Source organism: Kribbella sp. NPDC056951, assembly GCF_042674205.1.
In the GTDB taxonomy this organism is placed as follows: Bacteria; Actinomycetota; Actinomycetes; order Propionibacteriales; family Kribbellaceae; genus Kribbella; species Kribbella yunnanensis.
This window is the reverse complement of record NZ_JBHUQZ010000015.1, coordinates 56819-171372: the sequence shown is the minus strand read 5'-3', so window position 1 is coordinate 171372 and position 114554 is coordinate 56819. Positions and strand designations below refer to the sequence as shown.

The following is a 114554-nucleotide window of genomic DNA, read 5'->3' as shown; positions in this document are numbered from 1 at the left end:
ACCAAAAGAAACGCTGGTCAGAAGGCCTTCGTCATTTCTCGTCAGATCAGCTGCCCCGGCGTACTACGACAGCCGAGGCGTCAGATCTGGTTGGTGCCTCCGTCGACGTAGAGGTTCGCGCCGACGACGTAGCTGCTTTGTTCCGAGGCCAAGAAGGCGATGACTGCGGCAGCCTCTTCGGGCCGGCCCATGCGGCCCTTGGCCACGGTAGCGGCGACGTTCTCCTTGACGGCCCGGGCGGTCTCCTCGTCGCCGAAAGCGGCGGTGCCCCCGGGAGTCTCGATCCATGCCGGCGAGACCACGTTGACCCGGATGCCGCGGTCCTTGAGTTCGTTGGACCACGTCCGCGCGAAGGACCGGACGGCCGCCTTCGACGCCGCGTATGCGCCGAACGCCTCGACTCCACGGTCGCCGGCAGTCGAACCGACCAGGACGATCGAGCCTCCGTCGTTGAGCAGCGGTATCGCCTTCTGCACGGTGAACAGCGTGCCGCGAACGTTGATCGCGAAGGTCTGGTCGAAGTGCTCCTCGGTGGTCTGCTCCAGCGTCACGAATGCGCCGACCGCCGCGTTTGCCACAAGCACGTCCAGCCCCTTGCCTCGGGCCCGGACCGCGTCGTAGAGCCGGTCCAGGTCCGCCGGCTCGGAGATGTCGCCGACGACCGCTGTGGCCCGGTCTGCTCCGATGGTTTTGACGGCGGCCTCCAGTTCGGCCTCGCGCCGGCCGGTGACGAACACGTACGCGCCCTCGTCCGCCAGCCGTACGGCGGTGGCCAGGCCGATCCCGCTGCTTCCCCCGGTGACCACCGACGTCTTGCCATCCAGCTGTCCCATGTGGGTGTGCCTCCATCACTGTCTGTCTCGAATGTTCACTATCGATAGTGCTGGACTGCGGCTGTACGATCCATGATGCAGAGTCCGAAGTTCTTTACGTATCGTCCAGGAGGAGGCTTGGTGCTCGGTTTTCGGGATCCAGTGGCTGACGCGATCGGCCTGCTGAGGCCGCGTACGGTGATCGGGCCGAGCCTCCGGGCCGCGGGAGAGTGGGCGTTGCGCTTCGATAGGTTCCTGCACGTGCGGATCGGGGGTCTCGTGCGTGGCACGTGCTGGTTGATCCTCGAAGGGCACGACCCGGTGCTCCTGCAGGAGGGCGACACTTTCATGCTGGGCGACCCGCCGCCGTACGTGCTGGCCAGTGCGCCCGACGCGACCCCGCGCCCCGCCGAGCCGGTACTGGCGGGTGCCGAAGACGGGTTCGTGCGAATCGGCCCGGAGTCCGAGGGGGACCTCTACCTCTGCGTGGGGCACATCGAGTTCGATGACCAGAATGCGGCCCTCCTGACCGATCTTCTGCCGCCGCTCGTGATCGTCCGCGCAGCCGATCCGCACGGCGGGCCGCTCGCGCAACTGATCGATCTCCTGGCCACCGAGGTCGGGGTCGCCGCCGCCGGAGGTCCGCTGGTGCAGAACCACCTCGCACAGATCCTGCTCGTCCACATGCTGCGCGCTCACGCCGGTCAGACAGACCGGCCCACCGGCTGGCTGGGCGCCCTGAACGAGGACAGCATCGGTGCCGCCCTGCGCGCCGTGCACGCGGACGTGGCCCACCCCTGGAGCCTCAAGGAACTCGCCGAGATCAGCCACATGTCGCGTTCCGCATTCGCCCAGGCCTTCAAACGCCACGTCGGAGTCCCGCCCCTCGAGTACCTGATCCAATGGCGCATGAGCCTCGCCCGCGACGCTCTCGCCCGCGACACCCTGCCGATCTCCGAGATAGCACGGGCCACGGGCTACCGGTCCGAGAGCGCCTTCAGCACAGCGTTCCGCCGAGTGGTCGGCTCATCGCCCGCGCAGTTTCGGACCCAGGCACGGCGCTCGACCACGAGAGGATGGAGCCCGGCAGGGCAGATTCTGCAAGGAACCGCCGTAGGTGCCTAGGAGCGTATCTGCGACATGCTGAGCCTGGAGATCCCGAGGTGGTGGCCAACGACCCGCAGCGCGGCACGGGTCGCACCTGACCAGGATCTCTGTCAGAACAAGGCTGCCGGGTGTGGTCGGCGAGTGTGGGGAGTGGGCCGTCGAGTGTGGCCGCCGTGCCGCTGTGCATCGTTTACCGACGGCATTCTCCGCACAGTCGAGGGCGGGAGACCTGGTGTGACGCGTCGAGTGAAGCCACTCGCGGGAGCGCGCGGAGTTGCTGCGGACTCCGGGTACCGTTGGGTCGTGGGTACGAAGGCTGAGCGGCGGGCTGCGGGTCAGCAGGTTGCTGCCTATCACGAGGCGGAACTGGCTGCGCTGGTTCAGCGGGTCGCTGAGGCGGTCGATCGGCACCGCGACGGTGAGTTGGACGTCTTCGGAGCCGACGAAGTGATCTTCCAGTACCAGCGTGCGGCGCGGCAGCTGTGGACGTTCTGCCAGGGCGCCGGCAGCAGGGTCGAGTTCACCGCTCAGATCATCCAGCGGATGGCTGAGGACGGCGAACCTGTCGATTGGTGGGAGCGCGGCCGTCCGCACCGCCGCAGTTGAGCAACCTGCTCCGCCATCAGCGAAGGCCCCTGCTGGTCAGGGGCCTTCGTCGTGTGTTTGGGTCAGGCCGGCTTGATGTTGTGGTTGAAGCGGAACAGGTTGTTCGGGTCGTACTGGGTCTTTACCTTCGCGAGTCGTGCCAGCCGGTCCTCGTTCCAGAAGGCGCTGACGCGGTCTACGTCCTCGTCGCCGGTGACGAGGTTGAGGTAGCTGTCTCCGGAGCCGACTGCGCGGAGGTCGGCGCCTGCTTGTTTGGCCCAGCCTCGGCAGCGGTCGGTGTCCGCGGGGTCTGTCCATTGGGCCATCACGTGGATCAGCCAGCTGTCCTGGCGGTGGCTGAAGGCGGTGGCGTCCGGATCGACCCTTGTCACGGCGTTGTCGAACGGGATCACCTGCATGATCGAGTGGTCGGTGGGCAGGGTGGCGCCGTACGAGGAGAGGGTTTCGATTTGCTTGGTGCCCAGTTCGGGGAGGTACTCGCCGGTCCAGTAGTGCAGGTTGCCGTTCGGGTTCAGCGGGTCGAGCAGTTGCTGTACGGCGGTGTACGGCATCGGGTAGATGAAGTCGAGCACGGGGGAGCCGAACTCCTGGACCGGCCGCACGATCTCGGGGTCGAGGTCGGTGCCGAAGTACCGCAGGAAGATCCCGATCAGCCGGCGGCCGCGGTGTTCCTCGGGGATGACGTCGAGTGGCGGGGCGAACTGGATGACCGCATCCGCGCTCAGCTCCTCGGGAGTGTCGACGATGAAGTCCCGCAGGAAGGCCAGTACTTCGGGGGCCTCCTCTACTGGCCAGGCGACCATGCCGGCCAGGATGGTCGGACCGACGGGGTGGCAGCGGAACTCGAATGAGGTGACCACGCCGAAGTTGCCGCCTCCGCCACGCAGGGCCCAGAACAGTTCGGGGTGGCTGTTGGCGCTGGCAGTGACGACTGTGCCGTCGGCGGTGACCACGTCGGCGGATAGGAGGTTGTCGCAGGTGAGGCCGTAGCGCCGCTGCAGCATGCCCATGCCACCTGTGAGTGCCAGCCCGGCGATGCCGGTCATCGAGACCTGGCCGCTGGGGGTCGCTAGGCCGAAGAGTTGAGTGTTCGCATCCAGGTCGGCCAGGGTGGCGCCGCCGGAGACTCGTACGGTCTGGGCCTCGGGGTCGACGCGGACGTCGCGCATGCCGGACAGGTCGACCAGTAGGCCGTCGTCGCAGGTCCCGTGGCCGGCGACGCTGTGGCCGCCGCCGCGGATCGCGACCGGAAGCGAGTATTCGACGGCGAACCGCACCGAGTGGACCACGTCGGCGACACCTCGGCAGCGGGCGATCACGGCGGGCCGACGATCGATCATGCCGTTGTAGACGTGGCGCGCGTCTTCGTAGCCGGGATCACCGGGTACGAGGAGTTCACCGCGCAATTGGGCGGCGAGTTGATCGGTCGGTAGCTGATTCATCTGGTCGCCTTCCGATTTTCAAGAAAGGTTTCGAATTTATCGTGCCAAGATGCGGGGCCGCTCAGCCGAAGGCCTTTCTCGGGGTCGACCAGTGCGTGTTGTGACTTCGCCTCGGCGATCAGCTGCCCACCGGTTTTGCGATAGATCTCGTAATTACAGTCGAGTCGGATGGTGAGCGGTGCGGTCCAGGTCCGGATCAGCAGGTCGTCGAGATAGTGGGCGGGCGTGTGGAATCGGATATGAAATTCGGTGGTGGTGACCAGGTAGTCCCGGTAGTCGACGCCGGCGGCCAGGGCGAAGGCCTCCCGGCCCAGGTCGCACCAGGTCATGTAGTTGCCGTAGTAGGCATGACGCTGCAGGTCGCACTCGGACCAGCGCACCCGGACACTCGTCTCCACGAATGCCCCGCGCATGATCCGGGGCGCCGTCTCGACCCAGCGCGGCATAGGCCGTTTCCTTCCACTCGGTTCAGTAAATGAAAGAATCTCCATAATTGACGTATGATGTGACTCTCAACAATTTCGGGACCGCCGTGGCGGCTGCGCCAAGACTGGTGGCCGGGTTGATGCAGTGTCAAGCAATCAACCCTGCCATGGCTGATCCCTGCTATCTCCAGGCTGCATTTTCCGACTGACAAGGATCAGCCATAGGGGGATTCCTTGACAGGTTGTCGACGCAATTCATAGCCTTCCGTCCTGTCCCGCGCGAACAAATGCCCGGAACTAACCCACCGAGCCGCCCGCCCCTCGATTCAGCGCGTGTTGGGAGCAATCCATGATTTCTGCCATCGATGCCTGCCGGGTTCCCGCAGGCCGGATCCGCGGTGCCGGTGTCGACCTGCTGGATCACCAGCGGTTCGCACTGGCCGCACGGCGTACCGGTCCGGCCTGGTGGCGACGGATATTCGACGACAACGAAGTGGCTGCAGAGTCCGCGGTCTCCCTGGCCCAGTTGTTCGGGATCAAGGAGTCTGTGGTGAAGGTGGTCGGCGGTCTGCCGGCCGGGTCCCGATACCGCGACATCATTGTCGGCAGGGCCGGAGCTGACGGCGTCCGGCCCATCGAGTTGCGGGGCGGGTTGGCCCGCTGGTCTGACGAGCACGGGGTCGTCCTGACCGGAGGCGTCCTGCCGGCCGGCGATGCGCTCGGTCCCGAGCTCGACCTGTGCTGGGCAGTCGCGACCGAGACTGCGCAATGATCGCCCCCGACCCGGCGTTCGTGTTCCCCGGTCAGGGCAGTCAGCGACCCGGCATGGGGCGCGAGTTGGCCCGCTGTGGCGACGAGGCGCGCGAGCTAATCGTTCGGGCGGAGCAGCTGACCGGAGTCGCGATCGGCGAGCTGATGACTCGGGCGGACGAGGCGACGCTGGCCGACCCTGAAGCCGCCCAGCTCACGATCTTCGTCTGGTCTAGCGTGCTGGCGGCCGAGCTCACCGCTGCGGGCTATCGGCCGGTCGCGGTGGCCGGGCACAGCCTCGGCGAGTACGCCGCACTCGTGGCAGCCGGCTGTCTCGGCTGGGAGTCCGCACTGGCGATTGTGGCCAGGCGGGGGCGGGTGATGGCCGAGGCCGCGCGATGTCAGCCGGGCGCGATGGCCGCCATTGCTGGGCTGTCGGAGGACCAGGTGACCGAGCTGTGCCGACAGTTCTCGGCTAATGACGGCATCGTCGTGATGGCCAACCTGAACGCGCCTCGACAGGTGGTCGTCTCGGGCACCACTGATGAGGTCTGCCAGGTGGTCGACGCAGCTCGGTCGGCCGGGGCGCTGCGGGTGAAGCGGCTGCCGGTCGGTGGTGCGTACCACTCGCCGCTGATGGCTGCGGCCGAGCGTGAGCTGGCGCCCCTCCTGGCGGAGGCTGATCTGCGAGCGCCCCAGGTGCCGTTCGTTTCAAGCCTGACCGGTGGTGTGGTCGAGGACATCGAGAGCTACCGGCAGCAGCTCGGCGGGCAGATCACCCGGCCAGTGCGCTGGACCGACACTGTCGCGTCGCTTGCCCGGACTGACCCCCGCACCTTCGTCGAGGTCGGCCCCGGCCGGGTGCTGACCGGTTTGGGGCGCAACATGGTCCGGACGGCCAGACATCTCGCCGGATACGAGGCGCTGAGTCCGCTGGCGGTGAGCCAATCATGAGCGTGGTCTTGGTAACCGGTGCGACCAAGGGGATCGGTCTCGGCGTCGCCCTGGACCTGGCCGCGGCCGGTAACCGGGTGCTGCTGAACTATCGGCGCGACATCGAGCAGGCCAAGCAGGCACTCGATCAGGTCCGCGAGCTGCAGCCGGACGCGGAACTCATCCAGGCCGATATCGCCGAGCCCAACGACGTGGACCGGATGTTCCGCCGGATCCGCGCTGACCATGGCCGGCTGGACGGCCTGGTCAGCAACGCAGGCATCGCCAACGACGGCTACGCGCTGATGATGGGCGAGCAGAAATGGCGCTCTGTCGTGGACACGAACCTCACCGGGTCGTTCCTGGTCTGCCGTGCCGCAGCTCGGCTGATGGCTGTGCAGCGCAGCGGCGCGATCGTCGCGGTGGCCTCGACCAGCGGTGTGGCCGCACCGGCCGGACAGGTGAACTACGCCGCGTCCAAAGCCGGCGTGCTCGCCATGGTCCGAGTGCTGGCCAAGGAGCTCGGCAGCTACGGCATCCGGGTGAACGCGGTGGTCCCGGGCTTCGTCGACACCGCGATGACGCGCTCGATGCCGCAGGACCAGCTGACCGGCTTCCTGGAGCGAGTACCGCTGGGCCGGATCGGTACGCCGGGCGATGTCGCGCCGGTCGTGCGGTTCCTGCTCGGCGCCGAGTCGGCGTACGTGACCGGAGCCTCTGTCGTCATCGACGGCGGCTTGACCTGCTGAACGCCCCACCCAACAACGCGACAGGAGTGGACCACATGGTGGCAACGCTGGAAGAAACGAAGACAGCCGCGAAGGCTCGGCAGGTTCTGTGCAGTGAGGTCAAGCACCTGCTGGTGGACCGGCTCGGCCTCTCGGTGGATCCGGAGCTGATCGGTGACGACCAGCCGCTGTTCGGCCGCGGACTCGAGCTCGACTCCATCGACACCCTCGAGCTGGCGATGGCCGTCGAGGAGAAGTTCGGGGTGATGATCACTGACGACGACACCGAGAGCCTGCTCTCGCTGAATCGGCTCGTCGACTACGTGGCAGGCAATCAGTGACCGCGGCACCATCCATGCGAGTCGGCGGTCTGTCGGCCGACGAGATCGCGCGACTGCTTCCGCACCGGTACCCGTTCTTCCTACTCGACCGCGTCACCTCGGTAGAGCCCGGCGTACGGGCAGAGGCGATCAAGAACGTCACCGCGTCCGACGGGGTGCTGGCCGGTCACTTTCCCGGCCGGATGCTGTACCCCGGCGTACTGCTCGTCGAATGTGTCGCGCAGCTCGCCGCAGTGATCTACGGCAGCGCGGCGGCGACCCGGACCACCGGAGAGCTGGTGGCTGACGTCGCAGAGCGGGTCGGCTATCTCGCGGAGATCAAACAGGCCAAGTTCCTGCGCACCGTGGTGCCCGGCGACCAGCTGGTCATCCGGGCCCAGACCGGTCCGCGGATGGGCAGCCTCATGTCGGTGACCGGCCAGGCATCTGTCGGCCGTGACGTGGTGATGACGACCCGGCTCGTCGTGACCGAACGAAATGACAGCGAATGAAGGGGAGCATCATGCAAAGCGTCTACTCCGACAGCGTTGCCGAGTACGAGCTGCTGCGCAGCGCGTGCGGGCTGCTCGACTACACCGGTCTCGGCCTGGTCCGGATCGCCGGCAATGAGGCCGCGGCGTTCCTCAGTCAGGTGTCGACCCGCAGCGTCGACTTCCTGCTCGAAGGACAGATCTCCTCGGCGCTGCTACTGAACTCGGACGGTACCGTGCTGTCCGAGGTGCTGATCCATTGCAACGGCGCCGACTACCTCGTCGAGATCTGGCCGGCGCAGGCGGCCGCCGCGACCGAGTACCTGGTTGCCGTCGGCACCACAGGGGTGCACGACGTGACCGTGCAGGACGTCAGCGACGAGTACTGCGTGTTCGGCGTCGAGGGACCGCATGCGCCCGCGATAGCGCAGAAGTTCCTGCCGTTCCCGATCACCTCACTCTCGTACGCCGGCTTCGTCACGACGCCATGGCGTGAAGGCCTGGAGCTCCTGGTGAGTCGTACCGGTGTCACCGGTGAGTACGGCTACAAACTGCATGTCCCGGTTGCTGCCGGCAACGAGTTGCGTGAACACCTCGTCGATCTCGGTGCACGCCAGGTCGGTACGGCGGCCGTGGACGTCTGCCGGATGGAGATGCGGTTCGCGAACCTGGAACAGGAGGCGGCCGGTGTGACGCCGTTCGAGGTCGGTCTGCAGTGGATGGTCGACTTCGGCCACGACTTCATCGGCAAGGAGGCGCTCGTCGCGCACTGGGAGGCCGGTCCGCCGCGCCGCCCGGTCTGCTGGGTCGCCTCCGACCGGCTGCAGTCGATTCCGGACTCCGGCAGCGGACTGGTCGTGGAGGACGAATCGGTGGGTGCCGTCGCGCATGCGGTGTTCTCACCCCGGCTCGGTCGAGTGATCGGTACGGCGCGGGTCGACGCCGATGTGGCGGCGGCCGGTCTGAAGCTGACGCTCGAGCAGCTCACCAGGCCGGTCCGAACCACTGGAGCGCCATTCCTGGTCGCCACCAGTTTCGGCGTACCGCTCGAATGAACCCAACCGGCCGGTGTGAGGAGAGCACATGAACACCACAGGTGTAGCCATAACCGGCATCGGAGTGACCTGCGCGCTGGGGACCGGGGCCGAGTCCGTCTGGGCCGGAGTGCGCGACGCAGCGAGCGGAATCGACCGGACCCGGCGTCTGGACACCTCCACGCTGAGTTGCCAGTACTCCGGTGAGGTCAGCGACATCCCGGTGCCGCCGGTCAAGGGCCGGGGGCGGGTCGATCGAGCGATCAGCCTCGCGCTGAGTACTGCGGCAGAGGCGATAGAGGACGCCAAGCTGGACATCGCCGCGTTCGACCCGTACCGGGTCGGGATCGCCATGGGTACGTCGGTCGGCGGCCTCGACGCTGGTGAGCAGTACCACTGGCAGTTGCTGCGCGACGGTGTCGCCGGCGCCTCGAAGCATCACCTGCTGGTGTACCCGCTGTACACGTCGACCGATGCGGTCAGCGCAGCCTTCGGACTGAAGGGTCCGAAGGTGGTGATCTCCAACGCCTGCGCAGCTGGCGCCAACTCGATCGGCTGGGCGCTGGACGCAATCCGGGAAGGCCGGGCCGACGTGATGTTGGCCGGTGGCGTGGATGTGCTCGACATGCTCTCGCTGGCCGGGTTCGACAGTCTCAAGGCGCTCGACGACCAGCCGTGCGCGCCGTACTCACGCAGTACCGGTCTCAACATCGGTGAGGGCGCTGCGTTCCTGGTGCTCGAGTCCGCGCAGTTGGCGCAGGCACGTGGTGCGCGGGTGCTGGGTTACGTGCTGGGCTACGCCCTGACCAGCGATGCGCACCATGCGACCGCTCCGGATCCAGTGGGCGGTGGTGCGTTGAGGTCGATGCGACGTGCGTTGGAGCAGGCTGGGTACACACCGGCGGACGTGGACTACGTGAACGGCCACGGCACCGGGACACCGGCCAACGACAGCTCCGAGCCCAAAGCGGTGACAGCGCTGTTCGGCGGTGTGAAGATGCCGCCGATGAGCAGCACCAAGTCGCAGGTCGGCCACACGCTCGGTGCGGCGGGTGCAGTCGAGGCTGCAGTCTGCGCGCTGGCGATGCGTGAACAGATCCTGCCGCCGACAGTGAACGTCGACACCTCGGCCGACAGTCCGCCGTACGACGTCGTTCCGAACGCCTCGCGGTCAGCTGACATCGACCTGGTGGTCTCGAACTCGTTCGCGTTCGGCGGTAACAACTGCTCGCTGGTACTCGGCCGCACCCTCAAACCAGCGCCACAGCGGCCAGACCGTCGAGTGGTGATCACCGGGGCCGGTGTGGTTTCGCCGGTAGGTTTGGGACGCGAGGGTCTGATCACCGGGCTTCGCACCGGCGTGGTCGGTATCGCGCCGGCGACCCGGATCGACACCAGCCAGTCGGTCAGCGGGCTCGCGGCCGAGATCGCTGACCAGGGCTACCGGCGCTGGATCAATCCGGCGTACGCCCGTCGGCTGGACCAGCTCGGAGCACTGGTGCTGGCTGCGACGCGAGACGCGTTCTCGGACGCGGCGTACCAAATCACTCGGCAGAACGCGACCGAGGTCGGCATGGTGTTCGGTACCTGCACTGGTCCACTGGAGACGGTGGCCCAGCTGACGGAAACGATCGGTACCGAGGGACCGCACCGAGTCAACCCACGGCTGTTCCCGAACTCGGTGATGAACGCAGCCCCGGGCCACGCCTGCCTTTCGCTGCAGATCAAGGGCCCCCTGTCCACACTGGCCATCGGCTGCGCCTCTGGTGTCGCTGGACTCGGCTACGCGTCGGACCTGATCCGGCGAGGTGAGGCCGAGGTGATGGCCGCAGTGAGCGCGGACGAGCTAACAGGGCTGCTCCACCTCGGTTACGACCACCTAGGCATCCTGGCGTCGGACGCCGTCCGTCCCTACGACCGCGAAGCCAGCGGCTGCGCAATCGGTGCGGGCTCAGTGGCCCTAGTGCTCGAGTCGTTGGAGCACGCACAACAGCGCGGGGCGACGATCCTCGCCGAGATCCGCGGGCACGCCAGTACCGGCGACGCCTATCGAGTGGCGGGCAACGATGCGTCCGGGGCGGCCTGGGCGCAGTGTCACCGCAATGCGCTGGACTCGGCCGGGCTGACGCCGTCCGATGTCGGAGTCGTGTACGGCGACGCTCGGGGAACCGCTGCGATCGACCGGGCGGAGGCGCGGGCCGTGGCTGAGGTGTTCCCGGCCGGGGCGACGCGTCTGGCCAATCTCTCCGGTCAGGTCGGTCACATCCACGCCACCACCGCATTGATGTCCGTGCTCGCCGCCGCCGAGAGTGTCAGCACCAGCTGGGTCCCACCGATCGTGGGACTGCGAGACCCCCTGCCAGGGCTGGAGCCGTACGTCGGCTCTGACTCTGATCCCGCCGGACGTGCCGCACTGGTCACGGCCGCGAACTGGGGCGGTACGTACGCGTCCGTCGTACTGGCGCCGGCCCCATGATGACTGCCGTCTATGTCTTCCAAGTGCCGACCGTCGGTTGTGCGTGGCACCAACTGCTGAGCCCCGCAGAGGTGGCCTACTGCGCAGGGTTCGTCCGTGTCGGCGAGCATCTGGCCGCGCGGGTGGCGGCGAAGCACGCAGTCGTCGAGGCACTGCAGTGGCCCGGGCGCATTCCGTGGGAGGAGATCGAGATCGTCAGTACGCCGCGTTCTGCGCCGGTGGTGTCGCTGGCCGGTGCGATCGAGCGGTGGCGCAGCCAGGCGAATCTCCTGGTGCCACGGGTGTCTCTCAGCCATGCCGCTGGGTACGCCGTCGCACTGGCCTGGCTGCCGGACCGGTACGACGAGGCTGCCGCGTGACTGCGGATCCGCGAGCAGGTGCTGGTCTGGCCGGCCGCAGCGCCGTGGTCACGGGTGCGGGCAGTGGCATCGGCCGTGCGGTCGCGGAAGGGTTGGCTGCGGCTGGTGCCGGGGTCGTGCTTGCTGATGTCGACGGCGGTCGGTGCGAGGCGGCAGCTGCAGAGATCGAGGCGGCCGGCCGGGTCGTGGCGGTCAAGGCCGACGTCACCGACCCTGACGCGTGGTCGATGCTGACCAGGACTGCCCGGCGGTGTTTCGGCTATCCGACGCTGCTGGTGAACAACGCCGGGGTCCTCGGGAGTCATGGCCTCACCGGAGTCACAGCTGATGAGTGGGACCGCGTGGTCGAGGTCAGCCAGCGCGGTACGTGGCTGGGGATGCAGAACGTCGTACCGTCCATGCACCTGGCCGGGGGCGGCGCGATCGTGAACGTGTCCTCGGTGTTCGGTCTGGTCGGATCCAGTGCTGCGTTCGCGTATCACGGGGCCAAGGGCGCGGTGGCTGCGATGACCCGGGCCGCGGCGGTCGAGCTGGCGGGCGCGGGGATCCGGGTGAACGCCGTCTCACCCGGACTGGTCGAGACACCGATGACGGTGGACCTGCCGGCGCAGTTCGTGGCGGACTTCGTCGCTGCGACGCCGATGCGCCGGATGGCGGTGCCACGTGAGATCGCTGCCGCAGTGCTGTTCCTCCTGTCCGACGACGCCTCGTTCATCACCGGTACCGACCTGCTGGTCGACGGCGGATATGCAGCGCGATGAGCGAAAACTGCCTGGTGGAGAGGGGGTTGTCCACTTCGTCAACACACCCAGCGTGGGGATAGCCTCACCGAGTGTGATGAAACGGTCGTTCGAGTTTCCAGGCACAGGCCTGGATTTGGAGGCACTCGTGGCCAGGCAACGTGACATGGCAGGCCTGGGCCTGCCAGGCGATCCACAGGCCGGCGGGCGTGGTTCCTCGGAACGCATCGGTCCGGCGGCCGCAGCGTGGGCGGTCGGCGTGCACCCGCCCAACCAGTTGGTCGGCCGGCACGAGGATCGGGCCGCACTGCGGCAGATCCTCCAAGGAGCGGCCCGGCTGGTCACCCTGACCGGCCCCAGCGGTACTGGTAAGACCCGGCTGGCTCAGGCGGTGGTCGGCGACGTGCGGGCCGGTTTCCGGGACGGCGCCTGGCCTGTCGAGCTCGCAGCGCTGTCCGAGCCGAGCCAGCTCGCCGCCACGGTTACGGTGGCCTGCCGGGCCGTGTTCGACAACAGCTTCCGGACGCCGGACAACCTGCATGACGGGTTGCGAGATCGCGAGCTCCTGCTGGTGCTCGACAACTGCGAGCACCTGGCGGACGGCGTCGCCGACCTGCTGACCAGTCTGCTGTCGTACTGCCGCGGTCTGCGGGTACTCACCACGAGTCGCCAGCCGCTGCAGATCTACGGTGAGCGGCTGTACCCGGTCCGGCCACTGCTGCTGGCACCCTCCTCGCGCGCACCGCTGGCCGAGCTTGCGGCGAGTCCAGCGATCGCACTCTTCGTGCAGCGCGCCCGAGCCGTCGCACCGGACTTCGCGCTGACCGACGACAACGTAGGCGACGTGGCCGAGATCTGCCGGCTGGTCGACGGACTGCCGCTGGCCATCGAACTCGCCGCGACGAAACTCCGGCTGTTCGGTCCACCAGCTCTGCTGGCCAGGCTGCGCGACGGAATCGACATCCTGCGTCTCGAACTGACCGACGTACCGCTCCGCCATCAGTCCATGCGGGCGGCGATCCACTGGGGCTACCAGTTGCTGACCAAGGAGGAGCGCGACCTGCTCATCCGGCTAGGCGTCTTCGCGGGCGAATTCAGTACGGCGGCCATGGTGGCCGTCGTACCGGCTGCTCAGGCTCGCGGTGAGGAACTGCTGGAATCCCTGCTGGACAAGGGGATGCTGTCCTCGTCTGTCGGCGCGGACGGTGAGCCGCGGTTCTGTCAGTTGCACACGATGCGGGCGTTCTGCGTCGAACGGCTGCGGACCGCCGCTGACGAACGAGAGGTGCGTGACCGGCACGCCGAGTACGTCCTGCGACTGGTCGCTGACGCGGGGCGCGATCTGCGCGGCGGACGGCTCACTGCGTACGTTCGCCGGCTCAGGTCGGACCTGGGTGACGCGCGGGCGGCGTACCGGCACCTGTGCACCCGCGGCGATGCAGATGCTGCGCTCACACTCGCAACTGGGATGTGGCGATTCATGTTCAGCCAGGGCCATTGGAGCGAAGGCCTGCAGATGCTGGAGGAGACGCTGGGGGACGGGTCGGTCGGCAGGCTCAATGCTGAGGCATTCCACGCCGCCGGCGTACTGGCGATGGCGCTCGGCAAGTACGCCTCCGCTGAGGTCTACCAGCGCCGGGCGATCGCGGCCTTCCACGACCTCGGTGAGGTCGCCGGTGAGGCAGCGGCCCTGAACTGCCAGGGGAATCTCGCTCGGGTCCGCGGCGATCTGGCTGAGGCCCGGCGGCTGTGTGAGCAGAGCCTGTCGCTGTGGCAGGCAGTCGAGGCGCCGCGGGCGGCGGCTCTGGTGCTCATCGACCTAGCCATGATCTCGATGCGCCGCGGAGACATGTCGGAGATCGACGAGGCGATCAGCTTCGCGCTACCGCTGATGGACGACGACGGCGACGACTGGAACGCCCGCTGCGTCCGTGCGCTGGCCGGACTGATGGCGTTCCGGCGCGGCGATCAGCAGAAGGCCGAACGGATCTGCCGGTCCGTGGCCGCAGAGGCGGTCGAGATGGACGCCCACCCAGGCACGCCGTTCGCTCTGGAGGCACTGGGCCTGGTGCTGGCCGGTCGTCGCCGGCCACCGACAGATCAGTCCGCCGTCCGCTTGTTCGCAGCCGCAGGCTCGATCCGGGCCGAGACACAGAGCTACGCGTGCGCGGAGATCCTGACGTACGTCGACCGCGCGCTACAGCACCTGCGGCAACGACTGGGGACAGTGGCCTTCGAGAACGCATGCATCGGGGGGAAGACGCTCCCGCTGCCAGCCCTGCTCGACGAGGACGCCGGACTGGTCGCGCAACCCACCTGGACCCACGACACCGCCCGGACGGAACGCCTCGACTCGAACGGCGACGTGTTTCACGGTACGTCGCTCACCGCGCGTGAACGGGAGGTCGTCGTACTGGTCGCGAACGGGCTGACGAACCGGCAGATCGCGAACCGGCTGAGCATCGCCGAGTGGACGGCGACGAACCACGTTCGGCACGTGATGCGCAAGCTGGCGATGCCGTCCCGGGTCCATGTCGCCCAGTGGGTCACCCAGCGGCACCTGTCCCAGTGAGGGCCCGATTTGGTTGCTCACCGGCCATCGCCTAGACTTACGAACGTAAGAAAGCGGCGCGGGGTGGAGCAGCTCGGTAGCTCGCTGGGCTCATAACCCAGAGGTCGCAGGTTCAAATCCTGCCCCCGCTACTTTCCGAAGGCCCTCTGACCAGGAGACTGGTCAGAGGGCCTTCTGCATGCTCAAGCGGGTGCTCGGACCGCGGCGACGGCGCTTGCCCAGCGGGCGCGACGCACCTCGCGGCTGGTCCGGTCGAGGGTGGGTTCGAAGACTCGGGTGGGTCGTTGCTCAGCCCAACTGGTCGTCCGGCCAAGGGCGGTCCACGCGAGCTCGGCCGCACCGAGTGCTGAGATCTCGGCGACGTCGGCCACCTCCACCGGGCAGCCGAGCAGATCGGCCTGGGTCTGCATCAGCAGGCTCGACGCCGTGGCCCCGCCGTCCGCGCGCAGCCGCCGCAGCGGTACGCCGGTCGCACCGATCCAATCGGTGATGTCGCAGATCTGGTGCGCGACCGCGTCGACACAGGCGCGGGCGACGTTCGCCCGGGTGGTGGCCGTGCTCATCCCGCTGATGGCGGCCCGGGCGGTGCGGTCCCAGTGCGGTGCTCCAAGCCCGGCGAACGCCGGCACCAAGGCGACGCCGGCCGCGTCGGGCACCGTCGCAGCCAATTCGACGACCGCCCCGACGTCGGGCAGGCCGAGTAGCTGGGCGGTCCAAGCCAGTGCCGCACCTGACGAGACGATGTTTCCCTCGAGCGCGTAGACCGGCCGCTCGGTCAGCCAGGCCAAGGTGCATCCGTCCGGCACAAACGATTCGACCGGCGTCATCACCGATGAACCTGTCCCGTACGTCGCTTTGACCATCCCCGCCGACCGGCACCCCTGGCCGTACAGCGCAGCGTGCGAGTCACCGAGTACGGCGACGATCGGGATCCCGTCGGGCAGTCCGCGCACACCCGCGGTGGTCCCGAAGCCGGCATTCGAGGCGCGCACCTCCGGTAGCACCGACCGCGGCACCCCGAATGCGTCCAGGAGATCGGTGGACCAGTCGAGCTCGATCACGTCGTACAGGAGGGTCCGTGCGGCGTTGCCGGCCTCGGTCAGGTGCTCAGCCCCACCGGTCAGCTGATGGATCAGCCACGAATCCACGGTGCCGACGCGCGGCTCGGCCGGGCCGAGCGAGGACAGGAGCCAGTTGAGCTTCGGCGCCGAGAACATCGCGTCGACCCGCAGCCCGGTGCGCGAGCGGACCAGCTTGTCGACCGCGGCGGGCAGTTGCGAACACCAGGTGGCCGTCCGCACGTCCTGCCAGCCGATCACGGGCGCCGCCGCCTGCCCGGTACGACGACTCCATGCGACGACCGATTCACGCTGCGTCGACAGAGCGATCCCCACGAGGTCGACTGAATCTGCCATCGCGATCGCCTGTTCGACAGCGCGGAGCACACTGCTCCAGAGGTCGTCGGCATCCTGCTCGACCCAGCCAGGCTGAGGGGTCGAGAGCCGGACCGGCGCAGAGCCTGCGCCCAGTACGGCGCCGTCCGCACCGACCAGAACCGCCTTCGAGTTGGTGGTGCCCTGATCGACAGCCAGGACAGCCTCTGCTCGCGCCACCATCGACCGCGCCCCTTCCGGCAACTTTCCACTGAGCCCTTGACGGGACTTTAGCGGGGCAGTGACACTCGGGGCGACAGTTTATGCGGTAGTGAATATCTATTCAAGGACTGAAGCCCATGAAGCCGAGCAGACGCCGGGTGATCATCAACACCGACGCCAAGAACGAGGCGGACGACCAGTTCGCGATCGTGCACGGACTGTTGTCGCCCACGTTCGACATCCGCGGGCTGGTGCCCGCACACTTCGGCACCCTGCGGTCGGACCGCAGCATGGAGGAGTCCCGCGAGGAGGTCGACCTGCTGCTCGACCTGCTCGACCTGACCGGGAAGGTGCCGGTCGCGAACGGCGCGCCGACCGGCATCCCGGACGAGCAGACCCCGCTGGACTCACCTGGTGCGCGACTGATCATCGAGGAGTCGAAGCTGGCGTCCGAGGGCGATCCGCTCTTCGTGTCGTTCCTCGGCCCGCTGACCGACATGGCCTCGGCGATCCTGCTCGACCCGGAGATCGTGCACCGCGAGGTGATCGTGATCTGGATCGGCGGCCGCGGGTACGACGGCCTCGCGCCGGGGTGGCCCGGGATCGAGTTCAACCTGTCCAACGACATCCACGCCGCCAACGTGGTGTTCGGGTCGGGCATCACCGTCTGGCAGGTGCCGAGCGACGTGTACAGCAAGGTGTCGGTGAGCTACGCCGAGCTCGACGAGAAGATCGGCGACGCCGGTGCCCTGGGCAAGTATCTGATCGAGCAGCTGCACGACTGGAACGCCACCTACCACCGCGAGCCGATCGAGTCCCGTTCCCTCGGCGACTCGCCGGCCATCGCCCTGATGCTCTACCCGGCCAGCGGCGCCCTGCGGGTCCGGCCCGCGCCGCGGTTCGGGGCCGACGGCTGGTACCAGCCCGGCACCGACAACCCCATCAAGGTCTGCGAGCAGGTCGACGTCCGGTTCCTGCTCGAGGACATGTTCGCCAAGATCCGCCGCTTTGCCCGCCAAAGGAGTACGTCATGACCGGTAGTTCGTTCACCCGCCGGGGCTTCCTCGGTCTCACGTCCGCCGCCGCGGTCGGCGTCGGTCTGTCCGCGTGTACCGGCGGTGGCGCGTCCACCGCCGGCGGCGCCACCGCCGCGGCGTCGAACAACCTGCGCGTCTTCACCTACGAGGGTGACGAGACGATCGCCATGTTCAAGGCCCAGCTGAAGGCGTTCGACCAGCAGGCCGGTACGACGACCACGGTCGAAAGCCTGCCGGGATCGGGCGCGGCGGTGTACCCGGACAAGCTGCGCACCCAGCTGCTCGGCGGCAAGGGGCCGGACATCTGGCGGATCTGGGGCGGTCAGATCGGAAGCCCGTTCGCGAAGGCCAAGCAGGCGCTGGACCTGTCGCCGTACTACTCGAAGTTCGGCTGGGACAGCTCGATCAACGAGCAGGCGATCGGGGCCATGACCTTCGAAGGTTTCAAGGCCGGCCTGCCGTTCTCGTCACTCGGCATCGGTGCCTGGTACAACAAGTCGTTGTTCGCGAAGGCCGGCGTGAGCGGCCCACCGAAGACCTACGCCGAGCTGGAGGCGATCAACGACAAGCTCGTCGCCGTCGGGGTGACTCCGCTCGCCACCGGCGGCAAGTACGGCTGGCACATCATGCGGCTGTTCGAGTACCTGCTCGAGCACGCCGCGGGGCCGGAGCTGCACGACAAACTGCTGACCGGCGCCGAGAGCTGGGACCGGCCCGAGGTGGTCGAGGCGTTCACGCTGTTCCGCAAGTGGCAGGACAAGAAGTGGCTCCCGCAGGGTGCGCTGGGCCTGGACCCGGCCGACACGGAGCCCTGGTACGTCCAGGACAAGGCGGCGTACACGATCGCGGGGACCTGGACGGAGTCGAACGCGATTCTCGCGGCGAAGAAGAGTCCGTCGGCCTTCGGCAATTTCGAGCTGCCGACGGATCAGAACCCCGTGCGGCACTCGGGCTTCGTCGAGGGCTACATGATCAACGCGAAGGCGGGGAACCCGGACAAGGCCGCCGAGCTGCTGGACTTCCTGGCCAAGCCGGCGGCGCAGAAGGCGATGCAGATCACCGCTTCGACGGTCAAGGGCGCGGAGCCGGACGCGAAGACGCTGCCGCTGTCGGCGGAGTGGGCGAAGACGGCCGGCGATCATCCGTTCTACACGATCCAGGACCAGGCGTTCCCGAAGAAGCAGGCCGACCAGTACTTCAGCGTGCAGAGCGACCTGCTGCAGGGCAAGGTCGACCCGGCCGCAGCAGCGAAGAAGATGCAGGAGATCGTCTCCGCCTGGGCGAAGGGCTGAGTCGTGGCAACCGTCGCGCTCTCGAAGGCTCCGCCGGGCAAACCCAAGCGGGGCGGCAAGTGGTCGCCCTGGCTCTTCGCGCTGCCCGCCCTGGTGGTGTACGTCGGGTTCCTGGTGTACCCGGCGTTGTCGTCGCTGTGGTTCAGCCTGACCGACTGGGACGGGTTGAGCGCGACCTACAACTTCGTCGGCCTGGAGAACTACTTCAAGATGCCGAGCGATCCGGTGGTCGTCACGGCGGTCCGGAACAACCTGATCTGGACCGTGGTGACGATCGCGGTGCCGACCGTCATCGGTCTGGCACTCGCGATCGCGCTGAACGGCAAGGTGCACGGCAAGCCGATCCTGCGGCTGATCTTCTACACTCCCGCGGTGCTGCCACTCGTCTCGATCGCCAGCATCTGGGGCTGGCTCTACAGCCCGCAGTACGGCGCGATCAACTCGTTGCTGCGGATGATCGGGCTCGACGGCCTGGCGCAACCATGGCTCGGGCAGGATTCGACGGCGCTGTGGGCGGTGATGGTGCCGGCCATCTGGCTGCGGACCGGTTTCCCGATGCTGCTTTACCTGGCTGCCCTGCAAGGAATTCCGAACGAGCTCTACGAGGCCGCGACGGTGGACGGTGCGAGCCGTTGGCAACAGTTCTGGCACGTCACGATGCCGAGTCTGCGACCGGCGCACTACATCGTGCTGGCGTTGTCGCTGATCGACTCGTTCAAGGTCTTCGACATGATCTACGCGATGACGTACGGCGGTCCCGGTACGGCGACGCAGGTGATGGGAACCTGGATGTACGCCAACGTCTTCCAGTACTACCAGGCCGGCTACGGAACCGCGATCGCAGTGGTCATCACGCTGGTGGCGATCGCTGTCGGCATCCCCTATGTGCGGTCGCAGACCAGGGAGGCGTCATGACCTCGATCGCCCCGGTCCGGGTCGAAGCCCCCGTCGTACCGGCCGGCCCAGCTCCGGTGAAGCAACCGTCCAAGGGCCGCAAGGGCCTGGTGATGACCCTGGTGCTCGCGGTGACGGCGATCTTCTGGATCTCGCCGCTGGCGTTGCTGGTGATCACCGCGGTCCGGCCGCTGGCGGACTTCATCGGCAACGGGCCGCTGTCCTGGCCGGACACGTTCACCTGGACCAACTTCAAGGACGCCTGGGGGATCGGCAACTTCGCCACCACCTATCGCAACAGCGCGTTGCTGGCGCTGCTGAAGGTGCCGCTCGGCGTCGCGATCTCGGCGATGCTCGGGTACGCGCTGGCCAAGCTGCGGATGAAGTTCCGCCGGACGGTGATGTTCACGGTGTTCCTCGGGCTGACCATCCCGATCTACATCGCGATCGTCCCGGTCTTCATCATGATGCGTTCGGCCGGCGCGACCGACAGCCTGTTCGGCCTGATCGGGCCGTACCTGGCCTTCGGTATCCCGTTCGAGGTGCTGGTGCTGCAGTCGTTCTTCCGGCAGATCCCGGACGAGATCATCGAGGCGGCCAAGGTCGACGGCGCGGGCGACTGGCGGATCTTCTTCACCATCATCCTGCCGTTGTCGACACCGGCGCTGGTGACGGTGGCGATCCTGGATGCGGTGGCGACCTGGAACGAGTTCCTGTTCGCGCTGATCCTGCTGAACTCCGATGCGAACAAGACGATCCCGGTCGGGCTGCTGAACTTCCAGGGCCAGTTCGCCAACAACAACACCGGTCTGGCGGCGGGCATCCTGATCGCCGTCGTACCGATCCTGATCGCCTACACGCTGCTGCAGCGCTGGATCGTCGGCGGCCTCACCGCCGGCTCTCTCAAAGGATAGGAATCCACCATGACTGACCTGCCGGTCTTCGGCGCGGGTATCTGGCATTTCGCCACCTACAAGGACCGCTATGCCACGGACGGGTACGGCGAACCCGTCGGTCTGCTCGAACAGATCGACCGCGCCGGTGCCGTCGGCGACCTGTCCGTGGTCGACCTGAACTGGCCGTTCGCCGGGTACGACGGGACCCTCGACGAGGTGCGGGCCGCGCTGGCCCGCAACAACCTGAAGGCGATCGCGATCACGCCGGAGATCTACACCCGGGACTTCGTCAAGGGCTCGCTCACCAACCCGGATCCCGGCATCCGCAAGCAGGCGATGGAATTGTTGCATCAGGCAACCGAATTGGCGAAGGACCTCGGCTGTTCCTATGTGAAGCTGTGGCCCGGTCAGGACGGCTGGGACTACCCGTTCCAGGTGAACTACCACGACATCTGGAACCTGGCCCTGGACGGCCTGAAGGAACTGGTGTCGGCGCATCCCGACATCAACTTCGTGATCGAGTACAAGCCGCGCGAGCCGCGGGTCAAGATCATCTTCCCGAACGTGGCCCGCACGCTGCTCGGGATCGAGAAGATCGGCCTGCCCAACCTGGGCATCCTGCTCGACTTCGGCCACTCGCTGTACGGGCAGGAGACACCGGCCGACGCCGCGCAACTGGCGATCGACTACGGCCGGCTGTTCGCGATCGATGTCAACGACAACCTGCGCGGCTGGGACGACGACATGGTGGTCGGTTCGGTCCACCTGGTCGAGACGTTCGAGTTCTTCCACACGCTGCGCCGGAACAACTGGGAGGGCGTCTGGCAGCTAGACCAGTTCCCGTTCCGCGAGGACAGTGTCGAGGCCGCCAAGCAGGCGATCCGGTTCCTCAAGGCGGTCCACCACGCGCTCGACGTACTGGATGACGAGGCGTTGGCCGCGGCGCAGGCGTCGCATGACGCACTCGCCGCGCAGAGGCTGGTGCAGAAGGTGCTGCTGAGTTCGATGGCGGAGATCGCATGACGCTGACGGTCGAACACACGACGATGCCGGTGCTCGGACGGCTACCGCTGCACAGCAGCCGCGCCGAGCAGGTGGCGCACGTCGCCGAGGCTGCCCGGCAGATCCGGATCCAGGACCTCAAGCTGGTTCACCATGCGGGGGCCGGGCACATCGGCGGTGACTTCTCCGCCATCGACATCCTGGCGACCCTGTACGGCGCCGTCCTCGACGTCACGCCCGATAGGGTCGACGACCCTGATCGCGACCGGTTCATCCTGAGCAAGGGGCATGTCGCGGGGGCGCTGTACACGACGCTGGCCGCCTTCGGCTTCCTGCCGGTCCAGGACCTCGCCACGTTCCTGAAGCCGCTGTCCGCGCTGAACGGCCATCCCAATCGGCGCAAGGTCGCCGGCGTCGAGGCCAACACCGGACCGCTCGGTCACGGGCTGCCGATCGCGGTCGGCCACGCGTTGTCGGCAAAGCTGGACGTGTCGAGGCGGCGTACCTACGTCCTGGTCGGTGACGGCGAACTGCAGGAGGGCAGCAACTGGGAGGCGATGATGGCCGCCTCGCAGTACCAGCTGGACCGGCTGACCGTGATCGTCGACCGGAACCGGCTGCAGCAGGGCGCCACCACCAAAGAGACCAACGACCTGGATCCACTGCCCGACAAGGCGACGGCGTTCGGCTTCGCGGTGGTCGAGGTGAACGGTCACGACCACGGCGAGCTGCTCGACGTGCTGTCCGCCGTACCGTTCCGTCCGGGCAAGCCGACCTTCGTGATCGCCCATACCCACAAGGGCCATCCGATCTCGTACATGAGCAACAACGTCGCCTGGCACCACCGGGTCCCGGACGCCGCCGAGTTCCGGCAGGCGCTCACGGAGCTGGAGTCCGCCGGCAGACCCCGAATCAGCAAGGAGCTGGTATGACCGTCGTCGACACGTCCATCGCCGATCGGCCGCGGTACGACTGCCGCGACGCGTACGTCGAGACGCTCGCGGAGCTGGCCCACGCGGATCACCGGATCGTCGGAGTGGTGAACGACTCGGTCGGATCGAGCAAGCTGAACAGCTTCCGCAAGGCGTTCCCGGACCGGTTGATCAACGTCGGTATCGCCGAACAGGACATGGTCGGAGTCGCCTCCGGACTGGCCAACGGCGGCCGGATCCCCTTCGTCTCGGCGGCTTCCTGCTTCCTCACCGCACGGGCGCTGGAGCAGATCAAGGCGGACGTCGCGTACTCGAACACCAACGTCAAGCTCTGCGGGATGAGCCCCGGGGTGGCGTACGGCGAACTCGGCCCGACGCATCACTCGATCGAGGACATCGCCTGGCTCCGCGCGATCGCCAATCTCACCGTCGTCGTCCCGGCCGATCCGATCGAGACCGCGGCGGCGTTGCGCTGGGCCGCGGTGGTCGAGGGGCCGGTCTTCATCCGGGTCAGCCGGATGAGCGTGCCGATGATCTACCCCGACGACTACGAGTTCCAGGTGGGCAAGGCGATCACCGTCCGGGCCGGGAACGACGTGACCCTGATCAGCAACGGGACGATCCTGTGGCGGGCGCTGGCCGCGGCCGAGCAGCTCGCCGCCGAGGGGATCTCGGCCAGGGTGCTGTCGATGCCGACGGTGAAACCGCTCGACGTCGACGCTGTCGTCGCGGCCGCGCGGGAGACGGCCGGAATCGTCACTGCGGAGGAGGCGGTGTCCGGTGGCGGGCTCGGCGGCGCGGTCGCGGAGACCGTCGTACAGCATCACCCGGCCCGGGTCTCGATCCTCGGCTTCCCCGAGTTCGCCCCGACCGGTTCGGCCGGCTATCTCCTGGATCGCTACGGCCTGTCCCCGGCCGGTATCGCCGACGCTGCCCGCCGCCTGGTCAGGACAGGAAACTGACCAGATCGGCGATCGAGACCATCGCGAGGTCGTGCGTGTCGGCGAAGGCCCGCAGGTCCGGACCGGTCATCAGGGTGCCGTCGTCGTTCATCAGCTCGCCGATCACGCCCACCGGCGGCAGCCCCGCCAACCGGACGAGCTCGACGGTGGCCTCGGTGTGACCCGGCCGCTGCCGGACGCCGCCCGGCACCGCACGCAGCGGCAGGATGTGACCGGGCCGGATCAGGTCCGTGGCCTGGGCCGCCGGGTCGGCCAGCACGCGGACCGTCCGCGCCCGGTCGGCGGCGGAGATGCCGGTACCGACTCCGGCGGCGGCGTCGACGGAGACCGTGTACGCCGTCCGCAGGCTGTCCTGGTTGTCCGGAACCATCAGCGGCAACTCGAGCCGGTCGAGGACCTCGGGCGCGGCCGGTGCACACACGTAGCCGCTGGTGTAGCGCACGAGCAACGCCATTGCTTCGGGAGTCGCCAGGCTCGCCGCGAAGGTCAGATCGCCTTCGTTCTCCCGGTCCTCGTCGTCCACGACCACCACCGGCCGTCCGAGCGCGATCTCGTCGACGGCTCGCTGGATGGTGTCCAGCCTGGTCTTCACAGAACTCACGGTCGCTGTCCTCTCGGCATGGCGCTCCGGGGCAACGACAAGCTCCGCGACGGCCACGCCGACACGACGGGTGGATTCACCCGCACGGCAGCGCACACCATCCCGCAGACTGCCACGTGCGTCTTCCCATCCGGACTTTCACCGTCGGTTCCGGAATTTCACCAGATCAACCGGACGCTCTTGCGAGCGTACGGGTCGCGGACTGTCACCGCCGGCTCGGAATTTCACCGACCCCAGAGCACGTGTTCTACGTTTGCCCGCCAGTCTATCCGCAGCGCTCACCCCGTGGAGTGTCATGTCCATCTCAGTCCCTGAACCGGTCGTCTGGCGCGAGGTCGAGTTCACGCTGACCGGCCGGCACGCCGCTCCCTACACCGAGGCCGAGGTCTGGGTGGACTTCGAGCACGAGAGCGGTGACCGGTTGCGGCGTCCCGCGTTCTGGGACGGGGGCGATGGCTGGCGGGTCCGGTTCGCCGCGCCCGAGCCGGGAGCCTGGACGTGGACCAGCGGCGGCGCGCTGACCGGCCAGACCGGTCGCCTCGACATCGGTACGACGGGTGCTGACGAGCGTAATCCGTTCTTCGTCCACGGCTTCTGGCGGATGTCGGCCGGCGGCCGCAGCCTCGTGCACGCGGACGGTACGCCGGCGATCCTGGTGGCCGACACCGCCTGGGCACTGCCCTGGCGCGCGACCCCCGAACAGGTTCGGAGCTATGCCGCCGACCGGCAGGCGAAGGGATTCAACGCGGTTCTCCTGATGACCGTGCAGCCGGACATGCGAGCCGTCGGGCCGCTCGACCGTACCCAGGACGAGGGGTTCGGCGTCGGCTTCGCCGATCTCCGCGACGGTCACCTGAACGAACTCGAGGTCGGCTATTTCCAGTACCTCGACGAGCTGCTCCGGATTCTCGTCGAGCACCACTTGGTTCCCGTCCTCCAGCCGGTCTTCCACGGCTTCGGCTGGAAGGGTCTCGAGGTGGCTGGGCCGGTCGTACCGCCGGCGGAGTACGCGCGGTACTGCCGCTACCTCGTCGCGCGGTACGGCGCCAGTCCGGCGATCTACCTGGTCGGAGCCGATGGCAGCGGCGACGAGCCGCAGATCGCCGCCGGCGGCGCAGAGGTGCAGGCGTGGGACTGCTACGAACAGCCGACCGGCATCCACTACCGGCCGCACATCCGGCCACAGGCCCATCAGGATGCCGACTGGCTGGACTTCCAGTGGTGCCAGACCGGCCACGAAGGCGAACACGTTCCCGAACGAGTCGCGGACATGTGGCGGAACCTGCCGGTCAAGGCGGTGGCGAACGGCGAACCGACGTACGAGAACACCGGATGGACCGGGAAGGCGAGCGGCTGGTGGCAGGGCCACGAGGCGTGGAGCAATCTGTGCGCCGGCGGAACGATGGGAGTCGTGTACGGCGCCGCGAGCCTCTGGCAATGGCGGCTGCACCCGGATGAGCCGGGGCACGCGGAGTACTTCCTCGCCCCGGGAGCCGGCTGGCGCGAAGCGGTCGAGTTCGAAGGTTCGGCGTACGTCGGGATGATCAGCAGGATTCTGGCCGGGCTACCGACGACGGACATGGCGCCGGACTGGACGAAGGCGATCGCGGCGCGCGCACTCGGCGTACCGGGGCGGCTGTTTCTCGTCTACCGCGAACACGGTGGCCCGGTTCCGGTGTTCGACGACGCCGTTCCGCTCGGCTACCGGATCGTCGACCCTCGCGACGGCTCGGTCGTCGCCACCGGCAGACGGAGGTCTCCGACGGATCCGCTGCCCGACCCGGGCGGCGCACCTCGGGTGTACATCTGTCTGGCTGGCCTATAGTCCAACCCTGATCGATCCGAAGGGGGTCTCGGTGAACGGCAAGCGCGCGGTACGTCAGCCCGGGCTCGACGAGCTGCGGCTGCTCGCGAAGATCGCCCGGATGTACCACGAGAAGGGCATTCGGCAGCCCCAGATCGCGACCGAACTGAACCTCTCCCAGGCGCGCGTCTCGCGGATGCTGAAGCAGGCCGTGGAGGTGGGGATCGTGCACACCGTGGTGACCATGCCGAGCGGCGTCCACAGCGATCTGGAAGACGAGTTGCAGGGTCGGTACGGACTGCGCGACGCCGTCGTCGTCGACACCGCGGGCACTGACGACGTCCTCCCCGCACTCGGTTCGGGCGCCGCCGCCTATCTCGACATGACGCTCAGCGGCGGACACATCATCGGGATCTCGTCCTGGAGCGAGACGCTGATCAGCGCGGTCGACCGGATGCCGCGCAAGAGCGTCCCGGTGGTCGACAAGGTCGTCCAAATCGTCGGCGGTCTCGGCGACCCGGCGGTTCAGATGCAGGCCACCCGGCTCACCGCCCGCTTCGCCGAACTGACCGGCGCGATGCCGCTCTACCTGCCGGCCCCAGGACTGGTCGGAACCTCCGCGGTACGGCGCGCGATGATGAACGACGAGTCCGTTCGCGAGGTTCTGGGCACCTGGGGACAGCTCACCGACGCCATGGTCGGGATCGGCAGTCTCGAGCCGTCGCCTCTCCTTCAGCGCAGCGGGAACGCGGTCGCCGAACGAGACCAGGAGGAACTCCGCCGGCTCGGCGCCGTCGGCGACGTCTGCTTCCGCTTCTTCGACGAGGACGGAAACCACGTCCGCTCGAACTTCGACCAGCGAGTGATCGGTCTCAGCGCCAAAGAACTGCTCGCCGTACCCCGCCGCCTCGGCGTCGCCGGCGGCGACCGCAAGTACTCCGCCATCCGCGCCGCCCTGCTCGGCAACTGGGTCAACATCCTCATCACCGACCTCGCAATGGCCACCCGCCTGGTCGAAGCTCCCCACTGATCACATCTTCTGCAGGTAGAGGTCCCGGAGCAGACAGATCTCGGCGCCGTGGTGGATGACCTCCACGTTCGTGAACAACATCTTCTTCGCCATCGGCGCGTGGGCGAACGCAGGCGGCGCACCCTGCGGCCGGGAGAGCCCTTCCGTGCCCAGACCGCGTACGTCGGCAATCCACCGCTCGTACTCGTGGTCGAGTTGGCTGAGGGCCTCGCGCGCGGTACCGGCGTACGGGTAGGTCCACTCGTCGACAGGTGCACGCCCGAGACCACCTGTCGATGCGAACACGACACTCAGGTGTGCCATCCGCCACGCGATCGTCGTCACCGGCTCCGGATCGGGCTGGGGTTGTGCGTAGTCCAGGGTGAACTCGCCTGCGCCGAAGGAGATCGGTGCGGTGCTTTTGCCGCGGCGGCTGAGAGTCCAGCAGTTCGGGACCGGTTCCCAGAAGTACTCGTCGTCGGTCAGCCCATCCAGGCGCGGCCGGAGCTGCCCCTGCCAATGCGACTCGAGCTGATCGACCACCTCGTCACACCAGTCAACGTCCATCCCGAGACAGTACTTGGCAGTGGGGTGCTGGACTGCTGGCCGCTTAGGCTGTGCGCATGTCGACAGGGGGAGAGTGACAGTGGACGGCGACCTCGATGCCGAGGATGTGAAGGCGCTGCGGATGGCCATGCAGGGGCTGCAGGGGTCCGGGTGGCAGCCGCCGGCGCAGGCGGCGGAGTTCCGGCCGCAGTTCGCCGATCTGGAGTCCTGGGTGAACGGCTTCTTCGTGCTGACGTTCGCGCGGACGGCTGACCAGCGGTGGTGTGCTGCGTGGTGGGACCACGCTGAGGCGATGCTGCGGCTGGAGGCGCTGTGGCGGACCTGGGAGGTTGCGGCGCTCGACCCGGTGCGGGGAATGGCCGGGTGGATTCGTGAGCACCTCGATCCGAACCTGAGTGTGTTGTTCGGTGCCAACGGCCCGTTCGCTGCCTGCACTCCGGAGCAGCATGTCCGGCCGCAGGTGCTGCCGGTGACTCCGCCGCCGGACGGCTGGTGGAGCTCGTCGCACCAGCACTGGTGGGATGTGCTCGGTGAGGCCGACTGGTGACGGTCGATGAGACCCGCAAGAAGTTCCTGATCGAGCTGGACCGGATCCAGACCTGGCTGAACAACGAGCGGGTGCCGTTCGCGGTGGTCGGGAGCCTGGCGGTGTCGGCGTACACCGATCAGGGTGCGTCGATCGACTTCAACCGGCCAGGTGCCTACGACCTGGCCCAGCGGATGCCGGACGTCGACCTGCTCATCCCGCGTGACCAGGCGGCGAAGGTCGGTGCGTTTGCGGAGTCTCTGAAGAACCAGCCGTTCCCGGTCACCATCGAGACCATCAACGCCTACATCGACTACCGGCCGGAGTCGGAGCGGTCCTACCTGACGCACCGGCAGCTGCAGTTCCCGGTGCGGAGTGAGCTGTTCGAGCCGCGGCAGGCGAGGCTGCTCGGGCAGGAGCTCACGACACTCGATCCGCGCACCATGCTGCACACGTTCGGGACCGTGGGTGGTGTGATCCGGAAGAAGGACGTGCCGAAGATGGTCGCGCTGGCCGAGGCGATCAAGGACGGCCGGGCCGAGAGCCGCTTCAGTGAGCGTGACTGTGAGGTGTTCAGCCAGTACATGGTGGCTCGCAAGCGTCAGTACCCGGTCTTCATCGCGACGAAGCAGGCGTGGGAGGGTGCGCTCGAAGCGATGCCGAAGAAGGCCGCGCAGGCGATCAAGCACCACATCCTCCCGGCCGCGCACCAGACCATGGCGAAACTCAACCGCGACCGGGGCGACGACCGGAGCCGCTAGAGCGCCAGAGTGACCTGCAGACCGAGGTGGTCGGTCAGATAGTCGGGGCCGCCGGGCATCGGTAGTTGCTCGGTGAACGTGAGCTGGGCGGCCTCGACACTGATCGACGGATCGGACAGCAGTAGGAAGTCGATGCAGTGTGCGGTCTGGTTGGAGTGCAGGTACGACGCGTGGAACGTCGGCGGGCAGTCCGCACCGAACGCGTCAACCAGACCGGTGTCGCGGATGAAGTCGCCGTACAGGGTGCTGTCGCGGGCGATGTTGAAGTCACCGGACAGGATGGTCGGCCCGTCAATCGCTGCGACGGCTCGGCCGAGTACGGCGAGTTGTCCTTGGTGCAGGCGGTAGTAGCGGTTGCTGTCGGACCAGTCGCCGTCGAAGTTGGCCAACAGGTGCGTGTTGGCGACCGTGACCCCGCTGAGGCTCGTCAGCAGCACCCCCTTCAGCGACGCCTTCAGCCGCGACAGCCTGGGCAGGCCAACTGCATCCGCCGCTGGCGGCATCGGCATCCGCCGGTACGCAGTCCGGGCGATCGGCGTACGAGACAGCGTCAGCAACCCACCCGCCGGCCCAGCCACCGACCTGCGGTAGCCGGCAAACCGGTACGACGGCATCGCCTTTGTCAGCCGCCGCAGGTGGTAGTACGTCAGCACCTCCTGAAAGTTCACGACGTCAACGTCAGACGCCTCGAACACCGCACCGATCGCGGCGTACCGCTCACCAAGCCGCGAACCACGCAGCGGTATCCCACGCGTATTGAGCGAAGCGACAATCATCAGCTACTTGACCGCTAGTTCGCCTAGTTCGGACCAGTTGTCCTGGGGGAGTTTGAAGTTGACGATGCGGGGGGTTTCGACCAGGTGCGGTGGGAGGTCGTGCTGGGCGGCTTTGAAGTGGGCTGAGGTGACGTGGGCGGTGGCGGCTTCGTCGTCGGCGAAGGCTTCGACCAGGACGTACTCGTTCGGGTCGTCCAGGGAGCGGGACCAGTCGTACCAGAGGCAGCCGGGTTCGGCGCGGGTGGCGGCGGTGAAGGCTGCGGTGATGGTCGGCCAGTTCTCGGCGTGCTCGGGCTTCACGCGGAACTTCGCGGTGATGAAAATCATGGGAGTGACGTTAGCGCAGGGTGAATCCGGTACCGAGGGGGTCGTGCGGGTCGAGGGTGAAGGTGGCTGTGCCGGTGCGGTGGGCGGTGCCGGAGACCTCGGTGAGGAGGCCGGTGGGGGTTTCGGACAGCACGCGGCCGCGGAACGTCGTACCGACGATTGACTCGTGCAGCAGGGTGGTGCCGGGTGGCAGGAGGCCGTCGGCGTGCAGGAGGGCTAGGCGGGCGGACGTGCCGGAGCCGCAGGGGGAGCGGTCGGCCTGGCCGTCGGCGAAGATCGCGAGGTTGCGCTGGTGCAGCGGGCCCAGGTCGTCGTACAGGATGGTGCCGTACATCCCGTTCAGGCGCGGGTCGGTCGGGTGGACTGCCAGGTCGTTCAGTGCCCACTTGATCTCGCGGCCGATCTTGACCAGGTCGGCGTAGCAGTCCGGTGTGACGGTCAGACCGACGGATGACGCCGGTACTGACGCATAGAAGGCGCCCCCGAAGCTGATGTCTGCTTTGACGCCGGCTACCGGCACAGAACGAGCCAGCACGAACGACGCCACGTTCTGAAACGCCACACCGGCGACTCTGCCGCCGGAGCACGTCACTCGCGCCACTACCCGCCCGGACGGTACGTCGATCACCACGTCGGTGTCGCCGTCGGGTGTAGCGGGGACCAACCCGCTCTCGACGGCCCAGACGCCCAAGGCGATCGTCCCGTGACCACATGCGGTCGAGTAACCGTCCTTGTGCCAGAACAGCACGCCGAAATGAGCACCTGCATCATCCGGCGGTACAACGAAGCACCCGTACATATCCGCGTGCCCACGCGGTTCATTCACGAGCAGCAGCCGTACGGCGTCGATTGCCGCGTTCGACTGTGCTGTCAGTCGTCGCTCGGCGACTGTGGAGCCCGGAACCGCCGGTCCGCCAGCAGTGACGATCCGGAACGGCTCTCCAGCGGTGTGATAGTCGACAACGCTCACAGGCTCCACACGGTCAGCCTAGGCGGCGCGGCGGGCGGCCAGCAGTGCGCACCGCAGCTTCGTCTTGTCCGGGTAGCCAGCGGCGTGGCCGATCTCGTACACGTCGTGACTGCGCATGTTCACCATCGCTGCGACGTACCAGACCGGGTTTCCCTCGGCCAGCATGGTGATGATCATGGTGGTAGTGGTGTTCATCCTGACCCTCTCCTCTGGTTGCTCTTACTGGTACGTCGAACCAGCACCCCGGGAATTGACACCACTGCTCAGATAATTTGAAACGGTGATCGACACCGCCGACCCCTACTCCGCCTACGCCGCGCTCCGCACCGCCGGACCGGTGCACCGCATCGCCGGGCCGGACGGGAGCCCGTCCTGGCTCGTCACCCGGTACGACGACGTCCGCCGTGCGCTGGCGGATCCGCGCCTGTCCGTGGACAAGCGGAACGCGCTGCCCGGCAACTACCGCGGTCTGAGCCTCCCGCCGGCACTGGACGCCAACCTGCTCAACATGGACCCGCCTGACCACACCCGAATCCGAACGCTGGTCACCAAGGCGTTCACAGCCGGCCGGATCGACGCGCTGCGCGACCCGATCCGTCGTACGGCGAACGCTCTGCTGGAGCCGCTGCGCGGCACGGCCGATCTGGTGACCGACTACGCCGCACCGCTGCCGATCACGGTCATCTGCGACCTGCTCGGCGTACCGGTCGAGGCGCGGCCCGACTTCCGGTCCTGGACCGACACCATGCTGACGCCGCCCGGACCGGACGAGGCACGCGCTGCAATCGGGGCGATGCTGCGGTTCTTCGCCGGACTGATCGAGACGAAGCGGTCCGTGCCGGGAGACGACCTGGTCAGCGACCTGATCGCAGCACGCGACCAGGAGGACCGGCTGAGCGACGACGAGCTGACGTCGCTGATCTTCCTCATCCTGTTCGCCGGCTACGAGAACGTGGTGCATCTGATCGGCACCACCACTCTGGCGCTGCTGGACGACCGCAGTCGCTGGGAGCGCGTGCGTGCGGACCGCTCACTGCTCCCCGCTGCCATCGAAGAGGCGATGCGGTACGACGGTCCAGCGCCGCTCGCCATCCGCCGCTTCCCACTCGAGGACCTCGAGATCGGCGGCGTGGTGATCCCAGCCGGGGAGACCGTGCTGCTGGGGCTCGCCTCGGCCAACCGGGACGCCGAACGCTTCCCTGACGCGGACCGGTTCGACCTCGACCGGGCGGCCGGGGGACAGCTCGCACTGGGCCACGGCATCCACTACTGCCTCGGCGCACCACTCGCCCGGTTGGAAGTGGCGATCGCGATCGACGCATTGCTCGATCACGCACCGGGTCTCACGCTCGCCGTACCGCCGTCGGAGCTGCGCTGGCGGGACACCATCCGCACCCGCGGGCTGACCGGACTCCCTGTAAAGCTTGGATAAAACGAAGCGCCCCGGTCGATGACCGGGGCGCTTGTCCGTGTGGGTCCCGGGGGGAGTGGGACCTCCACACGTGGGGGGGGACTTGGACAGTAACAACGTCGCGGGGTCATGTCCGAACCATTTCGCGTTCTCTCGAAAAGCTGTCCGCTGAGCGGTGCGTTTCATGCGCTCAACGGCGAGTCCGCTTCCGATACAACGAAGTCGCGAGCACGACCGAGAACAGGAGTAGACCAGAGCACCAGATGAGTGCGCGGATGCCGTTGTTTCCAACCGGTGTTCCGGTCAGAAACCCCCGTACCGTTTCGATCACCGGTGTGATCGGCTGGTGCGTACCGATCGGCCGCAACCACGCAGGCATCGTGTCCGGCGGTACGAACGCGCTACTGAGGTAGGGCAGGAACAGCATGAAGAAACTCAACGTGCTGGCCGACTCCACCGACCGCGCGATCACTCCGAGACCAGCGGCCAGCCATGACAGCGCAACGACGTACAGAAGCAGCAGTCCGATCGCAGCGAGCCACTCACCAACACCTGCGTTCGGCCGGAAGCCCATGGCAAGTGCAGCCAGTACGACGATCGCAGTCGCCAGCGCGTTGCGCGCAACACTCGCTGCGACGTGGCCGGTGAGTACTGCGAAGCTGTGGATCGGTAGTGAGCGCAGGCGGTCGATCATGCCGGTGTTCATGTCGTCCGCAACTACCATCGCGGTGGACGCGGCGCCGTACCCGGTGGTGAGCAGGAGCATGCCCGGGACGACGTAGTTCACGTACTGCGTCCCGGTGCTGATCGCGCCGCCGAACACGTACACGAACAGCGCCATCATCATCAGCGGGAGCAGGATCGCTGCGAACAGCGTGTCCACGTTGCGGCGTGCCAGTCGCACACTGCGGTCGATCATCGTCGCCGTATCCGACAGTGCGGCGGCAACACTCTGGTGTGACATGGGTAGCTCCTAGGCGGTCAGCGCGAGGAAGACGTCGTCGAGAGTCGGGCGGTGCGCAGACACACGCTCCGGATGGAGGCCGTTGTCGCGCAGCAGGTCCAGCAGGTGATGCAGGTGCTTCGCCGTACCGTCGGACGGGACGCTTAGGACGTCACCGGCGTGAATGGCGCCCAGTACGGCGGCCGCCTTCAGCAGCTCCGGTTCGGTACCGAACCGCAGTTCGACCCGCTCACCGCCGACCTTTGCCTTGAGCGCATCGGCGGTACCGGCCGCGGCGACCCGGCCGTGGTCGAGCAGCACGATCCGATCGGCCAGCCGGTCCGCCTCTTCGAGGTACTGCGTGGTGAGCAGGATCGTGGTCCCGTCCCGGACCAGCTCGCCGATCGCCTCCCACATCGTCGAGCGGCTGCCCGGGTCGAGCCCCGTGGTCGGCTCGTCGAGGAAGATCACCCGCGGCCGGCCGACCAGGCTCATCGCGAGATCGAGTCGCCGGCGCATACCGCCGGAGTAGGTCTTCACTCGGCGGTCCATCGCATCGGTCAGCCCGAACTGCTCGAGCAGCTCACCGGTACGGCGGTGTGCGCCGGCCCGGCCGAGATGCATCAGCCGGCCGACCATCACCAGGTTCTCCCGGCCGGTCTGGTTCTCGTCGACCGCGGCGTACTGGCCGGTCAGGCTGATCACGCTGCGAACCGCGGCCGCTTGGCGGACGACGTCGTACCCGGCGATGCTCGCGCGGCCGCCGTCCGGGCGGATCAGTGTGCTCAGGATCCGTACGACGGTGGTCTTGCCGGCGCCGTTGGGGCCGAGCAGGGCGAGCACGGAACCCTCCGGCACACCTAGGTCGATCCCGCTCAGCACCTCGGTCCCGCCGTACGACTTCCGGATCCCGGTGGCCTCGACGATCATGATCCCCTCCTCACTGCGTATCCAATACGCTAATTAGCGTAGCAGGTACGCAGTGATGGTTCGCAAGCCCTAGACTGAGGCGGTGGACGAGCTGCCGGCCGACGTGGCCCTGATGTGGCGACTGCGGGAGACTCCGCGGCGCGGGCCGAAGCCGACGCTGAGCCTCGACGACATCGTCCGGACCGCGATCGAGATCGCCGACGAGGAGAACGACCTCGCCGCGGTGTCGATGGCGCGGGTCGCCGAGCGGCTCGGCAACTCGACGATGGCGCTGTACCGGCACGTGAAGAGCAAGGACGAGCTGCTCGTGCTGATGTCGGACGCGGCGCTCGAGCGACCCGAACCGCTGCCGGCCGATGTCGACTGGCGAACCGGACTGACGTTCTGGGCCGACGGCGTGATGACCGCGGTTTGCAAACACGCGTGGTACGCGAGGCTGCCGATCTCCGGCCCGCCGGCTGGGCCGAACAACCTGGCCTGGCTCGACTCCGCACTCGGGGCGCTGTCCGGTACCGGGCTGCCGGAGGAGGCCAAGGTCGGCATCGCGATGGGCCTGATCACGTACGTCCAGGGCGAGATCCGGATGGCGACGGACCTGGCCGCGGGGTTCGCCGACAACCCGGATGCGTTCCGCCAGTACGGCGCGACGCTGTCCCGAGTGATCGATCCGCGGCAGATGCCTGCGCTCGCGCGGGTGCTGGACGCCGGGGTCTTCGACGAGGTGGGCGACTTCGAGCAGGAGAGCGACCAGGACTTCGACTTCGGTCTGCAGCTCTACCTGGACGGCGTCGCCGCGTTCATCGAGCGAGTCAGCTGAGCTCGACGATCGCGTCCGCTGCGGCGGCCGTCGCGGCGATCAGCTGTGCGTTGCGTTCGTCGCTGCCGAAGGTGCGCTCGTGCGCTTCCGCCTGAGTGCGTCCGAACTGCATGTGCCGGGCCTCGAGTCGCTGGTGCCGCAGTTCCTCGGGAACCTCGACGTACCAGCACTGATCGAGCACCGTGCGGACAGTTGCCCACGGCATCTCGTCGAGCAGCAGATAGTTGCCTTCGGTCACGACCAGGCTGACCTCCGGAGCAACTCCGATGCTGGCGGCAATCGAATCCTCCAGCCCACGGTCGAATCGCGGCGCCCAGATCTGCTCGGTGGGTGCCTCCTTCAACCTCTTGAGCAAGGCGACGAACCCGTAGCCGTCGAAGGTGTGCGGCGCGCCCTTCACATCCGCGAGCCCGAGCTCCTCGAGCACGGACTGCGCCAGGTGGTACCCATCCATCGGGACCAGCGCGACCCCGTGCCCCGCCTTCGTCAACCGCTCCGCGAGCTGCTCCGCAAACGTCGACTTCCCGGCCGCCGGCGCCCCACAAATCCCGAGGATCCGCCGTTCACCACTGGTCGCCAGCTCCACCGCAAGGTCGAACGCGGCCTCCGAATCAAGTGTGCGCACCCGCAGATCCTAGTTCGACGGGCTCAGCCGCTGCCCGCTTTGCGCACGAAGGCGGACCACCGACCGCGCCCGGTGTGGCGCCGAGGTCGCTTTCGTGTTGCTGGTGGACGAGGCGGCGGGCGATTGAGCCGGTGCCTTCCAGTTGGAGAGTGTGCGGTGCCTCGGGTAGGCGGTGGCCGAGGGTGGTCACGGTGTCGAGGCAGCGGGCTCCGCCGAGGATTGCCCAGCCCGTGCGGTTCTCGGGACTGAGGTCGAGGTCCTCCGCCAGCAACAGGTCCGCACCGATCCACGCTCGGGTCTGCGTATGCAACGTGCCGCCGACCTCGCCGTACCGGCCGAGCACCAGCGACTCGCGGATCTCGGCCGTGCACCCGTCGTCCAGGCGCACACTCGTCGACCGCGTGACATCCGCATCCGCCGCGACCACGAACGGTTCGCCGTACCACTGCAGGCTCGCGCCATCGGTCAGTTCGATCGCCACGTCCCACCGCGCCGACGCGCCGCGCATCGCGTACGCGACCGTCCCGGCCGTCTCGACAATCTCAAGGCGAATCGGTCCGGAAACCACGACCTCGATCCGCACGTGATCCCCGGCGAGCAGCAGCGCACCGGCCGCCACCAGAGCGACCCGTACGACGCCAGCCGGCCCGGGGAGCCGTCGCGGTGACAAGTGATCCGTGATCAACACACAACGGTCGCGAACCGGATCAGCGACAACCTCAATGCGAGTGGGCATGGGTGTGCGAGATCAGTACGCCGTTCTCGTCGACGTGCGAATGCGGTGCCATCGGACCGGGGTCGACCGGCGTGTGACCGCCGTCCCGGACGACCTTGGTCATCGCCAGCACCCACTCCTTCAGACCCGCAACCGACGCCGGATCGTGTCGGGACAAGGCGAGTACCGGCTTACCGTCGCGGGCAGCCTCGGCATCCTTGACCATCTGCGGTACGTCGACCCCGACGTACTGGGCGAGGTCGGTCTTGTTGACGACGAGCAGGTCCGCCCGCGCGATACCCGGACCGCCCTTGCGCGCGACGTCACCGCCGCCGGCCACGTCGAGCACGAAGATCTGCGCGTCGACGAGCGCGGGGGAGAAAGTCGCGGTCAGGTTGTCGCCGCCGGATTCGACCAGTACGACGTCCAGCGGGGCGAAGTCGCGTTCGAGATCCTCGACGGCGATCAGGTTCGGCGTGACGTCGTCGCGGATCGCGGTATGCGGGCAGGCGCCGGTCTCGACCGCGCGGATCCGCTCGGGGTCGAGCACACCGGCCGAGCGGAGCAGCCGCGCGTCCTCGTCGGTGTAGATGTCGTTGGTGATCACGCCGAGGCGGAGTTCGTCGGCGAGTTCGCGGCAGACCGTCGCGATCAGCGAACTCTTCCCGGTCCCGACCGGCCCGGCGACGCCGAGCCGGAACGAACGAGTCGTGGTGTCAGGCCGTGTCGTGTCAGGCATGGAACAACCTCATTCTCTCGATGGCGTGCTGCTCGGCGAACTGATCGATCAGTGGTGCGCCGCCGGCGGGAATCTTCTCGATGTCGGTCAGCGGCGCGACGTCGTTGACGAGCCGTTCGATGTCGTCGTGCAACGCGGCCAACCAGGTGACCGCCCCGGCCGGATCGACCGGCAGCAACTTCAGCGAGGCGGCGACCACGGTCTGCGCGTCGTCGTACGCCACCAACCGCGCAACCTGCTCGGCCGACAACCCGGTCACCGCACCGATCACGCCGATCACGATCGGCCGCGCGATCTCGCCGTCCCGCGGCAGGTACCGCAGCGTCTCGGGCCAAACCCGCTCAGCCAGCCGCAGGTACGCCCGCCCCTGCCGCCGCGACGCGGTCCGCAACGCCCGGCTCGGCGTCCGCGCAGCCCACGCCGACTCGAGCTGTGCGAACCTGCGAGCCATCACAACTGCGGTTTCCTCACCCGCCCCCGCCTGAGACACCTCGGTCGGGCCATTTGTGATGGCCTCCAGGTCCGGACGTGCTTCGAGGGTCCTCGGGACATGGTGCCGAGCGAGTACGGCGACGGCGGCCTCGATCCGCGTCACGGTTCGCAGGCGATCGCGAGCGTACTCGCCGACCTCGGCCAACTGCTTGCCATCGGCACCCAATCCCGCACGAACCGCCGGCTCGAGTCCCGCCGACTGCGTGTGCCCGCCAGTCGGCAACCGCCCGTCCGCCAGCATCAACGCAACCACCTCAGGCGAACTCACCCAACCACCCCACGAACAGATCGGTCGCACCCCACCAGCCCAAGCCCAAACGCACCCAACCAGCAACCACCCACCGCCGGCCAACGCGACTCCCCACCAGCCCGCCAGGAACCACCTACCGCGGGCCGACGCATCTCGCGCCGACGCATGTGCGTCGACCGATCGCGGCAATCGCCGACTGCGCCTCGACACGACATGCGAGTCCGTCGACCGCGCCCGCCGTACTGGGGGCGGCGCAGCCTGCGTCCGTCGACTAGCCGCGCCAGCCCACCCGGGCAAACCCCGGTGGTCGCGGTTGGCGCCTCGTTAGTCGGAAGATTTTCGTCATATGGCGCCCAAAAATTACCGGCTAACGCGAGCGGGCTCATCAGAACATCGCGTAGAGCTGGGCGAGCGGGAGGACCGTCGCGGGGGAGGGTTCGACCGGCTCGCCGTTGACCGCGATGGCGAACGTTTCCGGGTCGATGTCGATCGACGGGAGCGCAGAGTTGTTCTTCATGTCCGCCTTCCCGATCGACCGCGTCGGCCGTACGCCGAGGAGCCGCCGACGCAACCCGAGTCGCCCGGCCAGCCCGTCGTCCAGCGCCGCCGGCGACACGAACGTGACCGACAGATCCGCCCCGATCGCATCCCCGAACGACGGTCGCATCAGCACCGGCTGCGGTGTCGGGATCGACGCGTTCGGATCGCCCAGCGCCGCCCACGCAATCGCGCCGCCCTTGATCACCACGCGCGGCCGAACCCCGAAGTACTGGGGATCCCACAACACCAGATCCGCCAGCTTCCCGACCTCTACCGAACCGACCTCGTGATCGATGCCGTGGGCAACCGCCGGGTTGATCGTGTACTTGGCGACGTACCGCCGGGCCCGCTCGTTGTCGGCCGGCAACCCGCCGTCGAGCTGACCGCGCCGGTGCTTCATCACGTGCGCGACCTGCCAGGTCCGCGTGATCACCTCACCGATCCGGCCCATCGCCTGCGCATCCGACGACGTGATCGACAACGCACCCAGGTCGTGCAGGATGTCCTCGGCCGCGATCGTGGTCGCGCGAATCCGCGACTCCGCGAACGCGAGATCCTCCGGTACGTCGGGACTCAGGTGATGACAGACCATCAGCATGTCGAGGTGTTCGGCGACTGTGTTCACCGTGTGCGGCAGCGTGGGATTCGTCGACCCCGGGATGACATGCGGGTACGCCGCGATCGACAGAATGTCCGGCGCATGTCCGCCACCCGCGCCCTCGACGTGGAACGCGTGGATCGACCGGCCCGCGATCGCGCCGAGCGTCGATTCCACGAACCCGGCCTCGTTCAAACTGTCCGCGTGCAGCGCGACCTGCAAACCCCAGTCGTCGGCAGCGCGCAATGCCGTGTCGATCGCGGCCGGCGTCGAACCCCAGTCCTCATGCACCTTGTAGCCAGCCGCGCCCGCCAGCGCCTGCTCCGCGAGAGCCTCCGCACTGACCGTATTCCCCTTGCCCAGCAAGAGAACGTTCAGCGGGTACGCGTCCAAGCTCCGATGCATCTGCTCGAGATGCCACGCACCGGGTGTGACGGTCGTTGCCTTCGACCCCTCACTCGGTCCCGTCCCACCACCAGCAACCGTGGTGATCCCAGTCGCCAACGCCTCATGCAGCTGTGACGGCGACAACAGGTGCACGTGCGAGTCGATAGCACCTGCGGTCAGGATCCGCCCCTCACCCGCAATCACGTCGGTGGACGGCCCGATCCGCAACTGCGGATGCACCCCGTCCGCAATATCCGGGTTCCCCGCCCGCCCCAACGCGACGATCCGCCCATCCCGAATCCCCACGTCAGCCCGAACAATCCCCCACCAATCCAGCACCACCACATTGGTGATGACGGTGTCCGGCGCCCCCTCCGCCCGAGTAGCCGTCCCCTGAGCCATCGACTCCCGAATCGACTTCCCGCCCCCGAACACAACCTCCTCACCCCCAGCAGTCCGGTCCTCCTCCACCTCGATCCAAAGATCGGTATCAGCCAACCGAACCTGATCCCCCACAGTCGGCCCGTACAAGGCCGCATAAGCAGCCCGAGAAATCTCAACCACAGCACACCACCCGCCTCGGACCGCCGTGCACGTTCGCCGCGTTCAATCGCAAAAGGCCCGCGGAGTCCGACTCAGCTTGTCCATCGGTGAGCGCTTGGAAGGACATGTCGTTCTCGCGGAGGAGGCGCCTGAGTCGGACGGTCTCGCGGTCGGCCCGCCGCGGACTCATTGGTGCCGACGGCAAGTGCCGCGCGATGCCGCGAGAGTCGAGGAAGGCTCGGCGAACACCTCTGCGAAGTTGACTGTCCGGGGAGGCAGGGATGTTCTTCAGATTGGAGTCGGCCGGGCGCATTCGACGCGTTGGGCACGGGGTCTCGCAGGTACGAGGCGCGTCGCCGGGTGTCCCCGCGGCAGGAGTCGCCGTGCTGGGCGCGTTCGCCCCTGTCAACCGCGCAGGCTTCGCGGGGTCCGACCCAGCTCGTCTATCGATGAGCGTCTCGAGCGACGTGTCGTTGTCGCGGAGGAGATACGTGAGCCGGGCAGTCTCGCGGTTGCTCAGGCGCGGACTCATTGGTGCCGACGGCAAGTGCCGCGCGATGCCGCGAGATTCGAGGGCGCTCTCCGCGCGAATCGCTGTGCTGGGGCCGAGACGCGATCCGCCGACGGCGACGTACGGGGTGTGTGGGAGCTCAGGCATCGCGCTTCACCTGGATTCCGGGGACGCGGCGTGCGCCCTTGAGGGCTACCAGGTTTACCTCGCGGGAGGCGCCTGGCTCGAAGCGTTGCGACGTACCGGAGGGGATGTCGAGGCGGTAGCCGGCCGCTACGTCGCGGTCGAAGGCCAAGGCGGTGTTGGCGTCGGGGAGGTGGAGGTGCGAGCCGATCTGGATGGGGCGGTCGCCGGTGTTCACGATCACCAGTAGCAAGCGTTCGTCGGGAGTGCGGTCGGCGTTGAGAACGATGGTGCCTGGGCGGACGCGGATTGCTCCGGGGGCATCGGCCGGGGCGACTGCGGCTGTGTGCGTCCCCTGCTCTTCCTGACTAAGTCTACTCGGCTCTGTCATCGCGGCCGCCTTAAATGATGGGGTTGTGGATAGTCACGAGTTTGCGGCCGTCGGGGAAGGTGGCTTCGATCTGGACGTCGTGGAGGAGGTCGGCGACGCCGGGCATGACCTGGTCGCGGGTGAGGACTTCGCGGCCGGTGTGCATGAGGTCGGCGACGGTGGCGCCCTCGCGGGCTCGTTCGATGACCCAGGTACTCAGCAGTGCGACGGCTTCGGGGTGGTTGAGGAGGACTCCCCGGGCCAGCCGGTCGCGGGCGACCATGCCGGCCACGGAGAGGAGCAGCTTCTCCACGTCGGACGGGGTGAAGTTCATGAGTGCGATGGTAGGACGTGGTCGGCGACCTTGTCGGTGCTCAGGCACAGCGAGCAGACTGCGGCGTCGTGGGTCAGGCAGGCGGCCATGTCGGGGCGCTCGTAATCCTGGCGGCAGACATGACACGTCAGTACGTCGCCTGACGGGTTGCCGTGGTCGTCGTACATGGGTAGGTCGAGGCCGTCGTCGGTACGGCGAAGGTAGTACTTGCCACGCGTGATCACGGCCAGCACCGGCGGTAGGACGAGCGCGAGCCCGATTGCGACCAGCGGGGAGTACGGCTTGATGCCGTCGCCGAGTCCACCGAAGAAGACCAGGATCGAGACGCCGGCAGCGACCCCCATCGACACGAAGCCGACCGGGTTGACGGCGTACAGCATGCCGCGGCGGAATTCGGGGTGCAGCGGCGACAGCTTGAGCAGGTACTTGTTGAAGACGATGTCGGAGGCAACGACCACGATCCACGCCATGCCGCAGTTCGCGTAGAACCCGAGGATCGTGTTGAGGAAGTCGAACATGTTCGCTTCCATCAGCACCAGTGCGATCAACAGGTTGATTGCCAGGAAGACCAGTCGACCTGGGTAATGACGAGTCAACCTTGTGTACGAGTTCGTCCATGCGAGTGAACCTGAGTACGCATTCGTCACGTTGATCTTTACTTGACTGATCACGACCAGTACGACGGCCAGTGTCATCGCCAGCCAAGCCGGCAGGAACCCGCGGTAGATCTCCAGGAACTGGTGCACCGGCTGGTTGGCGATCGCCGCGCCGTTGTCGACCTGTGCGATGACATAGACCGCGAGGAACAGGCCGATCGCCTGCTTCAGCGCACCGAAGATCACCCAGCCCGGACCGGCGAGCAGCATGGCGGTCCACCAGCGGCGCGAGTTCTCGGGGGTCTTGGGCGGCATGAAACGCAGGTAGTCGATCTGCTCAGCGATCTGGGCGATCAGCGACAGACAGACACCGGCCGCGAGCAGCATCGAGCCGAAGTTCGCATCGGGGCCGTAGTCGAGGAAGGTCGAGACCGACTCCGGGTGCGAGACGACGAGGTACACGAACGGCAGCACCATCAGGATCAGCCAGAGCGGCGTGGTCCAGACCTGCAGCGTGGACAGCACCTTCATCCCGTAGATGACCAGCGGGAAGATCACCAGCGTGGACACGGCATACCCGAGCCACAACGGCACACCGAGCCCGAGTTCCAGCCCTTGCGCCATGATCGAGCCTTCGAGCGCGAAGAAGATGAACGTGAACGACGCGAAGATCACGTTGGTGACGACCGAGCCGTAGTACCCGAAGCCGCTGCCGCGGGTGATCAGGTCGAGGTCGATGTTGTACCGGGCGGCGTAGTACGCGAGCGGCAGCCCGGTCGCGAAGATCACCACCGCGAAGATGCCGATCCCCCACAGCGCGTTGGTGGTCCCGTACGCGATGCCGATGTTCGCACCGATCGCGAAGTCGGCCAGGTAGGCGATCCCGCCGAGCGCCGAGACGGCGACGACGCCGGTCGACCAGCGGCGGTAACTGCGCGGCGCGAACCGCAGGGTGTAGTCCTCGAGCGTCTCGCGGGTCGCGGCGGACTGGGTCGGCTCGGCGGTGGTGCGATGGTCGAGCGAGGGTTCAACAGACATGGCGGAACTCCTGGCGGCACCTTCGGGCGAGTGGTGCTCCGGCGGGCCGGCGACGCTGCCGGCGGGCGATGCACCCGAATGGAAGGAACCTAGGAAGCGCGTGTTACCGCTGTGTTGCCGATCCGCTACGTTCGTGTATTTCCATCTGGAAGTAATCCGCCAGCTCGGCTTCGAGCTCCCGCTGTACGGCGCTCACCCGGATCGCGACCGTGGATCCGACCGGCGACAGCGCGGCGACGATCCGGCGCTTGTCGGCCGCGTGCACCCGGCGCACGATCAGACCGCGCTCGACGAGCTTGTCCACGTGCCGCGTCAGACTGGCCGCAGGCAGCACGGCGGCCTCCGCCAGCACGGACATCGGCTGGCCCGGTTCCTCGTGCAGCGCGGCCATGATCCGCCACTGCTCGATCGTCAGTTCGAACTCGTCGAGGAGCTCCTGCAGACCGAGCTCGATCCGGCGCTCGGCACGCTTGAGCAGCAGTAACAGACTGGTCGGCACGGCACCCCCTCGGTCTACGTGGTGGGAAATATAGCCGTTCGCTCGAACATCCGCCTCCGATTCGGTCACACTGGGCAGGTGCGACGTACCGACGTGGTCTCGATCGCTTTCGTCGTGCCGCAGCAAGGCCCGACCGGTCTGTACGGACCCTCCTGCCTGGCCTGCGGCCAACTCGCCGTCGAGCAACTGAATGCCCGCAACGGCATCGCCGGGAGACAGGTCGAGCTCGTGTACGTCGATGCCGGTCGCCCGGCCGAGGTGGTTGCGGACGAGGTCGGCCGACTCGTGGACAGCGGCCGGGTGGATGCGGTCGCGGGCTGGCACATCTCGGCGGTCCGGGTCGCGCTGGCCCGGCGGATCGGTGGGCGGGTCGTGTATGCGTTCGCGGCGATGCACGAAGGCGGTGACGATACGCCCGGGGTCTTCCTGCTGGGGGAGCGCCCGGTGAACCAGTTGCTGCCGGCCGCGGCCTGGTTGCGCGAGCACCACGGTGCGCGGCGGTGGGTTGTCGTGGGCAACGATTATGTCTATCCGCGCGTGACCGGCGCGGTGGCTCAGGAAACCTTGCGGGACAAGGGTTCCGAGATCATCCGCTCGGCATACGTCCCACTCGGTACGTCGGACTTCCGCGGCGTACTGGATGAGCTGCGGAGGACGCCGGCCGACGGTGTGATCATGCTGCTGATGGGGCAGGATGCGGTGCACTTCAACCGGCAGTTCGCTCGCGCCGGGCTGAGTGATCGGATGTTGCGGCTCAGCCCGGCGATCGAGGAGAACACGCTCCTCGGCGCCGGTGCTGGAGCCAACGACGGGTTGTTCGCAGCGGCGGCGTACTTCGACGGGACACACACTGTCGAGAGTGGTGAGTTCGCGCGGACCTACTACGCCCGATTCGGTCCGTTCGCGCCGGCACTGAACGCGGTGGGTGAGTCCTGCTACGAGGCGATCCGGTTCTTGGCCCGCCTCGGGGAGGTCGCGGGGTCGATCGACATCGGCTCGGTCGCCGCGCTGCCCAGCGGTCATTTCTACGACAGCCCGCGCGGCCTCATGCGCCTGGACGGCAACCTGCTCGACCAGGACGTCTACCTAGCCGCAGCCGACGGCCTCCAATTCACCATCCAGGACCAAATCGCCCACACGGGCTAGGCCCACCGCCTGGCACGGGATGCTGCGGCCGCGGCCGATCTGCACACGGACAGGACGTATACGTGTGCGATGACCCCCGGGCGGCGGTGCCCCCGCCTGCCATGCCGTATGCGTACACAACTACCTCCTGTCGATCCGCAGTTGCTAGGCGAGGTAGCCGTCGGGGCGGATGAGGATTTCGTCGCCGTCGGACGCGTGGTAGGCGGCGAAGGCGGTGGGGGAGACGTAGCTCGCCCCGCTGGCGGTGGCGGGGTGGGTGAGGTCGACGGTGTGGGGGTGGGTGGCTGGGGTGCTGGGATTGAAGCGGAGGAGGGTTTCGTGGGGGCCGCGGAGGAGGTCGAAGAGGCGGAGGTGGTTGCCGTTGGCATCGGTCAGGTGGGCGTCTGGGGCGCGGTCGCCGGAGGTGAGGGGGCGGGGGTCGGCGGGGTCGCGGTAGGAGATGTCTAGTTGGCGGGTGTTCTCGCCGCGTTCCAGGGCGGACTCGTCGCCGTCGAGGTGCTTCTGCATCAGGTCCTCGCTGATGCCGAGGACGCGGGCCGCATTCGTGCGGCGCTCGGTCTCGTACGTCGCGAGGATCTCTTCGCGGCCGTCGGCGAGTTTCCAGCCGAGGTTGTAGGCGTCCTGCACTCCGGTGTTCAGGCCTTGGCCGCCGGTTGGCGGGTGTACGTGGGCGGCATCGCCGGCGATGAAGACGCGGCCGACGCGGAAGCGTTCGGCGAGCCGGACGTTCGGGCGCCAGACGGTGACCCAGGTCAGGTCGCGCAGCTTGGCGAAACCGGGGCCGGCGTAAGTGTCCATCAGGTCTTGGAGGACCTCGAGGGTCGGTTCGCGGTCCTCGTCGACGATCGGTGACGCGAGCTGGAACTGGTCGCCGCCCGACAACGGCGTCAGCACGATGCCCTGCATCGGGTTCTCCCGGCCGGCGAACCAGTACCCCTTGTCGTGGTCGAGCCCGTCGGCCGCCACATCGCCGATCAGCACCTTGATCGAATCGTCCGTCGTCCCCTCGAACGCGATCCCGAGCTGCTTGCGGACGAAGCTGCCACCGCCATCCGCGCCGACCAGGTACGTCGCCTCGACCGTCTCGCCGGTGGACAGTTCGGCGAGGACCCCGCTCGCGTCCTGCGTGAACCCGACGATCGCCGTGTCGAGTTCGACCTGCACGCCGTACGAGGCGAGTTTGGCGCGCAGGATCTCCTCGGTGCGGGATTGCGCGAGCATGCGCCCGTTCGGGTAAGGGATGTCCGGCGTGGGGTCGACGGGCTCGCGCATGCGGCGCTGGTCGACCTCGATGCCGTCGAGGTGGATGTGGAGCGTCGGCATGTCGATTCCCTGGCGGATGACTTCGTCGACGACACCGAGGTCGTCGAACACCTCGAGTGTGCGCGGCTGCAGGCCGTCGCCGCGGGATCCGTTGAAGAACTCGGTCGCCTTGTCGACGATGCGTACGGCGAGGCCGCGGCGGGCGAGGTCGATCGCGAGGGTGAGGCCGGTCGGTCCGGCGCCGGCGATGAGGACGGTCATGATGGTCTCCTTGGGTGAATTGTGATTCACTGAATCTGGATTCACTATGAACCTGGCTAAGGTGCGGTGTCAAGGAGGTGCTCGTGACGGAGACCGCGAGCCGCCGGGAACGGGCGGCGGGGACCGAGGCTGCGCTGAAGCAGGCGGCCCGGGAGGTGTTCGCCGCGCGCGGATACCTGAACACGAAGATCACCGACATCACCGCGGCCGCCGGGCGCGCGACGGGGTCGTTCTACAACCACTTCGCGGGTAAGGAAGAGCTGCTCGAGGCGCTCCTGAAGGACATGCTGGCGGCCGCGGATCAGCGAGTGCTGGACATCTCCGGGCACGACGACGACTTCAGCAAGCGGTCGGCGATCCGCTGGCACGTCGCGATGTACTGGCAGTTCTACCAGGACCACCTGCCGGAGATGATCGCGGTGAAACAGGCCGCCATGCTCGACCCGGAGCTAGGCCGCCGCCTGCAGGCGATCATGGCTGACGACGACGCCCACATGGCCGGCCACCTGGACCGGCTCCCCAATCCGCCGGCCGACCCCGCCGCAGTGATCACCGCCATGAACGCCCTGATGGAGGGCTTCGCCTACACCTGGCTGGTCGTCAACCCCGCCAACGGCCAAACCATCGAGCCCGACACCGCCATCGACCTGTTGACCGACCTTCTCCACCACGGCCTGGCGGGGGCAGCGGACCGCTGACACTCACCAACTCCTTGTACGGCGAGGAGTTCCCGCCTGCTCGCGGTGGCGGGGTGGGTGGTTGCGGAGGTTGGTGAGTGGGGGCGGTCCGCCCAGGGGCACCCGCGCTGGGGCACCCGCGCTGGGGCGCCACCCCGGTGGCACCCGCGCTGAGGCGCCCGGCCGTCACTCCACCGGCGGAGGCGGCCGACCTGTCACTCTTCCGGCGGAGGTGGCTCCTCTGCGCCTTCGCGTTCGTCGCGGTCGGCCCACTCCAGAAGCGGAGCGAGCGAGTGCGACTTGTCGTCGATGGTGGCGTGGAGGTCACCCAGCTCGGCGAAGCGATCGGGCACGGTAGCGATGGTGAAGGACTTGGGGTCGACGGTGTCGATCTCGTCCCAGTGGATGGGAGTGGACACAGTGCCTTCGGGGTTGCCGCGGACTGAGTAGGCGCTGGCGATGGTGTGGTCGCGGGCGTTCTGGTTGTAGTCGACGAACAGCTTCTTCGGGTCGCGGTCCTTACGCCACCAGGTGGTGGTCACGTCGTCGGGAACCCGCCGCTCGACCTCACGTGCGAACGCGAGCGCAGCCCGCCGTACGTCGGAGAACCCGTACGCCGGCTCGACTCGAACGTAGATGTGGATCCCGGAACCGCCGGACGTCTTCGGGTAGCCGTCCATGTCGAGCTCGTCCAGCACTTCGTGGACGACGTGGGCGACACTGCGGACCCGGTCGAACGGGCAGTCCGGCATCGGGTCGAGGTCGATGCGCCACTCGTCGGGTTTCTCGGTGTCGGCACGGCGTGAGTTCCACGGATGGAACTCGACGGTCGACATCTGCACGGCCCAGGCGACATGGGCGATCTCGGTGACGCACAGCTCGTCGGCGGTCCGGTTGTACCGCGGGAACTTGACCCGCACAGTCTCCATCCACGGCGGCGCACCATGTGGCAGCCGCTTCTGATGCACCTTCTCGCCGGAAACCCCCGACGGGAACCGGTGTAGCATGCACGGCCGTTCCCGCAGCGCCCGGACGATGCCGTCGCCCACGGACAGGTAGTACTTGACCAGGTCGAGCTTCGTCTCGCCGCGCGCCGGGAAGTACACGCGGTCCGGGTTCGAGACCCGGACCGTCCGCTCGCCGACCTCCAGCTCGATCGCCGGAGACTTCTCCTTGGCCATGCGATCAACCTAACCGCACCCACGGACAATCGGCAGGTACTACGCCAGTCGCGTCAGCCAACCGCGCGTGTCGGGCACTCGCCCGTACTGCACGTCCAGCAGCGCAGCGCGGATCGCAGCGGTGACCGGACCGGTCTCCTCGCTGATAGTCAGGTCCCCGTCGGGCCAGGCCAGGCGGCCGATCGGGGTGATGACGGCCGCCGTGCCGGAGGCGAAGACCTCGGTGATCTCGCCGGACCGGACGCCGTCCTTCCACTCGTCGGCCGAGATCCGCCGCTCCTCGACCTGGTACCCGAGGTCAGCTGCCAGCTCGAGCACGGAAGCGCGGGTGACGCCGGCCAGGATCGAGCCGGACAATTCCGGGGTGACGATCCGGCCGTCGCCGTACACGAAGAACATGTTCATGCTGCCGATCTCCTCGAGCCACTTGCGCTCGATGGCCTCGACGAAGGCGACCTGCTCGCACCCGTTGGCGTTGGCCTCGGCCAGGCCGACGAGGCTGGCGGCGTAGTTGCTGCCGCACTTGGCCGCGCCCGTCCCGCCAGGCGTCGCACGCACAGTGGAGGTGGTCAGCCAGATCGAGACGGGCCGGGGGCCGGTGTCGAAGTACGGACCGGCCGGGGACGCGATGACACCGAACAGCACCTCGTGGGCCGGTCGCACGCTCAGAGCTGCCTCGGTGGCGATCATGTACGGCCGCAGGTACAGGCTGGTTTCGCCATCGGTGGCCGATGGCACCCACACCTCGTCCACAGTGACCAGCGCGCGGAGTGCTGCAACGAATGCGTCCTCGGGCACCTGCGGCAGTGCCAGCCGCTGAGCGCTCGCAGTGAACCGGGCGGCGTTGCGCTCCGGCCGGAACGCCCACACCGATCCGTCGGCATGCCGATACGCCTTCAGGCCTTCGAAGATCTCCTGTGAATAGTGCAGTACGGCGGCGGCCGGGCTCACGCGCAGTGGCGCGTACGCAGTCACCTTCTGACCGTGCCAACCGCCGTCGACCGTCCAGTTCGCCGTCACCATGTGGTCGGTGAACGTCAAGCCGAAGGTCGGGGAGGCCAAGATGGCCTCCCGCGCTTCAGCACTCGCCGGATCACTCCGCAGCTCCACTGCGAAGTCCCACATGTCACTCGCCGTCGTTTGTGCAGTCACCCCCGGCACGCTACTCCCGACCGCCGCCCCACGACGACTCGCTGCCCACAGTGCGGCCGACCTCGGTACGCCGAGCCACCAGCAGCTCGAGGTTACGCAGTCCGGTCAGCGTCGGTGCACACCGGCGAACGCTGGTCAGCACTCGGTCTGCGGCGACATACAGATAGGTGGTGTGCCACTCGTCCGGTAGCTCGATCAGCACGCGCAATGCGGTCGCCAGTGCCGCTGGGCCTTGGCCGCCTCCGGCGAAGCACTCGGCCAGGGCCAGCTCGAGCAGAGCGCGCTCCTCCAAGCTCTCGTCGGGGCAGAGCTCCAGTGCCCGCGCGAACATCAGACAGCCCGCCGTCCAGTAGCCGAGGCTCGCGCAGACACTGCCCTCCACGACCTGCACCTCGTACGGCGTTGGGCCGCCGCCGGTGCTTGCCCAGGGCAACTCGTTGGTGCGGCCGAGGACCTCCGGCAGCAGCTCGTGTGCCTCGACGACCCGCCCGAGCGCGGCGAGGATGCGTGCGCGTGCCGCCCGGGCTCTGAACACCTGCCCGGGGTGGAGTGGTGCTCGCAGGGCAAACGCCAGGGCTTCGTCGGCCAGCTCCAGAAGCTGCGCTGGTGCGCGTCCCTCCGCAAGCCCGCTGGTGGCTTCGCGGCTGCGGGTGAGACTGCGCAGTCTGGGCTTGCCGTGTGCGTCGGCCAGTTGGCGGGCGGCCCACCACCAGCGCCTGGCCTCCCTGGCTCGCTCGCAAGCGGTGAGGGTCTCCGCGATCAACAGGCTGAGCTCCACTTGCCGGGCGTCGTGAGCAGCGCGGTCGCCGGTCGGTGGTGCGTTCAGCTCACTCACCAGGATCGGCAGCCGCCGCGTCGCGGGGAGGCCTTGGAGGTCGCTGGGCCCTTCCGACAATCCAGCCGGAAGTGCAGTCGTCAAGGTGGACGTCAGTTGCTGCCAGGCTGCCTCCAGAGGATTCAGCTGGAGCGTGGAGGCGCGGGCCTTGGTGGGTGTCCGGCGATAGGTTTCGGCCAGCCGCCCGTCGGTACCGAGCTCGCTGTCGCAGCGGCGCGCCAGATCGGCCGATCCCGGGCGTTGGCCGCGCTCCACCTGGGACAGGTAGCTGTGGTCGAACCCGACGCGGCCGGCGAGTTGGCGCAGGCTCAAGCCGGCCGCCTGCCTGCACTGCCGCAACTGCGGGCCGAACGCAACTAGTACTCGGGCTTCGGTTTCGGTTCGGGTCTCGGTCACAGGATCGCCCCCGTTCGTGGTGCGGGCCCTCCGGCCCGCTCACTGGTACGCCTGGTGGTTGCGGTGCGTGTCGTGAAACTTACAAGGCCCCTCCGACAAAAGCGGTGGTGCTGGGACGGTGGGCCGCTTCTGCTTGTTTTGTTGGGGTGTGGGCTGTTCGGGGAGCCCACTGCTCACACCTGGTGGGGCAGGTCGCAGGTGGGCAATCTTCTAGGCATGGACACGATGCGGCGGCAGGCTCGGCTCTTTCGGCTGGTGCGGCACGCCGACGCGTCCGGGATCCGGGGGACGGGCACGCTGGCCGAGGGTGTCGAGTGGTCCGACGGCTCCGTCGCGCTGCGGTGGCATGGTCCCTGGGCGAGCACCTCCAGCTGGGACCGGATGGAAGCGCTCCTCGCCGTGCACGCCGCCGACGGTCGGACTCTGCTGCACTGGTCATCCGGCGCGGAGCCTCCGAAGGAGGAGCCTGAGCCCCGAAGCCCGGCGCGCCGAGGTGACCAGCCGCCGGTCGCGGTGTGGTTGCCGGCGCCTGGCCTCGACGGACTGTGTGCGCGCTGCGGTCAGGTGTGGCCGTGCCTCAGCTGTGGGCCGTAGTCCGCGATCACGCTGGCGGAGATCGGACAGGGACGGCAATCCGACAGCGTCGGGCATTGACCCCGGAGTTATTAAGCCTCTCTACTAAATGCACCCCAACCGCCCCCGGGAGGTCCACCATGCGTTCGTGGCGTTCACGGCTCCTCGCTGTCGTCGTCGGATTGCTCCTAGTACTCGTCGGCAGCGCCCAGACCGCGCAAGCGGCGAACATCTTGACCAATCCGGGTTTCGAGAGCGGCTCACTGAGCGGCTGGAGTTGTTCGGGTGGCTCCGTCATCAGCAGTCCGGTGCGCAGCGGGGGCTTCGCGCTCAACGGTGCGGTGTCCAGTTCCGACTACGCCCAGTGCAGCCAGACAGTCACGGTCCTCCCCAGTACGACGTACTCGCTGTCTGGGTGGGTGCGCGGGTCCTACGTCTATCTGGGAGTCACCGGGGGCTCCTCGACCTGGACGCCGTCGGCTGCGAGTTACACGCAACTGAGCCTGTCGTTCACCACCGGTGCGAGTCAGACGTCCGCTCAGATCTACGTGCACGGCTGGTACGGCCAACCGGCGTACCAGGCCGATGACATCACCCTGGACGGCCCGGGCGGCAATCCGCAGCCTGGTGGGCCAGGTGTCCCCGGGACGCCGTCAGTCACCAGTACGACGAACAGTGCGATCGGACTGAGTTGGGGTGCAGCGACCGGCACTGTCACGGGCTACCGGGTCTATGAGGGTTCGACCGTGGTGCAGACAGTCACCGGTACGACGGCCACCGTCAGCGGGCTCGGTGCATGTACCAGCCACACGTACACCGTTGCCGCGTACAACAGTGTCGGAGAGTCGGCGAAGTCGGCCGGTGCATCGGTGACGACGACTGGATGTACCAATACCGGGCTGCCGAAACATGCGCTGATCGGCTACCTGCACGCGAGTTTCGCCAACGGCTCCGGGTACGTGCGGATGGCCGACGTACCGAGTGAGTGGAACATCATCAACCTGTCGTTCGGGGAGCCGACCTCGGTGACGTCCGGAGACATCCGGTTCAACCGCTGCCCGGCGAGCGAGTGCCCGAGTGTCGAGAGCGATGCGGACTTCCTGGCCGCGATCAAGGCCAAACAGGCCGCAGGGAAGAAGGTGCTGCTCTCGATCGGCGGACAGAACGGACAGGTGCAGCTGACCAGCGCAGGTGCCCGGGACACGTTCGTCAACTCGGTGAGCGCAATCATCGACCGCTGGGGCCTGGACGGGCTGGACGTCGATTTCGAGGGCCACTCGCTCTATCTGGACGCCAACGACACCGACTTCCGCAACCCGACCACACCGGTCGTGGTGAACCTGATCTCGGCGCTCAAGTCACTCAAGGCCAAGTACGGCGCGAAGTTCGTGCTGACGATGGCGCCCGAGACGTTCTTCGTGCAGATCGGTTACCAGTTCTACGGCAGTGGCACCAACGGCGGTGACAACCGCAGGGGCTCCTACCTGCCGGTGATCCACGCGATGCGGGACGCACTGACGGTCCTGCACGTCCAGGACTACAACTCCGGTCCGGTGATGGGGCTGGACAACCAGTACCACACCATGGGCGGCGCGGACTTCCACATCGCGATGACCGACATGATGAAGGCCGGCTTCCCGGTCGGGACCACCGGACAGACCTTCCCGGGGCTGCGGGAGGACCAGATCGCCTTCGGCGTACCGGCCGCGACCAGTGCCGGCAACGGCTACACCTCTCCCGCTGATGTGCAGGCGGCGGTCAACTGCCTGGTCAAGGGACAGAGCTGCGGTGGCTACACCCTGCGTGGCGGGACTTCACCGGCGTTCCGGGGGCTGATGACCTGGTCGATCAACTGGGACAAGTACTACAACTGGGAGTTCCGGAACAGCCACGCCCCGTTCCTCGCCGCCCTGCCTTAGCGGCGGTCGGAGGTCCACGCCCCGGTTCGGTTCGCGCCCCGCCCCCGCGGACCGAACCGGGGCCTGTGGACAATCGATCCCTGTTTGTGGGTTTTCGCTGGTATCAATGAGGCATGACAGCGTCGACTTCCCGCCCGGTGATTCTCACCGTGGACGACGACCCGGGCGTTTCCCGGTCCATCGCCCGTGACCTCCGCCGGCGGTATGCCGAGGAAAACCGCATCGTCCGGGCAGAGACCCCGGCCCAGGCCCTGGACGCCCTGAAGGAGCTCAAGCTCCGGGGCGAGCCGGTGGCGCTCCTGCTGGCCGATTACCGGATGCCCCAGATGTCCGGCATCGAGTTCCTCGAGGCCGCGATGGACCTTTACCCGCTCGCCCGCCGGGTCCTGCTGACGGCGTACGCCGACACGGATGCCGCGATCCAGGCGATCAACGTGGTCGACCTCGACCACTACCTGCTCAAACCGTGGAACCCGCCGGAGGAGAAGCTCTACCCGGTGGTCGACTCGATGCTGGAGCTCTGGAAGTCGACACCGGCGGTGTCGTCCGACGAGACCCGGGTCATCGGTCACCGCTGGTCCGCGCCGTCGTTCGCAGCCCGGGATTTCCTGGCCCGGAACGCCGTGCCGTACCAGTGGCTCGGTGTGGACGACGACGAGAGCCAGCGGCTGCTCGAGGCCGCCGGTGTCGACGGCTCCACCCTGCCGGTGGTCATTACGCCGGACGGCTCAGTGCTGGTCGCGCCGACCGAGGCGGAGCTGGCCGACAAGGTCGGTCTGGCCACCAACCCGGCCAAGGAGTTCTACGACCTCGTAGTGGTCGGCGGTGGTCCCGCCGGCCTCGGTGCGGCCGTGTACGGCGCCAGTGAGGGCCTGCGGACCGTTCTGGTCGAGCAGGTCGCCACAGGTGGTCAGGCTGGCCAGTCCAGCCGCATCGAGAACTACCTGGGCTTCCCGGACGGAGTGTCCGGGGCTCAGCTGACAGACCGGGCGCGGCGGCAGGCAGTCCGGTTCGGTGCCGAGCTACTGACGGCCCGGCAGGTGGTGGGGCTGGAGACGATCGGTTCGGCCCGGCGGCTCAAGTTCTCCGACGGGAGCGAGATCTCCGCGCACTCCGTCATCCTGGCCACCGGTGTGGCGTACCGGCAGCTCGATGCGCCCGGTATGGACGACCTGTGCGGCCGGGGCATCTACTACGGCGCAGCCACGACCGAGGGCCCGAGCTGTGCCGGCCAGGAGGTCTACATCATCGGCGGTGCGAACTCCGCCGGTCAGGCTGCGGTCTATTTCTCGAAACACGCATCCCGCGTGCATATGCTGGTAAGAGGTCCCTCGCTCGAGGCGACCATGTCGTCGTACCTGATCGATCAGATCGCCGGCATCGACAACATCGAGGTGCACACCTGCACGCAGGTGGTCTCCTGCAAGGGTTCGGAACACTTGGAGCGTGTGACGCTGATCAACAGCGCGACCGGGGAGAGCCGGGAGGTGGACACGGAGTGGATGTTCGTGTTCATCGGAGCGGCCCCGCGGACGGACTGGCTGCCCGGCGACCTACTGCGCGACGAGCGCGGCTTCGTGCTGACCGGACCGGACCTGCGAGGACGGCCACCGGGCTGGGCGCTGGACCGCGACCCCTACCACCTGGAGACGAGCATGCCCGGCGTCTTCGCGGCCGGGGATGTGCGGGCCGAGTCCGTCAAGCGGGTCGCCTCGGCGGTCGGTGACGGCGCGATGGCCGTGACCTTGGTGCACCGATACCTGGAGATGCTCTGATGACTGTGGCTGCTGACACTGGTGAGCTCCGCCGGATGACGCGCGACGAGCTGCGCACGCTGTTCCTGTTCGAGGCGCTCAACGACGAGCAGCTCGACTGGCTCGTCCGCGAGGGCTACGTGATCAGCGTGGCCGAGGGCCGCGTCTACCAGGAGGGGCAGGCGGCCACCTGCTGCTACATCCTGCTGTCCGGCGAGCTCCGGATGTGCAAGCTGCTGCAGGGTGAAGAGGTCGAGACGAATCGGAGCTCCCAGCGCGGCGTCTACTCCGGTGCCTTCAATGCGTTCTTCGGTGACGACGAGGGCAATACCTACAAGTCGTCGATGTACGTGCTGCAGCCGTCGGAGTTCTTCGTCATCGACGCGGCCACGATGGCCACGATGATCAGCACCTGGTTCCCGATGGCGGTGCACCTGATCGAGGGCTTCGTGATGGGCACCCGCCGCAGCAACGAGACCATCGGCCAGCGTGAGCGGTTGCTGGCGCTCGGCTCGCTGTCGGCAGGCCTGACGCACGAGCTGAACAACCCGGCCGCTGCTGCGGTCCGGGCCGCAGCGACCCTGCGGCAGCGGGTGGCCGGCATGCGGCACAAGCTGGCGATGCTTGCCGACGGCACCCTCGATGCGACCAAGCTGCACAAGATCGTCGCGATCCAGGAAGACGCGGTCGAGCGCGTGGCCAAGGCGCGGGACATGTCCGCGATGGAGCAGAGCGACGCCGAGGACGAGCTGTCGGACTGGCTCGACGACCACGGCGTCCGCGACAGCTGGGATGTCGCCCCGGTGCTCGCTGCCGTCGGTCTGGACGCGGACTGGATGGAGGGTGTGCGCGCAGCGGTCGGCGACGAGTACCTCGAAGGTGCGGTCCGCTGGCTCATGTACACGATCGACACCGAGTCCCTGATGAACGAGATCGACGATTCGGTCACACGGATTTCCACGCTGGTCGGGGCGGCGAAACAGTATTCGCAGATCGACAGAGCGCCGTACCAGATCGTTGATCTGCGGGAGTTGCTGAAGTCGACGCTGGTGATGATGTCGGGCAAGCTCGAGGGCCTGACGGTGGTGAAGGAGTTCGACCCCGAGCTGCCGCAGATCCCGGCGTACGCCGCGGAGCTGAACCAGGTGTGGACGAACATCATCGACAACGCGGTGCAGGCGATGAACGGGTCCGGCACGCTGACCTTGCGGACCCGTCGGGACGGCCAGTACGTCGTCGTCGAGATCGGCGACACCGGACCGGGCATCCCGGCCGACATCCGCACCCGCATCTTCGAGCCGTTCTTCACCACCAAGCCGATCGGCGAAGGCACCGGACTCGGGCTGGACATCTCCTGGCGCATCGTCGTGAAGAAGCACCACGGTGATCTCCGGGTCGACTCCAAGCCCGGCGAGACCTGGTTCAAGATCGTCCTCCCGGTCGATCCCGAAGCTGAGATCCAGGCCCAGGGTGACCTCATCTCCTGACCGCCGGAAATCCCGTGGACAGCGGCCGAAGGCGGGCCGGATGATCGGCGCATGGTGACTCAGAAGATTCGGTTGGTGGAGTTGCCGCCGCCGGCGATGGCGGCCCTGCTCGAGGGTGATCTGGAAACTGCCGGGGCGTTGACCGGGGTTGAGCTCGGGGAGTTGTTCGTCGAGGACCGGGCGAAGTGGCTGTGGGGCTACCGGTTGAAGCAGCTCGAGACCGAGCCGGAGGCTGCGGACTGGATTGCGCGGATAGTCGTCAATGAGCCGGAGGGCGCGGTGGTCGGGTACACCGGCTATCACGGGCCGCCGGATGAGGTCGGCATGGTGGAGGTCGGGTACACGGTCGATCCCGCGTACCAGCGACAGGGGTACGCGACCGCGATGCTCCAGGCGCTGCTCGATCGCGCTGCGGACGAGCCCGCCGTACGGGTGGTGAGGGCGTCGATCAGTCCGGGCAACGTCGCGTCGCTGGCGACGGTGGCGAAGTTCGGCTTCGTGCAGGTCGGCGACCAGTGGGACGACGAAGACGGGCTGGAGCTGCTCTTCGAGCTGCCCGTCAAGTGATCGGTTGCGTCGCCTCGACGTCGGCGATGGCGGCTCGGGTGGCGTTGGTGAAGGACCAGAAGATCCGCAGCGTGGTGTTCTTGCGGTCGGCGCGGGTGTTGGTGCCGAACATGGCCAACCGCAAGGGCGTGGTGATTTCGAGCTGCGCGCCTTTGCCGAGCAGCGTGCGGTTGGCGATGTTGTCCGGGTCGTCGCCGTTCAGATCGGGGACGTTGGCCGCATCGATTGCCCGTACGCCGGCCGCGGTGAATCTCGTGATGAGCCGCGACTTGAGCGTGGTGTTGCGGCCGCCGACGAGGACGGCCTGCGTACCGTCGGGGAGTCCGGCCTGGGATTCCTTGCAGCCGTGCAGGCCGATGGCGTTCAGCGAACCGGCTGCCAGCGAACGCGCGACGTGGTCGTCGCAGTGCGCGGACGTGACATGCAGGTCGCCGTTGCCGGAGCCGCGGAGGCCCTCGAACATCCAGTAGTCGTGCACCGGTCCGCTGGTCGCCAGGTCGGCGGGGTGGTAACCCGCGATCGCCAGACACAGCTCCGACGTACCGGTCTCGATGCCGCCGCCGTGCGGAGCCAGGATCACCGTCCGCTGTACGCCGTACCGCTGGGTGAGGTCGTTGTCGAACCACTCATGCCGGCGGAACCGCCGCGCGTAGTCGACGCCCTCGGCCAGTTCGGGGTCGGCGTACAGGGCGGTGTTGGACGGATATCTGTCCGCGACCGCCGATGCCGTCAGCATTCGTGAACCCGCGGCTGCGACTACAGCCATCCCCAGAAAGCCCCGCCGTGAGCTGCGCATCCACCTACTCTGCGGTCGATCCGGTACTCCGGTCCTCGCCACCCGGCGTGTCGCGATGTGAGACTGGGGCATGTTCACCTTGGCACAGACCAACGAGGTTTGCGGACAGGTACGAGATGGCGACTGAGCCGACGCATGCGGTGTTCACGGTGGCGGCTGAGGCTGACAAGGACGCGATGGCTGAGCAGCTGCGTTTGCACGAGACGGGGGTGACGTCGTACGTCGAGATGTCGCGGGGGCTGGCCGAGGCTGGCGTGGAGAAGTGGATCTTCGACACTGGGGCGTTGACGATCGCGTACTACGACCGGGCGGGGAACGTGCTGTTGTCGGAGCAGATCTAGTGGCCGACCTGCAGGGGTTGGCGGATCGGGTGGTTGCGTCCGGCGAGGTGCCGGGCGCGGTTGTCGGGCTCACGGATGGTCGCTCGCAGTGGGTGGTTGCGGCTGGGACTGACGGGCCGGGCGGAGCCGAGTTGGCGTCCGATGCGGTGTTTCGGATCAGCTCGATGACCAAGCCGTTGGCTGCGGTGCTGACGTTGCAGCTGGTTGAGACTGGTGTGTTGGGGTTGCAGGATCCGATCGAGCGGTGGTTGCCGGAGCTTGCCGGGCAGCGCGTCGTACGGCGGCTCGACGGTCCTCGCGATGACACGGTGCCGGCGGAGCAGTCGCCGACTGTCGAGGACCTGTTGACGATGCGGTTGGGGTTCGGATTCGCCTTTGAGGTGGAGTCGTGTCCGGTGCTTGAGGCGGCTGGTGAGTTGGGGTTCGGACCGCCTAAGCCTTCTTCGGTGACGCTTGATCCGGATCGGTGGATCGCGCGGTTCGGTGAGTTGCCGCTGATGGAACAGCCGGGGCGGCATTGGCGGTACGAGTTGGCGTACGGCGTACTCGGGGTCCTGCTCTGGCGGGCGAGTGGGGTCGCGTTGCCGGAGCTGTTCCGGCGGCGGTTGTTCGAGCCGCTGGGGATGCATGACTCGGGGTTTGTGGTGCCTTCGCATGCGCGGAATCGGCTCGTGCGTGCTTTCGCGGGTTCTGAGTTGTTTGACGAGGCGGCGACCAGTGATTGGTTGACGCCACCGGTGTTCCCGGACGCTGCTGGTGGGCTGGTCTCGACTGCTGGTGACTACCTTCGGTTCGTGGCCGCGCTGTTGAATGGCGAGCTGCTGCGACCGGATCTCGCGGCGGCGATGGTCTCCGATCAGCTGACTGCGGAACAGCGCGCCGGGGCGTCGGCGCAGATCTTCCTGGACGGCGGCGGCTGGGGGTACGGCGTGCAGGTCGTCGGACGGCGGTACGGATGGGGCGGTGGTCTGGGCACCCTCTGGTACTCGTACCCCGCGGCCGGCATCGGCGCCGTACTGATGACCCAGGTCCTGCCACCGTCACCAGCAACGGTTGCCACGTTCGTGGACACGGTCGGGGCATGGGCCTCGAGGTAGAGGGGCGGACCCGGGGGCCATCACAAATGGAGGTTGCGGCTTGGGTTGAGCGTGGGCTGGGGGCGTGAGGAGCAGTTGTGATGGTGTTCAGGTCCGGGCTCCCATCACGCACCAACTGTTGTGGGTGGACTGGTGGTGAGCGTGGGTTGGACGGTGGTGGCGGTCCGGGGTTAGCGGAGGGCGGTGCCTTGGGTGTGGGTTAGGAGGGTCAGGTCTTGGCGGGTGGGGAGGGATTCCCAGTCGCCGAGGGCGGTGACGCAGAAGGCGCCTGAGGTGGTGGCTCGGGTCAGGCGGTCTTCGGGGGCCAGGTTGTCGAGGGTGGCGGAGAGGTAGCCGGAGACGAAGGCGTCGCCGGCGCCGATGCTGTCGACGACGGTGACAGGCAAGGCTGAGCTGTGGAGGGTGCCGGATGCGGTGTGGGACCAGGCGCCTTTGCCGCCGGCGGTGACTACAACCTCGGTCGCGGTGCTGAGGAGGTCGGCGATGGGGTCCTCGGCGCTGGTGAGGATGTCGAGTTCGTCGTCGGACGCGAAGACGGTGTGGATGTGGGGGAGGAGCTCGCGGAGGGCCTCGGCTTCTGCGCGGGACCAGAGGCGGGCTCGGTAGTTCACATCCAGCGAGACCTGTACGCCGGCCGCCGCAGCAGCCTGTACGACGGCCAATGTCGCGGCGCGAGTGGTCTCGGAGAGCGCGGGCGTGATGCCGGTGACATGGAGGAGTCGCGGCTGGACCCCTTCCAGTGCGGTGATGCATTCGGAGGCGGTGAGGGTGGAACCGGCGGAACCGCGGCGGTGGTAGCTGACGCGGGTGATGTCGTGCGACGGCTGGTCGAAGGCGATGAAACCGGTGAAATCCGTGTCGGAGAAGCGGATCCAACCAGTGTCGACGCCCTCGGCGCGTAGCGTGCGCTGGATCAGCCGACCCGGTTCGTCGTTGCCGACAGCACCTAACCAGGTCGCGGTGTGACCGAGGCGGGCGACGCCGATCGCGACGTTCGTTTCGGAACCGGCGATGGACAGGTGCGCGTCGCCGCCGAGCCGCATGGCGCGGGGAGTGCGCAGCGAGACCATCGTCTCGCCGATCGTGAGCAGGTCGGTCATCGCATTTACTCCGAGATGTTGAGGAAGGCCTTGGCGCGGTCGGCGAGGTCCGCGAGGGAACCGCCGGTCCCAGCATCGCCCAGCAAGGGGGAACCGACACCGACGGCGAGAGCTCCGGCGGCGAGGTATTCGGGCGCAGACTTCGCATCGATGCCGCCCACCGCGATGAGTGGGGCGTGCGGGAGGGGAGCGGCGAGTTCGCGGAGGTAGGAGGGGCCGTGGACCTTGGCGGGGAAGATCTTGACGGCGGTGGCGCCCAGGTCGAGGGCCGCGATCACCTCGGTGGGAGTGAGAGCGCCGCAGAGCAGCGGGAGGCCGAGGTCGACGGCGCGGCGGGCGCCTTGGGTGATGCCGGGGGTGACGACGAAGGTGGCGCCGGCGGCGGCTACCTCGTCGGCCTGGGCGGGGGTGAGGACGGTACCGGCGCCGATCAGGATGGTCGGGTTGTGGGCGGCTCGGGCCTGCCGGATAGCCTGAACCGCGCCGGGGGTGGTGAGGGAGATCTCGAGGGCGGTGATGCCGGCTTCGACGAGGGTGTCGACGCAGGCGACGGCACGCTCGGGGGAGTCGGCGCGGATGATCGCGAGGATGGTGCGGTCGCGGAGTTCGGCTAGCAGATCCATGGTGACTCCTGAAGACATAGGACGTCTGATGTACTCTGGTTCGGAACGCTGAAAGAAGCTAAATTACTGCGAGAACAACCTGTGAGGTTGTTTACTTTCCGTTCATTTGGAGGCATCCGCCCATGCCCAAACGCCTTCCACTGCTCATCGCGCTCAGTCTGCTGCTGCCGACTGTGCCGATGTACGCCGAGGCCGACAATCAGCCCGCTGCGATCACGCAGACCGTGCTGTTCAACAAGGGGGATGCCGGCTACGGCTGCTACCGCATCCCCGCCATTGTGAAGACCAAGACGGGTGCGCTGCTCGCCTTCGCCGAGGCTCGGCGCGCCTGGTGCGGTGACTCGCAGGAGATCGACCTGGTCGTGAAGCGGTCGGACGACGACGGCCGGACCTGGTCGGAGGCCAAGACCGTCCTGTCCGGGACCGATGCGGATCCGAACGCGGTCGCCACCCGCGGCAACCCGGTCCCGATCGTCGACCAGGAGACCGGCAAGATCGTGCTGCTGACCACCATGGATCCCGGTACGACGAGTCGCCCGCGGACGCCGTACGTGCAGAGCAGCGTTGACGACGGATACACGTGGAGCAAGGCGACCAATATCGGTGCACAGATCGACGACCCGGAGTGGAGCTGGTACGCGACCGGGCCGATGCACGGCATCCAGCTGACGCGTGGTGCGCACGCCGGCCGGATGGTCGCCGGGACGAACTACGACGTCGACGGGCAGAGCGCGGCCCAGCTCGTCTACAGCGACGACAAGGGCGACACGTGGCACAAGGGTGCGACGGATCTGCGGACCGACGGACAGGTGCCGCAGGAGATCAGCGTCGTCGAGAAGGTTGACGGCGGTGTGCTCGCGATGGCCCGGAACAACGCTGGTGCGGCTGGCGCCAACCGGATGACCGCGGTCAGCAACGATGGCGGCGTCACCTACACGGCGCCGTACAAGACTGTCGATGGGCTGGTGACGCCGACTGTGCAGACTTCGGTGCAGCGGTTGCGGGCGGTTGATGAGGGGGCCAAGTACAACCGGATCCTGTTCGCCGGGCCTGCTGACCCGGATCGGCGGCGGTACATGACGATCCGGTCGAGTTTCGACGAGGGGAACACTTGGCAGTCTGTTGCTGAGGGCACCCGAATCACCAGCGACTGGTCCGGGTACTCGGACATGGCGATCCTTGATACCGGTGAGATCGGGCTGCTGTACGAGGCTGGGGCGGTCGACGCGCGGGATCAGATCCGGTTCGCGCGGTTCCCCGAGAACGACATCGGCCACCCGGATGCGCCGCTCGGGACGACGACCCCGGACGTGTCCGGGCTGGGTAACCACAGCTACCTGCGCGGCGGTACGACGTCGGTCGCGGGCAAGTTCGGTCAGGCGCGGGATCTTGATGGGACCGACGATGCGATCCAGTTGCCGTTCGCTGAGTCGCTCGCTGTCGGTGCGGGTGATTTCACGGCGATGACGTGGGTCAAGTACAACGCGACGACCGGGAATCACGCGATCTTCTGGGGTTACAACATCAACGAGTACTCGCAGTTCTGGCTGCGGGCTGAGCCGGGGGACAGTCGGATCCGTGGGTTGATCACCACTGGTGGGAAGACTGCGGTCGTGGCGACTACCAAGGCCTACAACGACAATGCCTGGCATCACGTTGCATTGCAGCGGAAGGCCGGGACGTTGGCGATCTGGGTTGATGGTGCGTCGGTCGCGTCTGTTGCTTCGCCCGCTGGTTCGGTCAGTCCGGGGCGGCCGTTCAAGATGTTCGTCGGACAGCGGATCGACGGTGCTCATCACTTCAACGGTTCGTTGGATGAGGTCCGGCTCTACAAGCGGGCGCTGACCGCGGCCGAGATCGGCAGCATCCGCACGAGCAACAGCACGACGGTCCCGAACGTCGTACTGGATCTGCCGCTCGGCTGACATCAGGTTGGCCTGGCGGAGAAGGTCAGCCGCCAGGCCAGCTCACCACTAGCCGGTACGACGGCCGCGTCGCCGGGGCCCGCTTCGGCGAGGTCGAAGACGCGACCGAGCATCGGTTCAACGCCAAGACTCCGGTACGGCGCTCCCTCCGGAAAGCCGGCCAGGTTCCGCCAGAGCGCGGTCGAAACTGGTTGCCCTGGGCAACTGAGGTTCGTGGTCAGCGCGGTACCCCGGTCGCGAACGGTTGCCGTCGCACAATCAACCAGCACCGCACCAACCGCCGTACCGTCCGATGGTCCGTAGATATCAAGCCCAAGAGCCGGCCATTCGGCGGACGCCCAAGGCTTGTCAGCCGGCCAACCGCCGAGCAGCGGAGCAGCCTCGGGGTAGAGGCGGCATTCACCCGCCTCCGCGGAGATCGTGGCACCCACCGCACAATCCAGCAACGCATGAGCCGCCCAGACGAACTCATAACCGGGTGGTGCCGTCAGGTGGTAGTCGACCGTGACACTGTCCGCGCTTGTGGTGAATGCGCGGGTGAGGACGGTGTTGTCGTAGGCAACCGAGTCCGACCACGGCTGGTTCCACAGTCCACCGTGGTCAGGAGTGCCGCGGACGGTTGGAAAGCATTCGTCGAGGCCGCCTGCGTCGGTGAACGTGGTGTGCCCCGTGCGCGCCCCGTCGAGCAGACCGGGCCCGGCCCACAACCATTCACGGTTGGCCAACCACAATGAAGTCCACCGACCGCCATCGGCTGCATCGATCGTCACCATTCGGCGAAGGTGCCGTCTTCTTGGGTCCAGAGGGGGTTGCGCCAGGTGTGGCCGGTTTTGTCGGCGGCTCGGACCGCTGCTTCGTCGACGGTGATGCCTAGGCCGGGGAGGGGGTTGTATTCGGCGTGACCGTTGATCCAGGTGAAGGGGGTGGGGTCGACCACGTACGAGGTCAGGTCGTTGGTGACGTTGTAGTGGATGCCTCGGCTTTGTTCCTGGATGAGGAAGTTGGGGGTGGCGAAGGAGACCTGGAGGCTGGCGGCCAGCGAGATGGGGCCCAGGGGGCAGTGGGGGGCGAGCATGGCGCCGTGGGTGTCGGCCAGGGAGGCTATGCGGCGGAGCTCGGAGATGCCGCCGGCGTGGGAGACGTCTGGTTGGACTACTGCGATGCCGGCGTTCAAAGGGCCTGCAAAGTCGGTGCGGTGGTAGAGGCGTTCGCCTAGGGCCACTGGGACGGTTGAGCTGCTGACTACGTCGGCTAGGTGGAGCATGTGTTCGGGGAGGACTGGTTCCTCGACGAACATCGGTTGGAGGTCTTCGACTGCGCGCAGGATGCGGCGGGCGCCGGCGACGCCGACTCGGCCGTGGAGGTCGATGGCTACGTCTCGGGTGTCGCCCAGTGCGGAACGGGCTGCGGAGAGGCGGGCGACGATGTCGTTGATCTCGGCAACTGATGGGGACGGGGAGATGCGGCCGCTGCCGTTCATCTTGACGGCGGTCATGCCGGCCGCGACCTGTTCGGCAACTTGGTCGGCTACGGCGGCCGGCTCATCACCACCGACCCAGGCGTAGACGCGCGCCCGGTCGCGGACCCGACCGCCGAGCAGGGACGACACAGGAGCGCCGTACACCTTGCCGGCGATGTCCCACAGCGCATGATCGAGCCCGGCGACTGCGCTCGACAGGACTGGGCCGCCGCGGTAGAAACCGCCCTTGGTGAGGATCTGCCAGTGGCGCTCGATCTGCAGCGGGTCCTGGCCGATCAAATACTCAGAGAGCACCTCGATCGCCGTACGGACGACTTCGGCGCGGCCCTCGACCACCGGCTCGCCCCAGCCGACAACGCCGTCGCTGGTCTCGATCCGGCAGAACAGCCAGCGTGGTGGAACCAAGAACGTCTCGATGCGTTCGATCTTCATGAGCCCCGCACCTCGTGCAGGTCCTCGGCGGCCTTGGCCAGCAGTTCGCGCATCGCCTGCTCGGCAGCGACCGGGTCGTGGGCCCGGATCGCTTCCAACACACGGCGGTGGCTGTGGACCGGGTCGTCCGACGGCTTCACCTTGTGGACCAGTCGGTCTCGGTCGGCCAGTCCGGTCTCCATGATCACTTCCATCTTGGTCAGCAGTTCGTTACCGGTTGCCGCCAGCAACGCTCGGTGGAAGGCAAGGTCCGCGGCCACGGTGGCGCGGTCGTCGGTGGCCGACTCCATCGCTGCCATCGCGGCATCCAGTGCCTCAAGATGCGAGTCCTGAGCCCGTACGGCGGCCAGTCGCGCGGCCGCCGGTTCGACGATCCCGCGCACCTCGTGCAGCTCCTCGAGGAGCTCGGGCCGCACGTCCGAGTCGCTGAAGTGCCAGCGGATCATGTCCGGGTCGAGCAGGTTCCAGTCCGACCGCGGCCGCACGAACGTGCCGCGCTTCTGCCGCGCGTCGACCAGTCCCTTGGCGGTCAGCACCTTCAGCGCCTCGCGGACCGCCGTCAGGCTGACCCCGAGGTCGGCCTGCAGATCGGGCACGTTGATGGTCGCGCCCTCCGGGATCGTCCCGGACAGGATGCGCTGCGCCATCACCTCCACGATCTGCCCGTGCAGTCCCCGCTGAATTCCCGCCACACTGCTCTCCCTCATGCCGAGTCCTTGACAGCGGACCAACCGCCGTCGACCACAATGCTCGCGGCGGTGACGTACGACGCCTCCGCCGACAGCAGGAACGCAATCACCTGTGCCACCTCGTCGGGCTGCCCCAGTCGCCCGGCCGCGGTCGCTTTCGCGCTACGAGCAAGATCCTCAGGCCCGTATCGATCCCATGCCGCGGTCTGGATCGGACCCGGCAACACCGAGTTCACCCGGATCGAACCGCCGCACTCGACACCCAGTTGGCGAGCGAGCGCCACCAATGCGCCCTTGCTCGCCGCATACGCCGCATGCCCCGGGATCCCGGCCAATGCGTGCACAGACGACACCAGTACGACGGAACCGTCGCTCGCCGCGAGGTCGTCGTACAGGGCGCGGAACCCGAGGAACGCGGCGCTGAGGTTCACATCGATCTGCCGTTGCCACGAGGCTGGCGTCATCTCGTGAGCCGGCCGCACGTCGGAGACGTAAGCGTTGCTGACGAACCCGTCGATCGGCCCGAGCTCGTCGCGGCCGCGGGACACCACCTCGGCCCAGGTGTCGGGCGACGTCACGTCACCGACGATGCTCAGCGCTTTGCCGGGCACCTCCTTCGACGGGTGGACGTCGACCTGCACCACCGAGGCGCCCTCGGTCAGGGCACGCTCGGCACACGCCGCGCCGATCCCCGACGCGGCCCCGGTCACCACGATCACCCGCCCAGCCAGCCGCACGCGTGCCTCCTCCGAAGTCAGCTCTACCCAAGCACGTGGGCGTTGCCCCCGTAAGGACTACAGCTCCAACGATGAACGAGGCATCAGTTGATCGTGATCACTCGATCACGTCAAGCTATTTCCTCGTAATTTACGAATTAATATTGACACCTGGGATCGCTCGCCGCAAGATCGTCGGCAACACACCACTCCCTCGACTGGCACGCTGGTCGAGCAGATCTCAGGAGTTCAGGCATGACGGGTCTGGCAGCAGATCGGCGTACTTTCCTCAAGGGACTCGGGCTGCTCGGCGCGGCCACGCTGGTCCCCGGATGTGCGACCACGGCATCGAGCCCGGGCAGCGGGGCGAGCAGCGGGGCAACTGGTGAGCTCTCGCTGCAGTCGAACCTGTCGGCCGAGCAGGCCAAAGGGGCGATGGAGAAGTTGGTTGCCGCGTACAACAAGACCGGTGGGGCGCAGGTCAAGCTCAACACCGTCGCGTCCGAGATCTACCGGACCCAGCTCCCGACGTACCTGACCTCGGCCAACCCGCCGGACGTCTACACCTGGTACGCCGGATCGGTCGCCGACTCGTATGCGAAGAAGGGCCTGCTGCTCGACGTGTCGAGTGTGTGGGAGGGCCTCGGCAACTATCCGAAGGCGATGCAGACGCTGTCGACGAGCAGTTCCGGCGAGAAGATCTTCGTGCCGACTAGCTACTACTGGTGGGGCATGTTCTACCGCAAGTCGAACTTCGAGAAGTGGGGTGTCACCCCACCGAAGACCTGGGACGAGTTCCTGGCGGTCTGCAAAACCATTCAGAGCAAGGGCGTTCCGCCGATCGGTATCGGGCTCGGCGACACCCCGTGGGTGGCCTCGGCCTGGTTCGACTACCTGAACATCCGGATCAACGGAGCGCCGTTCCACCGCGACCTGCTGGCCGGCCGCGGCCGCTTCGACGACCCGAAGGTGAAGGCCGTCTTCACCAAGTGGCAGGAAGCGCTGCCGTACTTCGACCCGAAGGGCAAGTCGTTCCCCTTCCAGGAGGCGACCTCCGCGCTGCTCGGCGGTAAGACCGGCATGTTCCTGATCGGCACCTTCTTCGCGGACTCCGCACCGAAGGACGCCCTGGACGACATCGACTTCTTCCAGTTCCCGATCATCGACCCGGCCGTCCCGGTCGCCGAAGAGGCGCCGACCGACGGTTACTTCGCCTCCAAGAAGGCCAAGGACCCCGAGGGCGTGAAGAAGTTCATGACCTGGCTGGCCACGGCCGAGGCACAGGAGATCTACGTCCAGAGCTCCTCCGGTACGGCGATCCCGGCGAACCCGGACGGCAAGTCCGCGGACACCCCGCTGGTGAAGAAGGGTAAGGCGATGATCGAGAGCGCCGCCGAGCTCACCCAGTTCTTCAACCGCGACTCGAGCGACGCCCTCCAGCCCACGGCCGACGCCGCGCTGACCAAGTTCCTCGACAAGCCGGACCAGATCGACAAGATCCTCAAGGACTGGCAAGCCGCGGCCGAGAAGGTATTCAAGGCTTGACGTCCTCCCCGTCCGAAGAGGACGAGGATTTCAACAACTACGCGGAGGTAGTGAGTTGAGGTTCACGCTTCAGCGAGACCCGTACTGGCGTCTCTCTGCGTGCACTGACGGCCCGTCCGGCCGCGATGTTGATAGCTGCGTTCACGTCCGCGTTGGCCTGATGCCCGCACGCTGCGCACTGGAAGACCGCTTGGCTCTTGCGGTTGTCCGGTGCGCAGTGCCCGCAGGCACTACAGGTCTGGGATGTGTACGCGGCCGGAACCTTCTGGACCCGTCCTGGAGCTTTGTCCTCGAGGCGCTGCACCAGCATCGCCCAGCCGTTAGCGAGGATGCCGCGATGGAGCCCGGCCTTCGCGCGTCGATTGTTGGGCAGGAAACTGCCAGGACGATCGGGGTCCTTCTTGGGTCCAGGGCGTCTCACCATGTGGCTGACGCGCAGGTCTTCGACGCGGATGAGATCAAAGCGGCGCGCGAGGTCAGTGCTGGTTTTCTCGACCCAGTCCTTGCGACGGTTCTTCGCACGCTCATCGATCTTCGCTATGGAGGCCTTGAGTTTTTGGCTGCGGCGGGAACCGGGCCGGCTCCGAGACAGTCTGCGTTGCAGATCCTTCCGCTGTACCTGCGAGGCCTCCGACGAGGCGGGACTGAACAGCAGTTCGCCAGTGGACAGCGCCGCCGCCACGGTCACTCCCCGATCGACTCCAACAGTTTGCCCTGTTCCTGGCCCCGGAATCGGTGGCGGGACAACCGCAAAGGCGAGGTGCCAATTGCCCGCGCTGTCACAGGTGACTCGGTAGGACTTGGCGGCCGGGACAGCACGCGACAGGCGGAATCGCACCCAGCCGATCTTCGGGATGTTTGCCGCAGCCCACTTCCTGCTGAGCTTCTTTACCCGAGCTGCTTGCTGACCTACGATGCGGAAGCCGAGCCGGCGTCCAGCCTTTCGCCACGTCGGCCTCCGGTGAGTGCCTCCGAAGAAGTTCTTCACGGCCTGGTCAAAGTCGCGCAACGCCTGCTGCTGCACCGTCTGCGATCCGGCCCGCAACCAAGCGAACTCTGCACGAGCCTCAGTCAGCTGCCGACACTGCTCTGCAAAACCTGGCACCGGGCCTCTGTCCCGGGTCCACATGGACCATTGCTCAAGAGCCAGGTTCCAGACATACCGAGCATGCGCGCACTGCTCAAGCAGCGCAGCTCGCTGCGTAGACGTCGGGTACAGCCGGAAGCGGGACACATCTGTCATCCCAGCAGACGGCACCGACAATTCTCAGTTTCCGAAGGGAGGCAGTCGCAGCACACCCTTGTCCCAGTGGGCCAGGGCATTCTGCGACGACTTATCTGATGTCGACAGTGATCGAGACTGCGGTGCCTGAGACGCACGCCGGCTCCGGGACGGGCAGGGGTGGCGATCGCCGTACGAAGAAACCGTGGCGGGTTTCGCCGCTCATCCTGGTGTTCGTCTTTGTGCCGTTCGTGGTCGAGGCGGTGTGGGTGTTCTGGCCGGCGCTGCAAGGGTTCTGGTTGGCGTTGACTCGGTGGGACGGGTTGTCGGCGCCGACGTTTGTTGGGCTCGGCAACTTCCGGGACATGGTGTCGGATCCGATCTTCCGGACGGCATTGAAGAACACAGCCATCTGGCTGGTGCTGTTCGGTGGACTGAGCGTGGCCGGTGGATTCGGGATGGCGTTGCTGTTGCAGCGGGAACGCCGTGGGGTGGGGATCTACCGGGCCGCTCTGTTCACTCCGGTCGTGTTCTCGCTGGTGGTGACCGCGCTGATCTGGCGCGTGTTCTACCAGCCGGACGGACTGGTCGACTCGATCCTGCGTGGGGTCGGTCTCGGCGACTTCATCCGGCCGTGGCTGGCTGATCCCGACACTGCCTTGTACGCCGTGATCCTGCCGGCGCTGTGGCGTCAGATCGGCTATGTCATGGTGCTGTACCTGGCCGGTCTGAAGGCTGTTGATCCGGCGCTGTATGAGGCGGCGAAGGTTGATGGCGCGTCGGCTTGGCAGCGGACCCGGTACGTGACGATCCCGCAGTTGAAGGGCGTCAACTCGGTCGTGCTGTCGGTGATCGTGATCGACTCCCTGCGCTCCTTCGACATCGTCTGGTCGATGACCAAGGGCGGCCCGTACCACTCGTCCGAGCTACTCAGTACATACATGTACTCGACTGCATTCCAATCAACGCAGCTCGGCTATGCGTCGGCAATCGCCGTGGTGATCTTCATCCTCGCCCTGGCCGTGATCCTCGGCTACCTGATTCGCGCGTTCAAGGAGGAGGCATGAATCGCCTGAAGACGGCCGGGTATCACCTGTCGATGGGGCTGGTGTCGTTCCTGTGGATCGCGCCGATCCTGTGGGTGATCGTGATCTCGTTCCGCAGCTTCGACGATGTCGCGGCGAACGGGCTCGGATCGCTGCCGCACTCGTTCACCTTGTCGACTTATCAGCAGGCTTGGGAGGACGCCGACGAGTTCCGGGCATTGATCAACAGTTTACTGGTGACGATTCCGGCGGTCCTGCTGAGTCTCGGGCTGGCGTCGATCGCGGCGTACGGGTTGGCGCGGTACAACATCCCGTTCCGGCGGACGGTGTTGCTGCTGATGTTGATGGGCAACCTGCTGCCGCCGCAGATCCTGTTGATCCCGATCTCGCGCTTCGTGGAATTGATCGGGTACTACGACACATTGATCGCATTGATCGCTGTCCATGTTGGGTTCGGGCTCGGGTTCTACACGTTCGTACTGCATGGGTTCATGCGGGATCTACCGCGGGAGATCCAGGAGGCGGCGACGATCGACGGGGCCGGTCCGGGGAAGATCTACGCGAGCGTGATCCTGCCGTTGACCCGACCGGCGATGGCAGCGCTCGGTGCACTGTCGTTCACGTGGATCTTCAATGATCTGTTGTGGTCGATCACGGTCATCCGCTCCGGCGAGAAGATGCCGGTGACGCCCGCGTTGCTGGGTCTGCAGGGTCTGTTCGTGTCATCGTGGAACGTCATTGCTGCCGGCACCGTGATAGCCGCCGTACCGACTGTGGCGGTGTTCCTGCGGTTCCAGAAGCACTTCGTCGGTGGATTGGCGATCGGAGCCGTCAAGTGAAGACCTGGACGTTGCGCGGAGCAACCACCTCGTACGTTGTCGGTGTCCCCGCGCACGGCGAGTGGGCCCAACTAGTTGCCTGGGGCCCGCACGCGGTAGCCGACGGTCCGTCGACAGTCGCGCCGGTGGGAACCGAACACTTCCTCCCACGAGCCGACGTGGAACCCCTCGAGTACGCCGTCCGCGGCGTGAGGTACGCCGCCCCGGTCGACCTGGTGGTGAGCGGCCCCGATGGGGTCGACGAGCTCCGACCGGTGTTCGTGGATGGGGTTGATGGAGAAGACAGCCTGGAACTGAACTTCGCAGACCCGAATCGTCGTGTTCGGCTCACGCTGAACTACAGGGTCGAGGGTGATGCGGTGGAGCGGTGGGTTGCTGTTCGCAACGACGGTGACGAGGTGCTCACGTTGCATCGGCATGACTCTGCGGGGTTTGTCGTGCCTGGTGGGAACACCGTCAGGTACTTGTGGGGTGAGTGGAACAGCGAGTTTCAGCAGGGTGCGATCACGCTGGAGCGGGGGCGGTTTACCGTCAACAGTGCTCAAGGGATTACCGGGCACTCGTACTCGCCGTTCCTGTCGGTCGACGGGGATGTGGCGTACGGCGTGCAGCTGGCCTGGAGTGGTTCTTGGGAGCTGACCGCGGATGCGGACACGACTGGAACCATCAGAATCCAGGCTGGTCGGGTCTCGTCGAGTCAGGGGCTGCAGTTGGAGCCGGGGGAGACGTGGACTTCGCCCAAGGCGGTCGGGGCTTGTAGTGCTGAGGGTGCGGACGGGCTGGCTCGGGTGTTCCACGAGTACGAGCGGGCGCGGTCGAGGGGGCGTACGCCGAAGGTGTTGTACAACTCGTGGTTCGCGACCGAGTTCGACATCCGGGCCGAGCATCAGCTCGAACTCGCCCGGCGGGCGGCTGGGATCGGCGTCGAGACGTTCGTGGTCGACGACGGGTGGTTCATCGGCCGGAACGACGATGCGGGCGGGCTCGGTGACTGGGAGGTGGATCCGGTCAAGTTCCCGCAAGGCCTCGACACGTTCATCGGCGAGCTGAAGGAGCTCGGGCTCGACTTCGGGTTGTGGGTCGAGCCCGAGTCGGTCAACCCACGGTCGCGGCTGGCCGCCGAGCACCCGGAGTGGATCCTGCGGACTGCCGGCCGGGAACCGGTGTTGATCCGGAACCAGTTGTTACTGGACTTGAGCCGTGATGACGTGACTGCCTTTGTGTGGTCAACACTTGATCAACTGTTGTCAACGTATGACATCACCTACTTGAAGTGGGACGCGAACCGGCCACGTCTGGACAGTGGTGATCAACGTCGCGACCTCGACGGTCAAGTGGTGACCAACCTGTACGCGATCCTCGATCGGCTGCGCATCGAGCACCCGGACGTGCTCGTCGAAGGATGCGCCGGTGGTGGTGCACGGGTCGATCTCGGGATGGCGGCACGCGTCGACACGTTGTGGCCGAGTGACAACACGGCCCCGCTGGATCGGCTCAGGATCCAGCACGGTTTCCGGACCGGGTTCGCGCCGCATCTGATGAGTTCGTGGGTGACCGATGCCGAAGGTACCCACGACGGCCGGGAGCGTTCGCTCGACTTCCGCTTCCATGTCGCGATGGCCGGCGTACTGGGGATCGGTGCGGACCTGTCCCGCTGGACCGATGACCAGTTGAAGACCGCGGCCCGGCATATCGAGCAGTACAAGGACATCCGCGACCTGGTCGTCGACGGCAAGGTCTACGGATTGACGGACGGCGTCCAGTACGTCGGCGCCGACAGGTCCGTGGTGTTTCGGTGGGAAACCGGTGACGGCAACGTGCGCGGCACCTTGCCGACCCGGGTACGGCGGGTCCCACTGGCCGGGCTCGACCCGGCGAAGAACTACCGGGTCGGATCCGAGATCCTCCCGGGCAGCTACCTGCTGCAGGTCGGCGTCGCCTTCGATGACGGCGCCGACTCGCACTGCCTGGTCGTCGAGGCACTCGACTGACCGTTCCGCTCAACGGCAGCAAAGGAAGAAGGAAATGAAACGACTCTGTGCTCGTTTCTCAGCTGGAGTGATCGCGGCGGCCCTGGTGGCCGGCGCATTCGCGACCACTGCGACGACCACGGCTGTTGCGGCTCAGGCAACAGCACCGGTCCTGAGCCCGACGCCGTACCAGGGCTGGAACACCTACTACGGTCTCGGTGGCGACTTCACCGAGGACACCATCAAGTCGGTCGCCGACTCGCTGGTGAGCCGCGGGCTCGCCAAGGCCGGCTACGACATCGTTTGGCTGGACGGCGGTTGGCAGGCCGACCAGTCGCGCAGCGCGGCCGGTGACCTGGTCGCGAACCCGGCGAAGTTCCCGAACGGGCTGAAGCCGCTGGTCGACTACATCCACAGCAAGGGACTCAAGGCCGGCATCTACACCGACGCCGGTCCGTACATCCCTGGCAAGTGTGGGCTCGGCAGCGGCGGCTACTACCAGCGTGACGCCGACCAGTTCGCCGCGTGGGGATTCGACGCGGTGAAGGTCGACTACCTGTGCGGGATCGCGGCGGACCTGGACCCGAAGACGGTCTTCACCGAGTTCGCCCAGGCGCTGCGGAACAACGCGAGCCACCGGCCGATGATCTTCAACCTGTGCAACCCGGTGACCTCGCCGGACTGGGGCAACTACCCCGAGTCGCAGCAGTCGATCAACTCGTGGTCGTACGCACCGGGGATCGCGCAGTCCTGGCGGACCTACACCGATGTCGGCTTCCAGGGCGACATCAAGTTCAAGGACGTGCTGCGGAACTACGACGCGAACGCGCGGCACCCGGAGGTCGTGAAGCCGGGTGCGTTCAGCGACCCGGACTATCTGGCGCCGGAGCTTGGGATGTCGGATGAGGAGTTCCGTTCCCAGCTCACGCTGTGGGCGGTCGCCGCTGCGCCGCTGGTCGTGGGTAGCGACGTGCGGAAGCTGAGCGCGACCACGATCTCGATGCTGACCGATCCCGACGTACTGGCGATCAACCAGGACAAGGCTGCAGTGCAGGCGGTTCGGGTCGGTGCTGCTGGTACGACGGAGACCTGGGTGAAGCGGTTGGCCGACGGCTCGCGCGCGGTGGTGCTGCTGAACCGAGGGGACAGCGCTCGCACGTTGACCACGACTGCGCAGGCGGTCGGGCTGAGCGGGGCGCGGTTCACGTTGAAGAACGCTTGGACGAACAAGGTCACCGAGAGCGCGGGCACGATCAGCGCAGCTGTGCCGGCACACGGTACGGCGCTCTTCCGGGTCTCGTCGGCGGTTGGTGTGCCGGGTGCATCGCATGTGACGGCCGGGATTCCGCAGGTGACGAAGGTCGGGACGGATGTCCAGCCTGAGGGTGCGGCGCCGGTGGTTGCCGGTGGCGACGAACTGACCGTGCAGGTTGCTGTTCGCAACGATGGGCTGCTGCCGGTGCTGAAGCCGGCCGTGACTCTTGCTGGTGGTACCGGGTGGACGGTGAAGTCGTTGACGACGGCGCCGGTGTTGATTGCTGGGGGCAAACAAGCGACGTTCGGGTTCACGGTGAAGCTGCCGGCGAATGCTGCGCCTGGTACGGCGAGCTTGACGGCAACTACGTCGTACGAGGCGGTTGGGTACGGCGTGCAGCGGCTGACGACCTCGTTGTCGCCGGTCGTGGTTGCGCCGGTACCGCCGGATGGGACCGTGCCGCTGTCGCACCATCAGTGGATCACCGCGACCAGCGGCTGGATGTCGCCGACCATCGACGAGAGTGTCGGTGGCGGGAACCCGATCAAGCTGACGGGGACGACGTACTCGACTGGTATCGGGGTCGCTTCGCCTTCGCTGGTTCGGTACTACCTGGGTAAGGCGTGTACGCGACTGAGCGGGACGGTCGGGATCGACGATGTCGTGGGGAATGTCGGGCCGGATGGCGGTACGTCGACATTCCAGGTCGTCGGTGACGGGAAGGTGCTGTTCGACAGTGGAGTGGTTGATCGGTTCACGCCGAAGCCGTTCGATGTCGATCTGACCAACGTCCGCGTCCTCGACCTCGTGGTCGGCGACGCCGGCGACGGCGGCTACAACGACCGCGCCGACTGGGCAGCCCCGACTGCTACCTGCTGACGCGATGGAGGGGCGGACCGTTTGTGGTCCGCCCCTTTGTCATGTCGTGTCAGTGCCAGTCGATCTCGGAGGACTTGAAGTAGGTCCAGCCGCGGTGGTTCCAGGTGGGGGATTGGGCGGCTAGGTGGGCGGCGTAGGTGGGCCAGTCGGTGGGGGTGGTGTGGGACCAGGCCCTTTCGGCGGCGCCGGGGAGGCGGGGGAGGAGCAGGAACTCGAGGTCGTCGCGGCTCGTGACGGTCTCGCACCAGACGGCGGCTTCGATACCGGCGAGCTGGTCGTCGGAGGTGACACCGGGGGTGTTGTCGACCGGGTCCCAGGCGATGCCGTCCTGGATGCTGGCCGGTTGGTAGGCGCGGAGGCCTACGCGGGCTCGGGTTTCCTCTTGCGCCGGATCGTTGGACGGGGCGGCGTGGGGGCGGTCGAAGTACAGGTAGGTGGTGGCGGAGACGAGCAGTTTGCTGCCGCGTTCCAGGGCTTTCGGTACGTCGTGTCTGGCCTTGGCGAGGTGTTCGATCAGGAACTCGGGGATGTCGGGGCGTGCGGAGATCGCGTCGATGTCCTGGATGTCGAGCCAGTACTGCGTGAGGTCGGATTGCGCCGTGTTGGCGCGGGCGGTTTCCTGCCAGCCGACGACTTGTTTGCCTTTCGCGCGGACGAGGTCGGCGGCGCGTCGTACGAAGGCTGCGTGTGCTTCGTCGGACATGCCCCAGGCTTCGTCGCCGCCGATGTGCAGGTACGCCGAGCGGGGGAATTGTGGGATGAGCGCGTCCGCTACGTCCTCGACGAAGGTCCAGACTTCGGGGTCGGCCGGGTCGAGGGAGTGGAACTCGAGGTGGCCGCCGTTCGGGAGCGGGATGCCGGGGAGCTCGGTGGTGAGGTCGGGGTACGCGCGGGATACGGCGCCGGTGTGGCCGGGGAAGTCGATCTCCGGGACGAGGGTGACGAAGCGTTCTTCGGCGTACCGGTTGAGCTCGGCTAGCTCGAGTGGGGTGTAGTAGCCGCCTGGTCGGTCGGCCATGGCGCCGAGGGAGCCGAATTTGATCAGCTCGGGGCGTGCGGCGACTTCGAAACGCCAGCCTTGGTCGTCGGTGAGATGCAGGTGCAGGACGTTGAGTTTGTAGAGCGCGCACATGTCGATCACCCGTCGTACCGTCTCGGGTGGGTGGAACGTCCGCACCACATCGAACGAAAGGCCGCGCCAGGCGAACCGCGGGCCGTCGATGATGCGCTGGCACGGGATGTCGGTGCCGTGTACGGCGATCAGTTGGCGAAGCGTGGTGAGCCCACGGAACACCCCTTCCTCCGTTGCACCCCAAACGTGGATCCCCTCGGGGCTCACCTCCAGCCCGTACCTCTCATCCACCTCCACCCCATCAGCCCGAACTCCAGCCACCGCCGGTACGACGTCCAGCCCCGCCGAGCTGAGTGTCAGCCGAACCGCTGAGGCCGCGTCGGCTGAGCTCGCACCGGCTGAGAACAGCTGTAGGTGTGGGGAATCCAGCCGGGTGTCGCCCAGGAACTGGGTGGCGACGGCGGTTAGCTCGGGCGAGCCGATGGTGATGGCGGTCCGCTGAGGTGAGCCGGTGGTGATGGGGTTGTCGGGGGCGAGGCTGAAGGTGCCCTCGCCCGGGATGGCGGAGGTGGGGCTGGGGATCATCTCGTGCTCCGGCGGGGTTGAGGTGGTAGTCGACGGCGCGAGCCAGCTGATGCCAGCCGTGCAAGGCGGGGGTGGAGCCGTGCAAGGTGGGGCGGGGTGGAGCTGTATCGGGGCGGACGATGGTGCCGTGGACCAGGTTCGCATGACGCGGGGTGAGTTGTGGGCGCGGCCGGACCTGCGCCACTGTCCAACACCATCTGCGACCCTGCGGACAGCACGCGCTGAGCGTGAACCGCGAGGGCAATCCGAGGTTGGACAGTGGGGGCGGTCCGCCCACCCGGCCTTCCATCGTTCACCGACCCGACCGACCCGACCGACCCGACCGACCCGACCGACCCGACCGACCCGACCATCCCGCCGTCCCGCGTATACCCCGTTGCGCCGCCGATCGTGGTGATCCTCCCAGCGACAGGACGTAAACGCCCACTGGTGCTTGTCGCCCGCGCTCAGTGCGGGGCCGCGGGTGCTTGGTGGAGGTATACGTCCTGTCGGTCGGAAGGTCGGAAGGTTGCAGGGGCAGAGCTAACGGGTTAGGGGGCGGCAGAGGAGGGCGTCGGGGGTGCCGGAGGCGCCTGCGCGGGTGGTGAAGGCTATGCCGGCGATGTATTCGGTGGTGGTGCATTGGCCTTTGTAGTGGCCCGGGGCGAAGTCGCCGCCTTGGGCGGGGCGGTTGTCAGAGCGGTCGAACCAGAGGGTTCGGCCGGTGGTGGGTAGGGGTTGGGTGGTGGGGGTGCAGAGGATGGAGGAGAGGCGGGCGCCTCGGACGGCGTAGCCGGTGACCTGGTGGTTGGGGGCGCATTGGAGCTTGGTGTAGCCGGAGGCCCAGTCGGTGGTGACGTGGCGTTCGTCTTTGACTACCTCGTAGGGAGCGGATGAAACAGCGAGGCCGGAGGTGCAGAGGGCTCGGTTGCTGGTGTGGGCCAGGCCGATGAGGCGGAGGCCGTCGGGGCAGGCGGCTTTGCGGGCGCCGTTGTCCCAGTCGCCGGCGGCTCGCATGCGGAGGGATTGGACGAAGTCGCCGTGGTCGGGGCTGAGCATTTTCCAGACAGTCGCTGACGGAACAGGTCCGGTGCGAGAGGGGGCGTTCATGAGACGGGTCCAGGCGGGGGCTCGCCAGTCGTCGCCGTCGTAGAGGGCCATGCGGTGGCCGGCGGAGTCCCAGTGCAGGAGGGCCCAGCCGTTGCCGGTGCGGTTGGTGTGCCAGCCGACCAGGGGCCAGTAGGCGAAGTCGGCGTCGGTGCGGATCAGTTCGTCGACGAAGCGTTCGTACCAGGCGCGCGGCAACGCACCGGTCTCCTCGCGACCGCCGACACCGAACTCGCTGATCCACACCGGCGCGGTGAAGTGCCCCTCCTCGCCGGACACGAAGAACGCTTGTCGGTTCAGTTCGCTGACGAGTTCGGACGGCGACAGATCCTGGTACCGCGGATCGGTCGTCTCGCCGGTTCCGGTCGCGCCGCTGTGCCGGGGACCGGTGTAGCCGTAGAAGTGGGCGGCGTACACGAGCTTGTTCGAGGCAACCAATGTGTGCGATAAGCCGCGGGCCGGGGTGAGGGTCGGGCGGTCGTGGGGGAAGCCGTCGACCGGGATGCCGGTCCAATTGATGCCTTCGACAACGATCAGCAGGTTCGGGTTGGCCTCGGTGAGGATGCGGTCGCCGAGATGCTGGGAGGCGGCGAACCAGTCGTGGTCGTTGCCCCAGCCCCAGTTCGGGTCGTCGAAGACGTTGCGCCGTACCTCGTTGTAGAGATCCGCGCCGACGACTCGCGGATTCGTCTTGTAGCGGTTGACCATGAACAGCCAGTCGCTCTCCCACACAGCTGTGGACTGGCTGGTGTTCCAGCGCTCGTTCCCGTCGACCCCGCAACACCACCGGGTGGTCGCCGTGTGGTTGTTAAGGATGACCGCGAACCCGGCGGCAGTCAGCTCCTCTACGACGACGTCGTACACCTGGAGTGGTGTCTTCCCCCGCAACCCCGGGTTCGCCGCAACAGCGCTATCCGGGACCGCGACAGTGTCGTGGATCATCTGGTTGGAGAACTGGAGCCGGATGCTGTTCAGGCCGAGTTCGGCGAAGCCGGAGATGATCGAGGCCATCGGTGCGCGGTCGAGACCGAGCGGGATGCGGTTGCTGTTCTCGCCGGCGTGATGGTTGGCGTTGTCGGCCTGATCGCCGGAACCGTTCCAGGTTCCGGAGGCGCCGTGCCAGTTGCCGGACTTCAGCCGGAAACGATTCCCGTCGGCGTCGACGATCCATCGCCCCTTGGTGCTCAGGGGCGCGGTCCAGCCGCTCACCAAAGGCTCAGCGACGGGAGTGGCGGAAGCGGGAGTGAGAGGAAAGACCAGTAGGGCGAGTACGACGAGAAGTCGGCGCATGGCTCACCTGTCCCCAGGTTGGTGGTGCGCGGGCGGGGTGATGGCCGGAGGCTTCGCGGGACCACCGGCCACCACGCAGTTATTGGACCAGATCAGGAGTGCCACTGGGGAGAGCGCTGTCATCGGTGGATTCTTTCCAGCTTCGCCGATCAGTCGTTTGGTAGTGACATCCGGTTCATCATGAGGCAGTCTCCTCTTTGTCGGAAACCGCTTGCTTGGGCCGTATTGGAGGCAGAAATGCGCAGAGCGCCACGGTTGGTGTCGACTCTGGTGTTGATCGGCGTGGGGTTGGGTGGAGGGCACGCGGCCGCCGGAGGTGGTGGGCAGGCCCCGGTGCCGGTCCAGCTGGTTTCGATCACGGACTTCCACGGGTATCTGAAGCCGCCGTCGCCCGCGGACGGCGGGACGATCGCGGGTCCGGACGGGAAACCGCAGGTGGTCGGCGGGGCGGCGTACCTGGCGACGCATCTGAAGACCATCCGCGCCGGGCACCGGAACTCGATCATGTTCGCCGACGGTGACAGCTTCGCGGGCTGGCCGTTCGAGGTGGACGCGCATGGGGATGAGCCGACGATCGAGACGCTGAACGCGCTCGGCGTCGAGTTCTCCAGCGTCGGCAACCACGAGCTGGACGTGTCGAAGAGCTTCCTGGTCGACCACATGACCAAGGGCAAGTGCTTCGGCACGCCGGGCGTGGACAGCTGCTTCAAGGACTCGACCGGCCGCCGCTTCCATGGTGCCGACTTCGACTTCCAGACCGCGAACATCGTCGACAAGAAGGGTCGCCCGATCGTCGCGCCGTACACGATCCGCTGGGTGAGCGACCACGGTCGCAGCTTCCCGGTCGGCTTCATCGGCCTGACGGTTCCGGATGCGCCCGTCGGCAGTACGTCGTACCAGCCGGATCTGAAGGCACTCGACCCAACCGAGTCCGCGAACCGCGCTGCCGCCGAGCTGACCCGACGTGGGGTGAAGGCGATCGTGCTGAACATGCACGAGGGCGGGACCGACGCATCGCCGACGTACGACAACTGCGTCAACCCGACCGGTCCGGCGATCGAGCTCGCTCGTAAGGTGACTCCGCAGATCGACGCAATCGTCACCGGGCACTGGCACTCGGCGTTCAACTGCAGCATCCCCGACCCGGCCGGCAATCCGCGCCCGGTCGTCGAGGCGGCGAACCACGGCCGGCTGATCAGCGAGATCAACCTGCAGCTCGACCGCCGTACCGGTGAGGTTCTGCGCGACCTGACCACCTCGACCAATCACGCGGTCACGCGTGATGTCACCCCGGACCCGAAGCTGCAGAAGATCGTCGACTACTGGTCGGCCGCGGGAGAGCGCAAGTACGCCGAACCTGTCGCGACCGTGACCGGCGACTTCACCCGCACCGCGAACGCGGTCGGCGAGAGCACGATGGCAGACCTGGCAGCCGACGTACACCTCTGGACCGCACGCAGCTTCGGAAAGACCGACCTTGGGTTGATCGCAGCCAAGCCGGCCACCGGTTCCACCGCACTGCGCGGCGATCTCCTGGTTGCCAACAGCAACAAACCAGGTGACGCGGACGGACGGGTACTGCTCGGCGAATCGTGGGAGGCCTACGGCTACGGCAACCCGGTGCTCACGGTCAGCCTGACCGGGGCTGAGCTGGATTCCGTACTCGAGCAGCAGTGGCAGACGCAGCCGAACGGCACGGTGAAGTTCGCGCCGCTCGCGGCTTCGAAGAACGTCAGGTACAGCTTCGACGCGAGCCGTCCGGTCGGCGACCGAGTGGACCCCAAAGATGTCCTGATCGACGGAGTGGCACTGGATCCGGCCAAGACCTACCGCGTCGCCGCGCTGGCGTACACGGTGATCGGCGCCGACGGTTACACAGCGTTCAAGAGTTACTACACCGACCCTGTCCGCACGGACACTGATCACGAGACCTTCGCGTCCTACCTCCGGGCGCACAAGACGATCACCCCGGCGCCGCGCGATCGGGTCACGCAAAAGGGCTGACAACCGTTGCCCCCTGAGCTCCGTACTCATCGGTGACGGAATGAGCGAGGGGACACAACAGATGGCGCGAGGAACACGGGACGAGGAGTTCAGCGAGTACGTCGCTCAGCGGCGTACTCAGCTGCGTCGCATCGCCTACCTGCTCTGTGGTGATGTGCACAAGGCGGAGGACCTGGTCCAGACGGCATTGATGAAGCTGTACGTCGCCTGGCACCGGGTGCAGCGCGAGGGCAACATTGACGCCTATGTACGGCGGATCCTGGTGAACTCGGGGATCGACGAGAGCCGCCGGCCGTGGCGCCGGGAGGAATCCGGGCTGGACGGGTTGGACCCGGCCGCTGAGGAGGGGCTCGCGGTCGAGGATCGGCGGGTGCTGATCGAGGCGCTGGCGAGTCTGCCGCTCGGTCAGCGCCGAGTGGTGATCCTGCGGTACTTCGTCGGCCTGTCGGTCGACGAGACCGCCACCGACCTCAACTGCGGCACCGGAACCGTGAAGAGCCAGAGCGCGCGTGCCCTCGCCCGACTGAACGACTTGCTGAGTGCCCAGTTTCGGGCTGTAGGAGGACACCGATGATGGACGAGCAGCTGCTCATGGAGCGACTGACCGATGCCGCTGCCGCGCAGGACGACCTGCTGCCGCGCGCAGTCGCCGACGACCTGGCGGCTGGGCGTCGCCGCCTCCGCCGGCGCCGGTTTCTGGCCGGTGGTACGGCGCTGATCGCGGCTGGCGCGGTCGCCGTCGCCACCATCGGGATGAGCGGCGCGCTGCGGGACACGGCGCAGCTCGAGGTACCGATCGCGACCCAGAAGGCGCCGGTCAACACCCAGGCGGCTGAGGATGCGGCCGCGGTTACGAAGGTCCAGGGGTTCGACGGGCTGATGAAGAGTCTGATGTACAAGCACTTCGACCCCACCAAGAAGCACCTGAACTTCACCACCGGGCCGTTCGAGATCGACAACGATCTCGGCCACCACGGGACCCAGCGCAAGGTGGGCTGGAACGTGGCGGGCGACAAAGGCCAGGGCATGTTCCTGATCGGCCTCGACCGGACGGCGAAGGGCGCGGGCAACACGTGCGGTTCGTTCTTCGAGTTCGAGTCGCAGCCGGTGACCTGCCACGCGATCACCCTGCCGAACGGACGGACGGCGATGATCGGCAGGCAGGATCGGATGATCGAGTTCAGCTACCTGCAGCCGGACGGCGAGTTCGTGTACGTCGCGGTCGACCCGGTCTTCCGCAACAACACCACGATCCCGGTCAAGAAGATGACGATTACGGATGCACAGTTGATCGCGTTCGCCACCGACCCCGCGCTGAACCTCCCGCCGCTGACCTCGGACCAGAATGCGCAGGAGGACAAGCTGAAGGATTTCGCACCGTCCAACGATCGGATCAGGCTCGTCACGAGTCGGCATCTGCCGGGCCAGCTCGTGTTCGGCCGGGTCCACAACCCGCCCGGCGAGGCGCTTGTCGTGGGGACCTGGACGCGCGGTCCGGTCAGCGCCGAGGTGGAGGTCGGGGTCGATGCGGCGCCGATGGCCAGTGACTGCCAGTCGCAGTTGTCGGTGCCGTCGTGTGTTCCGGTGACGCTTCCGAATGGGGCGAAGGGGGAGTACCACGAAGGTGCGCGGACGTATCAGGGTGGACCGATGTACGTGATGGGTGCGACCTACCAGCAGCCGGATGGTGATCTGGCGTCCGTCCGCGTGCTGACCCCGGGGAAGAAGGCGCAGCCGGGCGGGATCACCAAAGAACAAATCCTCGCCCTGGTTGCAGATGAAGGATTGGACCGGTAGCGCACCCGCTACCCCGGGACGGGCGTGCAGGAGGCGGACAGCGGCGGCCGGGATTCCTACCGTCGAGGTATGTGGAGACGAACTGCGGTCCTGGTAGCCATCGCCCTGGCGGCCGGCGGAGTGACAGCCGGCGCGAGCACGGCCGGTGGCCTTCGGTGGGGCGAGTGTGCTGACGAGAGTTTGCGGGCCGCGGGAGCGGACTGTACGACGGTTGTGGTGCCGCTCGATCATCTCCAGCCGGATGGTCGAGTGGTGCGGCTCGCGGTCTCGCGGCTGAAGGCGGATCCGGCCAAGCGGCGCGGGGTCCTGCTGACGAATCCCGGTGGACCGGGCGGACCGGGAACGACGTACCCGCTCGAACTGAAGCCGTTGCTGGGTGAGGTGGCGCAGCAGTACGACGTGATCGGGATCGACCCGCGGTTCATGGGAGCGAGCGATCCGGTCGCCTGTGGTCCGCTCCGGCTGCCTGATGTCTTTCGATCGTCACTGACGCGGGCGGACTTCGAGAAGTCTCGGAAGCTCGCGGAGAAGACGGCGGCCGGATGCAGGGACGATCGGTTGCCGTATGCAAGTATCCGGAATGTTGCCCGGGACATGGATACGATCCGGGCCGCGTTGGGCGAGCAGAAGATCTCGTACTACGGGGTGTCGTGGGGCGCGGATCTCGGTGTCGTCTACAGCCAGTTGTTCCCGGGGCGGGTCGATCGGATGGTGGTCGACAGCGTGACGGATGTCGAAGGGTCGGAGTACCACCATCTCGCGACCGGCGAACGCGCCGAGGCAGCCTTCGACGAGTGGGCCGCGTGGGTGGCCTGGCGAGACGACCAGTACCACCTAGGTCGAACCGGGATGGAGGTCCGCGCAACCGTGAGCAGGCTGGCGCGGAGGCCGGTCACCATCGACGGTCGCCGGCTCGACAGCGCCTCGTTGCCGTGGGCAATCCAGTCCGCGCTGGGGGATGAGAAGGATCGCGAGGTGATGGCGCGCAACATCCGGGCGTTGATCGACGGGAAGTCGACCGAGGAGTTGTCGGGCTGGCTGCAGCAGTACTTCACTACCGAACCGATCTACAGCCGGTTCGCCGCCGCGTCCATCGCGTTCACGTGCAACGACAACGGGTGGCCGAAGGGGCCGGCGCCGTACTGGCGAGATGTGCAGCGGACTCGACAGACCGAGCCGCTCTTCCACGCGACGTTCCTGGCTTGTGCGTTCTGGAAGTACCACACGAGCGAGCCGGAGCTTGTCATCGGCAACGACGTGCCGATGTTGATTGTGCAGGCGGAGCGGGACAACATTCCGCTCGGGTGGGCGCAGGCGCTGCAGGCGAAGTTGCCGAACTCCACCCTCAAAACAGTCGACCGTCGTGCTCATGGGGTTTACGAGTTCATGAGCACGACGGTCAACGACTACCTGGCGCGGTGAGCTTCGGCTAGTTCCTTCAGGTACAGGGCGCTTTGCTTGGGGATGCGGGCCTGGGTGTCGTAGTCGACGCGGACGATGCCGAACCGCTTGACGTAGCCGTAGGCCCATTCGAAGTTGTCCAGCAGGGACCAGGCCAGGTAGCCGCGGATGTCGGCGCCTTGGTTGATCGCCTCGGCTACGGCGGCCAGGTGGGTGGTGAAGTACTCGGTGCGGCCGTCGTCGGCGACGTACCCGTTCTCGTCGGGGGTGTCCTCGAAGGCGGAGCCGTTCTCGGTGATCACCATCGGCAGGTTCGGGTAGTCGCGGGCGATGCTGAGCAGCAGGTCGGTGAAGCCCTCGGGGACGATCTCCCAGTCCATGTGGGTCTTCGGCCGGCCGAGCGGGATGGTCCGGCTGATCGGCAGACCCTTCTCGTCGGCCGTGCTGCCGTCCTCGGCGTACCCGCTGAACTTCTGGCTGAAGTAGTAGTTCACACCCAGTACGTCGATCGGCGCCGAAATCAGCTCGAGGTCGCCGTCCTGGACGGGGATCTCGGCCCCTTCCAGCGCCAGGTCCGCGACGATGTCGGCCGGGTAGCGGCCGTGCACCAGCGGATCGAGGTAGATCCGGCGGCCCATGCCGTCGGCGCGGCGGGCTGCCTCGACGTCCGGCTCGGCGTCACTGGCGGGGTACGCCGTTGCCACGTTGAGGGTGATGCCGATGTCCAACTTGCGCGGTGAGGCCTCGCGCATGGCGGTCGTGGCAAGCCCGTGGCCGAGCAGCAGGTGGTGGACGGCGGCGATCGCGGCCGGGTACTCCTTGCGGCCCGGTGCGTGCAGACCGTACGCGTAGCCGAGCATCGCGGAGCACCACGGCTCGTTCAGCGTGGTCCAGGTGTTGACGCGGTCCTTCAGCGCGTCGAAGACCAGCATCGAGTACTCCGCGAACCGGTACGCCGTGTCGCGGTTCGGCCAGCCGCCGGCGTCCTCGAGCTCCTGCGGCAGATCCCAGTGGTAGAGCGTCACCCACGGGTCGATGCCCTGGGCAAGCAGCTCGTCGACCAGCTTGTCGTAGAAACCCAGCCCGGCTGGGTTCACCGGGCCCTTGCCGCGCGGCTGGACCCGCGGCCACGCCACCGAGAACCGGTAGGTGTCGAAGCCGAGACTCTTGATCAGGGCAACGTCTTCGGGCATCCGGTGGTAGTGGTCGCAGGCGATGTCGCCGACGTCGCCGTTGTCGATCGCGCCGGGCACCTGGCAGAAGGTGTCCCAGATCGACGGCGTCCGGCCGTCCTCGGCGATCGCACCCTCGATCTGGTACGACGAGGTGGCGACACCCCAGCGGAAGTCGGCCGGCAGACCCGCGATCAGGTCTGCCGCCCCCGAGACGGACGTAGTACTCATAAGTGGCCTTTCACGAAGGATAGAAGGGATTCAGCCGACCGGGACGCGGCCGGGGAGCCAGCAGGCCACGGACCGGCTGGGGTCGTTGCGGGCCGAGGGGATCCCGAGCAGCGGGATCTCGTCGGAGCAACGGTCGAACGCGTGCGGGCAGCGCGGGTGGAACGAGCATCCGGACGGCATCCCGCGCAGGTCGGGCGGTGAGCCGGGGATCCCGGACAGCTCCCGGCGCGGGCCACGCAACGCCGGGAAGGACTTCAGCAGTCCTTCGCTGTACGGGTGCAGCGAGTCCTTGTACAGGTCGGCGGACTTGGCTTCCTCGACGATCCGACCGCCGTACATGATCGCGATCCTGTCGGAGAACTCGACCAGCAGCGACAGGTCGTGGGTGATGAACAGCACCGAGAATCCGAGCCGCTCACGCAACTCGACCAGCTGGGCCAGGATCTGCCGCTGCATCACCACGTCGAGCGCAGTCGTCGGCTCGTCCATGATCACGATCTGCGGCTCGAGTACGAGCGCCATCCCGATCATCACGCGCTGCCGCATACCGCCGGACAGCTGGTGCGGGTAGGCGTCCATCCGGTCCGCGGAGATGCCGACCAGCTTGAGCATCTCCTTCGCCCGGGCGACCCGGGCTTCCGGCGAGAGGTCGGGCTCGTGGGCCTTGATCACGTCGAGCATCTGGGTGGAGACCTTGTGGACCGGGTTGAGCGAGTTCATCGCGCCCTGGAACACGATCGACGTCTCGGCCCACCGGAACGCCCGCAACTCGGGGTCGGTCAACGCCATCACGTCGTACGGGTCACCGCCCGGCGGGTGGTAGGTGACCGAGCCACTGCTGATCACGCCGGGCGGCGGCAGCAGCCGAGTGACGCCGTACGCGAGCGTGGACTTGCCGCTCCCGCTCTCACCGGCGAGCCCGAGCACCTCACCACGATGCAGCGTCAGCGTGACATCGCGAACCGCCCGAACGCCTTGGTCACCCAAGCCGTAGTCGACACTGAAGTCCTTGATCTCGAGGACTGGTTCCTTGCCGATCATGCGGCGTCCTCCTTCTTCTGACGTACGACGGGAGTCGGCGGGACCGCCTTGTTGCCGAGTACCGGGGTGAAGCCGACGCGCATCCGGACCGAGTGACCGTCCTTGGTCTTGACCCGGGTGTGACCGCTGCTGCGCAGTCGCGGGCTGACGAACTCGTCGATGCCGAAGTTGATCAGGGAGAGCGCCGTACCGAGGATCGCGATCGCGAGACCGGCCGGGACGAACCACCACCATGCGCCCTGGGCAAGGGCCTGCTGGCTCTGCGCCCAGAAGAGGATGGTTCCCCAGTTCCATTCGGAGATGGTCGAGATACCGATGAAGGCCAGGGTGATCTCGGACATGATCGCGAAGATCACCGTACCGACGAAGCTGGAGGCGATGATCGCGGTCAGGTTCGGCATGATCTCGGCGGTGATGATCCGCCAGGTGCTCTCACCGGTCGCGCGGGCGGCCTCGACGTAGTCCCGTCGGCGCAACGACAGGGTCTGCGCCCGCAGCACCCGGGCACCCCAGGCCCACGAGGTGAAACCGATGACGAGGGCAACCATCAGGTCACCCGCACCCGGGATGGTCGAGGCGACGATGATGATCAGCGGCAGGGCCGGGATGACCAGGAAGACGTTCGACAGTGCGGACAGACCCTCGTCGGCCGCGCCACCGAGGAAGCCCGAGCTGACCCCGATCAGGATCGACAGCGCGGTCGCGACGAGACCGGCCAGCAGGCCGACGAACATCACGCCGCGGGTGCCGACGAGCATCTGACTGAAGATGTCCTGACCGAGGTGCGTCGTACCGAACCAGTGCTTGGACGACGGCGCCTGGATCAGGTCACTGCTGCGGGCCGACGGATCGTACGGGGCGATCCAGGGACCGATGATCGCGATCAGGCAGAAGAAGCCGAGCACGATCAGGCCGGTCGCGGCCTTGCCGTTGGCAACGAACCGCAACCGGCGGCGCTTGGCCGGCTTGACCTCGACCGCGGGTCCTTCCGGGCTCACCGCGGTGACGGTGCTGGTGGGTGCGGACATCTCAGCCCTCCTTCCGGGTGCGGGGATCGAGGAGCAGGTAGGCGACGTCGGCGATCAGGTTCGCGACCAGGACCGACAGCGTGATGACCAGGAAGACGCCCTGCATCAGCGGGTAATCCTTGGAACCGACGGCCTGGAACAGGTTGTAGCCGATACCGGGGTAGGAGAAGACGATCTCGACCAGCAGCGTGCCGCCGACGATGAAACCGAGCGACAGCGCGAAACCGGAGACGTTCGGCAGCAGCGCGTTGCGTGCGGCGTAGCTCATCATCACGCGCTTCTCGGGCAGGCCCTTGGCGTGCGCGACGGTGATGTAGTCCTCGGACGCGACCGTCACCATCATGTTGCGCATGCTGAGGATCCAGCCGCTGACCGACGAGATCAGGATGGTGATTGCCGGCAGCAAGCTGTGCTGGATCGCGCTGCCCATGAACTCAGGGGTCCAACCCGGCACCAGGCCGGGCTCGTAACCGCCCGACGACGGGAAGATGCTGTCCGGACCGGCCAGCAGGGTGATCGCGAGCAGACCGAGCCAGAAGTACGGGATCGACGACAGGAACGTCGTCACTGGCAACAAACCGTCGAGCCAGGAACCGCGGCGCCAGCCGGCGAGTACGCCGAGACCGGTGCCGATCGCGAAGCTGGCCAGCGTGGTCAGGCCGACCAGGGCGATCGTCCACGGCAGGCTCTGCTGCAGGATGTCGATGACCGGGGTCGGGAAGAACGTGAACGACAACCCGAGGTCGCCGCGGAACACCTGGCCCCAGTAGTCGACGTACTGGCTCCACATGCTGGCGTTCTTGTCCAGGCCGAACAGGACGTAGAGCGACTGGATGGCCTCGGTGCTGATCTGGCCCTGGTACTTGTTGATCAGCGAGGTGACCGGGTCACCGGGGATCAGGCGGGGGATGAAGAAGTTGATCGTCAGCGCGGCCCACGCGGTGAACAAGTAGAACGCGATGCGTTGCAGAAGGAACTTCACTTGGCTGCTCCTTCCTCGTAGAGCCAGCACGCGGCCCAGTGGCTCTGGCCGTTGTCGACGATCGGCAGCTCGAACCTCGGTGGCAGTTCCGTCGAGCACTTCGGCATCGCGTGCACGCAGCGCGGGTGGAACCGGCAACCGGTCGGCGGAGCGATCAGGCTCGGCGGCTCACCGCTGCCCTGGTCCTCCGGTGCGCGCAGATCGCCGACTCGGTCGAGCCGGTCGGGATCCGGCGCGCTCTCGATCAGCAGTCGGGTGTACGGGTGCGCCGGGTGCTGGGTGACGGTCTCGGAGTCACCGCCTTCCACCATCCGGCCGGCGTACATGACCATGGTTTCGTCGGCGAAGTAGCGCGCCGAGGCGATGTCGTGGGTGATGTAGAGGATGGCCAGGTTCAGCCGCTCCTTCAGATCACGCAGCAGGTTCAGGACGCCGAGGCGGATCGAGACGTCGAGCATCGAGACGGGCTCGTCGGCGAGCAGGGCCTCGGGGTCGGCGCCGAGGGCGCGGGCGATCGAGACGCGCTGGCGCTGGCCGCCGGAAAGCTCATGCGGGAACTTGTCCAGGTAGCGCTCCGGGGGAGTCAGTTGTACGCGCAGCAGCAGGTCACGCAGGTTCGACTCGAGCTCGGCCTTGTTGTTGCCGGCCCGGCCGTGGATCTTGAGCGCGCGGGTCAGGTGGTACCGCACGGTGTGGGTCGGGTTCAGCGACGCGAAGGGGTCCTGGAAGATCATCTGGACCTGGCGGCAGTACGCCCGGAACTTCCGGCCGCCGCGCACTGTCACGGACTGGCCGTGCAGGCGGATGTCGCCGTCGGTGCGGTGGTGGAGTTGCGCGAGCAGGCGGGCCACGGTCGACTTGCCCGAACCGGACTCACCGACCAGGGCGGTCACGCGGCCGCGGCGCAACGTCAGGTTCAGGTCGTCGACCGCGTGCACGACCTTGCGATCGCGGGTCAACAGGTCCCGGAGACCACGCCGTACCGGGAAGTGCTTGGTGAGGCCGTCGGCCTCCAGAACTACTTCAGGGACCACCGCTGGGGCCACCGCTGGGTCGGTCACCGTCATGATTACAAGACTCCTCGCATCGTGGCACCGCGGCGCCGGGAGCACTGGCTCCCGGCGCCGCGGTCCGGCCTCACTGAGAGCCGGCGGGCTTCAGGTTCAGGACGATCTGCAGAGCGTTCTGCTGGGTCGGCTGACCCGGCGCGTACGAGTTCTGCTCGTCCGGCCACCCGGTCCAGTTCTTGGTGCTGTAGAGACCGCCGACGTTCGACGCCGAGGTCGGGATCACCGGCATCTGCTCGACCATGATCTTCTGCAGGCCGTTCAGCGCCGTCTGCCGGGTCGCGTCGTCGGTGGCGTTGGCGTAGGTGTCGAGCAGCTTGGTCGCCTCGGGCGAGTTGAAGCGACCGTAGTTGCCGCTGATGCCGCCCTTGCCGACCGGCTTGAGGATCTTGCCGTCCATGATGTTCTGGTAGATGTCGAACGGCGTGGAGCCGCCGTTGGTCCAGTGCATACCGGCCTCGAAGTTGCCTTCGTCGAAGGCCTTGAACCAGGCGTCCTGGTTGGCCTTGTCGACGGTCGCCGCGATGCCGATCGTGGACAGGTTGTCCTTGATGATCTCCAGGTCGGTGATGTAGTCGGACCAGCCGGCCGGGTTGGTCAGCGTGATCTTGACCGGCTGCCCGCCCTTGTCCTTCAGCACGTTGCCCTCGAGCTTGTAGCCGGCCGCGGCCAGGTCGGCCTTGGCACCCTCGACGTCGACGGCGTGCTTCTTGTCCTTGTACTCCGGGGCGATGAACGACTCACCGGCCGGGGTCGGGATGCCGGTGATGGACTCGACCTTCGGGTAGAAGTACCCGGCCTCACCCTGCATGAAGATGTCGTCGCGGTTGATCACCTTGTCCATCGCGCGACGCAGCGCCGGGTCGTCGAACGGCTTCTTGGTGGTGTTGATCCACAGACCGTGGATACCCAGGTTCGCCGGGAAGTACAGCTTGTGGTTCTTCGGGTCCTTGTCCTGGTAGACGGCCTTCACGTTCGGGACGAAGACGAAGCTCCACTCCGAGGAGCCGTTGGCCAGCGCGGTGGTCTGCGCGTTGTTGTCGTTGTACGACGTGTACCGCAGCTCCTTGACCTTCGGCAGGTCCTGCCAGTACGAGTCGCGCAGTTCCAGCGTGGTGGTCTGCGGGGTGAACGACTTGATCTTGTACGGGCCGGTGCCGACCGGGGTCTTCAGCGTGTCCTGGCTCGGGTCCTTGATCGCGGACCACTGGGCCTTCTGCACCACGAAGACGGTCAGGATCTTGTTCTGGTTGACGAACTGCGACCGCTCGAAGACCAGGTCGACCTTGTTCCCGGTCTGGGTGATCGTCTTGTACGGGATCGCGTCCGAGTTCAGGCCTTCGTTCTTCTGCCGGAGCTGGAAGGTGTAGGCCACGTCCTCGGCGGTCATCGGCGTACCGTCGGACCACTTCACGCCGTCGCGGATGGTGAACGACAGCTTGGTGAAGTTGGCGTCCCACTTCCACTCGGTGGCCAGCCACGGCTTGCCGGGCTCGGTGGGCTTGATGCCGTTGATCATCACCAGCGGCTCGAAGATCATCCATCGGTACCCGAGCGAGGCGCCCGAGGAGGAGCCGAGGAACGGGTTGTGGTTCTCGGTCTGCGGACCGTTCGGCATACCGACGTTCAGTACGGTCGCGGCGGTGCCGGAACCGCTTCCGCTGGTCTTCCCGTCCCCGCTACTGCAGGCAGCCAGCGTGGCTGCCGCGAGCAAGCCCGTCAGGGCCAGCGCGACGCTCCGTCGTGCTCGCATCTCGGTTCCTCCTGTGCATTTCGTGATGGCGGATGGTCCACCCCTGAGCCTGGGTGGGCCAGTGCATGGTGGCGTGAAAGCGCTCTCATTGGAAGAGCAGACGCCTTAACAGATCGGTATCGAGGACTTCACCGGCGGCGGAGCAGGGGCAGCTGCCCCGCCGCCGGAGCCTCAGTGGCGGGACCGGCCAGTGGGGGCGGGTGGACTGGTCCGCGGGGCGGATTTGGGAGCGGTTGAGCTGCGGACGATCAGCGTCGTCGGCAGCACTTGGGGTTCCTCGGGCAGCGGGGTCCCGCCGAAGTAGCCCATCAGCATCCGGGCCGCCGCCTGACCCATCTGGCGCATCGGCTGATGCACCGTGGTCAACGGCGGTTCGGTGTGTTGGGCGTACGGGATGTCGTCGAATCCGACGACCGACACGTCGTTCGGCACGTTCCGCCCGGTCTCCCGGACGGCCTGGATGGCGCCGCCGGCGGACAGGTCGTTGTGTGCGAACACCGCGTCGAAGTCCAGACGCTGGTCGAGCGCCTGCTGGACGCCGTGGCGTCCGCTCTCGTGGGTGAAATCGCCTTCGAACACGAGTCTCGGGTCGAGCTCGATGCCGGCTTCGGCGTAGGTGTCGCGGAAGCCGTCCAGGCGTTCGTGCGTGCAGCCGAACCGTTCGACACCGGTGATCACCAGCGGCCGGTGCCGGCCGAGCTCGATCAGGTGCCGGGCCGCGGACTGCCCGCCGGCGTAGTTGGTGGTGGCGACGGACGGGAACTGGGGGCGCTTGTCGCGGTCGTCGATCAGGACGACCGGCAGACCGCGCGCGTGCAACTGCTCGATGTAGGTGAGCGTGCCCTCGGGCTCGATCACCAGCAGGCCGTCGAACGACTGCGCCGACACCTGGGAGGCGAACTGGTGCATGGATTCCGCGCCGCGGTTGAACGTGAACAGCAGCAGGCCGTAGCCCTCGCTCTCGACCACGTCGACCGCACCCTGCAGCACCTCGCCCATCCAGGGCCAGGTCAGCGACGGGACCAGCATGCCGACGACCCGGGTTCGGCCGCGGGCCAGACCGACCGCCCGGGCACTCGGCACGTAGCCGAGCTCGGCGATCACGGCGCGGACCCGCTCGGCGGTGCGCAGATCGAGCTCACCCTTGCCGTTCAGGACGCGTGACACGGTCGTCTTGCTGACGCCGGCTCGCGCGGCGACGTCGGCGATGGTGATGGACACGCTGAATCTCCCCTCGGGCGGTGGGGTGGCGGATGTTGCTGTGATGTTGCGCTGAGGTTCGGAACCGGTTTCGGAAGCGGTTCCGTAGAGTGAAGCCGAGTGACCCAGGTCTCGTCAATCACGGTGCGGTAACGAATCACCCCTTAATTCACGGCCTGGAGAAAGTCGCCCCTTCCGGGTCGGGCGCTGGGCGTGATGGACTCGGGTCCAGCGGCCCGCCAGGGGCCGGGGCAAGCAGGGGGCTGGAACGATGGAGTATCGGCGGACGACGGTGCGGGACATGCGCCGGTCCAACCGATCGGTGATCCTGACCGGCATCTACCGCGACGGACCGCTGAGCCGGCAGGAGTTGAGTGTCCGTACGTCGCTCAGCGCGGCCAGCGTGAGCAACCTCGTCACCGAGTTGATCGCCGAAGGTGTCGTCGAGGAGGCGGGCTCGGTCGAGTCCGAAGGCGGTCGGCCGCGCGTGCTGCTGCGGGTCGCCCGGGATTTCCGGTACGTCGTCGGTGCCGAGGTCGGCGAGACGATGGTCCGGGTCGAGCTGTTCGATCTCGCCCTGAATGCGGTGACCACTGTCGATCATCCGATCGACGAGCCGAAGCCGGAAGTCGTCGTAAAGCACGTGCTGGAAGGGCTTGCGAGCGTGATCAGCACATCCGGCGTACAGTCCGCACAGGTGCTGGGACTCGGCGTCGCGGTGTTCGGCATCGTCGACGCGGATGCCGTCGTCCATGCCCAGACTCTCGGGTGGGACGCCGTACCGTTCGGTCAGATGCTTGCCGAGGGCACCGATATTCCGATCCTCGTGGACAACGGCGCGAACACGCTCGGCCAGGCCGAGATGTGGTTCGGCGCCGGTCGCGGTGCGACGGACGCGGTGGTCGCGCTGGTCGGCTCAGGTGTCGGCGCCGCGCTGGTCACCGGCGGGTCCAGCTATCGCGGGACGCGCAGCAGCGCGGGCGAGTGGGGACACACCACGATCATGTACGGCGGCCGCGGGTGCCGCTGTGGAGCGTCCGGGTGCCTGGAGGCGTATGTCGGGGCGGAGGACGTCCTCGACCGCTATCGCGAGGCTGGCGGTGAGTTGTCGACGACCGACGAGGAAGCGGCGTTCGCCGAACTGCTCGCGGCGGCGGAGAAGTCGGAGCTCGCGGCAACGATCATGGACGACACGATCGGCTATCTCGCGGCAGGCTTCGCGAATCTGGTCAACCTGGTCAACCCGGAACGGATCGTCCTCGGCGGCTGGGCCGGTCTCTTGCTGGGGGAGCGGTACCTGCCGCGCCTGCGCGAGGAGGTCGGCAAGCACGCGCTCCGACAGCCCTACTCCCAGGTCTCGATCGTGCCGTGCGAACTGGGCCGCGACGCCGTTGCTCTCGGCGCCGCGACCCTTCCGATACTGCGGTTGCTGCAGGACGGCGGCGTACTGCCGCCGTCCCGGGTTCCTGCCGGTTAGGTGATGTTCCACTTCTGGTTGGCGCCGCCTCCGCAGGTCCAGATCTGGGTCGGCGTGGCGTTCGCCGAATTGTTGCCGGTGACATCGAGACACTTGCCTCGGTTCACGATGTCGTTGTTGCCGTACGACCACTGTTGAGCCGTATTGCCGTTACAGGTGGCGATTTGCACCCGGGTGCCGTCCGCGGTTCCGGCGTTCGCGACGTCGAGACACTTGCCCAGGGCACGGATCGTTCCGTCGCCAGGACGGCTCCACGACTGGGCCGCCGTACCGTTGCAGTCGTAGAGCTGGACTGTCGTACCGTCGGCGGGGTTGGCGCCGGCGACGTCCAGGCACTTGCCGGCCAGGCCGGTGATCTGGCCGTTGGTGCCAGTGCCGTCGAGGGTGGAAACGCGGACGTAGTCGATCGTCATCGTCTGCGGCATCACGGTGGAGCCGTCCGGGTAGCCCGGCCAGTAGCCGCCGACCGCGACGTTCATGATCATGAAGAACGGGTGGTTGAAGACCCACTGGTCGCCGCCGAGGTCGGCCGGCGTACGGCGCTGGTACTGGACACCGTCGACGTACCAGGTGATGACGTTCGGCGCCCAGTCGACCCGGTAGGTGTGGAAGTCGTTGCGGAACGGCTGACCGTTCGGTGAGTTGTACGCCGCGCCGATCCCCTCGGCGCCCGAGTAGCCCGGGCCGTGGATCGTGCCGTGCACGGTGTTCGGCTCGCGGCCGATGTTCTCCATGATGTCGATCTCGCCGTTGTTCGGCCAGCCGCCACCTTGGGAGCCGAGCATCCAGAACGCCGGCCAGACACCCTGGGTGCCGGGGATCTTGATCCGGGCCTCCCAGCGGCCGTACGTCTGGGTGAAGGTCTGCGCGGTGAGCAGCCGCGCCGAGGTGTACTCACAGGTGCCGTAGTGGCACTGGAACCCACCGCTCTCGCGGCGGGCGGTGATCACCAGGTTGCCGTTGCCGTCCTTGGCGGAGTTGCGGGTGCTGTTGGTGTAGTACTGGCGTTCGTTGTTGCCCCAGCCGGAGCCGCCGATGTCGTAACGCCACTTGTTGGCGTCCGGCGCCTGCCCGGCCGGACCGTCGAAGTTGTCCTCGAAGGTCGTCGCCAGTACGGCTTGCTCGGCTTGAGGGGCCTGCGGCAGGGCTTGGGCTGGTGCTTGCAGAAGGGCGGCGCCGACGAGTGCGGCACCGGTTGCGAACAGGGCCGCGATGCGGGAACGCTGCAGTTTCATGCGTGCCTCAAATCTCCACGGGGGCGGTCGGGACGAGACAGGGATTTGGTCCCGCAGCTTGCTGTGAGAACGCTCTCAGGTCAAGGCCGGGACTAAATAAAAGACCTGAAAAAAGTCCGTGCTGTGACGTTGACACCGGTGACCACCGATGGTTCGCTCGTGCTGACACACCGTTGCGGCGCGGGCAGACGCCACAACATCGCCCCCTGTCTGTAGTCCTTGCTCACAAGGGAGACCGCCCATGCCCGCGAACGGGTTATCCCGTCCTGCCCGCGTCCTACCGGTCGCAGTGGCCACGCTGTGTGCCGTCGCCGCCGGCCTCGGTTTCGGTACGGCGACCGCGCCGACCGCCCAAGCCGCCGGTGAACAGGTCAACGTCTACCTGACCACCACGAACGACTCGGCCGGCCAGAACGTGACCCGCGGTCTGCAGCAGCAGACCCCGATCAACTTCGGCCCGGCCGGCGGTACCGCGAACCAGACGGTCACGGTCAACGAGAACACGACGTACCAGTCCTGGGAGGGCGGCGGCGCCTCCTTCGCCGACAGTTCCGCGTGGCTGCTGAACAGCAGCAACACGATCACCGCCGCGACCCGCAACCAGGTGATGAAGGACCTGTTCGACCCGGTCAACGGGATCGGGCTGTCGTTCGTCCGGAACCCGATGGGCGCGTCCGACCTCGCGCGGTTCAACTATTCGTACGACGACACCTGTTGCGACCTGAACGACTTCACGATCAACCATGACCTGGCCGACGTCGTACCGCTGACCAAGCAGGCGCGCCAGTTGAACCCGTCGCTGAAGGTGATGGGGTCGCCGTGGTCGGCGCCGGCGTGGATGAAGGACAACAACAAGTTCACCAACCGCGGCTGGCTGAAGGCCGAGTACTACCCGATGTACGCGCAGTACTTCGTCAAGTACGTGCAGCAGAACGCTGCCCAGGGCAACCGCATCGACTACGTGACAGTGCAGAACGAGCCGACCTGTTGCGGCACCGACAACACCGGCTACGCGTCGATGAACTGGAACGGCGCCGGCCTGCTGAACTTCACCAAGAACCACCTGTTCCCGGCGTTCCGCGCGGCCGGGATCACCACCAAGGTGATGGTGCTCGACTACAACTGGGGCAACTACAACGACCTCGGTTCGGTCCCGCTCGCCGATGCCGGGCTGCGCAACGACCCGCTGTTCGGCGGCATTGCTTGGCACGGGTACGGCGGCGATGTGAACCTGCAGACGCAGATCCACAACCAGTACCCGGCGGTCAACGCGTACATGACCGAACACTCGGGTGGAACCTGGATCCCGAACCAGCAGGTCGAGGACATGAACAACCTGATCGACTACACCCGCAACTGGGACAAGTCGTGGGTGAAGTGGGGTCTCGCACTCGACCAGGACCACCTCCCGTACGTCGGTGCGGGGTGCAACGTGTGTACCGGCTTGGTGACGGTGCAGCGGGGTGGCAGTCGCGCGGGTCAGGTGGACAAGACGGTCGAGTACTACACGATGGGCCACCTGACGAAGTTCGTCCGGCCGGGTGCGCTGCGGATCGACTCGAGTGCCAACAACTCGGTCAAGAACGTGGCGTGGAAGAACCCGGACGGCTCGAAGGCGCTGATCGCGTTCAACACCACCGGCGGTTCGCAGTCGGTGCGGGTGAACTGGGGCTCGCAGTCCTTCGTCTACACGCTGCCCACGAAGACCTCGGCCACCTTTGTGTGGAACGGTTCGCAGAGCGGCGGTGGCGGAGGTCAGATCACCGGGCTGGCTGGGAAGTGTGTTGATGTCGCTGGGGCGAACTCTGCGGACGGCACGGCGGTGCAGCTGTACGACTGCAACGGTTCGGCGGCGCAGCAGTGGACTCGCTCCGGCAACACGCTGCAGGCGCTGGGTAAGTGCCTCGATGTCACTGGTGGTGGTACGGCCGACGGGACGCGTGTGCAGCTGTGGACATGTGTTGCTGGGAGTCCTAATCAACAGTGGACGTACTCGAACAACGACCTGGTGAATCCACAGGCCGGGAAGTGTCTGGATGTGACCGGGAACAACTCGGCCAATGCGACACCACTACAGATCTGGACGTGTAGTGGCGGCGCCAACCAGAAGTGGACCGTCTCCTAAGTCTTTCCTGCCAGTTGCCCGCCCGGCCGCCCCCGGGCGGGCCTTTGGTATTTGCAGGTATTTGACCCTCCGGCTACCGGAGGGTGGAAGCTTGGCGCATGACGGCGACAGTGACGGTCGGCGAGTTCTCGCGGCTAACTCATTTGAGTGTGAAGACCCTGCACCACTACCACGAGATCGGCCTGCTCGCGCCGGTCTCCGTGGACTCGTCATCCGGGTACCGGCGCTACGGCACCGACCAGGTCGGCGTCGCGCTGCTCATCCGGCGGCTTCGCGACTTGCGGATGCCGATCCCCGACGTACGGGCTCTCGTCTCGTCGACCGATGAGTCTGCGCGTGAGGAGACACTGCGCGTGCACCTCGACCGGATGGAGCGCGAGCTTCAGGTGACGCGAGACGTGGTCACTTCGCTACGCGGTCTGTTGACGACCGCGTCGGAGCCGCTGCACGTCGACTACCGGTACATCCCGCCCTTCCGCGCGTACGGCGTTCGTGGGCGAGTCGAGCGTCCGCAGATCGGGCCATGGTGCGTCGACTCGTTCGGCCGGCTGAACGAGTTGGCCGCCGTACACGACATCCGGGCGACGGCGGGAGCGACGTACAGCGATGACTTCTTCACCGAGGACGAAGGTGAGGTCATCGCGTTCCTGCCGGTCGCGCCGACCCAAGAGCCGGCCGACGGCTTCGAGTTGGTCGACCTGCCCGGCGGGTTCTTCGCCATCGCCGTACACGCCGGCGCCATGGCCGACTTCGACCGCACGTACGGCGCCCTCGGCTCACACGTAGCCGAGCACTGCGAGGTCGCACCGGGGCCCATCCGCGAGCTGTACGTCGTCTCGCCCGGGGACACCCCCGACGAGAGTTCCTACCGCACCGAGGTCTGCTGGCCGATCCAGCAGCTTCCCATTGATTCCCCTGTATCGAAAGGCTGAACCATGTCCATCACCCTCGAGAACATCGCCTTCGACTGCACCAACGCAGCCACCCTGGCCACCTTCTGGGCCGGCGTCCTGTCCGTCGAAGTAGATGCCGAAGCCAACGAATTCTTCGCCACCATCAACCGAGCCGCCGACGCCCCCACCCTGATGTTCCTCCAGGTCCCCGAACCCCGCACCGCCAAGAACCGCCTCCACCTCGACCTCGCCACCGCCGACTGGTCCACCGAACTCGACCGCCTCCTGGCCCTAGGCGCCGAACGCCTCGACGAGCACAACGAGTACGGCACCCACTGGATCACCCTCGCCGACCCCGAAGGCAACGTCTTCGACCTCGCCGAACACAAGGACTGACCGAGGCGAACCGCCGGGCTTTGCTGTCTGGGAGAGGTCGACGAGCAGCTGACCCAGGTGTGCGGATGCCTGGTGCTCTGGCCGGTAACCATTTCTCATATGACGCCCCAAAGTTACCGGCCGGGGCTCATGCCTCTTCTTGGAGGTGCCTCATGGTTCTCCTTTGCAGCTTCGGTCACCTGATCGGGTCGGATGGGTGCCTGAACAGGCACAGTCGGTGACTTCGCGTTGATGGTCGCATCTCGAGCGGTCAGGCTGACCAGCGAGGAACGTGGCGAGCTGGGACTGGGGAGGCCGAGGGTGAGTCTGCTGCGCGTGGTGGGTACTGCTGAGGTGCTCGAAGGACTCCGCGACATCGAAGAGCTCGACCTTGACCCCGACAGCGCCAGGCTGTGGACCGACGGCGTGAAGTGGCGGATCGCCGCGATGGCGCCGCCGGCGGTGATTCCGGTTCTGGAGCAGCGCGGCTGTGATGTCTACGAGCTGATGACGGATGCCGACCTTCTCGCGTACTACGACGAGATCGGCAGCCCGCCGCCGACCGAGGCCGCCGCGTTCTCCGGAGGTGTCACTCCCGGCCCGCTGCTGAAGCCTCGGCGGGCGTCGGAGATCGAGGCGGGCATGGACGCCCTGGCCAGTAAGTACAAGGACTACTGCAAGCGCATCATGCTCGAAACGACGAGCGGTGGGAACAAGTGCAGCTACCTCAAGATCGGTGACGGAGCGTCCGGGCCGAAGCGCCCGGTCGTGTTGTTCACCGGCGGGCTGCACGGCCGGGAGTGGGTGCCGCCGGACGCCCTGCTGTCACTCGCGGAGAACCTGCTCGCCGCCTACCACGACGGCGCCGATCTCTATTTCCCGGCGACCACCATCAGCTTCCGCGGGGACAAGAACAAGCCACTGCCGAGTGACCGGCCGCAGTACTTCCCGGAGTACGTCATCAAGGCCGAGACCATCGTCCCGATCCTCCGGAAGGTCGACCTGCTGATCTTCCCGCTGGCCAATCCGGACGGGCGCGAGTTCGATCTGGACCACCCGAAGATCCACAAGTACGGCTGGCGTAAGAGCAGGCGATCGGTCGGACCGGATCCGAAGGGGAATCCGGCGCACGGCGTCGACATCAACCGGAACTTCCCGATCGGCTGGGATTTCGACCGGTACTACCAGATGGGTCTGTACCGGGCGCGCTACGGCCGCCCACCGTCCGACAAGACGCCCGGGGACGGTGCCGTGGGGGAGTTGTACCGCGGTTCCGCGCCGCTGTCCGAGATCGAGACCAGGAACGTCGCGACGCTGATGGAGACCTATCCGATCAGCTACTTCGTCGATGTCCACACCGCCGGCCGCGCGATCATGTGGTCCTGGGGGATGGAGGAGAACGGGACCAACCCGGCGATGACCTACCGCAACCCGGTGTACGACGGAACCCGCGACGGCCTGATGGCCGACGACCCGAAGTTCCCGGTCGGCCGGGTGGACTACAAGGAGTACCTGCCACCGCGGATCGCCGAGCGGAACGAGTTCATCAGCCGGCTGATGGCCAGTGCGATCCTGCGCTCGGCGAATCGCGGCGAGCTGCCGGCCTCGGGCGGTTTCGCCGAGTACCACACTGTGCATCTGGCCCAGCAGGACGCCAAGCCGTGGTTGGCTTTCGGGGGGCCGTTGACCTCGACCAGCCAGAACTATGCGACCGCGCTGCAGTTCATCAGGCCTGATCGGCCGCCCACCTACGCGTGCGTGTTCGAGGCCGGGGACGACGAGGAAGGACTCTTCCATCCCGTCTACGCCGCCCACAATCCCCAGTTCCAGAAGCAGAACCGGGAGATCCAGTCCGCTCTGATCGCGCTGCTGCAGAGCGCGGCCACCTTCGGAGTGCAGTCCTGATGGCCGGGTCGGTCGAGAAGCTGGCGGTCGAGGTCGGGCGGTTCCTGGAACCGATCACCAGCTATCTCAAGGACAATCAGATCGCCGCCCTGTACGGCGAACTGGGGCTGCCGGTCTCGCCCGCGATCGCGAACGATCCCGCGGTCGTCGCGTCGGCCAAGACAGCGCTCAGCGCGCTGACCGCCGTACCGCCCAAGGTCGAAGCCCTGCAGCAGACCGGTAGTGCGGAGGCACTGGCTGATCTGCTCAGGGTGATCCCGCCGGCCTTCTGGGCCTGCAAGGTGATGTCCGAGACGGTGAAGTTCACGGTGAACGCGTCCGGGCCGTTGAGTGACCCGATCAAGGCTGTTCTGGTCGACCTGCCCGACGCGCTGATCAACTACACCGCGACGACCTACCTGCTGTCCGCACACCCCGGGTTCGCGAAGACCGCGGTGCTGTTCGGGTTGATCGACAACGACGACATCGCCCGCGACGGCGATCGGCCGCCGTTCCGGCGGCGGCGGTTGCGGTTCGATCGGCTCGGCACGTTCCTGCGCAGCCCGGCCGATTCGCTCAAGGAGCAGTACGGCTGGGGACGCGATGATCTCGACGCCGAGAAGTTTCTCGAGGCGATCACCGAAGCCCTGCTGGGCTGGGACCTGCCGGCTGTGTTCATCAAGCACGACGACGGTGTCGAACTCGCGTCCTTCCTCTTCCGGGTCCGCCCGGTCCCCGATGCGGCGCCCGATGCGCTGCGGATCCTGCTCGACGTCTTCGACTTCAGCGGCTTCGACCTGGACCTCGCTCTCTTCCCCGGCTGGAAGACGAAGCTCAAGGGGTCCGGCTCGCTCAACGTCGGCCCGACCCTCCGCCTCGAACCACCTGGCGAGCTGGTCCCCGAAGCTCCCGGTGCCGGTCTGAACGGCAAGCTCGCGCTGGAACTGGGCAAGGGCCCGATCCAGCTGATCGGTACGCCGGAAGGCTCTGGCCTGAGCGTCAAGGAGATCAAGTTCTCCCTGGGTACGGCGTTCGGCGGCGAGGCGGCGGGTGTCGTGGCCGAGGCGGATCTGGTCGGCGGCAAACTGCTCGTCGACTTCTCGAAGGCCGACGGCTTCCTCTCGACCGTCCTCAAAGGCGCCGGCACCAAACTCGAAGCCGATTTCGACCTCGGCATCACCATCGACAGCAACGGCCTCAGCTTCCGGGGCAACGGCGGTCTGGAGATCCAGATCCCGCTGCACCTCAAGGCCGGCCCGGTCGAGCTCACCACTCTGTACATCGGCGTCGGCGTCCAGGGCGGCTCGATCCCGCTCGAACTCTCCGCCGGTTTCAAGGCCGCCCTCGGTCCCATCCAGGCGAGCGTCGACCGGATGGGCCTGACCGCCGAACTGTCCTTCCCGGCCGGCGGTGGCAACCTCGGACCCGCCGAGCTGACCTTCGGCTTCAAGCCGCCGTCGGGGGTCGGACTCAAGGTCGACGTCGGCGTGATCACCGGCGGCGGCTACCTGTACGCCGATCCGGACAAGGGCGAGTACGCCGGTGCCCTGGAACTGAAGTTCGCCGGCTTCCTGGAACTCAAGGCGATCGGCCTGATCAGCACCCGGATGCCCGACGGCACCGACGGCTTCTCGCTGCTGATCATCATCACCGCCGAGTTCCCCGGCGGGCTGCAGCTCGGCTTCGGCTTCACGCTGCTCGCCGTCGGCGGTCTGGTCGGCATCAACCGCCGGATGAACCTCGACGCGCTGGCCAAGGGCGTGCGCTCGAACGCGATCGAGTCGGTGATGTTCCCCAAGGACGTGGTCGCCAACGCGCCCCGGATCATCAGCGACCTGCGCAGCTTCTTCCCCGCCGAGAAGGGCAAGTTCCTGATCGGCCCGATGGCGAAGATCGGCTGGGGAACGCCGACCCTGCTCAGCATCTCGATCGGCGTCATCATCGAGATTCCCGGCAACATCGCGATCGTCGGTGTGCTGCGCTGCATCCTGCCGGCCAAGGAACTGCCGCTGCTGGTGATCCAGGTCAACTTCATCGGTGCGATCGAGTTCGACAAACAGCGGCTCTGGTTCAACGCGGTGCTGTTCGAGTCGCGGATCCTGATGATGACCATCGAAGGCGGGATGGGCCTGCTGGTCGGCTGGGGCGACGACGCCGACCTGGTGCTGTCGGTCGGCGGGTTCCATCCGTCGTACAAACCGCCGAACCTGCCGTTCGACGTCCCGCCCCGGCTGGCCGTCGACATCCTGAACCAGCCCGGCCGGCGGATCCGGGTCGAGGGCTACTTCGCGCTCACCAGCAACACCGTGCAGTTCGGCGCGGCGGCCGAGCTGGTGCTGGGCTTCGACGACTTCGGCATCCACGGGCACCTGGCCTTCGACGCGCTGTTCCGGTTCTCGCCGTTCTCCTTCGTGATCGCCATCTCGGCCTCGGTGTCGCTGAAGGCGTTCGGGGTCGGGCTGTTCGGGATCGACCTGTACTTCGAACTGTCCGGTCCGTCGCCGTGGCGGGCGCACGGGCGGGGTTCGATCTCGCTGCTCTTCTTCGAGATCTCCGCGGACTTCGACATCAGCTGGGGCGAGAGCAACGACACCACGCTGCCGCCGGTCGCGGTGCTGCCGATCCTGGCGGCCGAGTTCGCCAAGCTCGAAGGCTGGGAGACCCGGCTGCCGACCGGCGGTGTCGTACCGCTGGTGACGTTGCGGAATCTGCCGGACAGCGATGAGCTGGTCCTGCATCCGCTCGGCACGTTGTTCGTCCGGCAGCGGGCGATTCCGCTGGAGATCCGGATGGACCGGCTGGGTGCGCAGGAGCCCAGCGACGGCCGCCGGTTCAGCATCGAGCCGGCCGATGGCAGCGGTCTGCGGCGCGTGACGTCGACCGGCGAGAAGTTCGCGATGGCCCAGTTCCAGACCATGGACGATGCTGCCAAGCTCTCGCGTCCGGCGTACGAGCAGCAGAATGCCGGGATCGAGCTCGCGGCCTCGACGGGCGCGCTGGCCACCACTCACGTCGTACGGCGAAGTGCCCGGTACGAGCTGATCATCACCGACAACACTCCGCTGGAGGGTGGTACGACGGCGATGCGGGCCGCGACCGTGACATCGCGGCCCGGGACGCGGAAGCGGTTCCACAACGTCAATCCGGTGCTGTTCGGCCAGTTCACCAACGGCAGCAGCGTTGCGCGGTCGCCCTTGTCACAGCAGACGGCGCGTAACCAGCAGCCGTACGCCGCCAGTGAGACCGTGCGGGTGACTGGCAAGCGCTTCGTGGTCGCCTATGTTCGGAACAATCTGCAGGCCTTCCCTCCGACCAACCCGGACGCCGACGGAACGTTCCGCAGCCAGTCGGGCGCGACCGAGGCCCTCGACCGCTGGATCGAGATTGAGCCAAGCCTGGCCGGCACCCTGCACGTGATCGGTGAGGACGAAGCTGCGGGACCGCTCGCCGTACCGCAGAGCTGGGCTCCAGCCGGTACGACGCCCGCGGTGTCCGGTACGACGGCGGTGCGGCTCACGGGTGGCCGGGTGATGATTGCCGGCGGCACCGATGCCGAGGGCAAGGCTGTCAAGGACACCGCGATCTACGACCCGGTTGCGAACAGCTGGCTGCCGGGCCCGGCGTTGACAAAGGCTCGCCGCCGGCACACGGTCACCGGGCTGACCGGCGGCAAGGTCCTCGTCGTCGGCGGTCTGTCGGACACCGACGAACTCGTCGGGACCAGTGAGTTGTTCGACCCCCTGAGTGGCAAGTGGACCGAGATCACTACCACCGGCAGGTTCGGTCACTCCGCGACAGTTCTTGCCGGAGGCAATGTTCTGGTGGCCGGCGGCAACGACGGCAGGACCATGGCGACCGCCGCGATCTTCGATGTCGCGAGCAACAAGTGGGTGCCGATCGACTCGATGCACGAGGCGAGGGAAGACCACCAGGCAGTGGCGCTGGCCGGTGACCTGGTCCTCGTCACCGGCGGCGCGACCGCGACCGGCCCCGGTGCTCGGGCGGCGATCAGCTACTGCGAGCTGTACGACGTCGCCGCGAAGAAGTGGACGCCGGTCGCCGGAATGAACGTGCCGAGGGTCGGCCACCAGGCAACAGCCATCAAGGACGGCACCGCGGTCCTGGTCACCGGTGGCGATGCTCCGGCCTTCCTCATCGACGGCGAGTTCGATCCGCGGAGCCGGACCAGCGCGGAGGTCTTCCAACTCGACGACAAGTCGTGGAAGACGGCAGCAGACCTTCCGGTCGGCCGCAGCCGCCACCAGGCGGTCGCGCTGCGGACGGGCGGCGTACTGGTCGTCGGCGGGGCCTCCGGTCCGAGCTTCGACACCGGCTTCGCCGGGGCGCTGCGCTACGACCCAGCTGCGGACACCTGGACGACAACTGGAGCCCTGGTCACCGGTCGCTGGGGACACACGGCGATCACGCTGGCCGACGGTCGCGTCCTCGTTGCCGGCGGCACCGCCCTGGCCGGTACGGCGACACCTGAGCCAGGCACCGACGTACAGAGCACGACGGCGGAGACGTACCTGCCATGACCAGACGAGTAACGAACGACGGAGGTCCGGACGCATGACGAGCTCGACTCTGGCGGCCACTGGCAAGTGGACTGCAACCACCGCGACCTTGCCCGCCCCGCGTGGTTGGCTCGGCCAGTACGACGGCCCGGTGAAGGTCACCAAGGACGGCAAGGAACTGGTCCTGATCGTCGGCGGCTCGGACACGAACGGCGCCGCGGTGGACGAGGTGCTCCTGGTCGATCCGGCAGCTGCCGTGTGGACGCCCGCCACCGAGAAGCTGTCGACGGCCCGAAGGCTGCACACCGTCACTGTTGTCGACAGCGGGAAGAAGGTGCTCGTCATCGGTGGCGCGACCGGTGCATTCAGCCCGGACGCACCCGGTCTCGCGACCGCCGAGCTGTACGAGGTCTCGACCGGCAAGTGGACGGCAGTCGCCAACAATATGAAGGACGGCCGCTGGGGGCATACCGCCACCCTGCTCGCCGGCGACAAGGTGCTGGTCACCGGCGGCAGCACCGGACGTTCCGGTCAGGGAGTGCGAACGCTGGCCACCGCCGAGATCCTCGACGTGGCAACGGGCAAGTGGACCGACGCACCGCCGATGTTGTCCGCGCGGACCGGGCACGGCGCGGTCGAGGTCGGCGGCAAGGTCCTGGTCGTCGGTGGCGCCACTTCGGTCGGCCCGGATCGCGAAGTCGGTCTGGCGTACTGCGAGTTGTACAACGGCACCACGTGGGAGCCGACCGGGAGTCTCGCGGCCGGCCGTCGCCTGCACTCGGTCGTCAAGCTTGCCGATGGCGGCGTCCTCGCGATCGGCGGCGCCGCACCGGGGAGCCCGACCGGAGCGACCTTCGATCCGTTCAGCCAGGCCACGGTCGAGCGGTACGCCGGTGGCACCTGGTCAGCTGCCAAGTCCCTCCCGTACGGGCGGGCCGCGCAGCGCGCGATCGAGGTCAAGGCCAATCAGGTCCTGACGATCGGCGGCACGGGTGGTGACGCCGGTTATCAGAACTCGTTCCTGCTGACGAGCGACTGGGCCGCCACACCCGCGCCAGTCGAAGGCCGCTGGGGATTCGGTGCCGTCGCGTTGTCGAACGATCGCGTCCTGGTCGTCGGCGGCGTGCTGAAGTCCGGTGCGGCCACCGCGCAGCCAGGAGTCAACGTGCTCACCAAGAACGCCGAGATCTACAGCCTGAACGCCGCGGTGGCGCCGTGACGAACGAGATCATCACCGACCCGAACGCCACCTACGACGCGGTCAAGGACTCGGTCTACACGTTCCTGCCCTGGCTGCGGACCGGGATCGCGACCAAGCTCGAGGAGCTGACGCCACCGCAACTCGGGCAGCCGGCGCCGATCCGGGCCAAGATCCCGATCGAGCTGGAGATCATCGGCGAGGGCCTGAACGGCGAACGGATCACCAAGCCGGTCACCGAGCCCGTCGAGATCTACGGACCCGGCGACGTGGTCGGGGTGGACCCGCGCGCGATCGTCCGGACCGAACCGCGGCCGTGGATCACCAACGTCGAGCCGAACTACCTGGCCCACATCGAGTTCTACGACGAGGACTTCTGCTGGCGGTACAGCCCGGCGTCGTCCGACGCCGAGTCCGGCCGGCTGGCTCCCTGGCTGGCCCTCGTGGTGCTTGCCGGAGGCAAGGATCCGCAGTCGGTCGACGACCACGGCCCGGCGACCGGTGAGTTCAAGGAAGGCGTCCGGCCGGACCGCCCGCTGCCGTTCATCGACGTGGTCGACCCCAAGGTGCTCCCGAAGCCGGAGGAACTCGGTGCGTGGGCGCACGTCCACGTCAACGGCGCGCTCGACCCGGCGGTCCTGGCCGACAAACCCGGCAATGGGCTGGCCGCCTTGCAGCGGGTGCTCGCGGCGAATGCGGACAACGCCAGCTCCCGGCTGATCTGCCCACGGCACCTGCTGCCGAACACGTCGTACCACGCGTTTCTGGTGCCGGCATTCGAGGCAGGCCGGTTGGCCGGGCTCGGCGGCAACCCGGCGGAGGCGCTCACGACGTACGCGTGGGGTGGTGGAGTTGCGTATCCCGAGGGCACCCGGCTGCCGTACTACCACCGCTGGTACTTCAGCACCGGCAACACCGGCGACTTCGAGGCGCTGGTGCGGCTGCTCAAGCCGGTCCGGCTCGGCGCCGATGTCGGCCGGCGCGACATGGACGTGCAGGACCCGAGGCACCCGCTGGTACCCGGAATCAGTACGCCGACCAAGCTGGACGGCGTACTGAAACTGGGCGGCGCGCTCAAGTCGCCGGCACAGCCCGACAACGACGTCTACGAGAAGTGGGACGAGTGGCCCGGCGAGCCGGTGCCGCATCCGTTCCAGGTGGCGCTCGCGAAGTTCGTCAACCTGGCGGACGACTACGTGCCGGCACCCGGTACGCCGACCGGCCTGGCCGCCGACGAGGATCCGGTCATCACCCCGCCGCTCTATGGGCGCTGGCCGGCATTGACCAGTCGGCTCAGCACCGAGCGTCCGGCGGACCGGCCGTGGAACTGGATCCACAAGCTGAATCTCGATCCGCGCTACCGGGTGGCGGCCAACTTCGGCACCCAGGTGATCCAGGAGCAGCAGGAAGAGCTGATGGCGAAGGCCTGGGAACAGGTCGGCGACGTCGTTGCGGCGAACGAACGGATCCGGGCCGCGCAGCTCGCCGTACGGGTCGGGCTTGCCTTGCAGGAAAAGCATCTCGAGCCCAAGCCGGTCACGCCTGGGCTGCGGTCGGCGCCGCTGCGGACCGGGCAGACGCTGGCGTTGACGGCACCCGCCAACTCTCGGGTGACGACCAGCTCGCCCTCTCTCGATGCCTTGGGGGAGCGGCTCGCGGTCGGGTTCCGGGTGGCCGAGAGCGTGGTCGCGACCGCGCCGCTGTCGGCCGAGATGCGCCGGATCATGCGGCCGGGCTCGCGGCTGGTCCGGAGTCTGAAGTTCTCCGAGGAAGCCCCGCCGACGGCGCTGGTGCCGTTGATGGACAAGGCCGAGCCGGACAGCCCGGTGGCGGCCGAGGCGAAGCAGACCCCGCCCGCGGTCGTCACCCCGAAGAAGCTCGAGGACGCCCTGCCGGCCTGGCCGAGCCTCGCCGACGACGGCGGATTCGACGGCGACTTGCCGTTCAGCCAGTTCTTCGAGATCTCGGTCCCCGGCGCCGGCAAGGTCTTCGACCGCGGCGACGAGCTGACCGACAGCGACCAGGCCGATCGGTTCAAACGCGCGATCGGCCAGTTCAAGGCGAACCGGGACGATGCGCGCGTGGCGGGCGAGGTGAAGGCTCGCGAGCCGCTCGGCGCCGATTCGACCGGTACGGCGCTGCTGGCCGAACTGAGTCCCGAGAAGACGATCCCGAAGGCTCTCGACAAGGTGGTGGACCGGCCGGACCGGTTCCGCACCGAGGCCGGTGAGCTGGTCGAGGCGATGGCCTATCCGACCTTCGACACCCCGATGTACGAGGCGCTGCTCCAGCAGGGCGACGAACACTTCGTGCCGGGCATCAACAAGGTGCCGCCGAACAGCGTGACGCTGCTCAAGGTCAACCAGCCCTTCATCGAGTCCTACCTGGTCGGGCTCAACCACGAGATGGCCCGCGAGTTGCTCTGGCGGGAGTTCCCGACCGACCAGCGCGGTACGCCGTTCCGTCAGTTCTGGGACGTGAAGTCGCAGCTGCCGTTGCCTGGTGAGACCGCGGCCCAGCGCCGGGAGCGGCTCTACGACATCGAACCGCTGCACCGCTGGACGGCGGACAGTGAACTCGGCAAGCACGACAACCGCGATCGCACCACCAAGCAGGAGGACGAGGTCGTCCTGGTGATCCGGGGTGAACTGCTCCGCAAGTACCCGAACGCGGTCGTCTACGCCCACAAGGCCAAGTGGTACCGCGATCCGAAGACGAACCAGGAGATGCCACAGCAGGAAAGGGATCTGGTCGACTTCGTGGACCCGGCGCACCCCGGGCCCACGGAGGTCCAGATGCCGATCTACGAGGCGCTGGTGGCGCCGGACGTCTACCTGCTCGGGTTCGATCTGACCGAGGAGGACGTGAAGGGTGCGAAGTATCCCGGTGATGCCGGCTGGTTCTTCGTGATCAAGGAACGTCCTGGTGATCCGCGCTTCGGGATCGACGACGACCCGGTGGACGTGCCGGTCGAGGTCGAGGTGTGGAACGACTTGACCTGGAACTCCGTCGATCCCGACCACACCGGCTTCGTCCCGGCCGGTGAACTGACACCGACGATCCCGCTCGATCCGCTGGAGGTCGATCCGACTGGCGTCGGACCGGACCAGGAGAAGCTGGACCAGCGGGCCGAGGACGAGCAGTTGGGAAACTGGAGACCGAAGCTGAGTTCGGCCGAGATCGCGTACATGTTGTTCCAGGCGCCGGTCCTGATGGCCGTGCACGCACAGGAGATGTTGCCGAAACCATGACTGACGCGCCGATCTATCCCGTGCTGCTCGGTCCGATCCGGATCGAGACGAAGTGGACCAAGGACCACCTGCTCGTTCGGTTCTTCCCGGACGAATGGTCGATCGACAAGTTCGAGGACAAGCCGGCCGAGGCCGAGCTGTCCGCGGTCGACGCCTACTGGACCGCGATCTGGCGGGCCGGCGGCAACGCGGCCGCCGAGCAGACGGCGTGGCACGAGCTGACCAGCCGGATCGCGATCGGCCGGGCCGGCTGGCTGATCTCGGAGCACCCACCGGCCAACCCGGGCGACCGGCCGACCGCACCAGCCGACACGGCGGTGCTGGTGGTGACGAGTGCGGCCGCGCTCCCCGCCGCCGATCGGCAGCCGACCGTCAACTACTGGACGGCGATCTGGCAGGCCAAGGGCGATCGGCAGAAGATCCTCGCGGCCGACCTCGCGTTGTTCACAGCCGTCGGGGGTCGTGCGGACGCGATCCGCAAACGCCGGCCGCTCGGCCTCGACAGCATCACCGACGACACCGCCGTACTGGTCGCGTTCCTGGTCTTCCCGGCGCGCCCGGCCGAGCTGGCGAAGGCGTCGTGGACGAAGAAGGCCCAGGCCCGGCTGCTCCCGGACAAGTTCCTGGTACTCGGCTGGGAGAACGGCGAGGAGGTCATCAACAAGGTTGGTGAGCCGATCACCGGCGACCTCGCGGTCAGCCCGGACCCGGAGCTGCCAAGGGCGGAGCAGCTCGAGATCGACAAGACGTCCGGCGCGCTGCGAGTGCCGGAGGGCCTGCAGTGGCTGACCAATTTCGAGGTTGCGGTCCGCAAGGGCATGGGCGTAAAGATCGACCGGACGCCGAAGGTGACCAAGGGCGTCAGCCGGCTGATCGTGATCGGGCTGCGGACGAAGAACGGGCCGGCGGGATCCGCGCAGGAGCTGGCGGAGCTGATCAGCCGGCAACACCGCAGTACGGACGGCTTCGCGCTCCTTCCGCAAGGTACGCCGACCAACAACACCGAGCAGGCACCGGCCGGCCAGGCCAAGCGCGAGGCTGCTGAGACGAGTCTGCGGACCGCGTTCGGGTTGCCGGAGGCGGTGGCCGACTGGAAGACGAAGACCGATGGCGAGTGGTTCACCGAGCTGCTCGGGATCGATCCGGCCGGGCTGACCGGCGTACCGAACTTCGACGGCAAGGACCAGGCCGAGGCACGCGCTGCGAACCTCGCGCTCTGGCCGGCCACCTGGGGTTCCTACCTGCAGACGACGCTGGCCGACGCCGTACCGGCGACTGTTGTCGAGGACACCCGGACCTTCTTCACCCGCTACGTCAGTGGGCGCGGCGCGATCCCGGCCTTCAAGGTCGGGCGGCAGCCGTACGGCGTCCTGCCGACGACCGTGTTCAGCAAGCTGGCCTGGGCCGCGAACCCGCACCGCACCGGCCTGCACGCCATGCTGCAGACGATGGCCGGGGACTGGACAGCCGCCGCCACGGCCAACGTGAAGACCGTCAACTCGCCGGGGGACCGTCACCAGGTGCTGCTGGACATCCTGGCGTTGCACCCGGCCTCTGCCGAGTTCCACCAGCGCTACGCGAACAGCGTGGACGACCTGTTCAACCGGCGGAACCTCGGCAACCAAGGTCAGCTCGTGGTCGACAGGCTGCGGGACACCGTCCTGCTCGAGCCGCCGATCCGGGCACTGTTCGAATGGCTCGGCCATGCCGGGCTGAACCCGGACATCCTGCGACGCATGTTCGTCGGCGAGCAGTTCCCGTTGCTCGGGCCGCTCGTGACCGAGGGACCGCTGTCGGAGAAGGACCCGATCGGACCGGAGAACTACCTGGCCTGGCTCGCGGCCAACGTGCGAACCGATCTGGATCGCATCCGTCGTGAGGACGGACTGGTCAAGAAGCCGGCCGCCTTGCTCTACCTGCTGCTCCGCCACGCGGTGCTGCTCGGCTGGGAGGAGGCAGCTCGACTCCTGTACGCCGCGACTGGTCGCGAGCCGTTGCCGACGGCAGATCCGGCGTTCGTCCACGTCGACGCGAATCTGGCCAGCGCGAGCCGCTTTCGGCTGCTCTACTCGAAGGACTCCGCGATCACGTCGGACCCGAACCGGTACGTGGTCGAATACATCCCGACTGCGCTGACGGACGGCAAACCGGCGACAGCCCGGCTGGCCGAGCAGGCGGCCGCGCTCGACGTACTGGCCGGCCTGCCGACCGCGCGACTCGAGCGGCTGCTGGCCGAGCACCTGGACACAGCGACGTACCGGCTGGACGCCTGGCGTCTCGGGCTGGTGAACGAGCGGCTGGAGGAGGTGCGGGCGACCGGCGCGCGCGGCGTACATCTTGGTGCCTATGGGTGGTTGGACGAAGTTCGGCCACGCAAGGACGCGCCGACGGAGAAGACCGACCTGACCGGCAAGCTGAAGGAAATCTTCCAGCCGGCGGGTTCGACACCGCTGCTGCTGGAGAAAGGGAACGGCGGCTACATCCACGCGCCGTCGCCGAGTCATGCCACCACCGCCGCCGTGTTGCGCGCGGGCTACCTGGCCAACGCCGCGGAAGAGACACCAACCGTTTTCGCGGTGAACCTGAGCTCCGAACGCGTCCGGGTTGCTTTGAGTTTGCTCGACGGACTGCGGCAAGGACAGTCGCCGGGCGCGTTGCTGGGGTATCGGTTCGAGCGCGCCTTGCACGACCGGTACGACGGGGTGCCACGGGTGGAGCTGGACAAGTACATCGACCCGTTGCGGAGCTGGTTCCCACTGCGGTCCGGGAAGATCGACGAGACCAGCCCGAAGCCCGGCACCGCGGTCGAGGTGGTCGAGGCCCGCAATGTCATCGACGGGCTCAAGCTGATCCAGCACGTGGCCCGGCCCGGGCAGGATCCGCTGCAGTATCCGTTCGGTCTGCCCGGCCTGCCGCCCGCGGGTCCGGACGAGACGAAGGCGATCGCTGACGCGGTCGACGATCTGTTCGACGTTCACGATGCGATCGGGGACCTGATCGTTGCCGAGGGCACGCATCAGACCCTGCTGGGGAACACCGAACGGGCTGCCGCGACACTCGATGCGGTCTCGAAGGAGGGGTTCCCGCCGGAGCCGGCCGTCGTCCAGTCGCCGCGCAGTGGAGTGTCGTTGACGCATCGGCTGGCGGTCCGGCTGACTTCGGGGCTCAGCCCGAATCACGGTTCGACGCTGTTCCGCGGCAACGGTCCGCGGGCCAAGGCCGAGCCTGCGGTCAACGCATGGGTGGCGAAGATGCTGCCGAGCCAGCAAGACGTGGTGGTCGTGGTGAGCTGGAAGGAACACGGTCGGCCCGAGCCGGTCAAGCGCACCATCACGCAGTACGACTTGGAACTGCAACCGATCGACCTGTTCTGGGCACTGCGTCCCGAGGACGAGGCGGCGATGACCGATCTCGACGACCGGATCGCCGGCGTGGTGGCCAAGCTGTACCGGCCGCGACCCGACTCCGAGCTGAAGATCGAGTACACCACCCGGGTCGAGGACAAGGTGACGTTCTTCGAGCTGTCGCCACTCGTCGACGCGTTGCGGACCCTTCTGACCACGGCCCGCCCGTTGCGCACCACCGACCTGGTGCCGGGTGCGGGTTCGTCGACGATCGACCGTACGGCGGATCTGGTCGTCTCCCTGGACAAGGACCGGCCGCTCGCCGTCCGCGATGCGATGACGGAGCTTCTCGACCAGGTGAAGGACCTGGTCGGCGATCTCGGCTCGCTGTTCCCCGCGGACCCGGCCGAACCATTGCGGGCCGAGATCCTGGAGGAAGTCGACGCGTTACTTGCCAAGCACGCGGATCTGATCGTCACGGCGGGCAGTTTCGGGATGGTTCGCAGCGGGTGGGGTGAGCTAACGGCCTGGCGGCGTGGGCTCTTCACCGATCTGCTCGCGGCTGCCGACGTCGCCGCGGATCGGCTGGGTGCAACCCTCGCCGTCGCAGACCAGTTGTTGCACGACTACGACCAACTGCCAAGCGGCACCCCGGACGAGGACCGGTTCCGGTTGCTTCAGCAGATCGAGAACCTGCTGGTCACCGTGCCGATGAAGGAACGACCCCGGACGCCGCGGCTCTACCGCCTCCAGCTCACCATCAAGCGCGACGAGTTCAACGACAAGGTCGAGGAGCTGGCGGGGATCGCCGCCAGCCGCGAGACGACGGTCAGCGGCCTGTACGCCGACATCGCGGCGATCGAGCTGGCCGACGTCGATCCGGTTGGGCTGGACCTGACGCCGTACGGGGATCGGGTGGTCGCCTTCGTGGCCGACCTGTTCGAGCGAACGAAGAAGTTGAAGACTGACCTCGAGTTGCGGCTTGCGAACGTGGTCCCGATCCTCAAGGCCTACGACGATGCGGTGCTCGCGCCGGATCGGGTCGAGGCCGGGATCGACGCGCTGAAGGCGTTGCTCGGCGAGGACGTGCTCGTGGTGCCGGAGTTCACGCCGCCGTCGGCGCTCGCCGACGAATGGCGGAAGGCCCGCAACGACAGCAGCCGGCTGGTGTCGCATCTGGCGCGGGACTACCCGGTAGAGGACTGGCTGCACGGGATGGCCCGAGTGCGGGAGAAGCCGCGGCTGTGGGAACAGGTCATCACCTTGAGCGACGTACTGCGGAAGCCGAAGCTGCTCGATCTGATCCTGCCGGAGGAACGGCCGCTGATCCCGGTGCAGTTCCCTTACCGGCGGGAGGATCCGTGGCTGGCGCTGGAGTTCCCACCGGCCTTCGAGATCAACGAGGACCGGCTGCTGTTCACCGCGCACTACGACGACGATCCGCTGCTCGGACGGGCCTCGCAGTGCGGGCTGCTGCTGGACGAATGGACCGAGGTCCTGCCGGCCACCGAGGAGACGACCGGGCTGGCGTTCCACTACGACCGGCCGGATTCCGAACCACCGCAGGCGATGCTGCTCGTCGTACCACCTGCTCAGGAAGCTCTGAGCGTCGCGGATCTGGTGGCCGCGATCAACGATACCTACGATCTCGCGAAGTCCCGGGCGGTCGAGCCGGTCCATCTGGACAGTACGGCGTACGCACACTTGCTGCCGGCAACCGTCCTGTCCGCGGCCGATCCGGCGGCGACGATCGGCACCGACCTGGGGACGAACAACGTGCGGTGGAGGACCGATGGTTGAGCCAGTCGAGGAGTTCGCAGCGAGCCTGGATGCGCGCGCTGTTCCGGCGATCGGTGTCTGGAACCGGGTGGAGGGCCGGCCGCGGACGACCGAGTTCGGGGCAGCGCTGCGGGCCGAGGTCCGGGACCCGCTGTGGATGCTGACCCGCCAATGGCAGCTGGGAGAGTTCCTCGGGAGTGACGCGGGGACGCCGGTGACGGCGCAGTTCAGTGTTGCGACGACGACACCGACGCGGTACCGGCCGGGCGGTGGCGGGGTGGAACCGATCTCGGGAACCGCGCCGCTGGAAGCGGTGGCCGAGCGGCGGGTGCTGCCGTTCGACTTCGGCAGTGATCCGGTGTCGTTCGATCTGCGGCTGGCGATGGGGCGGCGG

The 114554-nt window shown here is 67.2% G+C and carries 97 protein-coding genes, 1 tRNA gene and 1 riboswitch (1 of these 99 cut by a window edge); of the genes, 55 read left to right on the top strand and 43 right to left on the bottom strand.

The annotated features are described in order from the left end of the window. Window positions 1-80 precede the first annotated feature (80 nt). Complete coding sequence (locus ACFTSF_RS37195; RefSeq protein ID WP_380159795.1) at window positions 81-833, bottom strand: SDR family NAD(P)-dependent oxidoreductase; 753 nt, start codon at window positions 831-833, stop codon at window positions 81-83. Window positions 834-953: 120 nt separating this feature from the next. Here ACFTSF_RS37195 and ACFTSF_RS37190 point away from each other — a divergent pair, with 120 nt between their 5' ends. Together ACFTSF_RS37190 and ACFTSF_RS37185 are read left to right on the top strand one after the other, a co-directional pair. After that, window positions 954-1937, top strand: a complete 984-nt coding sequence (locus ACFTSF_RS37190) for an AraC family transcriptional regulator (RefSeq protein ID WP_380159793.1) — start codon at window positions 954-956, stop codon at window positions 1935-1937. Between the two features lie 285 nt (window positions 1938-2222). Next, window positions 2223-2525 carry a hypothetical protein gene (locus tag ACFTSF_RS37185; RefSeq protein ID WP_380159791.1) on the top strand — a complete coding sequence of 101 codons (303 nt, stop codon included), beginning with the start codon at window positions 2223-2225 and terminating at the stop codon, window positions 2523-2525. Between the two features lie 62 nt (window positions 2526-2587). Here ACFTSF_RS37185 and ACFTSF_RS37180 read toward each other — a convergent pair whose 3' ends face one another. Next, a complete protein-coding gene (locus tag ACFTSF_RS37180; protein WP_380159789.1) occupies window positions 2588-3967 on the bottom strand; it encodes an FAD-binding oxidoreductase in 1380 nt (459 codons plus the stop codon). Beyond that, window positions 3964-4413, bottom strand: a complete 450-nt coding sequence (locus tag ACFTSF_RS37175; protein ID WP_344143818.1) for an acyl-CoA thioesterase — start codon at window positions 4411-4413, stop codon at window positions 3964-3966. The genes ACFTSF_RS37180 and ACFTSF_RS37175 overlap by 4 nt, the downstream gene beginning before the upstream one ends. Window positions 4414-4741: 328 nt before the next feature. On the opposite strand from ACFTSF_RS37175, the gene ACFTSF_RS37170 reads away from it, so the two are divergent. The 11 genes from ACFTSF_RS37170 (at window position 4742) to ACFTSF_RS37120 (ending at window position 14926) form a co-directional block, all read left to right on the top strand. Beyond that, on the top strand, window positions 4742-5164 hold the full coding sequence (locus ACFTSF_RS37170; protein WP_380159787.1) for a hypothetical protein: 423 nt from the start codon (window positions 4742-4744) through the stop codon (window positions 5162-5164). Beyond that, window positions 5161-6096, top strand: coding sequence for an ACP S-malonyltransferase (locus tag ACFTSF_RS37165; RefSeq protein WP_380159785.1), 936 nt, complete (start codon window positions 5161-5163; stop codon window positions 6094-6096). Before ACFTSF_RS37170 ends, ACFTSF_RS37165 begins: the two co-directional genes overlap by 4 nt. Further along, complete coding sequence (fabG, locus tag ACFTSF_RS37160) at window positions 6093-6824, top strand: 3-oxoacyl-ACP reductase FabG (RefSeq protein ID WP_380159784.1); 732 nt, start codon at window positions 6093-6095, stop codon at window positions 6822-6824. The genes ACFTSF_RS37165 and fabG overlap by 4 nt, the downstream gene beginning before the upstream one ends. Before the next feature lie 35 nt (window positions 6825-6859). Next, a complete protein-coding gene (locus ACFTSF_RS37155) occupies window positions 6860-7144 on the top strand; it encodes a phosphopantetheine-binding protein (RefSeq protein WP_344143827.1) in 285 nt (94 codons plus the stop codon). Further along, the gene (gene fabZ, locus ACFTSF_RS37150; RefSeq protein ID WP_344143829.1) at window positions 7141-7635 is read left to right on the top strand and encodes a 3-hydroxyacyl-ACP dehydratase FabZ; all 495 of its coding nucleotides are present in this window, start codon (window positions 7141-7143) and stop codon (window positions 7633-7635) included. Before ACFTSF_RS37155 ends, fabZ begins: the two co-directional genes overlap by 4 nt. Continuing rightward, on the top strand, window positions 7632-8669 hold the full coding sequence (locus tag ACFTSF_RS37145) for a glycine cleavage T C-terminal barrel domain-containing protein (RefSeq protein ID WP_380159781.1): 1038 nt from the start codon (window positions 7632-7634) through the stop codon (window positions 8667-8669). The genes fabZ and ACFTSF_RS37145 overlap by 4 nt, the downstream gene beginning before the upstream one ends. Window positions 8670-8697: 28 nt before the next feature. After that, window positions 8698-11124, top strand: a complete 2427-nt coding sequence (locus tag ACFTSF_RS37140) for a beta-ketoacyl-[acyl-carrier-protein] synthase family protein (RefSeq protein WP_380159779.1) — start codon at window positions 8698-8700, stop codon at window positions 11122-11124. Continuing rightward, on the top strand, window positions 11121-11483 hold the full coding sequence (locus ACFTSF_RS37135) for a holo-ACP synthase (protein WP_380159778.1): 363 nt from the start codon (window positions 11121-11123) through the stop codon (window positions 11481-11483). The genes ACFTSF_RS37140 and ACFTSF_RS37135 overlap by 4 nt, the downstream gene beginning before the upstream one ends. Then, window positions 11480-12244: a glucose 1-dehydrogenase gene (locus ACFTSF_RS37130; protein ID WP_344143839.1), complete on the top strand. Its 765-nt coding sequence runs from the start codon at window positions 11480-11482 to the stop codon at window positions 12242-12244. Before ACFTSF_RS37135 ends, ACFTSF_RS37130 begins: the two co-directional genes overlap by 4 nt. 127 nt (window positions 12245-12371) lie before the next feature. Then, a complete protein-coding gene (locus ACFTSF_RS37125) occupies window positions 12372-14795 on the top strand; it encodes a LuxR C-terminal-related transcriptional regulator (RefSeq protein WP_380159776.1) in 2424 nt (807 codons plus the stop codon). A 57-nt stretch (window positions 14796-14852) separates the two neighbouring features. After that, window positions 14853-14926 (top strand) — tRNA-Met (locus ACFTSF_RS37120). A gap of 51 nt (window positions 14927-14977) precedes the next feature. Here ACFTSF_RS37120 and ACFTSF_RS37115 read toward each other — a convergent pair. Further along, complete coding sequence (locus ACFTSF_RS37115; RefSeq protein ID WP_380159775.1) at window positions 14978-16411, bottom strand: glycerol kinase; 1434 nt, start codon at window positions 16409-16411, stop codon at window positions 14978-14980. A gap of 116 nt (window positions 16412-16527) precedes the next feature. Between ACFTSF_RS37115 and ACFTSF_RS37110 the strand changes: the two genes are divergently transcribed. Genes ACFTSF_RS37110 through ACFTSF_RS37080 form a run of 7 tightly spaced genes read left to right on the top strand, consistent with a single transcriptional unit; the run spans window position 16528 to window position 23405 of the window. Continuing rightward, the gene (locus ACFTSF_RS37110; RefSeq protein ID WP_380159773.1) at window positions 16528-17424 is read left to right on the top strand and encodes a nucleoside hydrolase; all 897 of its coding nucleotides are present in this window, start codon (window positions 16528-16530) and stop codon (window positions 17422-17424) included. Beyond that, window positions 17421-18719: an ABC transporter substrate-binding protein gene (locus tag ACFTSF_RS37105; RefSeq protein ID WP_380159771.1), complete on the top strand. Its 1299-nt coding sequence runs from the start codon at window positions 17421-17423 to the stop codon at window positions 18717-18719. Before ACFTSF_RS37110 ends, ACFTSF_RS37105 begins: the two co-directional genes overlap by 4 nt. Before the next feature lie 3 nt (window positions 18720-18722). Beyond that, entirely contained in the window at window positions 18723-19634 is a 912-nt protein-coding gene (locus ACFTSF_RS37100) for a carbohydrate ABC transporter permease (protein WP_380159770.1), read from the top strand. After that, complete coding sequence (locus ACFTSF_RS37095; protein WP_380159768.1) at window positions 19631-20527, top strand: carbohydrate ABC transporter permease; 897 nt, start codon at window positions 19631-19633, stop codon at window positions 20525-20527. Before ACFTSF_RS37100 ends, ACFTSF_RS37095 begins: the two co-directional genes overlap by 4 nt. A gap of 9 nt (window positions 20528-20536) precedes the next feature. Then, a complete protein-coding gene (locus ACFTSF_RS37090; RefSeq protein WP_380159766.1) occupies window positions 20537-21532 on the top strand; it encodes a sugar phosphate isomerase/epimerase family protein in 996 nt (331 codons plus the stop codon). After that, window positions 21529-22443 (top strand): transketolase, encoded by a 915-nt coding sequence (locus ACFTSF_RS37085; protein ID WP_380159764.1) that lies wholly within the window; start codon window positions 21529-21531, stop codon window positions 22441-22443. Before ACFTSF_RS37090 ends, ACFTSF_RS37085 begins: the two co-directional genes overlap by 4 nt. Further along, window positions 22440-23405 carry a transketolase family protein gene (locus tag ACFTSF_RS37080; protein WP_380159762.1) on the top strand — a complete coding sequence of 322 codons (966 nt, stop codon included), beginning with the start codon at window positions 22440-22442 and terminating at the stop codon, window positions 23403-23405. The genes ACFTSF_RS37085 and ACFTSF_RS37080 overlap by 4 nt, the downstream gene beginning before the upstream one ends. Here the strand turns inward: ACFTSF_RS37080 and ribB are convergent. Then, window positions 23389-24006: a 3,4-dihydroxy-2-butanone-4-phosphate synthase gene (gene ribB / locus ACFTSF_RS37075; protein ID WP_380159761.1), complete on the bottom strand. Its 618-nt coding sequence runs from the start codon at window positions 24004-24006 to the stop codon at window positions 23389-23391. The two genes, ACFTSF_RS37080 and ribB, sit on opposite strands and share 17 nt — an antisense overlap. 112 nt (window positions 24007-24118) lie before the next feature. After that, window positions 24119-24252, bottom strand: a riboswitch (FMN riboswitch). Window positions 24253-24301: 49 nt separating this feature from the next. On the opposite strand from ribB, the gene ACFTSF_RS37070 reads away from it, so the two are divergent. Both ACFTSF_RS37070 and ACFTSF_RS37065 read left to right on the top strand, forming a co-directional pair. Next, window positions 24302-25831, top strand: a complete 1530-nt coding sequence (locus tag ACFTSF_RS37070; protein ID WP_380159759.1) for a DUF4038 domain-containing protein — start codon at window positions 24302-24304, stop codon at window positions 25829-25831. A gap of 31 nt (window positions 25832-25862) precedes the next feature. Then, window positions 25863-26840 carry a sugar-binding transcriptional regulator gene (locus ACFTSF_RS37065; RefSeq protein WP_380159757.1) on the top strand — a complete coding sequence of 326 codons (978 nt, stop codon included), beginning with the start codon at window positions 25863-25865 and terminating at the stop codon, window positions 26838-26840. Here ACFTSF_RS37065 and ACFTSF_RS37060 read toward each other — a convergent pair whose 3' ends face one another. Beyond that, window positions 26841-27386: a DinB family protein gene (locus tag ACFTSF_RS37060; RefSeq protein ID WP_380159755.1), complete on the bottom strand. Its 546-nt coding sequence runs from the start codon at window positions 27384-27386 to the stop codon at window positions 26841-26843. Window positions 27387-27465: 79 nt separating this feature from the next. On the opposite strand from ACFTSF_RS37060, the gene ACFTSF_RS37055 reads away from it, so the two are divergent. Next, the gene (locus tag ACFTSF_RS37055) at window positions 27466-27933 is read left to right on the top strand and encodes a DUF4913 domain-containing protein (RefSeq protein WP_380159753.1); all 468 of its coding nucleotides are present in this window, start codon (window positions 27466-27468) and stop codon (window positions 27931-27933) included. Further along, window positions 27930-28673, top strand: a complete 744-nt coding sequence (locus ACFTSF_RS37050; RefSeq protein WP_380159752.1) for a hypothetical protein — start codon at window positions 27930-27932, stop codon at window positions 28671-28673. The genes ACFTSF_RS37055 and ACFTSF_RS37050 overlap by 4 nt, the downstream gene beginning before the upstream one ends. On the opposite strand, the gene ACFTSF_RS37045 is transcribed toward ACFTSF_RS37050, so the two are convergent. Genes ACFTSF_RS37045 through ACFTSF_RS37030 form a run of 4 tightly spaced genes read right to left on the bottom strand, consistent with a single transcriptional unit; the run spans window position 28670 to window position 30941 of the window. Further along, window positions 28670-29449, bottom strand: a complete 780-nt coding sequence (locus ACFTSF_RS37045; protein ID WP_380159750.1) for an endonuclease/exonuclease/phosphatase family protein — start codon at window positions 29447-29449, stop codon at window positions 28670-28672. The two genes, ACFTSF_RS37050 and ACFTSF_RS37045, sit on opposite strands and share 4 nt — an antisense overlap. Before the next feature lie 3 nt (window positions 29450-29452). Then, window positions 29453-29776: a putative quinol monooxygenase gene (locus ACFTSF_RS37040; protein ID WP_344143856.1), complete on the bottom strand. Its 324-nt coding sequence runs from the start codon at window positions 29774-29776 to the stop codon at window positions 29453-29455. Between the two features lie 10 nt (window positions 29777-29786). Next, entirely contained in the window at window positions 29787-30755 is a 969-nt protein-coding gene (locus ACFTSF_RS37035; RefSeq protein WP_380159747.1) for a proline racemase family protein, read from the bottom strand. A 9-nt stretch (window positions 30756-30764) separates the two neighbouring features. Next, on the bottom strand, window positions 30765-30941 hold the full coding sequence (locus ACFTSF_RS37030; protein WP_380159745.1) for a hypothetical protein: 177 nt from the start codon (window positions 30939-30941) through the stop codon (window positions 30765-30767). Window positions 30942-31026: 85 nt separating this feature from the next. Here ACFTSF_RS37030 and ACFTSF_RS37025 point away from each other — a divergent pair, with 85 nt between their 5' ends. Further along, window positions 31027-32178 carry a cytochrome P450 gene (locus ACFTSF_RS37025; RefSeq protein WP_380159743.1) on the top strand — a complete coding sequence of 384 codons (1152 nt, stop codon included), beginning with the start codon at window positions 31027-31029 and terminating at the stop codon, window positions 32176-32178. Between the two features lie 169 nt (window positions 32179-32347). Here the strand turns inward: ACFTSF_RS37025 and ACFTSF_RS37020 are convergent, their stop codons facing one another. Both ACFTSF_RS37020 and ACFTSF_RS37015 read right to left on the bottom strand, forming a co-directional pair. Continuing rightward, window positions 32348-33121, bottom strand: coding sequence for an ABC transporter permease (locus ACFTSF_RS37020; RefSeq protein WP_380159742.1), 774 nt, complete (start codon window positions 33119-33121; stop codon window positions 32348-32350). Between the two features lie 9 nt (window positions 33122-33130). After that, window positions 33131-34030 carry an ATP-binding cassette domain-containing protein gene (locus ACFTSF_RS37015; RefSeq protein ID WP_380159740.1) on the bottom strand — a complete coding sequence of 300 codons (900 nt, stop codon included), beginning with the start codon at window positions 34028-34030 and terminating at the stop codon, window positions 33131-33133. Window positions 34031-34112: 82 nt separating this feature from the next. Between ACFTSF_RS37015 and ACFTSF_RS37010 the strand changes: the two genes are divergently transcribed. Then, window positions 34113-34847, top strand: a complete 735-nt coding sequence (locus ACFTSF_RS37010) for a TetR/AcrR family transcriptional regulator (protein WP_380159738.1) — start codon at window positions 34113-34115, stop codon at window positions 34845-34847. Here ACFTSF_RS37010 and ACFTSF_RS37005 read toward each other — a convergent pair. The 9 genes from ACFTSF_RS37005 to ACFTSF_RS36965 all read right to left on the bottom strand — a co-directional run bounded on the left by ACFTSF_RS37005 (window position 34840) and on the right by ACFTSF_RS36965 (window position 43207). Further along, window positions 34840-35472: a nucleoside/nucleotide kinase family protein gene (locus tag ACFTSF_RS37005; RefSeq protein WP_380159736.1), complete on the bottom strand. Its 633-nt coding sequence runs from the start codon at window positions 35470-35472 to the stop codon at window positions 34840-34842. The genes ACFTSF_RS37010 and ACFTSF_RS37005 overlap by 8 nt on opposite strands. Further along, entirely contained in the window at window positions 35459-36157 is a 699-nt protein-coding gene (locus ACFTSF_RS37000; RefSeq protein WP_380159734.1) for an urease accessory protein UreD, read from the bottom strand. Before ACFTSF_RS37000 ends, ACFTSF_RS37005 begins: the two co-directional genes overlap by 14 nt. Before the next feature lie 34 nt (window positions 36158-36191). After that, on the bottom strand, window positions 36192-36926 hold the full coding sequence (ureG, locus tag ACFTSF_RS36995) for an urease accessory protein UreG (protein WP_380159732.1): 735 nt from the start codon (window positions 36924-36926) through the stop codon (window positions 36192-36194). Next, the gene (locus tag ACFTSF_RS36990; protein WP_380159730.1) at window positions 36919-37686 is read right to left on the bottom strand and encodes an urease accessory protein UreF; all 768 of its coding nucleotides are present in this window, start codon (window positions 37684-37686) and stop codon (window positions 36919-36921) included. The genes ureG and ACFTSF_RS36990 overlap by 8 nt, the downstream gene beginning before the upstream one ends. Before the next feature lie 367 nt (window positions 37687-38053). Continuing rightward, window positions 38054-39757, bottom strand: a complete 1704-nt coding sequence (locus tag ACFTSF_RS36985; protein WP_380159728.1) for an urease subunit alpha — start codon at window positions 39755-39757, stop codon at window positions 38054-38056. Between the two features lie 629 nt (window positions 39758-40386). Further along, a complete protein-coding gene (gene ureB / locus ACFTSF_RS36980; RefSeq protein WP_380159726.1) occupies window positions 40387-40761 on the bottom strand; it encodes an urease subunit beta in 375 nt (124 codons plus the stop codon). Between the two features lie 10 nt (window positions 40762-40771). After that, window positions 40772-41074: an urease subunit gamma gene (locus ACFTSF_RS36975; RefSeq protein WP_344143888.1), complete on the bottom strand. Its 303-nt coding sequence runs from the start codon at window positions 41072-41074 to the stop codon at window positions 40772-40774. Further along, entirely contained in the window at window positions 41071-42708 is a 1638-nt protein-coding gene (locus ACFTSF_RS36970; RefSeq protein WP_344143890.1) for a hypothetical protein, read from the bottom strand. The genes ACFTSF_RS36975 and ACFTSF_RS36970 overlap by 4 nt, the downstream gene beginning before the upstream one ends. 103 nt (window positions 42709-42811) lie before the next feature. Continuing rightward, window positions 42812-43207 (bottom strand): MarR family winged helix-turn-helix transcriptional regulator, encoded by a 396-nt coding sequence (locus ACFTSF_RS36965; protein ID WP_380159723.1) that lies wholly within the window; start codon window positions 43205-43207, stop codon window positions 42812-42814. 78 nt (window positions 43208-43285) lie between these two features. Here ACFTSF_RS36965 and ACFTSF_RS36960 point away from each other — a divergent pair, with 78 nt between their 5' ends. Beyond that, window positions 43286-44353: a substrate-binding domain-containing protein gene (locus ACFTSF_RS36960; protein ID WP_380159721.1), complete on the top strand. Its 1068-nt coding sequence runs from the start codon at window positions 43286-43288 to the stop codon at window positions 44351-44353. Between the two features lie 144 nt (window positions 44354-44497). On the opposite strand, the gene ACFTSF_RS36955 is transcribed toward ACFTSF_RS36960, so the two are convergent. Then, a complete protein-coding gene (locus ACFTSF_RS36955) occupies window positions 44498-45877 on the bottom strand; it encodes an FAD-dependent monooxygenase (RefSeq protein WP_380159719.1) in 1380 nt (459 codons plus the stop codon). A gap of 83 nt (window positions 45878-45960) precedes the next feature. Between ACFTSF_RS36955 and ACFTSF_RS36950 the strand changes: the two genes are divergently transcribed. After that, window positions 45961-46575 carry a TetR/AcrR family transcriptional regulator gene (locus tag ACFTSF_RS36950; protein WP_380159717.1) on the top strand — a complete coding sequence of 205 codons (615 nt, stop codon included), beginning with the start codon at window positions 45961-45963 and terminating at the stop codon, window positions 46573-46575. 194 nt (window positions 46576-46769) lie between these two features. Here ACFTSF_RS36950 and ligD read toward each other — a convergent pair whose 3' ends face one another. From ligD to ACFTSF_RS36935, 3 genes are read right to left on the bottom strand one after another with little or no spacing between them, the layout of a single operon-like run. Continuing rightward, window positions 46770-47735: a non-homologous end-joining DNA ligase gene (ligD, locus tag ACFTSF_RS36945; RefSeq protein ID WP_380159715.1), complete on the bottom strand. Its 966-nt coding sequence runs from the start codon at window positions 47733-47735 to the stop codon at window positions 46770-46772. A gap of 39 nt (window positions 47736-47774) precedes the next feature. Next, window positions 47775-48860, bottom strand: a complete 1086-nt coding sequence (locus tag ACFTSF_RS36940; RefSeq protein WP_380159801.1) for a branched-chain amino acid aminotransferase — start codon at window positions 48858-48860, stop codon at window positions 47775-47777. A gap of 37 nt (window positions 48861-48897) precedes the next feature. Next, entirely contained in the window at window positions 48898-50118 is a 1221-nt protein-coding gene (locus tag ACFTSF_RS36935) for a multiprotein-bridging factor 1 family protein (protein ID WP_380159713.1), read from the bottom strand. Between the two features lie 216 nt (window positions 50119-50334). Here ACFTSF_RS36935 and ACFTSF_RS36930 point away from each other — a divergent pair, with 216 nt between their 5' ends. The 5 genes from ACFTSF_RS36930 to ACFTSF_RS36910 all read left to right on the top strand — a co-directional run bounded on the left by ACFTSF_RS36930 (window position 50335) and on the right by ACFTSF_RS36910 (window position 56418). Then, window positions 50335-50712 carry a hypothetical protein gene (locus ACFTSF_RS36930; protein WP_380159711.1) on the top strand — a complete coding sequence of 126 codons (378 nt, stop codon included), beginning with the start codon at window positions 50335-50337 and terminating at the stop codon, window positions 50710-50712. A 119-nt stretch (window positions 50713-50831) separates the two neighbouring features. Then, window positions 50832-52610 carry a chitinase gene (locus tag ACFTSF_RS36925; RefSeq protein ID WP_380159709.1) on the top strand — a complete coding sequence of 593 codons (1779 nt, stop codon included), beginning with the start codon at window positions 50832-50834 and terminating at the stop codon, window positions 52608-52610. Between the two features lie 113 nt (window positions 52611-52723). Beyond that, window positions 52724-54385 (top strand): FAD-dependent oxidoreductase, encoded by a 1662-nt coding sequence (locus ACFTSF_RS36920; RefSeq protein ID WP_344143913.1) that lies wholly within the window; start codon window positions 52724-52726, stop codon window positions 54383-54385. Beyond that, window positions 54385-55851: an ATP-binding protein gene (locus ACFTSF_RS36915; RefSeq protein WP_344143915.1), complete on the top strand. Its 1467-nt coding sequence runs from the start codon at window positions 54385-54387 to the stop codon at window positions 55849-55851. The genes ACFTSF_RS36920 and ACFTSF_RS36915 overlap by 1 nt, the downstream gene beginning before the upstream one ends. A gap of 51 nt (window positions 55852-55902) precedes the next feature. After that, a complete protein-coding gene (locus tag ACFTSF_RS36910) occupies window positions 55903-56418 on the top strand; it encodes a GNAT family N-acetyltransferase (RefSeq protein ID WP_380159707.1) in 516 nt (171 codons plus the stop codon). Here ACFTSF_RS36910 and ACFTSF_RS36905 read toward each other — a convergent pair. Beyond that, window positions 56411-57154, bottom strand: a complete 744-nt coding sequence (locus ACFTSF_RS36905; RefSeq protein WP_380159705.1) for a poly-gamma-glutamate hydrolase family protein — start codon at window positions 57152-57154, stop codon at window positions 56411-56413. The two genes, ACFTSF_RS36910 and ACFTSF_RS36905, sit on opposite strands and share 8 nt — an antisense overlap. Before the next feature lie 176 nt (window positions 57155-57330). Here ACFTSF_RS36905 and ACFTSF_RS36900 point away from each other — a divergent pair, with 176 nt between their 5' ends. Together ACFTSF_RS36900 and ACFTSF_RS36895 are read left to right on the top strand one after the other, a co-directional pair. Next, window positions 57331-57555, top strand: coding sequence for a DUF1398 family protein (locus tag ACFTSF_RS36900; RefSeq protein WP_380159703.1), 225 nt, complete (start codon window positions 57331-57333; stop codon window positions 57553-57555). After that, complete coding sequence (locus ACFTSF_RS36895) at window positions 57555-58652, top strand: serine hydrolase domain-containing protein (protein ID WP_380159701.1); 1098 nt, start codon at window positions 57555-57557, stop codon at window positions 58650-58652. The genes ACFTSF_RS36900 and ACFTSF_RS36895 overlap by 1 nt, the downstream gene beginning before the upstream one ends. Before the next feature lie 170 nt (window positions 58653-58822). On the opposite strand, the gene ACFTSF_RS36890 is transcribed toward ACFTSF_RS36895, so the two are convergent. After that, window positions 58823-59752, bottom strand: coding sequence for a sugar kinase (locus ACFTSF_RS36890; RefSeq protein WP_380159699.1), 930 nt, complete (start codon window positions 59750-59752; stop codon window positions 58823-58825). Window positions 59753-59757: 5 nt separating this feature from the next. Then, on the bottom strand, window positions 59758-60375 hold the full coding sequence (locus ACFTSF_RS36885) for a bifunctional 4-hydroxy-2-oxoglutarate aldolase/2-dehydro-3-deoxy-phosphogluconate aldolase (RefSeq protein WP_380159697.1): 618 nt from the start codon (window positions 60373-60375) through the stop codon (window positions 59758-59760). 122 nt (window positions 60376-60497) lie between these two features. Here ACFTSF_RS36885 and ACFTSF_RS36880 point away from each other — a divergent pair, with 122 nt between their 5' ends. Continuing rightward, the gene (locus ACFTSF_RS36880; RefSeq protein ID WP_380159695.1) at window positions 60498-62300 is read left to right on the top strand and encodes an exo-alpha-sialidase; all 1803 of its coding nucleotides are present in this window, start codon (window positions 60498-60500) and stop codon (window positions 62298-62300) included. Between the two features lie 2 nt (window positions 62301-62302). On the opposite strand, the gene ACFTSF_RS36875 is transcribed toward ACFTSF_RS36880, so the two are convergent. Genes ACFTSF_RS36875 through ACFTSF_RS36860 form a run of 4 tightly spaced genes read right to left on the bottom strand, consistent with a single transcriptional unit; the run spans window position 62303 to window position 65638 of the window. Then, entirely contained in the window at window positions 62303-63073 is a 771-nt protein-coding gene (locus tag ACFTSF_RS36875; RefSeq protein WP_380159693.1) for a hypothetical protein, read from the bottom strand. Further along, complete coding sequence (gene dgoD / locus ACFTSF_RS36870) at window positions 63067-64212, bottom strand: galactonate dehydratase (protein ID WP_380159691.1); 1146 nt, start codon at window positions 64210-64212, stop codon at window positions 63067-63069. The genes ACFTSF_RS36875 and dgoD overlap by 7 nt, the downstream gene beginning before the upstream one ends. Next, complete coding sequence (locus tag ACFTSF_RS36865; protein WP_380159690.1) at window positions 64209-64919, bottom strand: FadR/GntR family transcriptional regulator; 711 nt, start codon at window positions 64917-64919, stop codon at window positions 64209-64211. Before ACFTSF_RS36865 ends, dgoD begins: the two co-directional genes overlap by 4 nt. Further along, a complete protein-coding gene (locus tag ACFTSF_RS36860; protein WP_380159688.1) occupies window positions 64916-65638 on the bottom strand; it encodes an SDR family NAD(P)-dependent oxidoreductase in 723 nt (240 codons plus the stop codon). Before ACFTSF_RS36860 ends, ACFTSF_RS36865 begins: the two co-directional genes overlap by 4 nt. Before the next feature lie 234 nt (window positions 65639-65872). Between ACFTSF_RS36860 and ACFTSF_RS36855 the strand changes: the two genes are divergently transcribed. Next, window positions 65873-67162: a substrate-binding domain-containing protein gene (locus ACFTSF_RS36855; protein WP_344143945.1), complete on the top strand. Its 1290-nt coding sequence runs from the start codon at window positions 65873-65875 to the stop codon at window positions 67160-67162. Between the two features lie 37 nt (window positions 67163-67199). Here the strand turns inward: ACFTSF_RS36855 and ACFTSF_RS36850 are convergent, their stop codons facing one another. Continuing rightward, window positions 67200-68405 carry an RNA-guided endonuclease InsQ/TnpB family protein gene (locus tag ACFTSF_RS36850; protein ID WP_380159686.1) on the bottom strand — a complete coding sequence of 402 codons (1206 nt, stop codon included), beginning with the start codon at window positions 68403-68405 and terminating at the stop codon, window positions 67200-67202. A 98-nt stretch (window positions 68406-68503) separates the two neighbouring features. Between ACFTSF_RS36850 and ACFTSF_RS36845 the strand changes: the two genes are divergently transcribed. The 4 genes from ACFTSF_RS36845 to ACFTSF_RS36830 are packed head-to-tail and all read left to right on the top strand — an operon-like array spanning window position 68504 to window position 74373. Further along, complete coding sequence (locus ACFTSF_RS36845) at window positions 68504-69451, top strand: carbohydrate ABC transporter permease (protein WP_380159684.1); 948 nt, start codon at window positions 68504-68506, stop codon at window positions 69449-69451. Next, complete coding sequence (locus ACFTSF_RS36840) at window positions 69448-70269, top strand: carbohydrate ABC transporter permease (RefSeq protein ID WP_380159682.1); 822 nt, start codon at window positions 69448-69450, stop codon at window positions 70267-70269. The genes ACFTSF_RS36845 and ACFTSF_RS36840 overlap by 4 nt, the downstream gene beginning before the upstream one ends. Beyond that, on the top strand, window positions 70266-72260 hold the full coding sequence (locus tag ACFTSF_RS36835; protein WP_380159680.1) for an alpha-galactosidase: 1995 nt from the start codon (window positions 70266-70268) through the stop codon (window positions 72258-72260). Before ACFTSF_RS36840 ends, ACFTSF_RS36835 begins: the two co-directional genes overlap by 4 nt. Window positions 72261-72294: 34 nt before the next feature. Continuing rightward, window positions 72295-74373 carry an NPCBM/NEW2 domain-containing protein gene (locus ACFTSF_RS36830; RefSeq protein WP_380159678.1) on the top strand — a complete coding sequence of 693 codons (2079 nt, stop codon included), beginning with the start codon at window positions 72295-72297 and terminating at the stop codon, window positions 74371-74373. Between the two features lie 49 nt (window positions 74374-74422). Here the strand turns inward: ACFTSF_RS36830 and ACFTSF_RS36825 are convergent, their stop codons facing one another. Both ACFTSF_RS36825 and ACFTSF_RS36820 read right to left on the bottom strand, forming a co-directional pair. Beyond that, window positions 74423-76030: a family 20 glycosylhydrolase gene (locus tag ACFTSF_RS36825; RefSeq protein WP_380159676.1), complete on the bottom strand. Its 1608-nt coding sequence runs from the start codon at window positions 76028-76030 to the stop codon at window positions 74423-74425. A 522-nt stretch (window positions 76031-76552) separates the two neighbouring features. Further along, window positions 76553-78406 carry a glycoside hydrolase family 5 protein gene (locus tag ACFTSF_RS36820; RefSeq protein ID WP_380159674.1) on the bottom strand — a complete coding sequence of 618 codons (1854 nt, stop codon included), beginning with the start codon at window positions 78404-78406 and terminating at the stop codon, window positions 76553-76555. Window positions 78407-78643: 237 nt separating this feature from the next. Between ACFTSF_RS36820 and ACFTSF_RS36815 the strand changes: the two genes are divergently transcribed. The 4 genes from ACFTSF_RS36815 to ACFTSF_RS36800 all read left to right on the top strand — a co-directional run bounded on the left by ACFTSF_RS36815 (window position 78644) and on the right by ACFTSF_RS36800 (window position 83629). Beyond that, complete coding sequence (locus ACFTSF_RS36815) at window positions 78644-80410, top strand: bifunctional metallophosphatase/5'-nucleotidase (RefSeq protein WP_380159673.1); 1767 nt, start codon at window positions 78644-78646, stop codon at window positions 80408-80410. 61 nt (window positions 80411-80471) lie between these two features. Beyond that, the gene (locus ACFTSF_RS36810; RefSeq protein ID WP_380159671.1) at window positions 80472-80984 is read left to right on the top strand and encodes a SigE family RNA polymerase sigma factor; all 513 of its coding nucleotides are present in this window, start codon (window positions 80472-80474) and stop codon (window positions 80982-80984) included. Continuing rightward, window positions 80981-82207: a hypothetical protein gene (locus ACFTSF_RS36805; RefSeq protein ID WP_380159669.1), complete on the top strand. Its 1227-nt coding sequence runs from the start codon at window positions 80981-80983 to the stop codon at window positions 82205-82207. Before ACFTSF_RS36810 ends, ACFTSF_RS36805 begins: the two co-directional genes overlap by 4 nt. A gap of 69 nt (window positions 82208-82276) precedes the next feature. After that, entirely contained in the window at window positions 82277-83629 is a 1353-nt protein-coding gene (locus tag ACFTSF_RS36800; protein ID WP_380159667.1) for an alpha/beta fold hydrolase, read from the top strand. Here the strand turns inward: ACFTSF_RS36800 and ACFTSF_RS36795 are convergent. The 7 genes from ACFTSF_RS36795 to ACFTSF_RS36765 all read right to left on the bottom strand — a co-directional run bounded on the left by ACFTSF_RS36795 (window position 83614) and on the right by ACFTSF_RS36765 (window position 92103). Then, window positions 83614-85011 (bottom strand): GH1 family beta-glucosidase, encoded by a 1398-nt coding sequence (locus ACFTSF_RS36795; protein WP_380159665.1) that lies wholly within the window; start codon window positions 85009-85011, stop codon window positions 83614-83616. The genes ACFTSF_RS36800 and ACFTSF_RS36795 overlap by 16 nt on opposite strands. A 30-nt stretch (window positions 85012-85041) precedes the next feature. Next, window positions 85042-86052, bottom strand: a complete 1011-nt coding sequence (locus ACFTSF_RS36790; RefSeq protein ID WP_380159663.1) for an ABC transporter ATP-binding protein — start codon at window positions 86050-86052, stop codon at window positions 85042-85044. Next, complete coding sequence (locus tag ACFTSF_RS36785; protein WP_380159661.1) at window positions 86049-87080, bottom strand: ABC transporter permease; 1032 nt, start codon at window positions 87078-87080, stop codon at window positions 86049-86051. Before ACFTSF_RS36785 ends, ACFTSF_RS36790 begins: the two co-directional genes overlap by 4 nt. Window position 87081: 1 nt before the next feature. Further along, the gene (locus tag ACFTSF_RS36780) at window positions 87082-88062 is read right to left on the bottom strand and encodes an ABC transporter permease (protein WP_344143976.1); all 981 of its coding nucleotides are present in this window, start codon (window positions 88060-88062) and stop codon (window positions 87082-87084) included. After that, a complete protein-coding gene (locus ACFTSF_RS36775; protein WP_344143977.1) occupies window positions 88059-89129 on the bottom strand; it encodes an ABC transporter ATP-binding protein in 1071 nt (356 codons plus the stop codon). The genes ACFTSF_RS36780 and ACFTSF_RS36775 overlap by 4 nt, the downstream gene beginning before the upstream one ends. A 70-nt stretch (window positions 89130-89199) precedes the next feature. Continuing rightward, window positions 89200-90882, bottom strand: coding sequence for an ABC transporter substrate-binding protein (locus ACFTSF_RS36770; RefSeq protein ID WP_344143979.1), 1683 nt, complete (start codon window positions 90880-90882; stop codon window positions 89200-89202). A gap of 171 nt (window positions 90883-91053) precedes the next feature. Then, window positions 91054-92103, bottom strand: coding sequence for a LacI family DNA-binding transcriptional regulator (locus ACFTSF_RS36765; RefSeq protein WP_380159658.1), 1050 nt, complete (start codon window positions 92101-92103; stop codon window positions 91054-91056). 250 nt (window positions 92104-92353) lie between these two features. Here ACFTSF_RS36765 and ACFTSF_RS36760 point away from each other — a divergent pair, with 250 nt between their 5' ends. Then, window positions 92354-93559 carry an ROK family protein gene (locus tag ACFTSF_RS36760; RefSeq protein WP_380159657.1) on the top strand — a complete coding sequence of 402 codons (1206 nt, stop codon included), beginning with the start codon at window positions 92354-92356 and terminating at the stop codon, window positions 93557-93559. Here ACFTSF_RS36760 and ACFTSF_RS36755 read toward each other — a convergent pair. Beyond that, window positions 93556-94794, bottom strand: coding sequence for a family 16 glycosylhydrolase (locus ACFTSF_RS36755; RefSeq protein WP_380159655.1), 1239 nt, complete (start codon window positions 94792-94794; stop codon window positions 93556-93558). The genes ACFTSF_RS36760 and ACFTSF_RS36755 overlap by 4 nt on opposite strands. Before the next feature lie 241 nt (window positions 94795-95035). Between ACFTSF_RS36755 and ACFTSF_RS36750 the strand changes: the two genes are divergently transcribed. The 9 genes from ACFTSF_RS36750 to ACFTSF_RS36710 form a co-directional block, all read left to right on the top strand. Continuing rightward, window positions 95036-96919 (top strand): RICIN domain-containing protein, encoded by a 1884-nt coding sequence (locus tag ACFTSF_RS36750; protein ID WP_380159653.1) that lies wholly within the window; start codon window positions 95036-95038, stop codon window positions 96917-96919. Window positions 96920-97017: 98 nt separating this feature from the next. Continuing rightward, the gene (locus tag ACFTSF_RS36745) at window positions 97018-97851 is read left to right on the top strand and encodes a GyrI-like domain-containing protein (protein WP_380159651.1); all 834 of its coding nucleotides are present in this window, start codon (window positions 97018-97020) and stop codon (window positions 97849-97851) included. Window positions 97852-97854: 3 nt separating this feature from the next. Then, window positions 97855-98208, top strand: coding sequence for a VOC family protein (locus ACFTSF_RS36740; RefSeq protein WP_380159649.1), 354 nt, complete (start codon window positions 97855-97857; stop codon window positions 98206-98208). A 300-nt stretch (window positions 98209-98508) separates the two neighbouring features. After that, on the top strand, window positions 98509-100092 hold the full coding sequence (locus tag ACFTSF_RS36735) for a M14 family zinc carboxypeptidase (protein WP_380159647.1): 1584 nt from the start codon (window positions 98509-98511) through the stop codon (window positions 100090-100092). Next, window positions 100092-104609 carry a DUF6603 domain-containing protein gene (locus ACFTSF_RS36730; protein WP_380159646.1) on the top strand — a complete coding sequence of 1506 codons (4518 nt, stop codon included), beginning with the start codon at window positions 100092-100094 and terminating at the stop codon, window positions 104607-104609. Before ACFTSF_RS36735 ends, ACFTSF_RS36730 begins: the two co-directional genes overlap by 1 nt. A 34-nt stretch (window positions 104610-104643) precedes the next feature. Continuing rightward, entirely contained in the window at window positions 104644-105807 is a 1164-nt protein-coding gene (locus ACFTSF_RS36725) for a Kelch repeat-containing protein (protein WP_380159644.1), read from the top strand. Next, window positions 105804-109037, top strand: a complete 3234-nt coding sequence (locus ACFTSF_RS36720) for a hypothetical protein (protein ID WP_380159642.1) — start codon at window positions 105804-105806, stop codon at window positions 109035-109037. The genes ACFTSF_RS36725 and ACFTSF_RS36720 overlap by 4 nt, the downstream gene beginning before the upstream one ends. After that, window positions 109034-114181 (top strand): hypothetical protein, encoded by a 5148-nt coding sequence (locus ACFTSF_RS36715; protein ID WP_380159640.1) that lies wholly within the window; start codon window positions 109034-109036, stop codon window positions 114179-114181. The genes ACFTSF_RS36720 and ACFTSF_RS36715 overlap by 4 nt, the downstream gene beginning before the upstream one ends. Then, a protein-coding gene (locus ACFTSF_RS36710; RefSeq protein WP_380159638.1) for a hypothetical protein crosses the window boundary here: on the top strand, window positions 114174-114554 show its 5' end (the start). The gene runs 1467 nt beyond the window's last position; the window shows 381 of its 1848 coding nt (coding positions 1-381); its start codon is at window positions 114174-114176; the stop codon falls past the right edge of the window. The genes ACFTSF_RS36715 and ACFTSF_RS36710 overlap by 8 nt, the downstream gene beginning before the upstream one ends.

What these genes read in the sequence shown, in the direction of transcription:
- ACFTSF_RS37195 (WP_380159795.1), bottom strand. Translation starts at nt 833, where the DNA reads ATGGGACAGCTGGATGGCAAGACGTCGGTGGTCACCGGGGGAAGCAGC.
- ACFTSF_RS37180 (WP_380159789.1), bottom strand. Translation starts at nt 3,967, where the DNA reads ATGAATCAGCTACCGACCGATCAACTCGCCGCCCAATTGCGCGGTGAA.
- ACFTSF_RS37175 (WP_344143818.1), bottom strand. Translation starts at nt 4,413, where the DNA reads ATGCCGCGCTGGGTCGAGACGGCGCCCCGGATCATGCGCGGGGCATTC.
- ACFTSF_RS37170 (WP_380159787.1), top strand. Translation starts at nt 4,742, where the DNA reads ATGATTTCTGCCATCGATGCCTGCCGGGTTCCCGCAGGCCGGATCCGC.
- ACFTSF_RS37165 (WP_380159785.1), top strand. Translation starts at nt 5,161, where the DNA reads ATGATCGCCCCCGACCCGGCGTTCGTGTTCCCCGGTCAGGGCAGTCAG.
- fabG (WP_380159784.1), top strand. Translation starts at nt 6,093, where the DNA reads ATGAGCGTGGTCTTGGTAACCGGTGCGACCAAGGGGATCGGTCTCGGC.
- ACFTSF_RS37155 (WP_344143827.1), top strand. Translation starts at nt 6,860, where the DNA reads ATGGTGGCAACGCTGGAAGAAACGAAGACAGCCGCGAAGGCTCGGCAG.
- ACFTSF_RS37145 (WP_380159781.1), top strand. Translation starts at nt 7,632, where the DNA reads ATGAAGGGGAGCATCATGCAAAGCGTCTACTCCGACAGCGTTGCCGAG.
- ACFTSF_RS37140 (WP_380159779.1), top strand. Translation starts at nt 8,698, where the DNA reads ATGAACACCACAGGTGTAGCCATAACCGGCATCGGAGTGACCTGCGCG.
- ACFTSF_RS37135 (WP_380159778.1), top strand. Translation starts at nt 11,121, where the DNA reads ATGATGACTGCCGTCTATGTCTTCCAAGTGCCGACCGTCGGTTGTGCG.
- ACFTSF_RS37115 (WP_380159775.1), bottom strand. Translation starts at nt 16,411, where the DNA reads ATGGTGGCGCGAGCAGAGGCTGTCCTGGCTGTCGATCAGGGCACCACC.
- ACFTSF_RS37110 (WP_380159773.1), top strand. Translation starts at nt 16,528, where the DNA reads ATGAAGCCGAGCAGACGCCGGGTGATCATCAACACCGACGCCAAGAAC.
- ACFTSF_RS37105 (WP_380159771.1), top strand. Translation starts at nt 17,421, where the DNA reads ATGACCGGTAGTTCGTTCACCCGCCGGGGCTTCCTCGGTCTCACGTCC.
- ACFTSF_RS37095 (WP_380159768.1), top strand. Translation starts at nt 19,631, where the DNA reads ATGACCTCGATCGCCCCGGTCCGGGTCGAAGCCCCCGTCGTACCGGCC.
- ACFTSF_RS37090 (WP_380159766.1), top strand. Translation starts at nt 20,537, where the DNA reads ATGACTGACCTGCCGGTCTTCGGCGCGGGTATCTGGCATTTCGCCACC.
- ACFTSF_RS37085 (WP_380159764.1), top strand. Translation starts at nt 21,529, where the DNA reads ATGACGCTGACGGTCGAACACACGACGATGCCGGTGCTCGGACGGCTA.
- ACFTSF_RS37080 (WP_380159762.1), top strand. Translation starts at nt 22,440, where the DNA reads ATGACCGTCGTCGACACGTCCATCGCCGATCGGCCGCGGTACGACTGC.
- ACFTSF_RS37070 (WP_380159759.1), top strand. Translation starts at nt 24,302, where the DNA reads ATGTCCATCTCAGTCCCTGAACCGGTCGTCTGGCGCGAGGTCGAGTTC.
- ACFTSF_RS37060 (WP_380159755.1), bottom strand. Translation starts at nt 27,386, where the DNA reads ATGGACGTTGACTGGTGTGACGAGGTGGTCGATCAGCTCGAGTCGCAT.
- ACFTSF_RS37045 (WP_380159750.1), bottom strand. Translation starts at nt 29,449, where the DNA reads ATGATTGTCGCTTCGCTCAATACGCGTGGGATACCGCTGCGTGGTTCG.
- ACFTSF_RS37040 (WP_344143856.1), bottom strand. Translation starts at nt 29,776, where the DNA reads ATGATTTTCATCACCGCGAAGTTCCGCGTGAAGCCCGAGCACGCCGAG.
- ACFTSF_RS37030 (WP_380159745.1), bottom strand. Translation starts at nt 30,941, where the DNA reads ATGAACACCACTACCACCATGATCATCACCATGCTGGCCGAGGGAAAC.
- ACFTSF_RS37020 (WP_380159742.1), bottom strand. Translation starts at nt 33,121, where the DNA reads ATGTCACACCAGAGTGTTGCCGCCGCACTGTCGGATACGGCGACGATG.
- ACFTSF_RS37015 (WP_380159740.1), bottom strand. Translation starts at nt 34,030, where the DNA reads ATGATCGTCGAGGCCACCGGGATCCGGAAGTCGTACGGCGGGACCGAG.
- ureG (WP_380159732.1), bottom strand. Translation starts at nt 36,926, where the DNA reads ATGCCTGACACGACACGGCCTGACACCACGACTCGTTCGTTCCGGCTC.
- ureB (WP_380159726.1), bottom strand. Translation starts at nt 40,761, where the DNA reads ATGACAGAGCCGAGTAGACTTAGTCAGGAAGAGCAGGGGACGCACACA.
- ACFTSF_RS36975 (WP_344143888.1), bottom strand. Translation starts at nt 41,074, where the DNA reads ATGAACTTCACCCCGTCCGACGTGGAGAAGCTGCTCCTCTCCGTGGCC.
- ACFTSF_RS36970 (WP_344143890.1), bottom strand. Translation starts at nt 42,708, where the DNA reads ATGTCTGTTGAACCCTCGCTCGACCATCGCACCACCGCCGAGCCGACC.
- ACFTSF_RS36955 (WP_380159719.1), bottom strand. Translation starts at nt 45,877, where the DNA reads ATGACCGTCCTCATCGCCGGCGCCGGACCGACCGGCCTCACCCTCGCG.
- ligD (WP_380159715.1), bottom strand. Translation starts at nt 47,735, where the DNA reads ATGGCCAAGGAGAAGTCTCCGGCGATCGAGCTGGAGGTCGGCGAGCGG.
- ACFTSF_RS36940 (WP_380159801.1), bottom strand. Translation starts at nt 48,860, where the DNA reads ATGTGGGACTTCGCAGTGGAGCTGCGGAGTGATCCGGCGAGTGCTGAA.
- ACFTSF_RS36930 (WP_380159711.1), top strand. Translation starts at nt 50,335, where the DNA reads ATGGACACGATGCGGCGGCAGGCTCGGCTCTTTCGGCTGGTGCGGCAC.
- ACFTSF_RS36925 (WP_380159709.1), top strand. Translation starts at nt 50,832, where the DNA reads ATGCGTTCGTGGCGTTCACGGCTCCTCGCTGTCGTCGTCGGATTGCTC.
- ACFTSF_RS36920 (WP_344143913.1), top strand. Translation starts at nt 52,724, where the DNA reads ATGACAGCGTCGACTTCCCGCCCGGTGATTCTCACCGTGGACGACGAC.
- ACFTSF_RS36915 (WP_344143915.1), top strand. Translation starts at nt 54,385, where the DNA reads ATGACTGTGGCTGCTGACACTGGTGAGCTCCGCCGGATGACGCGCGAC.
- ACFTSF_RS36910 (WP_380159707.1), top strand. Translation starts at nt 55,903, where the DNA reads ATGGTGACTCAGAAGATTCGGTTGGTGGAGTTGCCGCCGCCGGCGATG.
- ACFTSF_RS36905 (WP_380159705.1), bottom strand. Translation starts at nt 57,154, where the DNA reads ATGCTGACGGCATCGGCGGTCGCGGACAGATATCCGTCCAACACCGCC.
- ACFTSF_RS36900 (WP_380159703.1), top strand. Translation starts at nt 57,331, where the DNA reads ATGGCGACTGAGCCGACGCATGCGGTGTTCACGGTGGCGGCTGAGGCT.
- ACFTSF_RS36890 (WP_380159699.1), bottom strand. Translation starts at nt 59,752, where the DNA reads ATGACCGACCTGCTCACGATCGGCGAGACGATGGTCTCGCTGCGCACT.
- ACFTSF_RS36885 (WP_380159697.1), bottom strand. Translation starts at nt 60,375, where the DNA reads ATGGATCTGCTAGCCGAACTCCGCGACCGCACCATCCTCGCGATCATC.
- ACFTSF_RS36880 (WP_380159695.1), top strand. Translation starts at nt 60,498, where the DNA reads ATGCCCAAACGCCTTCCACTGCTCATCGCGCTCAGTCTGCTGCTGCCG.
- ACFTSF_RS36875 (WP_380159693.1), bottom strand. Translation starts at nt 63,073, where the DNA reads ATGGTGACGATCGATGCAGCCGATGGCGGTCGGTGGACTTCATTGTGG.
- dgoD (WP_380159691.1), bottom strand. Translation starts at nt 64,212, where the DNA reads ATGAAGATCGAACGCATCGAGACGTTCTTGGTTCCACCACGCTGGCTG.
- ACFTSF_RS36865 (WP_380159690.1), bottom strand. Translation starts at nt 64,919, where the DNA reads ATGAGGGAGAGCAGTGTGGCGGGAATTCAGCGGGGACTGCACGGGCAG.
- ACFTSF_RS36855 (WP_344143945.1), top strand. Translation starts at nt 65,873, where the DNA reads ATGACGGGTCTGGCAGCAGATCGGCGTACTTTCCTCAAGGGACTCGGG.
- ACFTSF_RS36850 (WP_380159686.1), bottom strand. Translation starts at nt 68,405, where the DNA reads ATGACAGATGTGTCCCGCTTCCGGCTGTACCCGACGTCTACGCAGCGA.
- ACFTSF_RS36845 (WP_380159684.1), top strand. Translation starts at nt 68,504, where the DNA reads ATGTCGACAGTGATCGAGACTGCGGTGCCTGAGACGCACGCCGGCTCC.
- ACFTSF_RS36840 (WP_380159682.1), top strand. Translation starts at nt 69,448, where the DNA reads ATGAATCGCCTGAAGACGGCCGGGTATCACCTGTCGATGGGGCTGGTG.
- ACFTSF_RS36830 (WP_380159678.1), top strand. Translation starts at nt 72,295, where the DNA reads ATGAAACGACTCTGTGCTCGTTTCTCAGCTGGAGTGATCGCGGCGGCC.
- ACFTSF_RS36825 (WP_380159676.1), bottom strand. Translation starts at nt 76,030, where the DNA reads ATGATCCCCAGCCCCACCTCCGCCATCCCGGGCGAGGGCACCTTCAGC.
- ACFTSF_RS36820 (WP_380159674.1), bottom strand. Translation starts at nt 78,406, where the DNA reads ATGCGCCGACTTCTCGTCGTACTCGCCCTACTGGTCTTTCCTCTCACT.
- ACFTSF_RS36815 (WP_380159673.1), top strand. Translation starts at nt 78,644, where the DNA reads ATGCGCAGAGCGCCACGGTTGGTGTCGACTCTGGTGTTGATCGGCGTG.
- ACFTSF_RS36810 (WP_380159671.1), top strand. Translation starts at nt 80,472, where the DNA reads ATGGCGCGAGGAACACGGGACGAGGAGTTCAGCGAGTACGTCGCTCAG.
- ACFTSF_RS36805 (WP_380159669.1), top strand. Translation starts at nt 80,981, where the DNA reads ATGATGGACGAGCAGCTGCTCATGGAGCGACTGACCGATGCCGCTGCC.
- ACFTSF_RS36800 (WP_380159667.1), top strand. Translation starts at nt 82,277, where the DNA reads ATGTGGAGACGAACTGCGGTCCTGGTAGCCATCGCCCTGGCGGCCGGC.
- ACFTSF_RS36795 (WP_380159665.1), bottom strand. Translation starts at nt 85,011, where the DNA reads ATGAGTACTACGTCCGTCTCGGGGGCGGCAGACCTGATCGCGGGTCTG.
- ACFTSF_RS36790 (WP_380159663.1), bottom strand. Translation starts at nt 86,052, where the DNA reads ATGATCGGCAAGGAACCAGTCCTCGAGATCAAGGACTTCAGTGTCGAC.
- ACFTSF_RS36785 (WP_380159661.1), bottom strand. Translation starts at nt 87,080, where the DNA reads ATGTCCGCACCCACCAGCACCGTCACCGCGGTGAGCCCGGAAGGACCC.
- ACFTSF_RS36775 (WP_344143977.1), bottom strand. Translation starts at nt 89,129, where the DNA reads ATGACGGTGACCGACCCAGCGGTGGCCCCAGCGGTGGTCCCTGAAGTA.
- ACFTSF_RS36770 (WP_344143979.1), bottom strand. Translation starts at nt 90,882, where the DNA reads ATGCGAGCACGACGGAGCGTCGCGCTGGCCCTGACGGGCTTGCTCGCG.
- ACFTSF_RS36760 (WP_380159657.1), top strand. Translation starts at nt 92,354, where the DNA reads ATGGAGTATCGGCGGACGACGGTGCGGGACATGCGCCGGTCCAACCGA.
- ACFTSF_RS36755 (WP_380159655.1), bottom strand. Translation starts at nt 94,794, where the DNA reads ATGAAACTGCAGCGTTCCCGCATCGCGGCCCTGTTCGCAACCGGTGCC.
- ACFTSF_RS36750 (WP_380159653.1), top strand. Translation starts at nt 95,036, where the DNA reads ATGCCCGCGAACGGGTTATCCCGTCCTGCCCGCGTCCTACCGGTCGCA.
- ACFTSF_RS36745 (WP_380159651.1), top strand. Translation starts at nt 97,018, where the DNA reads ATGACGGCGACAGTGACGGTCGGCGAGTTCTCGCGGCTAACTCATTTG.
- ACFTSF_RS36740 (WP_380159649.1), top strand. Translation starts at nt 97,855, where the DNA reads ATGTCCATCACCCTCGAGAACATCGCCTTCGACTGCACCAACGCAGCC.
- ACFTSF_RS36730 (WP_380159646.1), top strand. Translation starts at nt 100,092, where the DNA reads ATGGCCGGGTCGGTCGAGAAGCTGGCGGTCGAGGTCGGGCGGTTCCTG.
- ACFTSF_RS36725 (WP_380159644.1), top strand. Translation starts at nt 104,644, where the DNA reads ATGACGAGCTCGACTCTGGCGGCCACTGGCAAGTGGACTGCAACCACC.
- ACFTSF_RS36715 (WP_380159640.1), top strand. Translation starts at nt 109,034, where the DNA reads ATGACTGACGCGCCGATCTATCCCGTGCTGCTCGGTCCGATCCGGATC.